The sequence below is a fragment of the Streptomyces roseicoloratus genome (assembly GCF_004117935.1).
In the GTDB taxonomy this organism is placed as follows: Bacteria; Actinomycetota; Actinomycetes; order Streptomycetales; family Streptomycetaceae; genus Streptomyces; species Streptomyces roseicoloratus.
In genome coordinates, this window is record NZ_SDOY01000166.1 from 57672 (window position 1) to 142353 (window position 84682).

Here is an 84682-nt window from a genome sequence, read left to right on the forward strand (position 1 = left end):
GAAGGCCCAGCCGTTGTAGTGGTCGAAGGCGCGCGGGCGGCCGTCGGTGTACCAGCCGTCACCCAGGTACCACTGCTCGATCTTCGCCAGGCCGCGCTCGACGGCGGCCCGGGCGGCGCCGACGACTTCCCCACCGGCCGCCTCCGCGCCGGACCCCGCCCGGGCCTCCGCGCCGCCCTCCGCGCCGAGCCCAGCGCGGGCCTCTGCGCCGGACCCCGCGCCGAACCCAGCCCGGGCCTCCGCGCCGACCTCCGTCAGGAAGCCGCCCACCGTGAACGGGAACAGCCACCAGTTGTTGTCGACGGGCCTGTGGTGCAGTGCTCCGGCCAGCCAGGCGGTGACCCGCTCCCGGACCGGCTCGTCGAGCCGGTCCCACAGCCAGGGGCGGGTCAGGCGCAGGGCGAGCGCGATGGAGGCGGCCTCCACCATCGGCTGGCCGCGGTCGCCGACGGCGAGCCAGGAGACCGGGTCGGCGCCGGTCAGCTCGCGGTCGCTGGTCGGGGTGCGGGTGCCCGCCGCCAGGCCTTCGGCGTAGCGCGGCAGGAAGCCGTGCGGATCCTCGCCGCGCGCGCCCGCGACGCGGAAGGCGGCCAGCAGGAAGGTGCGGGCGAAGCCTTCGAGGGCGTCCGACCGGGTTCCCGAGACGCTGGGCCGGGGTCCGGGCAGGGCGATCAGGGCGTGCCGGGGGCCTGCGTGGCGCAGGGCCGCGGTCAGCAGCCCGTCGGCGACCGCCTCCCAGTGCGCCCGGGTCCAGCCGGTGCGGGGGCTGAGGACGCGGTCCTCCGGGGGAAGCGGTATCGAGGACATGCCGTGCGCTCCTTGGTCCGATCGGCCCGGTCAGGCGGACCGAATCTAGGGAGGATCTCGATCGAACGTCAAGAAGTCCTGCACGTACGATCATTGATGATCGTTCGATCGATGAAGCCGGCCCTCGGGTGCGTGCGGGGTGGTCGACCCTCCGGCGCTCCGGACCCGCCTCCAGGACAAAAGGGTTGAAGCGAAATAAGTTCGGGCATAGTGCGGCGGGCCGATGGCGGCGCCGCAGCGTCCGAGCGCTTCGACAGGGAACGACATGGCCCACGCCGAGACCCACGACGACACCGCCGGAGCGGGACCCACGGCGCCGGCCGCGAAACTCACCCTCCTGACGCTCACCGCGATGGTCGTCGGCTCCATGGTGGGAGCCGGCGTCTTCTCGCTCCCGAGCCGCTTCGCACAGGAGACCGGTGTCGCGGGTGCGCTGATCGCCTGGTCGGTGGCCGGCCTGGGCATGCTGATGCTGGCCTTCGTCTTCCAGACCCTCGCCGTGCGCCGGCCCGACCTGGACGCCGGCGTCTACGCGTACGCCAAGGCGGGCTTCGGGGAGTACCTGGGCTTCTTCTCCGCCTTCGGGTACTGGGCCAGCGCGTGCGTCGGCAACGTGACGTACTGGGTGCTCATCATGTCGACGATCGGCGCGATCGCTCCCGCCCTCGGCGACGGGGACACGGCGCCGGCCATCATCCTGTCCTCCGTCGGCCTGTGGGGCTTCTTCCTCCTCATCCGCAGAGGCGTCAAAGAGGCGACGGCGATCAACAAGATCGTGACCGTCGCCAAACTCGTCCCCATCATCGTCTTCGTCATCCTGGCGCTGGTCTGCTTCGAACCGTCCGTGTTCGCCGACAACTTCGGCGGCGCCGACTACGCCGGCTCCCTCTTCAACCAGGTCCGGGGCACGATGCTCGCCACCGTCTTCGTGTTCCTCGGCGTCGAGGGAGCCAGCGTCTACTCCCGGCACGCCAGGCGGCGCGAGGACGTGGGGCGGGCGACCCTGCTCGGCTTCCTCAGCGTCTTCGCGATCTTCGCCTCGGTCACCATCGTGTCGTACGGCATCCTGCCCATGAGCGAGATCGCCGAGCTCCGGCAGCCCTCCATGGCCGGCGTCCTGGAGGCGGCCGTCGGCACCTGGGGCAAGGTCTTCGTCAGCGTCGGCCTCATCGTCTCGGTCCTGGGCGCGTACCTGGCGTGGACCCTCATGGCGGCGGAGGTCCTGTTCGTCGCCGCCAAGGACGAGGACATGCCCCGCTTCCTCGGCCGGTCGAGCGGGGACGACGTGCCCGTACCCGCCCTGCTGATGTCGACGGCCCTCAGCCAGGTGGTCCTGGTCGTCACGGCCTTCTCGGACGACGCCTTCACCTTCGCCCTCGACCTGACCAGCTCCCTGAGCCTGATCCCGTTCCTGCTGGCCGCGGCCTTCGCGGCGAAGATCGCGCTGCGGCCCCGGCAGGAGAAGGTCGCCGGGCGGAGCACGCGCGGCGAACTCGTCGTCGCCTCCGTCGCGACCCTCTACACGGCGTTCCTCCTCTTCGCGGCCGGGCTCAAGTTCGTCCTCGTCTCCTTCATCGTCTACGCCCCCGCCACCTTCCTGTTCGTCAAGGCCCGCAGGGAGCAGAACCGGCGCCTGTTCTCCCCGAAGGAGGCCGTGATCTGCGCCGTCTCCGTCGCGGGGGCCGTCGTCGGCGTCGTCGCCCTGGCCGTCGGCTGGATCGAGCTGTGACCCTCCGGGCCCGTACCCGCCGCTTCACCGGAAAGGCTGCTCATGACCCACCCCGAGACCGGTACCGGTACCGGTGCCGCGAAGCTCGAACTCGGCGTCCACTCCGAGGTCGGACGGCTGCGCAAGGTGCTCGTCTGCTCCCCGGGACTCGCCCACCGCCGGCTCACCCCGACCAACGCCGACGACCTGCTCTTCGACGACGTCATGTGGGTGGAGAACGCCCAGCGCGACCACGCCGACTTCGTCAACAAGCTCACCCAGCGAGGCGTCGAGGTCGTCGAACTGCACAACCTCCTCGCGGAGACCATGGCCATCCCCGAGGCGAGGGACTGGCTCCTCGACCGGAAGATCGTCCCCAACGAGGTCGGACTCGGCCTGGTCGACGACACCCGGGCCTACCTCGACTCCCTCGCGCCCCGCGCCCTGGCCGAGTTCCTCATCGGCGGCCTGTCCACGGCCGACCTGCCGGAGGACTTCCGCTCCGGCTACGTGGCCCTCGCGCGCGAGGGCGTCGGCGCACGGGAGTACCTGATGCCCCCGCTCCCCAACACCCTCTACACCCGCGACACCACCTGCTGGCTGTACGGCGGAGTCACGCTGAACCCGCTGTACTGGCCGGCCCGGCACGGCGAGACCCTCCTGATGAAGGCGGTCTACGCGTTCCACCCGGACTACAAGAACGCGACCGTGTGGTGGGGCGACCCCGAACAGGACTGGGGCCAGGCCACGTTCGAGGGCGGCGACATCATGCCCGTCGGCAACGGCGTCGTCCTCATGGGCATGAGCGAGCGCACGTCCCGTCAGGCCGTCACCCAGGTCGCCCGCGCCCTCTTCGACGGCGGCGCCGCCCAGCACGTCATCGTCGCCGGCATGCCCAAGCTCCGCTCCGCCATGCACCTCGACACGGTCTTCACCTTCGCGGACCGCGACATCGTCACCCTGTACCCGAAGATCGTGGACGCCGTGCACACGTTCTCCCTGCGCCCTTCCGACAAGGCGCCGGGAGTCGAGATCACCGACGAGGGCCGCACCGCGTTCGTGGACGTGGTGGCCAAGGCCCTCGGCCTGCCCCAGCTGCGGGTGATCGGAACCGGCGGCGACGTCTACGCCTCGGAGCGGCAGCAGTGGGACAGCGGCAACAACGCCGTCGCCCTGGAACCGGGCGTCGTCTTCACGTACGACCGCAACACCCAGACGAACACCCTGCTGCGCAAGGCGGGCGTCGAGGTCGTCACGATCGTCGGTGCCGAACTGGGCCGCGGCCGGGGCGGCGGCCACTGCATGACCTGCCCGCTGGTCCGCGACCCGGTCGCGTTCTGACGCGCGGGAAGCGGCCGGGTGCGCGCTGAGGCGTGCGGAGCGGTCGGTCGTGTCCTGAGGCGTACGGAGCGGTCGCCCGTGTCCTGAGGCGTACGGAAGCGGCCGGGTCCCGTGGGATCCGGCCGCTCCGTCCGTGCGCGCGGCGGCCCGGCCGAGGCGGCGGGGCCTCAGGCGGCGGCTTCCGGGCCGGCCAGCTGCTCCGCGAGCTCGCGCTCGCCCTGCTCGGAGAGCGAGGTCTTGAGCAGCTCTCCGCCGAACGGGGCCATCGCGGCGGCGAACCGGTCCTCCGTGACCTTCGTGGCCATGATCACGACCGCCGACGCACCGGGGTGGAGCAGTTCCTGGACCTTGCCGCGGAAGTTGTTGTCCACCCCCATCTGCTGGAGCTTGCCGATCAGGCCGCCGACGGCCGCGCCCACGACGCCGATGCCCGGCGTGAGGACGAGGATGCCCAGGACCATGCCCCACAGGGCGCCGGCGGTCGCCGACAGGGCGATGCCCTCGGTCCTGGACGGGGTGTCCACGTGGGTCTTGCCGTCCGCGTCGACCGAGACGACGGCCAGACCGGTCAGGTCGACCAGGTGCTCCTTGCCGAGCCGCTGGACTTCGGCGAAGGCCTTGTCGGCGACGGCGCGGTCCTCGTAGCCGAGGATGATGAGCTCGGACATGCGGATCTCCTTGTGCAGTGCTGTCAGTACCGCTGGGCCTTGGCCAGGCTCGCCGTGAGGACGGTCTCTGCGGGCTGCCGGCTGGTGACCAAGGGCTGTCTGCGCTCGCCCGGAGCGAGATCCTCCTCTCCGACGAACTGGGTTTCGACGACCTTGCCCGCGGAATCGACGAAGTCGACCTGGACGGCGTACGAGGCGGTGTCCTGGGTCTTGTTGGTGATGGTGAGGACGGCGGTCGTGACGCCGTTGGTCTCCGCCCGGGGCTTGCCGGTCAGCGCCACCTCGTCCAGCGCGTTCCCGCGCCCCTGTACGTCCTCCAGTTCCTCCTCGGCCTCGCGGCGCGAGCGCTCGGCCTCCGCCCCGACGGACGCCTGGCGGGAGGCTTCCCTGGCGGAGGCGGACGCGGCGGCGGACGAGGCGGCGGCGCGGGCGGACTCGGCGGCCGCTGAGGCCGCGGAGGCGAGTGCGGAGGGCGGCGATCCGCTGAAGGAGTCGGTGAGGGGCAGGGTCGGTCGTTCGCTGAAGCCGGTCCGGTCCGCGTCGTCGCCGTCGGAGCCGCAGGCGACGAGCGTCGCCGCGCCGCAGGCGATGAGGGCGACGGCGGCGGCCGCGCTCACGGCGCGGGAACGGACCGGGCGGCTGGGCCGCTCGGGTGAAGGGTTCACGGTGGTGTCTTCTCGGTAGGGGGTGGCTCGGGTCGGGGATGCAGGGAGACCAGGGGAGCGGAGGGAGTCAGGGAAGCAGGGGAGCGGAGGGAGTCAGGGAAGCGGGGGAGCAGGGGGAGTCCGGGAAGGAGGGGGAGGCGGCGGCAGGGGAGTCCGGGAAACGGCGGCTTCGGGGTTTCGGGGGCTTCGGCGGCACCGGGGGCCTCGGCGGCGTCGGGGCGCCGGGCGGGCCGCGCCGGGTGGGTCGGGCGGGTTGGGCAGGTCGGGCGGCTCGGGCTATCGCGGACCGGCGAGCTGTTCGGCGAGGTCCCTCTCGTCCTCGTCGCTGAGCGAGGTCTTGAGGATGGTGCCGCCGTGTCGGCGCATCGCCGGCGTGAACTTGTCGTCGGTGACCTTGGAGGCCATGATCACGAGCGCGGCGGCCCCGGGTTTCAGCAGATGGGCGACCTGCTGACGGAACTGGTCGTCGACACCGGACCTGCTGAGCCTGCCCACGAGGCCGCCGAGCGCGGCGCCGGTCAGGAGGCCGAGACCGGGGACGAGGAAGAGCATGCCGAAGATCGCGCCCCACACGGCTCCCGTCACCGCCGTGGTGCCCACGACCCGGCTGTCGGAGTCGACGTGGATGCGTCCGTCCTCGTCGACCCCGACGACAGCCAGGCCGTTGAGCTGCACGACGTAGTCCCGCTGGAGTTCCCGTACCGTCTCGGACGCTCTGTCCGCCGCGTCGGCGTCGTCGTATCCGATGACGATGAGCTCGCTCACTTCCGCCTCCTCCGTCCGGCCCCTCCGGCGGTCCGCCATGGAGCGGTTCCGCCCGAAAGGGCACGCATGCACGAGCTTGACCCGATATCCGCGAGGGCGCGACCTGATCGCGGCCCGTTGGTCCCTCCGGGTGGCGGGCCGGCGACGGGTGTGCGGGTCCTCCCGTCCGTCCCGTCGTGCGCCGGCCGCCCCGGGGCGGCCGGCGTCCCTCACGGCTCGTGACGGAGGGAATTCGCGAAGTAGTAATTAGGTGAATCGCAGACTGAATTACCGTCAACAGTTCGAACCGGTATATCTCGATTCGATAACGAGATCCTCGCAAAGGCCTGTACCTTTCGAGTGGGATTCCTCAACTCGCCTTATCTATCAGCAAGTTGAGTGGTCATCAGATCAAGCCGGGAAGGTAACGTTCTGATATCTCGACGGCCATTCCCGTTTGCCCGAATTCTCCACCGCGAACGTCTGACAGGCTTCCGCCACCCACTCCTCCGACCAAGGATTTGAGGTGCGCATGACCAGACATCGCAGGAAGCGGTCTGAACACAGACGCAAGCCCAGGGGGTTGATGCTCGCCACCGTCGCCATGGCGTCGGCGGCGGTGATCGCAGCCGGAATCACCTACGCCGGCATAGGGGGTGACGCCCAGGCAGGTACGTCCGCGGGCATACCGCAGGCCGGATCCACGACGGCACCCCTCGCGCCGGCCGCGGCACCGGCCCGGGACGAGGAGCCGGAGCCCCTCACCGAGAAGCCCGCCAACGACACCAAGCGCGGCATGGTCTACAACGGCCTCAAGGTGGCCGACAAGGGCGACCGCTGCACCGGCGTCTACCGCACCGACGCCGGGCACTGCACCCACGGGCCCGACGCTCCGCCCAAGGGCGTGAACATCAAGGCGGACGTGGCTCCCGCCGTGACCGCCAAGGCGCCCGCGGCCACCCGCCCGCAGGACGCGCCCGCCGCCGACGCCACCGGGGCCAAGGCCGCGGCCGCCGCGGCACCGGCGCCGGCCGCGACGTCCGGAAGCCAGGCCGTCGCCGCGGGCCCCGCGGGCCAGACCGTCCAGTGCGACGGCGACGGCAGCACCGGCAACCGCGTCCAGGTCGTCTACGTGCACGGCCCCGACCGCGACCGGTACGCCGAGTACGTCGCCTCGTTCCGCAAGTGGGCGGCCGACGCCGACCTCATCTACTCCACCAGCGCCAAGGAGACCGGCGGCGTACGGCACATCCGTTACGTCACCGCGGCCGACTGCACGCCGACCGTGCTCAACATCGAGCTCTCCGCCTCCGCGCTCGCCGAGTTCAGCGCCACCAACAGGGCACTCGCCGACAAGGGCCTCAACCGGCGCGACCGCAAGTACATGATCTTCGCGGACGCCAAGGTCTACTGCGGCATCGGCACCTTCGCCGGCGACGAGCGGCCGGGCCAGAACAACCAGAGCAACTTCGGTCCGTCGTACGGTCGTACCGACGCCGGCTGCTGGGGCGGTCACACCGCGGCCCACGAACTGGGCCACAACCTCGGTGCGGTGAACAACAGCGCGCCCAACACCAGCCGCGGCGCGCACTGCACGGACGAGTACGACGTCATGTGCTACTCGGACACGCCGTACTACCCGCAGATGCGGTACGTGTGCACCAACCAGGCCGCCGAGAACATCCTGGACTGCAACCACGACGACTACTTCCACACCAGCCCCAAGCCCGGCAGCTATCTGGCCACGCACTGGAACATCGCCGACAACCAGTTCCTGATGCGGTCCGGCGGCAGCACCACGCCCAACCCGAACCCCACGCCGACGCCCACCCGGACCCCGACGCCCACCCCCACGCCCACTCCCACCAAGCCGCCCACCGGCGGACCGGCGGTGACGGCAGGGCAGATCCAGTCCACGGCCGTCGTCGTGAGCTGGCCCAAGGTCGACGGCGCCGCCTGGTACCAGGTGCTGCTCGACGGCAGGCACCTGACCTGGGTGCAGTCGCAGGCACTGCGCATCTACAACCTCCGGCCCGGCACCGAGTACAAGGTCGCCGTCTCGGTCCGTGACACCGCCGGCCGCGACAGCGGCGCCGGACCCGCGACCACCTTCCGTACGGCCGGCGCGGGCGGCGGGGCGACGACCCCCGGCGCCCGCTACACCCTGGGCAACGCGGGCACCGGCATGGCCGCCGAGGTCTGGGGCGGTCGTTCCGCCGACGGCACCGTGCTCGTCGGGGCGCGGGCCACCGGATACGCCCAGCAGCAGTGGCTGTTCGACGACGCGGGCAACGGACTCGTCCGCATCCGCTCCGCCGTCTCCGGCAAGTGCCTGCAGACGGGCGGCGCCCCGGCACAGGGCATGTGGATCGCCCAGCAGACGTGCGGCAACGCCGCCACGCAGAAGTGGAAGCTGTCCGGCCGCAACGGCGCCGTCACCGTGACCGACCCGAGCGGCGGCTACGCCCTGACGGTGAGCAACCGCGCGTACTACGGCAGCTGGCTGCTCGACCTGCAGCGCACCAACGGCGGTGCGAACCAGGCGTGGACGGTCCAGAAGGTCTCCTGACCCCGGCCCGCACCCCTGCCTGAACCACGACGTCGGCCCCCGGGCCGACCCGGCGCCGGTGGACGGCTCCCCCCACGGTCGTCCACCGGCGCCACCGCACAGCCCCGCACCGCACCGCCCCGCACGGCGGTGCACTCACGCACCAGGAGCACCACGACGATGCGTACACACCGCGCCCTCCGCGCCGGCACGGGCCTCGGCCTCCTGCTCATGCTCTTCGCCCAGGTCCTGGCCCTGCCGACGTCCGCCCAGGCCCACGGCGACACGATCAAGGTGGTGGTGACCGGCCAGCGGGACGGTCACGTCACGACCGAGATCACCTGGGAGAACGACGGCGACGCCGTCGACGAGTCCGTCGCCGCCACGGTGAACGCGACCAGCCCCGACGGCTCCCGCTCCATGGGCCCGTGGGTGCTGGTCCGCGACCCGGGTTCACGCAAGGCCTGGCGCACCGCCGAGACCCTCGCCCCCGGCACCTGGAAGGTCACCGTCGACGTGGGCTTCCCGGCCCTCGGCAAGGCCGCGGCCGAGGTCTCGGTCCCGGTGGTCGACCCCTCGCCCCCCACCACCCACAACCCGCCCACCGCATCCGCCCCGGCCCCCACGACGGCGCCCACGGCGACCACCACGCCGACCCCGACCGCCGCTCCGGCCACGCCCTCGCCCTCCGCGAGCCCGAAGGCCGACGGCGCGAGCAGCGCGGTCGGCTGGTCCCTCGCCGGCCTGGCCGGCTTCGCCCTCGTCGGCGCCGCGGCGGGCGTGCTCGTACGCCGGACCCGCGCCCGCAGGCGCTGAGACCTGCCGGACCCGGCCGGGCGAACCACACGGGCCGTGCCACCAGTTGGCGCCGATCGGGGCCAGGCCGCCGAGGGCGCCGTTCCCCGCACCCGGGCACCGGCAGAGCGGCCCGCCGGCGGTGGCTCGCCGCGAGGGTGCCCCCGCCGAGGGCGCGGGCACGTCCGCGTCAGTCTCCGGCAGGGATCGGAGCCGGGGTGACCCAGGGGAACGCGCCGGTGGGCGGGGCGGGCGCGGGAGCGAGGCCGGGGCAGACGCGCCGGAAGGGTATGCCCGGTGCCATGGCCTCCCACTCGGCGGCGGTGGGGTTGGCCGCGGCGAGACGGCAGGCGCGGCTGACGGGATCGCGGAGCGTGGCGCCGAGGAGTGCGATGTTCCAGCGGACGGTCGTGCCCGGTTCGTTGTACGTGGTCAGGAAGGCGTCGTCGGACGAGACGGCGAGCGCCTCGGCCGTCGAGTCCAGCGTGAGCGACGTGACGGGGTGCGGCGCGGCGGGGTCCGCCACGTCCCACACGAGCACCTGGGTGCCGGGGCCGCCGCCCGTGAGCAGTCCGCCGTCCCGGCTGAACGCGTACGGCCCTTCGCCCCGGCTGTTGCGGAGCGGGGACAGGAACCTGGGCCGCACGGGGTCGGACACGTCGTAGAGATATCCGCTGAGCTTGCCCACCACGAGCGTCCTGCCGTCGGGAGCGAAGGCGTGCGGCTTGGCGTGCAGAGGGCCGGAGCCCCCGTCGGGAGTGGGCAGGGCCGACAGCCGGGCGGGGGCGCGCGGGTCGGTGACGTCGTACAACGTGGAGCCGACCGCGAGGACCCGGCCGTCGGGGTCGAGCAGGACCTTCTCGTGCTTCCCCGGAACGGTGCCCAGCCGCCGGGGCGTACCGGGCCGGGCGAGGTCCCACAGGGTGACCTCCTGGTGCCCGCCCACCGCCATCAGGTTCCCCGACACCGACACGCTCAGAGGGAGAAAGGAGTCGGAGGGGCCGAAGTCGCGTCGGAACTCCCGGACCGGGCGGCCGGGGTCCTTCACGTTCCACACGGTCAGGACGTTCCGCGGACCCTGGGTGACGAGGCGCCCACCGTCCGCCGAGAAGTTCTGTCCGCCGTAGGTGAGGCTCCCCGGCGCTTCTGTCCGGACCACACCTGCCGGCCGGCCCGCGGAGCGTCCTGTCAGAGGGATCAGACTCAGCCCGCGCTCGCCGGTGGCGACGGCCAGCAGTCGTCCCTCGGGGGCCAGGGCGTGCGGGACGCCCTGCTCGAACCACGGGTAGTGGCTCCGGACGGACGGCGAGACGTGCCGTGCGGCCACCGTGGGGGTCAGTCGATCCGTCAGCGACCAGAAGAACACGGAGCCGTTGGGGTCACCGCTGGCCAGGGTGCGACCGTCGGGCGCGAAGGCCAGTGCCGAGACGGTGGTGTCGTGTCCGGTGAAGACGGCGGAACGGACGGGCAGAGCCCCGGAGATGTCCCACAGGGTCGCTGTGTGGTCCGTGCTTCCCACGGCGAGAAGGCGGCCGTCCTCGCTGAGCGCGACGGCCTCCGCCGAGCCGCCGTGACCGCTGATCACCGCGGTACGCCGGGCGTCGGCAGGCCGGGTGACGTCCCACAAGCGGACCTGGGCGTCGCGGGACGCGACGGCGAGCGTGCGTCCGTCCCGGCCGAAGACCAAGGAGCGCGTCGGACCGCCGGTGCCGTCCAGCGCACCGAGGCTCCGTGGGCGGTCGGGGTCCCCGACGTCCCACAGTTCCACGCTCCCGTCCTGCCGGCCCAGTGCCAGGAGGGCGCCGTCCGGCCCGAAGGCCATCGCCTGGACGTTGCTCTTCCGCTGGGGGATGGACGCGCGGGCGCGGACGGTGCCGCGCCCCGGCACCACCGACCAGAGCCGTGTCTCCCCGACGGTGGAGGTGGCCAGCGACCGGCCGTCCGGGCTGAACTGCGACTGCTCCATCGTCCCCGGCATCGGGAGCGGCGCCATGCCCCGAGGCCGTGGGCGGTTCCGGTCCGCGAGCGAGAACCCGCCCACGGCGGCGGCCGGGTCCGCACCGGTGAGGAGCAGGGACGTGCCGTCGCCGATCCATACCGTGGGGTTCCCCAGGAAGAAGGACTCCTTTGCCACGACCTCGGCCAACCGCGACGGCTCACCGGGGTCGGAGGCGTCCCACAGTCCGACGACACCCTTGCCCCCACCCACCGCCAGCGTCCGGCCGTCCGTGCTGTAGGCCAGCGAGTCGACCGCTGCGCCGCCCGGCGCTTCGACGGAGCCCGCGTACTGCGTTCCGGTCAGCACGTCCGTCAGCGTGGCCCTGCTCTCCGGTGAAGGGGCATCGCGATACGCGGCGACGGCGAGCAGCAGCGCCGCTCTCGGGTCGCCACCGATGTTCGCGCGGGCGGCTGCCTGGAGTTGGCGGTTCCGGGCGGTCTCGCCATGGGCGCGGGCCTGGGAACGCTGCTCGTACGCCAGACCCGTGGCGATCAGTGCCGCGCACAGCGCCAGCACCGCCCCGCCGAGCGTGCGTTTCAGCCGCCGTGTGCGGCGGGCCTCCCGCTGTCGTTCCGCGTCGGCCGCCACACTGCCGGCGCGAACGAAGTCGCCGTCCAAGGGGCGGTCCAGCCGGCCGCGCTCCAGCAGGTCGCGGGCACCCTGCAGACGCGTCCCCCGGTAGAGATACGCCTGGTCGCGGTCGGCGTCCTCCCAGGCGTCGGCGGCGTCGGCGACCTGACGGCGGAGGACGAGTTCGGTGCGGTCCTCGTCGATCCAGTTCCGCAGCTTGCCCCAGGCGCGCAGCAGCGCCTCGTGGGAGATCTGGGCGCTGTCCTGGTCGAGGCTGACGAGCCGGGCGTCGATGAGCCGGTCGAGGAGGCCGCGCCCGCTCGCGGGCGACAGCTCGTCGATCGGGATCCGGCGGCGTACCGCGTCCTGGGAGGCGTCCGGGCCGACGTGCACCATCCGCAGCAGCAGTGTGCGCAGGGCCGTTCTCCCGGCGGGGTCGAGGCCCTGGTAGAGCTTGTCCGTCGTGGTGGTGACGGATTTCCAGATGCCTCCGGTGGCCTGGTAGCCGGCCAGGGTGAGGGTGGCGCCACTGCGACGCAACCAGGTCTCGCGCAGGGCGTGGGCCAGGAAGGGGAGCCCGGCCTGTCCTTCCGGGCCGCCCCTCAGGTCGTGCAGGAGACGATCGGTGAGGCCGGGCTGAAGACCGAGTCCGGCGGTGGCGGCGGGCCGTTCGACAGCGGCCCGCAGGTCGGCTTCGGTCATCGGCGGCACGTTCAGCCGGTGGTGGTCGAGGGCCCGTACGAGCTCCGGGTGGTCGAGGCAGCTGCCGTAGTGGTCGGCGCGCAGGCTCAGCACGACGTGCGGCCCTTCCTGGCGCCGCGAGGTCAGGAGACCGATGAAGCGGGCGCGTTCCCTGGCGTCGTGGCAGCGGGTGAAGACCTCCTCGAACTGGTCGACGATCAGCAGCCGGCACGCCGGGCGATCGGGCCGGGGCGGCGGAAGGCGACCACGGTCGAGCGCGGCGCGCACCTCCTTCGGATCCCGGCCGGATGCCCGCGCCCACAGGTCGGCCAGGGTGTGCATCGGCCGCGGGCCGGGCGCGGGCAGCAGGAGGACGGGCCAGGGCTCGGTGCGGCGGTCCAGGCGGGCGAGGAGCCCGGCCCGCAGCAGCGACGACTTGCCGACACCGGACGCGCCCACGAGGACCAGCGGGTGCGGGGCGTCACTCTCCACCAGGGCGGTCAGTTGCTCGACGAGCGCGTCCCGGCCGTGGAAGTAGCCGCTTTCCTCGGCCGGGAAGGGCTTCATGCCCGGGTACGGGCAGGGCACGTCGGCCGGTGGGACGTCGTCCGGGCCGGAGGCGGCGCGATAGGCGGCGTTGGGGGCGAGGACCAGTTTGTCGAGCGTCCCCTCGCTCTGCCGCCGCGGATGAACGGGCCCGTCCCTGAACGTGCGCGCGAGCGAGGTGTGCAGATGATCCAGGGTGAGCAGCGGCGGGCCGGCGGGGTCGCCCGACTCGAGGAGTCGGAGGAGTTGTCCGCCGAACAGCGTGTGGCGCTCGCCCTCGGGCGCGTAGGAGAGGGCGAGGTACGAGGCCGAGCTGAGCAGGAAACTGCCGCTGGGGCGCACGGAGACGAACGGGCCGGCCGGCCGGCCGCCGTCGTCGGGCGCGGCGGCCAGCCCGGAGAAGCAGCAGTCCAGGATCACCACGCTGCCCCCGGCCGCGCGGCTGAGGAGCCCCTTGAGCGTGTGGTACGGCACAGCGCCGGCCACCTGCTCGGCGGAGCGGCTGGTGCGGGTGGCGAGATAGAGCTCGTCCCCGGGTCCGAGCAGCCCGTGCCCCGTGTACAGGAGGAGCACCACGCCGGTGGCTTCGTCGACGACCCGCTCCACGGCGGCGACGACATCCTCGGGACGGGCGTCGGCGGGAATCCGGTGGACCCGGTCCTCGGCCATTCCGCAGACGGCGTGCAGCACGCGCTGCAGGTCGTCGAGTGTCGTGTCGACGGACGGCAGGTCCGGCAGTGCCGAGCCGGCGATGTGATGCCCGGTACCGACGAGGACCGCGTGGACTCCCGGCGCGGCGAGGGCATCAGGGCTCGTGGGCGGCTCGTGGACGGTCACGAGGTGTGCGGAGCGTCGTCGCGGGGGGCGACGGGGCGGCCGGGCTCCGCACGCGGGCCGGAGACGCGGTCGCCGTCATCCTGGCGGCCGTCATCCCGGGCGCTCTCGAGCGGCATACGCGGCCCCGTCCTCGTCTCGACGGTCCGCACGGCATCGTCCGAGCCCGCGCTGGGGGCCGGAAGCCGCACGTCCGCGGGCGGGTCGTCGTCGGCGGAGTCGGCCGGCCTGCTCACCCCCGCCACGTCCTCCGCCAACCGACGGGCCAGGTCGGTCGTCTGCTGGGCGTTCAGCCCGCGCACATGGGTCGCGGAGATGCTGATCTCCGTGCCGTCGGGGCGGGTGATGGTGATCGTCTGGCTGCCCCGGCGCGTCTGCGCCCACGCGACGACCGCTCCCGCGAAGACGGCCGCCACCCCACCGGGGGCCAGCACCGCGAGCAGGGCGTCCGTCGCGATGCCCATGGCACCGCCCGATGGCTCGGTGTGTGCCGCTCGGCTTCGAACCCGCCCGCGCAGCAGGGGTTCCGCCTGCAGCCACCGCAGTAACGCGTGGGCGTCGTCCGGCCCTTCCCCGACTACCGCTATGCGTATGTCCATGACCATGCCCATAGGGTAGGACGACCGCGGCCGCCGCACTCGGTGGTTCCGACCACCCTTCCCCGGGGCGATGCCCTGCGCGGAAGCCGGCGGCATCCACGGCATCGCCGGTCTCCTCCGGCGGGCACGCGAGACGGCACCTTCGCGGGTCTCGCAGGACGTCGAGCGAATCGGGCACAGCGGGGGAGGGCCGGGAACGGTGAGCGACTCCGGGTCGCGGACACACTCTGTCCGCAATCCTCGCTAGCGTGCCTCCATGGCCCTCACGACGACCACGCCCCCGGTCCTCTCCGACCGCGCACTCAACCGTGCCACCCTCGACCGGCAGTTGCTGCTCCGGTTCGCGCCGGGCTCCGCCGAGTGGGCGGTGCGCCATCTCGTCGGGCTGCAGGCGCAGAACACCAAGCCGCCGTACTACGCGCTCGCCGCCCGCCTCGACGGCTTCCGGCCCGAGGACCTGTCCCGCCTGATGGAGGACCGGAAGGTCGCCCGGATCGTCACGCTGCGGTCCACCGTCCACACCCACACCGCCGACGACGCCGTCGCCCTGCGGCGCCTCGTCCAGGACGGGGCCGTCGATCGCGAGTTGCGGATGTTCCTCAAGCGGCTCGACGGCGTCGACCTCGACCGGCTCGGCGCGCTCTCCGCCGACTACGTGGAGGAGCAGCCCCGCACCCTGAAGGAGCTGCGCGCGCATCTGCTCCGGGAATGGCCCGACGCCGACCCGCAGGCCCTCGGCGCCGCCGCCCGCTGCCTGCTCCCGCTGGTCCAGGTCACGCCCCGCGGGCTCTGGGGGCGCAGCGGGCAGGTCGCGCTCACCACCGCCCGGCAGTGGTTCCCGGGCACCGTGGACGACGACCCCGCCGACCTCGACGAGACCGTGCTGCGCTATCTCGGTGCCTTCGGGCCCGCCTCCGTCCGGGACATGCAGGCCTGGTGCGGTCTCACCCGGCTCAGGCCCGCCTTCGAACGGCTCCGCCCCGGCCTCCTCGTCTTCCGCGACGAGCGCGGCACCGAGCTGTTCGACCTGCCCGACGCGCCCCGTCCCGACGCGGACACCCCCGCCCCGGCCCGCCTCCTGCCCGAGTTCGACAACCTGCTGCTGTCCCACGCCGACCGGACCCGGGTCGTCCCCGCCGCGTACCGCTCCCGCACCTGGACCGGCAACCAGGCCCACCGGGTCTTCCTCCTCGACGGGTTCCTCGCCGGGATCTGGCACCTGGACGAGGGCAGGGACCGGACCGTCCTGACCGTCGAGGCCTTCGGACGGACCACCCGCACCCAGCGCGCCGAGCTCACCGCCGAGGCCGAGCGGACCCTGCGCCTCCTCGGCCCGCGCGACGTCCCGTACGAGATCGTCCACGCCACCCGTCCCTGATCCGCCGGACGGAACACCTAGAGCAGCGCGCCCGCCCTGCGGGCCGCCACCACCGCCTCCAGGCGGTTGTGCGCGCCCAGCTTGCGCATCGACGAGCGCAGATAGCCCTTCACCGTCTCCGGGCTGAGGCCGAGCCGCCGGGCCACCGCCGCGTTCGTCGCGCCCGACGCCACCGCCGCCAGCACATCCGTCTCGCGCGGGGTGAGGGCCACCTCCGGGACCCGGGCCGCCCCGGCGGCGGACGACGCGGACTCCAGGCGGCCGCACACCGCGAGCAGCCGCGCCCTCAGCTCCGGGTCGGTCACGCCCGGCGCCAGCTCGCGCAGCTCCCCGTAGGCCTGGCGCATCTCCTCCCGCTCGGCCACGAGCCGCCGCACCTCGTCCCGTACGGCGAGCGCCTGCTCCACGTCCCGGGCGGCCGCGACCGCCGCGTCGAAGACCCGCTCGCCGATCGGCAGCGCGTCGCGCAGCGCCCCGTACAGCACCCCGCGCACCTGCCGGCGGACCACGACGGGCACCGCGATCACCGAGCGGAGCCCCTCCATCGACACCGGGCCGTCGTACTCGTGGGTGATGTGCCGGGCCGAGGGGTAGTCCGTGACCGCGCAGGGCCGGGACAGGGCCAGGCACTTCCCACCGAGACCCGAGCCCGCCGAGACCGTCAGCCCGACGAGCGCCGGCGTCACCGCCCCGCTCGTCTCGGCGATCCGCAGCGCGCCGCCGCCGGGGTGCAGCAGCCCGCCGAACACCACCTGCAGACCGGTGCCGCGGCGCAGCCGCAGCAGGGCGCCGCGCACGTCGCCGTCCACCGACTCGTTCTGCTCGGGCACCGGACCTCCTCGTCGCCATGCGCGATCTCCCCCCGAACGGGGGTAGTGAGACCTGGGTCACCGATTACACGATGTCCGGGCACGGTCCCGCAACGAGGAGGACGAGGACGCATGACCGCAACGAGCGCGCCGGAGCCGACGGAAGCGACGGAAGGCTTCCGGGCCGCCCGCGACTTCCTGCTCGAGCACCGCGAGGACTACGAGACCGCCTACGCGGGCTTCGCCTGGCCCCGCCCCGAGCGGTTCAACTGGGCGCTCGAATGGTTCGACGTCATCGCCGCCGGCAACGACCGCACCGCGCTGCACATCGTCGAGGAGGACGGCAGCGAGGTGAAGGTCGGCTTCGCCGAGATGTCCGCGCGCTCCAACCGGGTCGCCAACTGGCTCCGGGCGCGGGGCGTCCGCGCCGGCGACCGCGTGATCGTCATGCTCGGCAACCAGGCCGAGCTGTGGGAGACCATGCTCGCCGCGATGAAGCTGCGGGCCGTCGTCATCCCCGCCACCCCGCTCCTCGGCCCCGCCGACCTGCGCGACCGCGTCGACCGCGGCCGTGCCCGGCACGTGCTCGTACGGGCGGAGGACACCGCCAAGTTCGACGACGTGCCCGGCGACTACACCCGCATCGCGGTCGGCGGCGCCGGTGCCGGCTGGCTCCGCTACGAGGACGCCCACGCGGAGCCGCCGGCCTTCGAGCCGGACGGTCCGACCCGGGCCGACGACACCCTCATGCTCTACTTCACCTCGGGCACCACCGCCCGCCCCAAGCTCGTCGAGCACACCCACACCTCGTACCCCGTCGGCCACCTGGCCACCATGTACTGGATCGGCCTCAGGCCCGGGGACGTGCACCTCAACATCTCCTCGCCCGGCTGGGCCAAGCACGCCTGGTCCAACCTCTTCGCCCCGTGGAACGCCGAGGCGACCGTCTTCATCCACAACTACACCCGCTTCGACCCCGCCCGGCTGATGGCGGAGATGGACCGGCACGGCGTCACCAGCTTCTGCGCCCCGCCCACGGTCTGGCGCATGCTGATCCAGTCCGACCTCGGCCGGCTGACCACCCCGCCGCGCGAGGTCGTCGCCGCCGGCGAGCCGCTGAACCCCGAGGTCATCGAGAGCGTGCGGCGCGCCTGGGGCGTCACGATCCGGGACGGCTTCGGCCAGACCGAGACCGCCGTGCAGGTGTCCAACAGCCCCGGTCAGCGGCTCAAGGAAGGCTCCATGGGCCGTCCGAGTCCCGGCTTCCGGGTCACCCTCGTCGACCCGGTCAGCGGGCGGCCGGACGTCGAGGAGGGCGAGATCTGCCTCGACCTGTCCGAGGCCCCGGTGGGCCTCATGACCGGCTACCACGGCGACCCGGAGCGTACGGCCGAGGCGATGGCCGGTGGCTACTACCGCACCGGCGACATCGGCTCCCGGGACGAGGAGGGCTACGTCACCTACGTCGGGCGGGCCGACGACGTGTTCAAGGCCAGTGACTACAAGATCAGTCCGTTCGAGCTGGAGAGCGCGCTGCTCGAGCACGAGGCCGTCGCCGAGGCCGCCGTCGTCCCCGCCCCCGACCCGCTGCGGCTCGCCGTCCCGAAGGCGTACGTCGTCCTCGCCGCGGGCTGGGAACCCGGCCCCGACACGGCGAAGGCGCTCTTCGCGCACTCGCGCGAGGTGCTCGCCCCCTACAAGCGGATCCGCCGCATCGAGTTCGCCGACCTGCCGAAGACCGTCTCCGGCAAGATCCGCCGCGTCGAGCTGCGCAGGCTCACGGCCCAGGGCGACACCGGCACCGAGTACACCGAAGGAGACCTCGCATGAGCCGCAGCGGCAGCGCCGGACTCTCGTACGCGCACGGGGTGTCGGACACCGCGCTCCTCGGCGACACCATCGGGGCCAACCTCGACCGGGCCGTCGCCGCCTGGCCGGACCGCGAGGCGCTGGTCGACCTGCCGACCGGACGGCGCTGGACCTACGCCGAGTTCGGCGCCGACGTCGACCGGCTGGCCGGCGCGCTGCTCGGCAGCGGCGTCGCCAAGGGCGACCGGGTCGGCATCTGGGCGGTCAACTGCGCCGAGTGGGTGCTCGTGCAGTACGCCACCGCCCGCATCGGCGCCATCATGGTCAACATCAACCCGGCCTACCGCGCCCACGAGTTGGAGTACGTGCTCAACCAGGCCGGGGTCTCCCTGCTGTTCGCCTCGCTCACCCACAAGAGCAGCGACTACCGCGCCATGGTCGAGCGCGTGCGCGGTTCCTGCCCGGCGCTGCGGGAGGCCGTCTACTTCGGCGACCCGACCTGGGACGAACTCCTCGCCCGTACGGCACCGGAGGGCGTCACGCCCGCGCCGCTGTCCTGTGACGACCCGGTCAACATCCAGTACACCTCGGGCACGACCGGCTTCCCGAAGGGCGCCACCCTCTCCCACCACAACATCCTCAACAACGGTTACTTCGTGGGCGAGATGATCGCCTACACGGAGCAGGACCGGGTGTGCATCCCGGTGCCCTTCTACCACTGTTTCGGCATGGTGATGGCCAATCTGGCCGCCACCTCGCACGGCGCGTGCATGGTGATCCCGGCCCCTTCCTTCGACCCGGCCGCCACCCTGCGCGCGGTGCAGGCGGAGCGCTGCACCTCCCTCTACGGCGTGCCGACGATGTTCATCGCCGAACTGGACCTGCCCGACTTCGCCTCGTACGACCTCTCCTCGCTCCGCACCGGCATCATGGCGGGCTCGCCCTGCCCGGTGGAGGTGATGAAGCGGGTGGTCGCCGAGATGAACATGTCCGAGGTGTCCATCTGCTACGGCATGACCGAGACCTCGCCGGTGTCCACCCAGACCCGGCGCGACGACGACCTGGAGCGCCGCACCGGCACCGTCGGCCGGGTGATGCCGCACGTCGAGGTGAAGATCGTCGACCCGGCGACCGGCCTGACGGTGGAACGCGGCACGGCCGGTGAGCTGTGCACCCGCGGCTACGGCGTGATGCTCGGCTACTGGGACGAGCCCGCCAAGACCGCCGAGGCCGTCGACGCGGGCCGCTGGATGCACACCGGCGACCTCGCCGTGATGCGCGAGGACGGCTACGTCCGGATCGTCGGCCGCATCAAGGACATGATCATCCGGGGCGGCGAGAACGTGTACCCGCGCGAGATCGAGGAGTTCCTGTACGGGCACGCCAAGGTCGCCGACGTCCAGGTCGTGGGCGTGCCGGACGAGCGCTACGGCGAGGAGATCCTGGCCTGCGTGATCCCGCGCGACCCGGCCGACCCGCCCACCCTGGAGGAGATCACGGCCTTCTGCCGGGACCGCCTCGCCCACTACAAGGTGCCGCGCCGGGTGGAGATCCTCGGCGAGTTCCCGATGACGGTCAGCGGGAAGGTGCGGAAGGTGGAGCTGCGGGAGCGGTACGCGGCGGGCTGAGCGGACGCTGCGGGCCGACGGCGCACGGCGCGGTGGCGGTGCGCGGGCCGGCGGCGGCGCGCGGACCGGCGGTCTCGGCGGGGCCGCCCGCGTCCGCCGGCGTGAGCTCGCGGCGCATGCACACGCGGGGCCAGGCGGCGAGACCGTGCGCCGCCTCGGCCCGGGCGATGGCGCGCAGTCCCCCGGTGAGGGCGGGATCGCCCTCGTCGAGGCGGCGGAAGCCGAGCCGGGTGTAGTACGGGGCGTTCCACGGCACCTCGGCGAAGGTGGTCAGGGTCAGTGCCGTCAGGCCCTGCTCGCGTGCCGTCCCCGCCAGGTGCTCGATCAGCGCACGGCCGACGCCGCGCCGGGCGGCGTCCGGATGCACCGAGACCTGTTCGATGTGGGCGGCGCCGTCGACGGTGTCCGTGAGCAGGTACGCGACGGGCCGGTCGGTCGCGTCCACCGCCACCCAGGCCCGGCCCGCGCGGCGGTAGCTCTCCAGGACGTCCAGCGGCAGGGGGTCGTCGTCGGCGATCTCCGCCATGCCGAGGGGACGGAAGGCCTCGCCCGCGGCGCGTTCGATGTCCTGGAGCAGGAGGAGTTCGGTCGGTACGGCCACTCGGATGCGCATACGCCAGTATGGCGCGACCGGGGCGGCGGCGCGTCAAGGCGGCCCGATCCGCCCGCCTCAGTCGGGCGTCGCGCCCGGGCAGGTGAACCCGTTCTCCGGGTTGCGGCCCCGGCCCGTCGCGTAGCCGTCCTCGCGGTGCGCCCGGTGGCCGAGCAGCCCGCCGTCCCGGGAGAAGTGCGGCAGGAAGAGCGTGAGCGCGGGATCGCCGTACAACGCCACGTACAGCAGCACCTCCCTGGCCTCGGTGACCTCCTGGCGACGCGCGGGCAGCGGGTGCCGGGCGCGCAGGGCGTCGAGCAGCCGACGGGCGGCCCGGGTCGTGGGCGGCACGCCGAGCAGCGCCCCGGCCGCGAGCACCGGGACCGCGCCGAGGGCCAGCGCGGGTCCGGACACACCGGTCGCGACGAGCCCCGCGGCGACGGTCGGCGGGACGCAGACGAGCAGCGCCCGGGCCGTCCTGAGCCGCCCGGGCGGGCGGAGCAGTCCCGCCCTGCCGAGCTCCGCGCGCAGCGCGTCGAGCGCCTGCCGGGCCTTCGGCCGGGTCGCCAGCAGCCTGAGCGTGAGGGCCCGCTGGAGCGAGCGGTGCACGCCGAGCTGGAGCGGATCGCGGGTGCTGCCCGCGCCGCCGTTGGCGCGAATCGTGCCCCGCCGCCCGGCCGCGACGGCGCCGCGCTGGTGCAGCGCCACGAGCGCCACGACGACCGCCGCCCGCGGCCCGCCGCGCAGCAACGCCAGTGCCTGCGGCGGCAGTTCCGGTCGATCCTGGCTGCGTACACGCAACAGCACGGCCGCGGCCACGAGTTGGGCGACCGCTACCCCAAGGAACCACCACATCCCCGTCGTCATGGTGTCCACCCCCCGAAGGAGTTGTGCCCGGGGGAGCGGCGGTCGTCACGTGCGAATGGCCGAAACTGTTAGGGAGCGCCGGAGGTGAGGAGTTCGCCGGCGGGCGGGTTCACCGGCTGCGGGGTGCCGGTGAGGTCGAGCACGAACAGCGGGATGCCGAGGCCGTCCGCGCGCTCGTGGGCCTCCGGCGTGTACCCGGCGAGCGAGAAGTAGACGCTCACCGCCGAGCTGCTGAGCCCGTTCAGCCAGAGGCACTCCACCGCCCGCAGCCCGGTGGGCCGGGTGCTCGGATCCACCTGCGCCACGAGCCCGGGGCCCCGCAGGTCCACGGCGGAGGCCGAGCGCTCCTCCGGCTGGACGACGTCGCGGAAGCCCAGCCAGCGCAGGTACCCGGCGGACGCGGCGACGGCGTCCCGCGCGGTCCTGATCGTGACCGGCCGGAACGCGGACCGGGCCGCCTCGGGGCCGGTACCGGTGTGCGCCGGGGCGGGTGGGGCCGGCGGGGCGGACGGGGCCGGCGGGGAAGGGTGACGATCGGCGAACGGGGAGCTCCCGACGGGAGCGGTGGCACCGGCCTCGGCGCGGGCGGGGCCGTCCGCGCTGGTGGCCGAGGGGCCGGCGGTGGAAGGTCCGGAGGGGGCGGGTCCGGAGGGGGCGGGGCCCGCGGTGGAGGGTCCCGCGGTGGCGGGGCGTTCCCCGGTGCGCGCACCGGCCGGACGCTCCTCGGCGGGCTGGGCCGCCGGGTGCGCCACCGCCGGGGGCGGGACCGCTGCCGCAGGTGGTGCGGCCGGGGTGGAGGGTTCGGCGGGGGCGGGAGGGGTGACGGGAGGGGCCGCCGGACCCCGCTGGGCGGGGACGGCCGCGTCAGGCACAGGGTGGTCGGTGCTGCCGGCGCTACCGGTGCCGAAAGCGCCTCCAGCACCAGCACCAGCACCGGCGTCAGCGCCACCGCCGGCATCGACGCCGGCACCGGTGCCCGGCCCCGTCGCGGCCGGCTCCGCCGGGCTCACCGCCACCCGCAGCACCGCCCCGCACGGGCAGCCCGCCTCCGGGTGGGGCCAGTCCGAGGTGCGGGTGCAGGCGGGGCAGCGGACGGTGACCCACTCGTCGGACCAGTTGCGGTGGGTGACGGGCACGGCGTCGGCGCCGGGGATCACCGGGGGTGCGATCGGGATGCCGCAGGAGCAGGGGAACGCGGGTGCCGCGTACCGAAGGGTGCGGAGGCACTCCGGACAGCGCACCTGTACCGACTCAGCCACTCCGAACCCCCTCCTGCGTCGTGCGGTCCCATGCTCCACCAATTCGGTCGTCCAGGGGAGGAACTTCGGCCATCACGCGACGGACCTCCACCCCGAGACCTCCCGGAGGGCCTCTCCCGTGGACGTCTCTTGACGCTTCTCCATCGACCCACCTACATTGCTTCCGTATAGCAGAACAGTACTTCCGCATTATGGAAACAAGCCGTCGAGGCCCCGCCGGAGCCCCGGCGCGCTTGTGTCCCCCTGGCCGAAGCAGGAGCACTCCCATGCCTCGTATGACCGCCGCCGCAGCGGCCGTTGAGATCCTCAAGCGCGAAGGCGTCACCAACGCGTTCGGTGTGCCCGGCGCGGCGATCAACCCCTTCTACCGAGAGCTCAAGAACGTCGGGGGGATCAGCCACACCCTCGCCCGCCACGTCGAGGGCGCCTCCCACATGGCCGAGGGCTACACCCGGGCCAAGGCCGGCAACATCGGCGTCTGCATCGGTACGTCCGGCCCCGCCGGCACCGACATGATCACCGGCCTGTACTCGGCGATCGCCGACTCGATCCCGATCCTCTGCATCACCGGCCAGGCCCCGACCTCGAAGCTCCACAAGGAGGACTTCCAGGCCGTCGACATCGCCTCGATCGCCAAGCCGGTCACCAAGGCGGCGACGACCGTCCTGGAGCCCGCGCAGGTCCCCGGCGTCTTCCAGCAGGCCTTCCACCTGATGCGCTCCGGCCGTCCCGGCCCGGTCCTCATCGACCTCCCGCTGGACGTCCAGCTGGCCGAGATCGAGTTCGACCCGGAGACGTACGAGCCGCTGCCGGTCTACAAGCCGTCCGCGACCCGCGCCCAGGCCGAGAAGGCGCTGACCTTCCTCCTGGAGTCCGAGCGCCCGCTGATCGTGGCCGGCGGCGGCATCATCAACGCCGACGCCTCCGACCTCCTGGTCGAGTTCGCCGAGCTCACGAACGTCCCGGTCATCTCCACCCTCATGGGCTGGGGCACCATCCCGGACGACCACGAGCTCGCCGCCGGCATGGTCGGCGTCCAGACCGCGCACCGCTACGGCAACGCGACCTTCCTGGAGTCGGACTTCGTCCTCGGCATCGGCAACCGCTGGGCCAACCGCCACACCGGCTACAACATGGACGCCTACACCAAGGGCCGGAAGTTCGTCCACGTCGACGTCGAGCCCACCCAGATCGGCAAGATCTTCGCGCCCGACTACGGCATCGCCTCCGACGCCAAGGTCGCCCTCGAGCTCTTCGTCGAGATCGCGAAGGAGTGGAAGGCCGCGGGCAAGCTGCCGGACTTCTCCGCCTGGGCCGCCTCCGCGCAGGAGCGCAAGGCCACCCTTCAGCGCCGGACGCACTTCGACGACATCCCCATGAAGCCGCAGCGCGTCTACGAGGAGATGAACAAGGCCTTCGGCCCGGAGACCCGCTACGTCACCACCATCGGTCTCTCGCAGATCGCCGCCGCCCAGTTCCTGCACGTCTACAAGCCGCGCCACTGGATCAACTGCGGCCAGGCCGGCCCGCTCGGCTGGACCATCCCGGCCGCCATCGGTGCCGCCACCGCGGACCCGGAGACCCCGGTCGTCGCCCTCTCCGGCGACTACGACTTCCAGTTCATGATCGAGGAGCTGGCGGTCGCCGCCCAGCACAAGGTCCCCTACGTCCACGTCCTCGTGAACAACGCCTACCTCGGTCTGATCCGGCAGGCGCAGGGCGGTCTCGGCATCAACTTCGAGGTCAACCTCGAGTTCGAGAACATCAACACCCCGGAGATCGGCGTCTACGGCGTCGACCACGTCAAGGTCGCCGAGGGCCTGGGCGTCAAGGCGATCCGCGTCGAGGACCCGAGCAAGCTGGGCGAGGCCCTGGAGCAGGCCAAGAAGATGGCCGTCGAGTACCGGGTCCCGGTCGTCGTCGAGGCGATCCTGGAGCGCATCACCAACATCGCGATGAGCAAGACGGTCGACATGAGCGACGTCACCGAGTTCGAGGACCTGGCCACCGAGCCCGGCCACGCGCCCACCGCGATCAAGGCCCTGAAGGTCTGACCCGGCACCCGCACCTGAGGTCCGGGCCGACCGGGGAACCCGTCAGGGCGCGGTCCCGGGACCGCGCCGGGACCCCGCTCGCGAGGCCGTGAGACGGCCCCCGCCCCGAGGAGCACCGGGGCGGGGGCCTTCCTGTGCCGCCACGAGGGCCGCGCCCGCGTCCGTCCACTCGTACAGGACCGACCGGCCGGCCCGTCCGCGCCGCACCAGACCGGCGTCGCGCAGCACCTTCAGATGCCGGCCCACCGACCCCAGGCCCTGCCCGGTCAGGGCCACCAGCTGGCTGGTGGACTTGGGTGCTTCGAGCCGTACGAGGACCCCGGCGCGGGCGCGGCCCAGGAGCGCGCCGAGCGCCTCCGGCACGACCGGCCCCGTGACGTCGGCCAGGGCGCCGGAGCACGCGTAGACGACGGCATAGCGCTCCGAGCCCTCCCAGGACGCCCAGCCCGTGTCCGGTGTCACCGGGACGAACAGCAGACGGCCTCCGCCGATCGAACGCGGCGGGTAGTCACGGGTGTTGATCTGGAGCCGCCCGTCGCCCAGCCACCGCATCCTGCCCGGGCACAGCTCGTCGAGCGCGGCCGCCCAGCCGGCCCGGCTCAGCAGCGCCGTCCGCGCCACCACATCGGCCTCGAGGATCCGCCGCCGGCGCGGCCAGTCGGGGAGCACCGTCTCCCGCCACACCCACTCCAGGACCTCCGCCATCCGCCGCGGCAGGTTCCGCCGTGCCCGCAGCGGCTCCGGTACGGGCCCGCCCACCGCCACCTCCAACTGCGGTACGGCGTCGCCCGGTTCGGCCTCCCGGACCGCCACGACCTCGTCCTCGAAGGACTGCTCCCCCTCGCCGAGCGGCGTCGGCGTGAGGAAGTCCGCGTTCCAGGTGGGCCCGATGGCGGCGCGGACCAGGAGCGCGTCGAGCGGTTCGGCGGCGAGCCGTGCCCGGTACGCGGGCAGATGGCCGGCCAGCCAGGCCCGCTCGCCCGGATGGGCGCCCCCGGCCCCGTGCAGGGTCTTCAGGGCCGCCACGGTCTCCGCCAGCGGCGACACCACGAACCTGCTGCTCGCGAGCGCGTCCGCACCGATCCGCCACCAGCCCACGTTTCGCCTCCCCGCGAAACAATAACGGGGCCGCACCGCGCCCGCCGAGACTCCGCGGCATGCCCCGCTACCGCGATGTCTTCCGCGTCCCCGAATTCACGCCGCTCTTCCTCGGCGGCGCCGCGTCCGCCGCCGCGCAGACGGTGGCCGGCCTCGGCCTCGCCACACTGGTCTTCCGCGCCACGGGCTCGCCGCTGCTCGCCGCGCTCGCCATGTTCGGACCGGCGCTCGCCCAGCTCGTCGGCGCCACCACGCTGCTCGCGGCGGCCGACCGGCTGCCCCCGCGCACGGCGCTCACCGCCGTCGCCCTGGTCTTCGCGGCCGGCACCGCCGCCCAGGCCCTGCCCGGCCTTCCGCTCGCCGCTACCTTCTCGCTCCTCTTCGTCCAGGGGCTCACCGGCTCGGTCGGCAACGGGGTGCGCGGCGGACTGCTCAACGAGATCCTGCCCCGGGACCGCCGTCTCCTCGGCCGCTCGGTGCTCAACATGTCCGTCGGCGTCTGCCAGATCGCCGGGTTCGCCGCCGGCGGTCTGCTGCTGGCGCTGCTCTCGGCCCGCGGCACCCTGCTGACCGGAGCCGCGCTCTACCTGGCCGCCGCGCTGCTCGCCCGCGGCGGACTGTCCGCGCGTGCCCCGCGCGCCTCCGGGCGGCCCTCGCCGGCCGAGACCTGGCGGACCAACGCCCGCCTGTGGTCCTCGCCCGAGCGCCGTCGCGTCTACGTCGCGCTCTGGGTGCCGAACGGGCTCGTCGTCGGCTGCGAATCGCTCTTCGTGCCGTACGACCCCGAGCACGCCGGGCTGCTGTTCGTCTGTGCCGGCGCCGGGATGCTGGCCGGCGACACCGCCGTCGGCCGCTTCGTACCGGATCGGTGGCGGGGCCGCCTCGCCGCGCCGCTGCAGATGCTGCTGGCGGCCCCGTACCTGCTGTTCTTCCTGCGCCCCGCGCTGCCGCTCGCCCTCGCCGCCGTCACGGTCTCCGCGGTCGGCTACGCGGCGAGCCTGCTGTACCAGGAACGGCTCGTGGAACTGGTGCCGGACGAGCTGAGCGGTCACGCGCTCGGACTGCACTCCTCGGGCATGCTCACCCTCCAGGGCCTGAGCGCGACCCTGGCCGGCGGCCTCGCCCAACTCGCCTCGACCACCACGGCGATGACCCTGCTCGCCGTCACCTCGCTCGCGGTGACCCTGGCGTCGGCCGGCAAAGGGAAGAGCGCGGAACCAGGGACCGTAAACCTGGTTCCGCGCTCTCGTTGATGACCGCCCGACGGCGCGAGGCTGGCGCGACAGGACGTTCGCGCCGCCGGGCGGAGACTGGCCCCCTTCCGTGCGAGAAGGGGGGCGTTGGGACCGCGGTGGTGCCGACGGGTGCTGCGGCCGGTCCCTTCCTTCAGGTCAAGAAGGGGAGCCGCAGGCCCTTACCACCGCACTGGCTCGGCGCCACCGCGGTCCTCACGCTGTCCGGGTTACCGGCCACCCCTCATCCGGGCCGGCGATCCGGACCGCGTACGGACACTGACCTCCCGTCAGGTGCCGTACGCAGTCGGGGTGTCGAGGCTCAGTCCTCGCGCAGGGCGCGGACGGCCTCCTCGACGCGCCGGCCGTACTCGGCGTCGGCGGCGGCGAAGTGGGCGAGGTTCTTCTCGATGACGTCCTCGCGGGCGACCTGGGAGAGGCTGCCGGCGATGTTGGACACCAGACGGGACTTCTCGTCCTCGGACATCAGGCGGTAGAGCTCACCGGCCTGGAAGAAGTCGTCGTCCTTGACGTGCGCCGGGGCCGCGTGGGTGCCGGTCCAGCCGTGGATCGCGAGCGGCGCGGAGAGCGCGGCGTCGGTCTGGGCCGGGCCCTGGTACGAGTTGGGCTCGTAGTTCTTGTCGTGGCGCGAACCGTTGCGGGTGGCCATGAAGCCGTCGCGGCCGTAGTTGTCCGCCACCGTCGCCTTGGGGGCGTTGACCGGCAGCTGGGTGTGGTTGACGCCGAGGCGGTAGCGGTGGGCGTCCGCGTAGGCGAAGAGACGGCCCTGGAGCATCTTGTCCGGCGAAGGACCGATGCCCGGGACGAAGTTGTTCGGGGAGAACGCGGCCTGCTCGACCTCGGCGAAGACGTTGTCCGGGTTGCGGTCGAGGACCAGGCGGCCCACGCGCTGCAGCGGGTAGTCCGCGTGCGGCCACACCTTGGTGAGGTCGAACGGGTTGAAGCGGTAGTCCGCGGCCTCGGCGGCCGGCATGACCTGCACGTAGAGGGTCCAGGAGGGGTTCACGCCGCGCTCGATGGACTGCAGCAGGTCGGTCTGGTGCGAGTTGGCGTCCTTGCCGACCAGCTCGGCGGCCTGCTCGGCGGAGAGGGAGCGGATGCCCTGGTTCGTCTTGAAGTGGTACTTGACGAAGAAGGCCTCGCCCGCCTCGTTGGTCCACTGGTAGGTGTGCGAGCCGTAGCCGTTCATGTGGCGGTACGAGGCCGGGATGCCGCGGTCGCCGAACAGCCAGGTCACCTGGTGGGTCGCCTCGGGGGCGTGGGCCCAGAAGTCCCAGACGTTGTCCGCCTCCTGCTTGCCCGTGAACGGGTCGCGCTTCTGGGAGTGGATGAAGTCGGGGAACTTGATCGGGTCCTTGATGAAGAACACCGGGGTGTTGTTGCCGACGAGGTCGTAGTTGCCCTCCTCGGTGTAGAACTTCACCGCGAAGCCACGCGGGTCGCGGACCGCGTCCGCGCCGCCGAGCGAGTCGGCCACGGTGGAGAAGCGCAGGAACAGCTCGGTCTTCTTGCCGACCTCGGACAGGAAGGCGGCCTTCGTGTACGCGGTGACGTCGTCCGTCACCTCGAAGTAGCCGTACGCGCCGGAGCCGCGGGCGTGCACCACGCGCTCCGGGATGCGCTCGCGGTTGAAGCGCGCGAGCTTCTCCAGCAGGTGCTGGTCCTGCAGGAGGATGGGGCCACCGACGCCGGCGGTGGCGGAGTTCTGGTTGTCGGCGACCGGGGCGCCGGACTCGGTCGTAAGCACACGCTTGGCCATGGTGTCGGGTCGACCTTCCGTACGGGGAGCTGCACTGCTGACTGGTGGGAGTGCTCTGGAGCGTAAGGACGCCCCACGAACAACGTCAACAGTTTGTTGAAAATGAAGTCTGGTGTTCCGGACGGCGGCGGCGCCTGGGCGCGACAGGACAGTTGTCAGCGCCGCCGCCGTCCGGAAATCTGGGGCCCGCCCCGAGGCGGGCGCGGGTCAGACCTGCTGGCCGGAGAGGCGCTCGACGGCGCGCAGCAGGGCCGAGTGGTCGAGACCGCCGTCACCCTGCGCGCGCAGCGAGGCGACGAGCTGGGCGACCACGGCGCCGACCGGGAGGGCCGCACCGACGTTGCGGGCGGCGTCGGTGACGATGCCCATGTCCTTGTGGTGCAGGTCGATCCGGAAGCCGGGCTTGAAGTCCCGGTTCAGGAAGTTGTCCTTCTTGCGGGTCAGCACGGTGGAGCCGGCCAGACCGCCGTTGAGGACGTCGAGGGCGGCGTTGAGGTCCACGCCGGACTTCTCCAGGAAGACCACGGCCTCGGCGCACGCCTGGATGTTCACGGCGACGATGAGCTGGTTGGCGGCCTTCACCGTCTGGCCGGAGCCGTGCGGGCCGCACAGGACGATGGTCTTGCCGAGGGCCTCGAGGATCGGCAGGGCCGCGTCGAAGTCGGCCTTCTCGCCGCCCACCATGATCGACAGGACGGCCTCGATGGCGCCGGCCTCGCCGCCGGACACGGGCGCGTCGATGACGCGGATGCCCTTCTCCTTGGCGTTCTTCGCCAGGTCGATCGAGGTCTGCGGGGTGATCGACGACATGTCGATGATCAGCGCGCCGGCCCGGGCGTTCTCCAGGATGCCCTCGGGGCCGTAGGAGATCGCCTCGACCTGCGGGGAGGCCGGGACCATCGTGATGATCACGTCGGCGTCCTTGACGGCCTCGGCGATCGAGCCGGCCGCGGCGCCGCCGGCGGCGGCCAGGCGGTCCAGCTTGTCCTGCTCGAGGGTGTAACCGGTGACGGAGTAGCCGGCCTTGATCAGGTTCTCGGACATGGGGGAGCCCATGATGCCGAGACCGATCCACGCAACCTTGGGGAGAGTGCTCATGGGGAGGGTCCTTCTCTGAAGCTTCGTACGAAAAGGTCGGGGAGTGCCTGGCGGAACGCCCGGACTTACTTGGCGGCGCGCGCCTCGGTCGGCAACCATCCGAAGGACGCGGCGGCGTCGGCGGCCTTGTACTCCAGGCCCACGAAGCCGTCGTAGCCGGCCTTCGTCAGCTCGTCCAGGAGCTGCTCCAGCGGCAGTTCGCCGGTGCCCGGGGCGCCTCGGCCCGGCATGTCGGCGATCTGGACGTGACCGGTCCTGTCGGCGTACCGGGCGATGACCTGGCTGACGTCCTCGCCGTTCATGGCCAGGTGGTAGATGTCGAGGAGGAACTTGGCGTTGCCGAGTCCGGTGGCCGCGTTGACCTTGTCGACGATCTCGATCGCGGACGGCGCGCTCACCAGCGGGTAGAGCGGGGACTCCGGCTTGTTGAGCGTCTCGATCAGCAGGATCGCGCCGACCCGGTCGGCCGCGCGGGCCGCGAGCACCAGGTTCTCCAGGGCGAGCTCGTCCTGGACGGCCGGGTCCACGCCCTCGACGCGGTTGCCGTAGAGCGCGTTCAGCGCCTTGCAGCCCACCGAGGCGGCGAAGTCCGCCGCGACGTCGATGTTGGCGCGGAAGCGGTCCGACTCCTCACCGGGCACGGAGACCGCGCCGCGGTCCGGGCCGGGGAGCCGGCCGGCATAGAAGTTCAGGCCCACCAGCTGGGTGCCGGCGTCCTCGAGGGCCTTCTTGAGGGCGTCGAGCTCGCTCTGGTCGGGGGTGGCGGTGTCGATCCAGGGCCACCACAGCTCGACCGCGGTGAAGCCCGCCGCGGCGGCGGCCGCGGGGCGCTCCAGGAGCGGGAGTTCCGTGAAGAGGATCGACAGGTTCACATCGAAGCGCTGGTCCGTGTATCCCATGAGGGGTCGGCGCTCCTTCCGTATTGCGGAAGTAAGTTTCTGTCTGGTGGAAGGTTGCTATCCGGGCGGCCGACTTGTCAAGAGGACCTCGCAGGTCCGGGGCTCCCGTGGGCCCCGCACGGGCCGTAGCGTGGGGGCATGGTGCGTTTGAGAGTGGAGTTCACGACCGAGCCGTTCGACCTCGACGAGGCGCCGGCGCACGCGGTCGTGGCCCGGGAGGTCATTCAGTCGGCCGAGCTGGACGCGGTCGACGTCGGCCCCTTCGGCAACACGGCCGAGGGCGGCGCGGACGCGGTGCTCACCGCGGTCGACGAGCTGCTGCGCAAGTCCCTGGCGGCCGGGGCCACCCGGGTCTCGCTCCAGGTGAACGTGATCGGCGGCGGGGCCGGCGAGGACGGTGAGGGGGAAAGATGACCGAGCATCCCTTGGTCGCGGCGGTGAAACCGCTGGTCGACGCGATGGGCGCCGAGCTGCTCGGCCCGGAGCAGGCGGAGCAGGACGACGTGGTGCTCGCCTGGGAGGGCGAGGACGTCCTCGCCGTACGGCTGCCGCAGCTCTCGGAGTCCCTGGACCACATCCTGGCCGCCATGGAGCGGCGGCACGGGATGCCGCTCTCCGGGCTCGACCGCAAGAGCAAGCAGGAGATCGTGCGGATACTCGAGGCACGAGGTGCCTTCTCGGTGCGCCACGGCGTGGAGACGGTGGCCGGCGCGCTCGGCGTCAGCCGCTTCACCGTGTACAACTACCTGAACCGCGAGACGGCCCTGAGCAGGGAAAAGTCTTCCGGGAACGGCTAGTTGATCATCTCTCGCCGAAAGCCGTCGTCCACATGCCGGGACGGCGGCTTTTGTGTCACCGAGTTTTCAACAAAGTGTTGACGTGGTGTTGCGGAGGGCGTTAGCTATCCGCAGCCCGTCCGACGCACAGCGAAAAACAGCCACGGAGGCTTCCCGTGACTTCAGGTACGACTCCGGGCCTCGCCCGGTTCAACACCTCGGCGGAGGGTGACGCCGTCACCGCGCTCCACGAGGTGTGCTCCAGTTCGGCGTGGGGGAGCAAGATCCTCGCCCAGCGCCCGTTTGCCACCGCCGAAGCCCTCTTCCTCGCCAGCGACGCCGCCATGGCCGAGCTGACCGCCGAGGACCTGGCCGAGGCGATGGCGGGCCACCCGCCGATCGGTCGTCCGAAGGCAGGGGACCCGACCTCCTCCCGCGAGCAGAGCGGGATGGCCGGCGCCTCCGCGGAACTCAAGGCCGAGATGCTCGAACTGAACCTGGCCTACCAGGACAAGTTCGGCCATGTCTTCCTCATCTGCGCCACCGGCAGGACCGGCGAGCAGATGCGCGACGCCATCCGGGAACGGATCGAGAACTCGCTCGAGCAGGAGCGGGAGATCGTCCGCACCGAACTGGGCAAGATCAACCGCATCCGTCTGACCCGTCTCGTCGAGACCACCGAGGAAGAGAACTGATGAGCACCGACACCACGGCCTCGGTGTCCACCCACATCCTGGACACCAGCATCGGCCGGCCGGCCGAGGGCGTGGCCATCACCCTCGCGGCCCGCGCCGGCTCCGACGCCGACTGGGTCGCCCTGGGCGGCTCCGCCACCGACGCGGACGGGCGCTGCAAGGACCTCCCGGCCCTGCCGGAGGGCACGACCCACGTGCGCCTCGACTTCGAGACCGAGGCGTACTTCCTGAGCAAGCAGAACCAGCAAGCCGAGGCGCAGCAGGACGCCCCCGCGAATCGGGACAGCGGTGCGGCCGGAGCGTTCTTCCCGGAGGTGGCGATCACGTTCGCCGTCGTGCCGGGCGAGCACTACCACGTACCGCTGCTGCTCAACCCGTTCGGCTACTCCGTTTACCGAGGGAGCTAGCAGACATGCCCACGATTCTCGGCCAGAACCAGTACGGCAAAGCAGAGAACCGCGTCGTCAAGATCACGCGCGACGGCGGCACGCACCACATCAAGGACCTGAACGTCTCCGTCGCCCTCTCCGGCGACCTCGACGACGTCCACCTCACCGGCTCGAACGCCCACTGCCTCCCCACCGACACGACGAAGAACACGGTCTTCGCGTTCGCCAAGGAGTACGGCATCGAGTCCGCCGAGCAGTTCGGCATCCACCTCGCCCGCCACTTCGTGACGAGCCAGGAGCCCATCAAGCGGGCCCGGATCCGGATCGAGGAGTACGCCTGGGAGCGCATCGCCAGCTCCGACGCCAACTCCAAGTTCATCGGCGCCGACGAGGTCAACCACTCCTTCGTCCGCAAGGGCCAGGAGACCCGCGTCACCCAGATCACCTTCGACGGCGCGAAGTGGGAGGTCATCTCCGGCCTCAAGGACCTCGTCGTCATGAACTCCACCAACTCGGAGTTCTGGGGCTACATCAAGGACCAGTACACCACCCTCAAGGAGGCGTACGACCGGATCCTCGCCACCCAGGTGTCGGGCCGCTGGCGGTTCAACTGGACCGAGGACGACCAGCGCATGCCGAACTGGGAGCGGTCCTACGAGCAGACCCGCAAGCACATGCTCGAGGCCTTCGCGGAGACCTACTCGTACTCCCTGCAGCAGACGCTGTACCAGATGGCCACGCGGATCATCAACCACCGCTCGGAGATCGACGAGGTCCGCTTCTCGCTCCCGAACAAGCACCACTTCCTGGTCGACCTCGAGCCCTTCGGCCTCAAGAACGACAACGAGGTCTACTACGCCGCCGACCGCATGTACGGCCTCATCGAGGCCACCGTCCTCCGGGACGGCGCCACGGCGCAGATCCCGGTCGACATGACCAACCTCTAAGCGGCACTGAGTGACCCGGTCCCCGTCCGCCCGCAGTCGGGCGGGGACCGGCACCAGACCGGAGGGAACCTCACATGGCACTGCCCGCAAAGGGGCCGGCATCTGCCGAAGGCCCGTGTACCACCCCGTCGTCCAGCACGGCCGCGGCCCCGGCCGCCTGCCACCCCGTGGACGAGAAGCTCCCCGCCTCGCGGCTCGTCCCCGCCGCACTCCAGCACATCGCCGCGATGTACGCGGGCGTCGTGACCCCTCCGCTCATCATCGGCCAGGCCGTCGGCCTGGACGCCGCCGGGATGACCCGGCTCATCGCCGCCAGCCTGCTCATCGCCGGCTGCGCCACCATCCTGCAGACCATCGGCCTCGGACGCTTCGCCGGAAACCGGCTGCCGTTCGTCAACGCCGCTTCCTCGGCCGGTATCGCGCCCATGCTCGCCATCGCCGAGACCAGCGCGGAAGGCCACCAGCTGCCCGCCATCTACGGCGCGGTCATGGTCGCCGGAGTGTTCTGCCTCGCCGTCGGCCCCTTCTTCGGCCGGCTGCTCCGCTTCTTCCCGCCGCTCGTCACCGGCGTCGTGATCACCCTCATCGGTGTCACCCTGATGCCCGTACCGGTGGGCTGGGCGCAGGGCGGCGACAAGAACGCCGCCGACTTCGGAGCGATGAAGTACCTGGCGCTCGCCGGCTTCACCCTCGTCGTCATCCTGCTCTTCCAGCGCTTCGGCAAGGGCTTCGTCAAGCAGATCGCCCTGCTCCTCGGCCTCTTCATCGGCACGCTCGCCGCGATCCCCTTCGGCATGGCGGACTTCACCGCCCTGCGCGAGGCGCCGGTCGCCGCGCTGCCCGCGCCCTTCGCCTTCGGCGCCCCCGAGTTCCAGCCCGCCGCGATCCTCTCGCTGTGCATCGTCATGCTGGTCCTGATGACGGAGTCCAGCGCCGGCATGCTCGCCCTCGGCGAGATCTGCGAGCGGCGCAGCGACGGGAAGACCATCACCCGGGGCCTGCGCACCGACGGCATCGCGACCCTGCTCGGTCCGGTCTTCGGCGGCTTCCCCACCTCGGCCTTCGCGCAGAACGTCGGCGTCGTCTCCCTCACCCGGGTGCGCAGCCGCTACGTGGTCGCCGTCGCCGGCGGCGCCCTGCTGGTCCTCGGCGCCTTCCCGGTCCTCGGCGCGGTCGTCTCGCTGGTGCCGATGCCGGTCCTCGGCGGCGCGGGCATCGTGCTCTTCGGCTCCATCGCGGTCAGCGGCATCCGTACCCTCTCGGAAGCCGGGCTCGACGACAGCTCCAACATCATCCTGGTGGCCGTCGCGCTCGGAGCGGGCATCATCCCGCTCGCCGCCCCCACCTTCTACGCCGGATTCCCCGCCTGGGCGCAGACCGTGCTCGGCTCCGGCATCAGCGCGGGCGCGCTCGTGGCCGTCCTGCTGAATCTGTTCTTCCATCATCTCGGCACCCGGAGCCGTCAGGCGGCCCCGGCACTCAAATCCTCCTAGGGTCCTGCCGTGCCCACCGATCCCCTCTGGAATGAAGGAAGCACCGCCATGGCAGCACCTTCGGCAGCCACCCAGCGCATCGTCATCGAGAACGCGGCGATCGCCACCGTCGACGCGAACGACACCGAGTACGCCACCGGCCACCTCGTCGTCGCCGACAACAAGATCGAGTCCCTCGGTGCCGGCAAGGCCCCCGAAGGCCTGGAGAACGTGGTCCGGCGGATCGACGCCACCGGTCACCTGATCACTCCGGGTCTGATCAACACCCACCACCACTTCTACCAGTGGATCACCCGGGGTCTCGCGACCGACCACAACCTCTTCAACTGGCTGGTCGCGCTCTACCCGACGTGGGCGCGGATCGACGAGTCGATGGTGCGGGTCGCGGCCCAGGGCTCGCTCGCGATGATGGCGCGCGGCGGTGTCACCACCGCGATGGACCACCACTACGTGTTCCCGCAGGGCTCCGGAGACCTGTCCGGCGCGATCATCGGCGCCGCCGCCGACATGGGCGTCCGCTTCACCCTCGCCCGCGGCTCCATGGACCGCAGCGAGAAGGACGGCGGCCTGCCGCCGGACTTCGCCGTCGAGACCACCGAGGGCGCGCTCGCCGCGACCGAGGAGACGGTGAAGCGCTACCACGACGCCTCCTTCGACTCCATGACCCAGGTCGCGGTCGCCCCCTGTTCGCCCTTCTCCATCTCCACCGAGCTGCTGCGCGAGGGCGCCGCGCTCGGCCGCCGGCTCGGGGTGCGGATGCACACCCACGGTTCGGAGACCGTGGAGGAGGAGAAGTTCTGCCACGAGCTGTTCGGCATGGGCCCGACGGACTACTTCGAGTCCACCGGATTCCTCGGCGAGGACGTGTGGATGGCGCACTGCGTCCACATGAACGACTCCGACATCGCGGCCTTCGCCCGCACCAGGACGGGTGTCGCCCACTGCCCGTCGTCCAACGCGCGCCTCGCCGCCGGCATCGCCCGCGTACCCGACATGCTCAAGGCGGGCGTGCCCGTCGGCCTCGGCGTCGACGGCACCGCCTCCAACGAGTCGGGCGAACTGCACACCGAGCTGCGCAACGCGCTCCTCATCAACCGGCTCGGTGCGCACCGCGAGGCCGCGCTCAACGCCCGCCAGGCCCTGCGCCTCGGCACCTTCGGCGGTGCGCAGGTCCTCGGCCGCGCCGACAGCATCGGCTCCCTCGAGCCGGGCAAGCTCGCCGACTTCGTCCTGTGGAAGATCGACGGCCTCGGCCACTCGTCGATCGCCGACCCGGTCACCGCCGTCGTCTTCGGCGCGGCCGCCCCGGTCACCGCGTCCTTCGTCAACGGCAGGCAGATCGTCGAGAACAACCGACTGCTGACCGCCGACGAGGACCAGATCGCGCGCGACGCGCGCGCGGAGGCCCAGCGCCTGGCCCGCATCACGGCCCAGGGCTGATCCCTCCCCAAGGAGTCCGACCGAGGGGGACGGCCCTCGGTCGGTCGCCGTGGACCCAAGCGGGGTCCGCGGCAGCCGGACCGGGGGGTGTGCGTACGCCCTGGCGTACCGCACCCCCCGGGTCGGTGAACCCGTGTCCGCACCCCCACCGGACGCGCCGTCCCCGTGCCGCACCCCCTCCGCCGGCGCACCGCCCCACCCGCGCAACGAGCCGCACCTCCTGCACCCGCACCGCATCGCACCACCTCCCTGACACCCTCGTCGCCGCCGACGTGTAACCGACCGGAGGACCGCCGTGGCTGCCAAGCCCCAGGTTCGCAATGCACAAGACGCAGGATCCGACCTCGATGACGACCGGACCAGACATCCGGTCGACGAGACCCTGCCCCCACTGAAGATGCTCACCAGCGGCCTGCAGCACGTGGCCGCCATGTACGCGGGCGTCGTCGCCCCGCCGCTGATCGTCGGAGCGGCCGTGGGCCTCTCCGGCACCGAACTCACCTTCCTCACCGGTGCCAGCCTCTTCACCGCCGGCCTCGCCACCTTCCTCCAGACCCTCGGCGTCTGGAAGATCGGCGCCCGGCTGCCCTTCGTCAACGGCGTCACCTTCGCCGGCGTCGCCCCGATGCTCGCGATCGTCGACACCACGAAGGACAAGGCCGACGCCCTTCCCGTCATCTTCGGCGCGATCATCGTCGCCGGACTCCTCGGCTTCATCGCCGCCCCCTGGTTCTCCCGCCTCGTGCGGTTCTTCCCGCCGGTCGTCACCGGCACCGTCATCACCCTCATCGGCGTCTCGCTGCTGCCGGTCGCCTTCGGCTGGGCACAGGGGCCCAGTCCCGCGGCCGACGACTACGGCTCGACCACCTATCTGTCGCTGGCCGCCATCACGCTGGTCATCGTGCTGCTGCTGCGCCGCTTCACCCGCGGCTTCCTCAAGCAGGTCGCCGTGCTGGTCGGTCTCGTCCTCGGCACGCTGATCGCCATACCCTTCGGCGTCGCCGACTTCAGCCCGGTGACGGAGGCCGACGTCGTCGGCTTCCCGACGCCCTTCCACTTCGGCGCCCCGCAGTTCGCCCTCGCCGCGATCATCTCCATGTGCGTGGTCATGCTGGTCTCCATGACCGAGTCCACCGCCGACATGCTGGCGCTCGGCGAGATCGTCGAGCGGCCCGCCGACGAGAAGACCATCGCGGCCGGACTGCGCGCCGACACCCTGGGCTCCGCGCTCAGCCCGCTGTTCAACGGCTTCATGTGCAGTGCCTTCGCGCAGAACATCGGCCTGGTCGCCATGACCCGCATCCGCAGCCGCTTCGTGGTCGCCTGGGGCGGAGGATTCCTGCTCCTCATGGGCCTGTCGCCGGTGGCTGCCTCGCTGATCTCGGTCGTGCCGCGACCGGTGCTCGGCGGCGCGGGCGTCGTCCTCTTCGGCTCGGTCGCCGCGAGCGGCATCCAGACGCTGGTCAAGGCCGGACTGGAGAAGGACAACAACGTGCTGATCGTGGCCGTCTCGCTGGCCGTCGGCATCGTCCCCATCACGGCGCCGGAGTTCTACCACGCCTTCCCGGAAACCGCGAAGATCATCCTGGACTCCGGCATCTCCACCGGCTGCGTCGCCGCCGTGCTGCTCAACCTGGTCTTCAACCACCTGGGCAGGAACCGCGACGACGACACGGTGACCGCGCCCATGGAGCCCGGCGACGACATCTCCGGGACCGCCGCGGCCAAGGCGGTGCACGTCCACTGAGCCACCCGGCCCCCCTCCCGCCCGCCCCGGCCCCCGCACCCACCGCGGGGTCCGGGGCGCCGGCCGTTCACGCCCGGCACGCCCGGGGCCGGCCGTGGTGAGCGGACCGTTCGCCACGGCTCCCGGCCGGCCCGCCGTGGTGCTCGTCAACCCCAACACCTCGGCGGCGACCACCAGGACGATGACGGCGATCGCCCGCCGCGCCCTCGCCGGAACGGGGCTCCGGGTCCGGGGCGTCACGGTCTCCGAGGGTCCGCCGATGCTCACCGACCCGGCCGCCCTGCGCGCCGCCGCTCCGCAGGTCGTCACCGCCGCCCGTGCGGCCGTCGCCTCCGGCGACTGCGCGGCCGTGATCGTCGCCGCGTTCGGCGACCCCGGACTCGACGCCGTCCGTGCGCTCCCGGTGCCGGTGGTCGGCATCGGTGCGGCCGCGCTCGCCGAGGCGGCCGCCGCCGGCCGCCGCTTCGGCATCGCCACCACCACCCCGCTCCTCGCCGACGCCCTCGCCGCGCACGTGGCCCGCCAGGGCCTGACGCCGGCGTACACGGGCGCCCGCTTCACCGCCGGCGACCCACAGCGGCTCGCCGCCCGCCCCGACGCACTGCTCGCCGCGCTGACGGACGCCGCCCACGCCTGCGTCGCACGCGACGGAGCCGAGGCCGTGGTCATCGGCGGCGGCCCGCTCGGCGAGGCCGCGGAAGCCCTGCGCCCGCGTCTCCCGGTCCCCGTCGTCGCGCCCATTCCCGCTGCCTGCCGCCGCGTCACCGAGCTGCTCACCGGGGCGCCCTGACGGCCTTCACCGCGCCGCCGGTGGCCTCCCGCGTCACCGGACCACCGCGTCACCGGAACCGCCCTCACCGCTCCACCTCCGTCCGGCGCCGGCACTCGTGCGCCAGGTGCGGATAGGCCGCCGCGATCGCCTCGTACAGACGGCGGCGCAGCAGGCGCTCGGCCTCGGCGCGGCCCGTGGCGCCGTACAGGCCGTCGAGGAGGGCGTCGTAGCGGGAGAGGGCGTGGCGGAGGTAGCCGACCTGCCAGCGGACCATCGCGCCGGCCGCGACGCCGCCGGGTCCGCGCGCGCCGAGCAGGTGCCGGTGGCGGACCGCCCGGCGCTCCAGCTCGGCGGCCGGCAGCCGGGGCACCTCGATGGGCTCGGCGCGGATCGTCGCGAGGACCGCCCGCCGCCTTCGCTCGGCCGCCGCGCCCCGCGCCGCGGGCGTGGCGGACTCGGCGAACTCCGGCGTGCGCTCCACCGCCTCCACCCGCGCGAGCAGATAGAGCCGCACCGGTGCGAGCGTCCAGCGCCGCGGGTCGCGCCCCTGGACGTCGGCCTGGCCGAGCAGCGCGTCCACCATCGCGTGGTTCCAGCCGCGCCCGCGCAGCCCGGCGAGCGACACATACGTCGTACGGTCCGTCACAATTCCCCCTCATTCCGTCGCGGAGAGTGATGGAACCAGTGAAGCGCACCCCACTGACAACGCCCCGGACGGCGTCCTTCCCGTCGCCCCCTTGCCTCCGCGCCACCCGTCGTGCGATATAGGTCCAGACCTTTACGGGATGGAGGCACCCCCATGCAACGCCCCCTCACCGCAACCCTGTTGACCCTCACCGCCCTCGCCGCCGCGCCCCTCACCGCCTGCTCAGGCACCGCCGTCGCCGCGAGAGACACCCGCCCGCCCTCGGTCCCCGCCGGCGTCACCGCCACCGCCGGCAGCGCGACCACCGTCCACGTCATGTGGAACGCCGCCACCGACGACAAGGCCGTCACCGGCTACACCGTCCACCACCAGGGCCGCCCGGTGAAGGAGCTCCCCGCCGGCACCCTCATGACCGACGTCACCGGCCTCGCCCCCGCCACGCCCCACACGTTCACCGTCCGCGCCCGCGACGCCGCCGGAAACGTCTCCGCGGACAGCGCCGCCGTCACCGCCACCACACCCGCCGCCACCGCCGAGGACCGCACGCCCCCGAGCCGCCCCACCGCCCTGCGCGTCACCCCGACCGGTCCCGGCGCCGCCACGCTCACCTGGCGGCCGGCCCGCGACGACACCCGCGTCACCGCCTACGACGTCTACCAGTCGGGCTCCCGCGTCCACACCGTCCCCGGCTCCGCCACCGAGGCCCGCCTCACCACCCTGCGCCCCGCCACCGCCTACACCTTCACCGTCCGCGCCCGCGACGCCGCCGAGAACTCCTCCCCGGACAGCGACGCCGCCGACCTCACCACACCCGCCGCCCCGGGCAGGCGCCCCGCCACCGCGCCCACCGGCGTCACCGCCACCGCCGCCAAGGGCACCATCACCGTCACCTGGACCCCGCCCCGCACCGCGACCCCCGTCAAGGAGCACCAGCTCCACCTGAACGGCCGCTTCGCCACCACCATCGTCTGGGGCGCCGACCCGGGCCCCGGGCCCGTCGAGTACACCCTCACCGTCCCCGCCACCCCCGGCGTCCGCTACGCCCTCACCCTCCGCGCCCGGCTCCCCGACGGCACCTGGGGCGACTTCTCCGCCCCGCGCACGGTCGTGACGGTCTGACGGCGCCGGCGCGACCGGCGAGCCCGGCGGAGGTTCGGCGGCCGTCGCCGACCCGCCACACCGCCGCGCCCCGAACTACGCTGGGAAGCGTGGCCGAGATCGTCCTCACCAACACCGGTCTTGACGCCTTCCTGGAAGCGAACCCCCAGTTCCGGGGACCGGGAGCCGTCAGGGCCGCGGATGCCGTGCTGAGTCTGCTCGCGCTGCGGGGCGCGGACCGGGCGACCGGGGTGCCGGAGCCGACGCCCGCACTCGCCAAGGAGCTCCTCCTCGAAGACCTGCCCGCCTTCGTGTGCGCGGCCCCCGGTGACCTCGGGACCTATCCCGCCGTCCTGCGGGCGCTCGCCGGGCGGTTCGACGGAGAGCGGCGCGGCCGGGTGGAAGGGGCGGTCGGCGAGGCCGAGGCCGATTTCGAACGGGCCATGGGCGACCCCGGCAACCTCACCTGGCCCCGCTGGTACGCCCAGCTGCTGCGCACCGACGGCACCGACCCCGACGACCCCCAGGCCGTACGGGCCTGGCTCGCCGGGCTCGACGGGCCGCCGCTGCCCGACGGAGCGCGACGGGCCGACCTCATGGGCCGCACCGCCGTCGCGGACCTCCTCCTCAGCGAGGTCCTGACGAGGGCCTACGTCCGGGACGCCGAGCGGCCGCCCGCCGCCGGGCCGCTGCTCGGCGACCACGAGGTGGCCCAGGGCATCGGGACCGTCGCCGCCGCGCTGCTCGACCGGTGGACCGCGGCCGGGCTCGCCGAAGGGCTGGCCGGGGAGTACGCCCACCTCGCGCCCGGCCCGGACGACTTCCCCCACCTGGTCCTCGCCGACGCCCTGCTCGACGAGCACCTCGACTACTACGGCGACCCGTCCGTGCCGCTGCCGCCGCCCGAGACGGAAGCGGCCGAGGAGGACGTCGAACGGGACGCCGACCTGCTCGCCGCCGCCGTCGACGAACTCGCGGAGGCGGAGCCGTACGGGGCCGGCGAGGCGCCCGGGACGAGCATGACGGCCGGGACTGGAGGTATGGCCGGGACCGGAGGTACGGCCGGGACTGGAGGTACGGCCGGGGCGGGAGGCGCAGGCGTGCCCGAGCCGGGCGGTGGCGGGTCCGGCCCCCGTGGGGGCGGGGCCGGGCCCTACGGCGGCGAGGCCGCCCATCTGCTCTACACGCTCTACCAGCGCGGCTGCTCCGCCGAGTCGGTCGCACGCCGAGCCGCCGAGTTCGAGGACTGGGCGGTCGACCCGGCCCTGGAGGACGCGCCCGTCCGCGTACCGCCCCCCGCCTCGCCCGCGTACACCACGCCGACCGCCGGCGAACTCGCCCGGCTGCTCGGCTCGCCCGGCATCACCGACACCGACCGAGCCCGGCTCGACAAGCCCGCGCGCGAACTCGCCGCGGTCGTCGACCGGCTGGCCGCGACCGGACTGGTCTTCCGCCACGGCGACGCCTTCGGACTCACCCCGCGGGGCTGCGCCGTGGTCCGCTACCTCCTCGCGGTGCGCAGGGTCGCCGTGCCCGACGCCGCCGAGACGGCCGGCTGGGACGCCGCCCGCCTGGTGGCCGCCGCAGAGGGCTGGCCGCCGGCCGTCGCGGGCCGGGTGCTCGCCGACTGGCTGCGCGCCCGCGGCGACGGCGCCGGGGCCTGGGGTGAGCTGCTCGCGGCGGTCGGCACGGTCAACGCCGGCACCTCCGAAGCCGCCGCCACCCGTGCCCTGCTCGGTCTGCTCGACTGGTCCGCCGCACCGGCCGAGGCGCTGCGGAAGGCCCTTCCGGACCCGGTGGCCGGGGCACGAGCCGAGGAGGCGCTGCGCGCGCGGGGCGAGCGGGTGGAACCGGGCGTGGTGCCGGAATCGGCCCGGGCCCTGCGGGTCCTGGACGGGCTGCCCGGCAAGCGGGGGCCGCTGGAGTCCCGGCGCACCGCCTTCGACGAGGCGGCGGCGGGCTGGCCCGGCGGTTCGGCGGCCCTGGTCGCCACGATGGCGACCGCCGACCCGCACGAGACCGCACGGGTCCTCGGCCCCCTCGGCCTCGCCCCGCCGTGAGGCCGACGCCGCGCGGAGCTCTGGCCCTCGCGGCCCCGGCCCGCCGTCAGGCGTCGGCCCGTGTGAGCCGGACCCCTCGGCGAAGGGCCTGGCTCCGTGGCATCCGGACCTCGCCCGCTCAGCCCGCCGTGAGGTACATCCCGGAGGCGCCCGCGCCCGCCGTGTTGCGGCAGCTGTAGTTGCCGGTCGGCTTCGCGCTGATCAGGGCGAGGCACCGGCCCTGCGCCTGCTGGCCGTAGTAGTTCGGGTGCATGTTCTCCTGGAGCGGGCCCTGGGTCCGGTTCTGGTCGATCCAGCGCGCCCACTCGCTCGTCGTCGCCGAGGCGGGCACGGTCGACGACACCTGCTTGCTGGCCTTGGCGCACACCTCGCGGCCCTGCATCATGTCGCGCAGATCCATGAACTGCGCTCCCTTGGCCGTCGCGACCGCCTTCAGCCGGTTCGCGATCTGCGGGACGAGCGAGTCGCGGGCCCAGTCGGAGTCCCGGTTCCAGAACGGACAGCCGCCGGTGCTCGTGCGGCTCCAGCCGCTCTCCCCGTAGCGGTTCTCGGAGGACCGGGGGATGGGGGAGGGGTAGGACTGGAGCACGATCCGGTAGTCGGAGGCGGAGTATCCGGCGCCGGTCATCACGGCCCTGATCTCGTCGATCGCCTTGCCGACGTCCGCCATCACGCCGTTGATCTTCGCGTCGACCTCGGCCTGCTGGTCGTCGTGGCAGTACGAGTACCAGATGATGTAGTCCGTGGCACAGGTCGTGATGATGTCGGCGAAGCCGAGGTCGTTGCCGCCGATGGACAGCGCGATCAGCTTCACGTCTCGGGTGGCCGCGACGGCCGCGAGCTGGTCGGCCTGCGGGGCCTCGCCCTTGTAGGAGACGCCGCCGGCGACCGAGCGGAACACGTTGCGCGTGGTGGCGCCGGAGCAGGCGAGGTTGATCAGCTCGCTCGCGATCGGGCCCGCGCTCTTCACCTCGGCCGAGTCCGAGCGGTGGCAGCCGTTGGCCTCCGAGGCGCCGTAGATCCGGCTCGGGTCGTACGTGCTGCCGGTCCAGGCCCGGTCGGTGCCGTTGCGGCTGCCACTGGTGGTCAGGCTGTTGCCCATCCAGCGGCCGGCCTCGCCGGAGATGTAGCTGTCGCCCAGGGAGACGACGGCGGTGGGCCCGGTCCCGGGGGAGGCGAGGGCCGGGGCCGGGGTCAGGGAGACGAGCCCGGCGGCGACGCACAGGGCGAGCAGTCCGCGCAGGGCGCGGCGGTGCGGGGACGAAGACATGGCTGTGCTCCTGCGGTGAGCGGTGCGCAGTGAGTGGGGGACAGCCGCCGGCCGGTGGCATGGCGGAATCTCGCACGCACCGGGTTGTTACCGCTAGGTAGCTGCATATTTCGGTTGCGTCACGTGACTTGTGAAACACCATGGATCGAAAAGCGGTGCAAACGGATCGCGTATCGAACGCGAAGGGCCGGGGCCCGGGCGTCCGGTACGCGAAGGACCCCGCCCCCGGTGCTGTGCGAGCACCAGGGGCGGGGTCGTTCTGCGCGGCGGAGCCGGGCCGGGGGCCCGGACGACGCCGGACGGCTGCTGTGCGGTCAGCCGACCAGCTGGTCGTAGGCGGGAAGGGTCAGGAAGTCCGCGTAGTCGGCGTCGAGCGAGACGTGCAGCAGCAGGTCGTGGGCCTGCTGCCACTTCCCGGCCGCGAACGCCTCCTCGCCGATCTCCGCGCGGATCGCGGCGAGCTCCTCGGCGGCGACCTCACGGGCGAGTTCGGGGGTGGCCTTGCGGCCGTTCTCGAAGACGACCTCCGCGTTGATCCACTGCCAGATCTGCGAGCGCGAGATCTCGGCGGTGGCCGCGTCCTCCATCAGGTTGAAGATGGCGACGGCGCCGAGGCCGCGCAGCCAGGCCTCGATGTAGCGGATGCCGACCTGGACGGCGTTGCGCAGACCGTCGTAGGTGGGCTGGGCGTCCAGGGACGCGATGTCGATGAGCTCGGGGCCCTCGACGTGGACGTCCTCACGCAGCCGGTCCTTCTGGTTCGGCTTGTCGCCGAGCACCGCGTCGAAGGAGGCCATGGCGATCGGGACGAGGTCGGGGTGGGCGACCCAGGAGCCGTCGAAACCGTCGCCGGCCTCGCGGTCCTTGTCGGCCTTGACCTTCTCGAACGCGACCTTGTTGACCTCGGCGTCCTTGCGGGACGGGATGAAGGCCGCCATGCCGCCGATCGCGTGCGCGCCGCGCTTGTGGCAGGTGCGGACGAGGAGTTCGGTGTACGCGCGCATGAACGGGGCCGTCATCGTGACCGCGTTGCGGTCCGGGAGGACGAACTTGCTGCCGCCGTCACGGAAGTTCTTGACGATGGAGAAGAGGTAGTCCCAGCGTCCCGCGTTCAACCCGGCGGCGTGGTCGCGGAGTTCGTAGAGGATCTCCTCCATCTCGTACGCGGCCGTGATGGTCTCGATGAGGACGGTGGCGCGGACGGTGCCCTGCGGGATGCCGACGTGGTCCTGGGCGAAGACGAAGATGTCGTTCCAGAGGCGGGCCTCCAGGTGCGACTCGGTCTTCGGCAGGTAGAAGTACGGGCCCTTGCCGAGGTCGATCAGGCGCTGGGCGTTGTGGAAGAAGTAGAGGCCGAAGTCGACGAGCGCGCCGGGCACCGGGCGGCCCTCGACGGTCAGGTGACGCTCCTCCAGGTGCCAGCCGCGGGGCCGCATGACGACCGTGGCGAGCTCCTCGGCCGGCTTGAGCGCGTAGCCCTTGCCCGAGCGCGGGTCGGTGAAGTCGATGTTCCGGGTGTACGCGTCGATCAGGTTGACCTGGCCGAGGATCACGTTCTCCCAGGTGGGCGCGGAGGCGTCCTCGAAGTCCGCGAGCCAGACCCTCGCGCCCGAGTTCAGCGCGTTGATCGTCATCTTGCGGTCGGTCGGGCCCGTGATCTCCACCCGGCGGTCGTTCAGCGCCGCCGGTGCGGGAGCGACCTTCCAGGACTCGTCGGCACGGATCGCCGCCGTCTCGGGCAGGAAGCCCAGCGACGAGGTGCGGGCGATCTCGGCGCGGCGCTCGGCCCGGCGGGCGAGCAGTTCGTCCCGGCGCGGGGTGAACCGACGGTGCAGCTCGGCCACGAAGGCCAGGGCCGTGTCGGTGAGCACCTCCTCCTGGCGCGGCAGGGGCTCGGCTTCGACGACGACCAGGGAGGACGGCGCTGGTGCGGACATGAACTGTCACTTCCTTCAGCGGGCTTCACGGGCGGTGCCAGTCCGGCCGCCGGGCGCGTCGCGCGGCACGCAGTGCCACTGGCGCCGGGATACGGCCGGGAGCGCCGTCTCGGAGGATCAGGCGCTTCTGAACAGTGGATACTAGTTTCCTCATGGTGGAAGTTCAATGGTTTGTTGATGTCGAGATTCTTCGGGTCGACACAACGTGGCGCTCGGTGCCACCACCTTCACTCCAGGTGCACCAGGTCCGCCTCCGTGTCGATGTCATAGGGCTCGGCCACATCCGAACAGTCCACGAGCGTGATCGCATCCCGATGCGCCTTCAGGTAGTCCCGCGCCCCCTGGTCCCCGACCGCGCCCGCCGCGATGGCCGCCCAGCGGTCCGCGCCGAACAGCACCGGATGGCCGCGCCTCCCGTCGTACGAGGCCGCCGCGAGCGTCCCGCGCGAGCCGTACGCGGCACGCACCCGGTCCACCGCCGCGGGGCCGATCCCCGGCTGGTCCACCAGCGACACCAGGGCCGCGTCCACCGGCAGGGCCTCCGCCTTCAGCGACGCGAGCCCGGCGCGCAGCGAGGAACCCATGCCCTCCGCCCAGTCCGGGTTGTCCACCAGGACGCACCCCGGCAGCCGGGCCTCCGCCCGCACCCGCTCGGCGGCCGCGCCGAGCACCACGTGCACCACCTCGCAGCCGCCCTCCCGCAGCACCCGTACGGCGTGCTCGACGAGCGGCCGGCCGCGGTGCGTGAGCAGGGCCTTGGGGCGCCCGCCGAGCCGCCGGCCGCCGCCGGCCGCGAGCAGCAGTCCCGCCACGAGGGGTTCTTCCGTCTCACGAGTCATGGGGAGTGCATACCGCATCGCGGCCGGATCACACGGATGTCTGAACTTGCGTCCGGCCGCTGGCGTGCCGGGCGCGCGGGGGAGTTAACTGGCCCGCGACCCAGGGCGCCCGACCACGGCCCGGCGGTCGGCACAGTGGCGTGCGCAAGTGGGGGAACCATGTTGCGAAGCGTGGGGCAGAGGCGAGTGAGCGCTGACGGCGTGGACCCGAGGGTGGCCGAACTGCGCGCCGCCGTGTCCCGGTTACGGCGCGAACTGGCCGGACACCGCCGCGATTTCGCCGACCGCGGGATCGCCGAGGACGAGCTCGCCGCGCTCGACGCGATGGCCGCCGGCGGAGCTCCGGAGGTGTGGCGGCTGCGCCGCTCGCTGCTCCTCATCGCGGGCGCGGTCGGTTCGGTCAGCGCCCTCGCCGAGGGGCTCGCGGCGGTCCGGGGCGCCGTCGAACTCTTCGGCCCGCCGCCACCCCCTCCGGCCGACGCGTCCTGAGACGGCCCGCCGGCCGGGCAGGCCCCGGGATGCCGGGTGCCGTGGCACCCGGGTCCTCGGATGCGCGCGCAGCGCCTGAGGAGCATCTGTGCCCGCGCAACCCCCGATCGGTCGCCGGGGCCCGCTCAGCCCCCGGCCAGCCGCCGCGTCCGCTCGGCCCTCGATCGGTCGTCGGGCCCGCTAAGTCCCCGGCCAGCCACCGCGTCCGCTCAGTCCCCGGCCAGCCGCCAGGCCCGCTCAGCGCCTGATCAGCCGCCGCGCGGTCGCCGCCGCCACCGCCGCCGTCCGGGAGTCCACGCCGAGCTTGGCGAAGATGTGCACCAGGTGCGACTTCACCGTCGCCTGGCTCAGGAACAGCGCCTTGCTGATCTGCTGGTTCGACAGACCCTCGCCGACCAGCTGGAGCACCTCCAGCTCGCGCCGGGTCAGCGCCTCCGCCGGGGTCCGCATCCGGTCCATCAGCCGGTGCGCCACCGCGGGGGCCAGCGCCGACTGGCCCGCCGCCGCGGTCCGGACCGCCGCCGCCAGTTCCTCCGGAGGGGCGTCCTTCAGGAGATAGCCCGAGGCGCCCGCCTCCACGGCCGCGAGGATGTCCGCGTCCGAGTCGTACGTGGTCAGGACCAGCACCCGCGGCCCGCCCGGTACGGCGGTGATCGCCGCGGTCGCCTCCGAGCCGTGCATCCCGGCCCCGAACTGGAGGTCCATCAGGACCACGTCCACACCCCCGGCGGCGGCCAGCTCGACCGCCTCCTCCGCGGTCGCCGCCTCGCCCACCACCGTGAAGTCCGGCTCGGTGTCGAGGACGGCGCGCAGTCCGGCCCGTACCACCGGGTGGTCGTCGGCGAGCAGCAGTCGGACGGTCATCGTCAGGCTCCGGGCAGGGGGAGGGACACGGCCACGGCGGTGCCCTGGCCGGGCGCGGACTCGACGGTGAACGAGCCGCCCAGCGACTCGGCCCGCGAGCGCATCGCCGGAAGACCGAAGCCGCCCCCCGAGGACGGCCGCACGGTGACCGGGTCGAAGCCCTTGCCGTCGTCCACCACGTCCAGCGTCACCGAGCCGCCCATGAACGACAGCGTGATCTCCGCACGCGAGGCCGAGGCGTGCCGCACCGTGTTCGCGAGCGCGGACTGGGCGATCCGCAGCAGCGCCACCTCGTACGGCGTGGGCAGTCCGACCGGCGTCCCGCTCACCGAGCAGCGCACCCGCGGCCCGTCGGGCCCGGTCGTCCCGCACAACCGCTCCAGCGCCCCGGCCAGCGAACCGTGCTCCAGGTCGGGCGGCGTCAGCGCCCGCACGAAGCGGCGCGCCTCCGCGAGGTTGTCCTGCGCGGCCCGCCGCGCCTCGTCGATGTGCCCGGCGGCCGGCGAGCCCGCGGGCAGCGCCCGCTCGGCGGCCCGCAGCAGCAGCTGGATCGACGAGAGCCCCTGGGCCAGGGTGTCGTGGATCTCCCGGGCGAGCCGCTCCCGCTCGGCGAGCGTTCCCGCGTGCCGCTCGGCCGCCGCCAGCTCGGCCCGCGTGGCCATCAGCTCCTCGACCATGCGCCGCCGCCGCTCGCTCTCCCGGTACAGGGCCTGGTAGCCGAGCACCGTCGCGACGGCCACCGCGGCGCCGAGCAGCGGACCGATGAAGACGCCCGGATTCAGCGCGGCGCCGTGCCGCACGTACGACAGGATCGCGGCGCACGCGGTGAGCGCCACCGCCGGCAGCGACCAGCGCGCCGGCAGCAGGTGCAGCTGCAGGAAGTACAGCGGGAAGGCGATCCAGAGTGCCTCGGGCGTCACCCACAGCAGCACCAGCCAGCTCAGGCACAGCAGCCCGAGCCAGACCGCGGCGGCCCGCTGCGAGGCCCGGACCGACGGCAGCACCGACCCCGCCGCGTACACCGCGCCGGTGACCACGGCGGCCGTGACGCCCGCGGCGGGGTGCGCGCGCAGCGCGGCGAGCGCCAGCAGGCCCGCCATCAGGAGATGGAGGCAGAGGCGCAGCACGCGCAGGGCGGGGGTGAGCGAACGGGGATCCATGACCCGTCCAGGGTAGGCGGGCCCCGCCGCCGGTCCGTGCGATCCGGGATCGACCGAAAGTTTGATTGTCCGCATAAGGACGAGGTAACGGCCCGGTTCGGAGGCCTGGCGGATCTCCCGTACGGTGACAAATCATGCGTAACTGGATGTTCGGCGGCATTTACGGGACCGTCCTGGCGAGCGCGCTGCTCGCGGCCCTGCAGAGCGAGGGCGAACCCTTCACGCCCGTGTACGACGCGCTGTGGATCCTGGTCACGGGAATCGCCGCCGGCCTGGTGCACGGATACGCGCACCACATGGCCACCCATCACACCGGCAGCGCCGCCGTGCGCTGGAAGCGGCTGGTCACCGCGCTGGGGGACGAGTGGCCCCTGGTGGTCGGCGTCCTGCCGACCGTGGCGCTGCTCCTGCTGGCCGGGGCGGCGGACTGGCCCGAGGAACCGGTCACCACGGCCGGCCTGGCGCTCAACACCCTGCTGCTCGGCGGCTGGGGCACCTTCGCCGCGCTCAGATCCGGCTACCGACGCGGCTCGGCCGTGCTCGTGGGCCTCGCGGACGCGACGATCGGCCTGGCGATCGCGGTGGCGAACGCGCTGATCAAGTAGCCGGTCGTCCGGTCGGATCCCTGATCGGTCGCCGATGATCGACTTCGAGGCGTCGAGGCAACCGCCGTGCCGGAAGCGCGGAGCGGGGTCCGCCGGCCCACCTGAGGCCGACCGGCCACCCGACCGGGCCCACGACCTCGCCCCGCGCCGACGACGAGACCTCAAGCGGTTCACGCCGCATCCACGGCCGCACCGCGCCGAGGTGAAGACTCCTTGACGTTCGTGCCCCAGGGCCGCCCGAGCCAGGGCCGCAAACGGTCCTCGGAGGGCCGCGGCGGCCCTGCCGCAGCAGCGCGCACCCTTCCCGCCGGACCGCCCCCGATCGCCCTTCAGGAGCCCGTCCGGGGCCCCGCCGTTTCTGCTCTGACCTGGTGCTTTCTGGGGAATTCCCTAGGCTGGGGGAGCTGTGTCGGACACCCTCGGAGGGGGCACCATGAGCGAGGAATCCACGACCTACGACGCCGGCGCGATCGTGGTGCTGGAGGGCCGGGAGGCAGTTCGGAAACGACCCGGGATGTACATCGGATCGGTCGGTGAACGGGGTCTTCACCACCTGGTGCTCGAGGCCGCCGAGCGGTCGCTGAGCGAGATCCTCGGCGGCACCGCCAGCTGTGTCGAGATCACTCTCACCGCCGACGGCGGCGTCCGTGTCGCCGACGACGGCACGGCGCTTACCGTCGGCCACGCCGGCTCCACCGACGGCCCTTCGCTGGAGACCCGATTGACCGTGCTCTCCTGCGGGGCACCGCCCGCCGGCCGACACTCGCTGCACGTCGGATGTTTCGGTATCGGGTTGGCCGTCGTCAACGCCTTGTCGAGCAGTCTGATGGCAGAGGTACGGCGCGACGGCACCCGCTGGGTGCTGGAGTACGAGCGAGGCGTGCCCGTCGGGGTGCCCGCCCGCTCCGGGCCGGCCGACGGCAGCGGTACCGCGCTCACTTTCCGGCCCGACGACGAGATCTTCGAGACGCGGGTGTTCTCGTTCGACGCACTGGTCGAGCGGTTCAGGGAACTGGCCTTCCTGAACCGCGAGTTGGACATCACCTTGACCGATGACCGCGACCCTGCGGCGCCCCGGGCCGTGCACCTTCGCTTTCCTGGCGGCCCGAAGGACTACCTCGCGGAACAGAGCGCCCCACTCCACCCGGACGTGATCGGCTTCGAGCGCGAGTACTCCGAGATGGAGGGAACGGTGGAGGTGGCCCTCCGCTGGTGCGACTTCCGAGAGGAACGGATCGCAAGCTACGCCAACAGCCTGCCGACCACCGACGGCGGCACGCACGAACTCGGCTTCCGAGACGGCCTGGCAGCCGCGCTCCATGGCTATGCCCGGGAACGACGGCTGCTCGGTCCTTCCGATCCCGACTTCACCCCCGCTCAGCTCGGTGCGGGCCTGACGGCGGTCGTGTCGGTGAAGCTGGACTCGCCCGAGTTCGAGGGGGCAACCCGCAGCCGACTGGGCAACAGGCCCGTCCGCGCCTGCGTTGCGGAGGCCGTACGAGAGCACCTGATCGCCTGGCTGCGCGCCGACCCGGCGCGGGCGACGGCCGTCCTCGCCCGGATCTCGAAGGCCCCTCGCCACTGACGGCAGCACACCGGACACACGCAGCCGCCAAGGCCGTCATGGAGAGCTCACTCCGCACGTCTGCCCAGGTGACGGCGATCTGCCGAATCAACCGAAAGTTCGACCCCGGAGCCATCCGTGGCGCGATGCCCGCCCCGGCCCTCGCGCAGCAGGCTTGGGCGCATGTTCGTGGCATGGAGAGACCTGAGATTCGCCAAGGGGCGATTCACCTTGATGGGCACGGTGATCGTCCTGATCACCCTGCTCGTCGGACTGCTGTCGGGGCTGACCGCCGGGCTCGCCCGGGAGAACGTCTCCGCGATCACCGGCCTGCCGGCGGACCGGCTGGCCTTCGCCGCCCCGCCCGACGGCCGGTCGGTCTCCTTCACCGACTCGACCGTCACCGCCTCGCAGTGGCGGGACTGGGCCGCCCGGCCCGGCGTCAGCGCCGCCGAGCCGCTCGGCATCCGCACCCTCAACGCGGCGGCCGGCGGGCGCACCGCGGCCGTCTCCGCCTTCGGCACCGCGTCCGGATCCGGGATCGCGCCCGGCGGCACCGGCCCCGGCCGGGTGGTCCTCTCCACGTCGGCGGCGAAGGAACTCGACGTCACCCCCGGGGACACGGTGCGCCTCGGCACCCTGGACGCGGCGGTCGCCGCGGTCTCCGGGGACGCCTCGTACAGCCACACGCCCGTCGTGTGGACCTCCCTCGGCGACTGGCAGAAGCTCGGGCACAGCGGCACCACGCCCGAGGAGCAGGCCACCGTCATCGCGCTCAGCGGCGCGGGCGCCGACTGGGCGGCCGGGGACGCCGCCCTGAGGACCTCCTCGAAGACGATCGACGAGGCGCTCGGCGCCATAGGGTCCTACCAGGCCGAGAACGGCTCGCTGCAGCTGATGCGCGGCTTCCTCTTCGCGATCTCCGCGCTCGTCATAGGGGCCTTCTTCACCGTCTGGACCATCCAGCGCAGCGCCGACGTGGCGGTCCTCAAGGCGCTCGGCGCCTCGACGCGGTACCTCCTGAAGGACGCGCTCGGCCAGGCCGTGGTGATGCTGACCGCCGGCACGCTGTTCGGCACCGGACTCGCCGTCGGCTTCGGCGCGCTGATCAGCGGCGGCGACGTGCCCTTCGTGCTCGACCCGCTGACCGTGCTCGGCCCCGCCGCCGTGATCGTCGTCCTCGGAGTGCTCGGCGCGGCCCTGTCCATCCGGCGGATCACCGCCGTCGATCCCCTGACCGCCCTCGGGAGTGCCCGATGAGCCTGCTGCTCGACCACGTGACCCTGACCTACCCGGACGGCGACGGCCGGCTCACGGCCCTCGACGCCGTGTCCCTCGATGTGCCCGCGGGATCGCTCGCCGCGGTCGTCGGCCCGTCGGGCTCCGGAAAGTCCAGCCTGCTCGCGGTCGCCGCGACCCTGGTCACCCCGGACAGCGGACGGGTCGTCGTGGCCGGTACCGAGACCTCGTCGCTCGGTCCCGCGCAGAAGGCGGAGCTGCGGCGCGAGACGGTCGGCATCGTGTTCCAGCAGCCGAACCTGCTGCCCTCGCTCACCGCCCTGGAGCAGCTCCAGGTCATGGCCCATCTGTCCGGGCGGACGAGCCGGACGGCGAGGGAACGGGCCGGGGAGCTGCTGGACGCGGTCGGTCTGGCGGTGCAGGCGCACCGCCGCCCGCACCAGCTCTCCGGCGGGCAGCGCCAGCGCGTGAACATCGCCCGGGCGCTCATGAACGAGCCGTCCGTGCTGCTCGTCGACGAGCCGACCAGCGCCCTGGACCACGAGCGGGGCGCGGCGGTCATGGAGCTGCTCGCCGGGCTGACGGCGGAGCGCGGGACGGCGACGGTCCTGGTCACCCACGACCGCACGCACCTGGACCGGGCGGACCGGGTGGTGACCGTGCGGGACGGACGGATCACGGAGGAGGCACGCGTCTGACGGAGCGGCGCGGGTCCGACGGATGCGGTGCGCGTCCGGCGGATGCGGCGAGAGCCGAGGGATGTGGCGCGGGCCGAGGGGTGTGGCGCGGGCCGAGGGGTGTGGCGCGGGTCCGGCGGAGGCTGCCTGGGGCCGCGGGGTGCGGCGCGCGTCCGACGGAAGCGCGGAGGTGCCCGGAACCGTGTGGTTCCGGGCACCTCCGCGCGTTCTCAGCCGTGTCCGTTGCCCGCCGTGTTGGCGAGGGCGGTCGAGAGTTCCTCGGCGACCTGGTGGAGGATCGGGACGATCTTCTCGGTCGCCGCCTCGGTCACGCGGCCCGCCGGGCCCGAGATGGAGATGGCCGCCGCGGTGGGGGAGTCGGGTACCGGCACCGCGAGGCAGCGGACTCCTATCTCCTGCTCGTTGTCGTCGACCGCGTAGCCCGTCTCGCGGACGGTCGCCAGCGCCTCCAGGAAGCCCTCGGGCGTGGTGATCGTCTTCTCGGTCGCGGCCGGCATGCCCGTACGGGCGAGGAGCGCGCGGACCTCGTCGGCCGGGGTGTGGGCGAGCAGCGCCTTGCCGACGCCGGTGGAGTGCGGCAGCACCCGCCGGCCGACCTCGGTGAACATGCGCATCGAGTGCTTGGACGGCACCTGCGCGACGTACACGATCTCGTCGCCGTCGAGCAGCGCCATGTTCGCGGTCTCGCCGGTCTCCTCCACGAGCCGCGCCAGATAGGGGCGGGCCCAGGTGCCGAGCAGCCGGGAGGCGGACTCGCCGAGGCGGATCAGGCGGGGGCCGAGGGCGTAGCGCCGGTTGGGCTGCTGGCGGACGTATCCGCAGGCGACCAGGGTGCGCATGAGACGGTGGATGGTGGGCAGCGGCAGGCCGCTGCTGGCGGAGAGCTCGCTCAGCCCGACCTCGCCGCCGGCGTCGGCCATCCGCTCGAGGAGGTCGAAGGCACGCTCGAGGGACTGGACGCCCCCGCTCGCGGCGGGTTTGGCGGCGTCGGTGGTGCTGGCGCTGGACGTCGGCACGTCACGGTCCTTTCGGGGCAGGCGGCACGTCAGCAGCCTACCGGGCCGCCGCGCCGGGCACACGGCCCAGGTTCCGGTGTCCGGGCCGGTCAGGGGGTGTTTGTCCGTTTGTCGGCGACTGCCGTGAGGGCTCCGGGTGCACCCCGCATGTGCGGAGCTACGTTCTACGGTACGAAATTCGCATTCCACTTCGTGGAAACATCCAAGCGCGGTTCGTCCGCGTCTCATCCTGGAAGTGTGCCCTTGACGACCTGTCGTCCCGGACGCACACTCCTTCAACAGTTCGTTGAATTTCTGCTTCCCGGAAGCAGGCGAGGAAGAAGGGGTACGGGTGGACATCGACCTGGTCCTGCGTTCGACGCGTGTCATCACTCCCGAGGGGACGCGTGCGGCGTCGATCGCCGTCGCCGGCGGGACGATCGCGGCCGTGCTGCCCCACGACGCCGAGGTGCCCGCCGGGGCCCGGCTCGAGGACGTCGGCGACGACGTCGTCCTGCCCGGTCTCGTCGACACCCACGTCCACGTCAACGACCCCGGCCGCACGGAGTGGGAGGGCTTCTGGACCGCCACCCGCGCCGCGGCCGCCGGCGGCATCACCACCCTGCTCGACATGCCGCTCAACTCGCTGCCGCCCACCACCACGGTCGAGCACCTGCGGACCAAGCAGGACGTCGCCCGCCCGAAGGCCCACGTCGACACGGGCTTCTGGGGCGGCGCGCTGCCCGACAACGTCAAGGACCTGCGCCCCCTGCACGACGCGGGCGTCTTCGGCTTCAAGTGCTTCCTCTCGCCCTCCGGCGTCGACGAGTTCCCGCAGCTCGACCAGGAGCAGCTGGCCGCCTCCCTCGCCGAGATCGCCGGCTTCGGCGGACTGATGATCGTCCACGCCGAGGACCCGCACGAGCTGGACGCCGCCCCGCAGAAGGCGGGCGAGAGGTACGCCGACTTCCTCGCCTCCCGGCCCCGCGTCGCCGAGAACACGGCCATCGAGAACCTGGTCAACCAGGCCCGGCGGCTGAGCGCCCGCGTCCACGTGCTGCACCTGTCCTCCTCCGACGCGCTGCCGCTCATCGCCGCCGCCAAGGCCGAGGGCGTCAAGATCACCGTCGAGTCCTGCCCGCACTTCCTCACCCTCACGGCCGAGGAGGTCCCCGACGGCGCCACCGAGTTCAAGTGCTGCCCGCCCATCCGCGAGGCCGCCAACCAGGACCTGCTCTGGCAGGGCCTCGCCGACGGCACCATCGACTGCATCGTCTCCGACCACTCGCCGTCCACCGCCGACCTCAAGACCGGCGACTTCGCCTCCGCCTGGGGCGGCATCTCCTCCCTCCAGCTCGGCCTGCCCGCCATCTGGACCGAGGCCCGCCGCCGCGGCCACGACCTCACCGACGTCGCCCGCTGGATGTCGCAGGCCCCGGCCGAGCTCGCCGGCCTCTCCCGCAAGGGCGCCATCGAGCCCGGACGCGACGCCGACTTCGCCGTACTCGACCCGGACGCCACCTTCACCGTCGACCCGGCCGAGCTCCAGCACCGCAACCGGATCACCGCCTACGCGGGCCGGACCCTGTACGGCGTCGTCACCTCCACCTGGCTGCGCGGCGAACGCATCAACGACCGCGGCACCCTGGCCGAGCCTTCGGGCCGCCTCCTCGAAAGGAACAACTGACCGTGACCGGGCTGCACATATCCCCTCTGGCCTCCTTCACCGGCGACGCCAGCCCCTACGGAGGCGGCGACCCGTACGCCGACTACCGCACGGCCGACTTCCCCTTCACCCAGTACGCGGACCTCGCCGACCGCCGCCTGGGCGCGGGCGTGATCGCCGCCAACGACGAGTTCTTCGCCGAGCGCGAGAACCTGCTCAAGCCCGAGGCCGCCGAGTTCGACCCCGAGCACTTCGGCCACAAGGGCAAGATCATGGACGGCTGGGAGACCCGCCGCCGCCGCGGCGTCTCCGCCGAGCAGCCGCACCCCACCGAGGACGACCACGACTGGGCCCTCGTACGCCTCGGTGCGCCCGGCGTGATCCGCGGCATCGTCGTGGACACCGCCCACTTCCGCGGCAACTACCCGCAGGCCGTCTCGATCGAGGCCACCTCGGTCGCCGGCTCGCCCTCGCCCGAGGAGCTGCTCGCCGACGACGTGAAGTGGACGACCCTCGTCCCGCGCACCGCCATCGGCGGCCACGCCGCCAACGGCTTCGCCGTCGACGTCGAGCAGCGCTTCACCCACCTCCGGGTCAACCAGCACCCGGACGGCGGCATCGCCCGCCTCCGCGTGTACGGCGAGGTCGCCCCGGACCCGGCGTGGCTGGCCGTGCTCGGCACCTTCGACCTCGCGGCCCTGGAGAACGGCGGCCAGGTCGAGGACGCCTCCGACCGCTTCTACTCCCCGGCCACCAACACCATCCAGCCCGGCCGCTCGCGCAAGATGGACGACGGCTGGGAGACCCGCCGCCGCCGCGACAAGGGCAACGACTGGATCCGCTACAGCCTCGCCGCCGAGTCCGAGATCCGCGCCGTCGAGATCGACACCGCGTACCTCAAGGGCAACAGCGCCGGCTGGGCCGCGCTGTCCGTGGCCGCCGAGGGCTCCGAGGACTGGACCGAGATCCTGCCCCGGACCCGCCTCCAGCCCGACACCAACCACCGCTTCGTGCTCGACACGCCGGCGGTCGGCTCCCGGGTGCGGATCGACATCTACCCGGACGGCGGCATCTCCCGCCTCCGTCTCTTCGGCTCCCTCACCGAGGCGGGCGCGGCCAAGCTGACCGCCCGCCACCAGGAGCTCGGCGGCTGACGCCGTCCGACACCGGTGCCGGGTGGGCCGACCGCCCCGGCACCGGGGCCCGGCGGGCCGACCGCCCGCCCCGGCACCGGGGCCCGGCGGGCCGACCGACCGCCCCGGCCCCAGGCCGTCTCTTCCGGAGCCTGGCCGGTTCCGGCGAAACGGCCCAGGCGCGCGGCGGCCGGCACCGCCGCGCCACCCCGAACTGAGCGGGTACGACACCCCGCTCGGCCCGCGAGGGCGCACCGGAATGACAGCACCGGTGCGCCCTCGCGTCTCACGCGGCGCGGGCAGGGCGCGTGCCGCTCAAGCGGCGTGGCCGCCGTCCACCGAGAACTCGGCGCCCGTCACGTAGCGCGCGTCCGGCCCGGCCAGGAAGGCGACCATCGCCGCGACCTCCTCCGCCGTACCGAAGCGGCCGAGTGCCGTCATCCGGGCCTGGCCCTCCGCGTACGGGCCGTCGGCCGGGTTCATGTCGGTGTCCGTCGGACCCGGGTGGACGATGTTGGCCGTGATGCCCCGGCCGCCGAGCTCCCGGGCGAGGGCCTTCGTCAGGCCGACCAGCGCGGCCTTGCTGGTCGTGTACAGCGTGCCGCCCGGGCCCGGCACCCGCTGGGTCATGCAGGTGCCGATGGTGACGATCCGGCCGCCCTCTTCCATGCGCGCGGCCGCCGCCTGCGAGGCGAGGAAGGCGGAGCGGACGTTCACCGCCAGCACCCGGTCCACGTCGGCCAGGGAGATCGACTCCAGCGGGCCGAGGAGACCGACGCTGACGTTGTTGACCAGGACGTCGAGCCGGCCGAGGGCGTCGGCCGCCCACTCCACCGCTCCCGCCGCGTCGCCCGCGTCCCCGGCGTCCGCCCGCAGCGGGAACGCCTTGCCGCCGGCCTCCTCGATCCGGGCGGCGACCTCCCGGGCCTGCTCCTCGCCGCGGACGTAGGTGAAGGCCACGTCCGCGCCCTCACGGGCCAGGCGGACGGCCGTCGCCGCGCCCATGCCCCGGCTGCCGCCGGTGACCAGAACCGCCTTGCCGTTCATCGTGGACATTCCCGAACTCCTCGTACGTCGGTGGTCATCGCGCTTCGCCGCGCATGTCGTGCGCTGCGAAGCGGGGCCACGTGTTGCCGCGTGTTGTTGCGTGCTCAATCAAACGTGGGCGGGAGTGCCGGCGCTGGCGGGAATCGGACGCCGAGACGGCCAAGGGACGGGCCCGGCGGCGACCCCGGCGCACCCACCGATCAGTTCCGCCGAGCGGCACGGTCGGAAGGAGTGGGACACCATGGTCCGGGGAGACCCGGCCGAACCGAAAGGCACCCGTCATGGCCACCCTGAGCCTCACCCAGTTCCTCACCCTCGACGGCGTCTACCAGGCCCCCGGCGGCCCCGAGGAGGACACCACCGGCGGCTTCGACCTCGGCGGCTGGGTCCACCCGTACGTCGACGACGACTTCGGCCGGTTCGTCAACACGCTCTTCGAACGGCCCGACGCCTTCCTCCTGGGCCGCCGCACCTACGACATCTTCGCGAGCTACTGGCCGAAGCAGACCGACCCCGCCGACCCGATCGCGGGCAAGCTGAACGCCCTCCCCAAGTACGTCGTCTCCACCACGCTCGGCGAGGCCGACTGGCCCACCACGACCGTCCTGCGGGGCGACGCCGCCGACGCGGTCTCCGCGCTCAAGTCCCGCCTGGACGGCGAGATCCAGATGCACGGCAGCGGCGGCCTGGCGCGCACCCTCCTGGAGCACGACCTGATCGACACCCTGCACCTGCTCGTCTTCCCGGTCGTGCTCGGCAAGGGCCGCCGCCTCTTCACCGAGGGCGCCACGCCGAGCGCCTTCCGGCTCGCCGGCTCCCGCACCACGAGCAAGGGCGTCACCATCCAGACGTACGAGCAGGCGGGACGGCCGACGTTCGGCACCATCGGCGAGTAGCGGGCGTCCGGCGCCGACGGCCTCCGGCACCGACGGGCGCACGGCACCGAGGGGCGCACGGCGGCGACAGCGCACGGCGGCAGCGGCGCACGGCGGTTGTGCGGGCGGGAGGGGCGCGGGGAGCGGAGAAGCGGGCGCGGGGAGTGGAGGAGCGAGGCGCGGAGGAGCGGGCACGGGGCGCGGGGAGAGGGGGAGCCGGGTGCGGGGCGCGAGGCGCGGAGGAGCGAGGCGCGTGGGAGCCGACCGGGATGCGCGGGGGAGCCGGCCGGGATGCGCGCGGGAAAGATGTAGCCACCATCCTCCCCGGCCGATACGGTGATCCTTCCCGTGTGAGAGCCGCCGACGTCTCCACCCCGCCCCACGAGCCGGAGACCGCTCGACGATGACGACCGCCGCCGTACCCGTACCCCTCGGCGCTCCCCGCCGCGCCTGGCTCACCGATCTGCCCGTCCTGCTCGTCGCGGTCGTCTGGGGAGCCAGCTACCTCGCCGCCAAGGGCATCACCACCGCCCACACGGTGCTCGCCGTCCTCGTCCTGCGGTTCGCCGTGGTGCTGCCGGTCCTCGTCACGGCCGGGTGGCGCAGGCTGCGGGCGCTGGACGCCGCACAGTGGCGCGGGGCGGCCGTCCTCGGCCTGATCCTCGCCGGGATCTTCCTCCTGGAGACGTACGGCGTCGTCCAGACCTCCGCCACCAACGCGGGTCTGATCATCAGCCTCACCATGATCTTCACACCGCTCGCCGAGGCCGCCGTCACGCGGATCCGGCCGCCCCGGGCCTTCCTGGCCGCCGCCGGGCTCTCGGTGGCGGGCGTGGTGCTGCTGACGCAGGGCGGCGGGTTCACCGCGCCCTCCCTCGGCGACCTGTTGATGCTGCTCGCGGCCCTCGCCCGCACCGTCCACGTGCTCGCGATGGCGCGGATCAAGGCCGTCCGGAGCGCGGACTCCCTGTCGCTCACCACCGTCCAACTCGGCTCCGCCGTCGCCGTCTTCGCCGTCCTGTCCGCCCTCCCGGGCAGCGGCGCCACGCCGTGGGCGGCGGCAGCGGACTTCGGGCCGGGCGAATGGGCGGGCCTGCTCTTCCTCTCCGTCTTCTGCACGCTCTTCGCCTTCTTCGTGCAGATGTGGGCCGTGCGCCGCACCTCGCCGTCCCGGGTCAGCCTGCTGCTCGGCACCGAGCCCCTGTGGGCCGCCGCCGCGGGCATCGCCCTGGCCGGCGACCGCCCGGGCCTCGTGGGCCTGGCGGGCGCGGCACTGGTCCTGGCGGGCACGGCGTGGGGCCGCGGGGCGGCCGGGGTCGTCTCCTCCGGATCCCGGCCGGATCCGAAGAGGGCGACCTAACTCTTCACCCGGTCCGACATCACCATCAGCGCGAGGCCCAGCGCCGCGATCACGATGTTCGCGAACAGGGCGCGGTGCTCCAGGAACCAGACGTTCTCCGTCAGGAAGCGGGTCACGCCCATGAAGCGGAACCAGCCCCCGGTCAGTTCGCGGATGACGCCGAAGACGCCGAAGACCGTCAGCAGGAAGCCCGTCACCTCGAGAAGTTTCTTCATGCCCCGAGCCTGATCCCCGGGCGGGTGTCGCCGCGTCGGGCGGAGGTATCGCGTCGATGCGGAGCCGTACGACCGAAGTCGCGGGCCGTGCGACTTTGGTATCGACCGGCCGTTCCCGGGCCGCGACACGGCTCCCACCTGCGTACATTTCCCGTATGACACGCACCTGGCTGCTCCCTTCCCACCTGGTCGAGGCCGCCCGGACGGGCGCGCTCGACGGGGCGGAGGGGCCGCGGCCGCGGCGGACCGCGCGGGACTGGGTGGTGGACACCTGTCTGTTCCTGCTCGCCGCGTTCGTCGGGCTGCTCGCCGCCGAGACCAGCGCCCGGTACAACAGCGAGGCCGTCACCCTCGCCGACCAGATCGTCGGCGCTCTCGCCTGCGTCGCGCTCTGGCTGCGCCGCCGGTGGCCCGTCGGCCTCGCCGTGACCCTGTCCGTCGTCAGCGTCGTCGCGCCCACCGCGGCCGGCGCTCTCCTCGCGAGCCTGTTCAGCGTCGCCGTGCGCCGCCCGTTCCGGCAGGTCGCCGGGATCGGGCTGCTCGCCATCGCCGCCTCGACCGTCCAGGTCTTCGTCCGCCCCGACCCCGAGACGGGCGTCCCCCTCGGCATCGCGCTCGGCGTCGTCGTCGTTCTCCTCGTCACGGCCTGGGGCATGCTCGTACGCTCCCGCCGCCGGCTGGTCGAGGCGCTGCGCGACCGGGCCCTGCGCGCCGAGGCCGAGGCGGAGCTGCGCGTCGAGCAGGCGCAGCGGGCGGCCCGCGAGGCCATCGCCCGCGAGATGCACGACGTCCTCGCCCACCGGCTGACCCTGCTCAGCGTGCACGCCGGCGCCCTGGAGTTCCGGCCCGACGCCCCGCCCGAGCAGATCGCCCGGGCCGCCGGAGTCATCCGGGACAGCGCCCACGAGGCCCTCCAGGACCTGCGGGAGATCATCGGTGTGCTGCGCTCCCCGGGCGAGGGCGCCGAGGACCGCCCGCAGCCCACCCTCGCCACCCTCGACACCCTCGTCGCCGAGGTCCGTGGGGCCGGCATGAAGGTCGTCCTCGACTCCGCCGTCACCGACCCGGACACGGTGCCCGTCGCCACCGGCCGCACCGTCTACCGGATCGCCCAGGAGGCCCTCACCAACGCCCGCAAGCACGCCCCCGGCGCCGAGGTCACCGTCACCGTGCGCGGCCGCCCCGGCGACGGCCTCACCGTCGACGTCCGCAACGCCGCGCCCTCCGGCCCCGTCACGGACGTCCCCGGCTCCGGGCAGGGACTCATCGGTCTCACCGAGCGCGCCACCCTCGCCGGCGGCCGTCTCGACCACGGACCGGCCCCCGACGGCGGGTTCGCCGTCCACGCATGGCTACCGTGGCCCGCATGACCATCCGGCTGCTGATCATCGACGACGACCCCCTGGTCCGCGCGGGCCTCGCCTTCATGTTCGGCGGAGCGGAGGACATCACGATCGTCGGCGAAGGCGCCGACGGCGCCGAGGTCCCCGCCCTCGTCGACCGGCTCGCCCCCGACGTCGTCCTCATGGACATCCGCATGCCCGCGGTCGACGGCCTCGCCGCCACCGAGGAACTGCGCTCCCGGCCCGGCGCCCCCGAGGTCGTCGTCCTCACCACCTTCCACGCCGACGAGCAGGTGCTGCGCGCGCTGCGCGCCGGGGCCGCCGGCTTCGTCCTCAAGGACACCCCGCCGGCCGAGATCGTCGCCGCCGTCCGCCGGGTCGCCGCCGGTGATCCCGTGCTCTCGCCCGCCGTGACCCGCCGGCTCATGAGCCACGTCGCCGGGCACGGCGGGACGCCGCCCCGGCCGTCGCGCCGCGCCCTCGCCCTCGAACGCCTCGCCCCGCTCGCCGTGCGCGAGCGCGAGGTCGCCGTCGCCGTCGGCCAGGGCCGCTCCAACGCCGAGATCGCCGCCGCCCTCTGCATGAGCGTCCCCACCGTCAAGACCCACGTCTCGCGCATCCTGGCCAAACTCGGCCTCAACAACCGTGTCCAGATCGCCCTGCTCGTCCACGACGCCGGACTCCCGGACCTCCCGGACGGGCAGAACGGGTCCTAGGGTGGACTGATGTCCGTCATCGATCTGGGGGAATACGGCGCGGACTTCACCGCGAACCCGTACCCGTACTACGCGAAGCTCCGAGGGGCCGGTCCGGTCCACGAGGTCCTCACACCGGACGGCATGCCGGCCTGGCTGATCGTCGGCTACGACGAGGCCCGCGCCGCCCTCGCCGACCAGCGGTTCTCCAAGTCCTTCTCCTCCATGGGCATCGCCCTTCCCGAGGAGGAGATCGTCGGGCCGAACCTGCTCATCATCGATCCGCCCGACCACACCCGGCTGCGCAAGCTCGTCGCCGGCGAGTTCACCGGCCGCCGCGTCGAGGCGCTGCGCCCGCGGATCCAGGAGCTCACCGACGAACTCCTGGACGCCATGGCACCGAACGGCCGCGCCGACCTCGTCGACTCCTTCGCCTTCCCGCTGCCGATCACCGTCATCTGCGAACTGCTCGGCGTCCCGGCCGCCGACCGGGACGCCTTCCGGGCCTGGTCCAACGAACTCGTCGCCCCCACCGGGGCGATGACCGAGCAGGAAGCCGTCGAGGGGGTCGGCGGCTACCTCGGCGAACTCATCGAGGACAAGCGTGCCGCCGGCCCCGCCGACGACCTGCTGTCCGCCCTCATCCGCACCCGCGCCGAGGACGGCGACCGGCTCTCGCTGCCCGAACTCCGCGCCCTGGGCTACCTGCTGCTCATCGCGGGCCACGAGACCACCGTCAACCTCATCGCCAACACCGTCCGCGCCCTGCTCACCCACCCCGATCAACTCGCCGCTCTGCGCGCCGACTTCTACCTGATCGACGGCACGGTCGAGGAAGGCCTGCGCTACGACGGCCCGGTGGAGACGGCGACGCTCAGGTTCGCGGCCGAGCCGGTCCCGATCGGCGACGCCGTCATCCCCGCCGGAGCCGTCGTCGTGGTCGCCCTCGCCTCCGGTGCACGCGACCCGCGCCGCTTCCCGCAACCCGACGCCTTCGACATCCGCCGCGACCCGCGCGGCCACCTCGCCTTCGGCCACGGCATCCACTACTGCCTGGGTGCCCCGCTCGCCCGCCTGGAAGGCAAGATCGCCATCCGGTCACTCCTGGAGCGCTTCCCACGGCTGGAACTCGACCCCCGGTCCGGCCCGTACGAGTGGCTCCCGGGCATGCTCGTCCGCGGCACCAGGAGGCTCCCCGTCGTCTGGTGAGGCCCCTCGGGGCCCTCCGCCCCGCGGCCTCGACGGCGTGGTTCGGCCGTCAGGCCGCGGGGATCTCCGCGAGGCGCACCGGCCGCCGCTCCCGGCGCGACAGCACGCACGCCTCCGCGACCCGCAGCGCCTCCAGCGCCTCGGCCCCGTCGCAGGGGTTCTCCCGCTCGCCGCGCACCAGCCGTACGAAGGCGTCCAGCTCCGCCTCGTACGCCGGGGCGAACCGCTCCAGGAAACCGGGCCACGGCTTGGCGGGCGGCGGCGGGCCCATCGGTTCGACCGACTCCAGCGGAGTGCGCTCGTCCAGACCGACCGCCAGCTGCGCCAGCTCCCCGGCCAGCTCCATCCGCACGTCGTAACCGGAGCCGTTGCAGCGGGTCGCGGTCGCCGTCACCAGCGTGCCGTCGTCCAGCGTGAGCAGGGCGGCGGCCGTGTCCAGGTCGCCCGCCTCCCGGAACATCGCCGGGCCGGCGTCCGAGCCCGTCGCGTACACCTCCACGACCTCGCGCCCGGTCACCCACCGCACGATGTCGAAGTCGTGCACCATGCAGTCCCGGTAGAGCCCGCCCGACAGCGGCAGGTACGCCGCCGGCGGCGGCGCCGGATCCGAGCTCGCCGCCCGTACGGTGTGCAGCCGGCCGAGCCGCCCGGCCGCCACGGCCTCCCGCGCCGCCCGGTACCCGGCGTCGAACCGTCGCATGAATCCCAGCTGCAGCTCGGTGCCGGCCGCCGCGACGGCCCGCAGCGCGCCGAGCGTCCCCGGGACGTCGAGGGCGATCGGCTTCTCGCAGAACGCCGGAAGCCCGGCCGCCGCGGCCCGCCCGATCAGCTCCGCGTGCGCGGCCGTCGCCGAGGCGATCACCACCGCGTCCAGCGCGTGGTGCGCGAACAGCGCCTCGACCGAAGGCGCCGCCTCCGCCCCGAGGGCTCCCGCCACCCGTGCGGCCCGCGGCGCGTCGGCGTCCGCCAGGACCAGCGCCCCGACCTCCGGGTGCCGTGCGAGCACCCCGGCGTGAAACGCCCCGATCCGTCCCGTCCCGACCAGTCCGATCCGCATGGCCCCCAAGGTCGTTCGGAACGGACCGGGTGTCAAGGACACGCCCGGCGCGTTCCGGCCGCCCGTTCGCGGGTAGGACGGACGGGGCCGGTCCCGGGCCCCGCCGAAGATCGGCACGACCCTCATGACCGATACTGCAATGCACGCAGAAGGACACAAAGGAGGGCACGGCCTCGTGACCAGGGTTCGCACAGGAGGGGTACGCGCGGCGGTCGGCGCCGTGCTCGCGGTGGCGCTGACCGCCGCGCTCGCCGGATGCAGCAGCACCGGCGGCAAGCGCGCGGAGGACGCCCGCAAGGCGGCCGCGGCCCAGGGCCGGGCGGCCGTCGACACCCCCCGCTGGACCTTCGCCATGATCACCCACTCGGGTGATGGTGACACCTTCTGGGACATCGTCCAGAACGGTGCCAAGCAGGCCGCGGTCAAGGACAACATCAACTTCCTCTACGCCCACAGCGACGAGGCGCAGCAGCAGGCCCAGCTCATCGACTCGTACGTGGCGAAGAAGGTCGACGGCATCATCGTCACCCTCGCCAAGCCCGACGCGATGAGGACGGCCGTCGAGAAGGCCGTGAAGGCCGGCATCCCGGTGATCACGGTGAACTCCGGCGCCGAACAGTCCAAGGCCTTCGGCGCCCTCACCCACATCGGCCAGGACGAGACCGTCGCCGGCGAGGCCGTCGGCGAGGAACTCGACCGGCGCGGCCGCAAGAAGGCCCTGTGCGTCCTGCACGAGCAGGGCAACGTCGGCCACGAGCAGCGCTGCGCCGGCGCGAAGCAGACCTTCGGCGGCGAGCTGCAGAACCTCTACGTCGACGGCACCAACATGCCCGACGTCCAGGCCTCCATCCTCGCCAAGCTCCAGTCGGACCCGTCGATCGACGCCGTCGTGACCCTCGGCGCGCCCTTCGCCGACGCCGCCGCCCAGGCCAGGAGGACCGCCGGGAGCAAGGCCGAGGTCGACACCTTCGACCTCAACGCCAAGGTCGCCTCCGGCCTGGAGTCCGGCACCCTCGGCTTCGCCGTCGACCAGCAGCCGTACCTCCAGGGCTACCAGGCCGTCGACCTCCTCTGGCTGTACAAGTACAACGCCGACGTCCTCGGCGGCGGCAAGCCGGTCCTCACCGGCCCGCAGATCATCACCAGGGACCAGGCCGCGGCGCTGAAGGACTACACCGAGCGGGGTACCCGATGAGCGCCGCCTCCCCGCCCTCGGACGGCCTCGACCACGTCGACGAACGGCTGCTGCGCACCTCGCCGCTGAAGAAGCTCCTCGCCCGGCCCGAGCTCGGCTCGGTCGTCGGCGCCGTCGCCGTCTTCCTCTTCTTCTCGATCGTCGCCGACGGCTTCCTGCGGGCCTCCAGCCTCGGCACGGTGCTCTACGCGGCCTCCACCATCGGGATCATGGCCGTACCGGTCGCCCTGCTGATGATCGGCGGCGAGTTCGACCTGTCGGCCGGTGTGCTCGTCACCACCTCGGCGCTCGTCTCGTCGATGTTCAGCTACCAGATGACCGCGAACGTGTGGGTCGGCGTCGGCGTCTCGCTGCTCGTGACCCTCGCCATCGGCGCGTTCAACGGCTTCATGCTGACCCGCAGCAAGCTGCCCAGCTTCATCATCACGCTCGGCACCTTCCTCATGCTGACCGGGCTGAACCTCGGCTTCACCAAGCTGATCGGCGGCACCGTCTCCACCAAGTCGATCGCCGACATGGAGGGCTTCCCCTCCGCCCGCGAGCTCTTCGCGTCGACCTGGACGGTCGGCGGCGTCGAGCTCAAGGTGACCATCCTCTGGTGGTTCGCCCTGGTCGCCGTCGCCACCTGGATCCTGCTGCGCACCCGGTTCGGCAACTGGATCTTCGCCGTCGGCGGCGGCGCCGACGCCGCCCGCGCGGTCGGCGTCCCGGTCCGCAGGACCAAGATCGGCCTCTACCTGGGCGTGGCCTTCTGCGCCTGGATCTCGGGCCAGCACCTGCTCTTCTCGTTCGACGTCGTCCAGTCCGGCGAGGGCGTCGGCAACGAGCTGATCTACATCATCGCGGCCGTCATCGGCGGCTGCCTGATCACCGGCGGCTACGGCTCCGCCATCGGCTCCGCGGTCGGCGCGTTCCTCTTCGGCATGACCGGCAAGGGCATCGTGTACGCCGAGTGGAACCCCGACTGGTTCACGTTCTTCCTCGGCGCGATGCTGCTGCTCGCGACGCTCCTAAACGCCTGGATCCGCAAGCGCGTGGAGGCCGTCAAGTGACCACCGAAGCCCGTACGGCCACGGAAGCCCGGCCGCCGCTCGTCGAGCTCGACGGCGTCAGCAAGTACTACGGCAACATCCGCGCCCTCGAAGGCGTCTCCCTGCGGGTCGACGCCGGAGCGATCACCTGCGTCCTCGGCGACAACGGCGCCGGCAAGTCCACCCTCATCAAGATCGTCGCCGGACTGCACCGGCACGACGCCGGCACCTTCCGCGTCGAGGGCGAGGAGCTCACCCTCGGCAGCCCGCGCGAGGCCCTGGACCGCGGCATCGCCACCGTCTACCAGGACCTCGCGGTCGTCCCGCTGATGCCCGTCTGGCGCAACTTCTTCCTCGGCTCCGAGCCCACCCGAGGCAAGGGCCCCTTCAAGCGCCTCGACGTCGCGCTGATGCGCGAGACCACCCGTACGGCGCTGCTGCGCATGGGCATCGACCTGCGCGACGTGGACCAGCCCATCGGCACCCTCTCCGGCGGCGAGCGGCAGTGCGTGGCCATCGCCCGGGCCGTCCACTTCGGCGCCAAGGTCCTGGTCCTCGACGAGCCGACCGCCGCGCTCGGCGTCAAGCAGTCCGGAGTCGTCCTGAAGTACGTGGCGGCCGCACGTGACGAGGGCCTCGGCGTGGTCCTCATCACCCACAACCCGCACCACGCCTACCTCGTCGGAGATCGTTTCGTGCTGCTCAAGCGCGGAGTGACGGCGGGCAGCCACACCAAGAACTCCGTCACCCTGGACGAGTTGACCCGCCAGATGGCCGGCGGCAGCGAGCTGGAAGACCTGCGCCACGAACTGGAACGACCGGCCGGCCCGCCGTCCGCTTCGTGACGCGCCCCTCACACCCCGCCTGGCAGAATCGAGCCGATGAGTACCTACCGTGACCTGACCCAGCGCGCCTCCGCCCGCGGCACGGTCCTGCGGACCGTCGGCCCCCGGGAACGGCGCTCGCACCTGTCCGCGCCCCGGGTGCCGACCGTCGGCATCGACATCGGCGGCACGAAGGTGATGGCCGGGGTCGTCGACGCGGACGGGAACATCCTGGAGAAGGTCCGCACCGAGACGCCCGACAAGTCCAAGAGCCCCAAGGTCGTCGAGGACACCATCGTCGAGCTGGTCCTGGACCTCTCCGACCGTCACGACGTGCACGCCGTCGGCATCGGCGCGGCCGGCTGGGTCGACGCCGACCGGGCCCGGGTGCTCTTCGCCCCCCACCTCGCCTGGCGCAACGAACCGCTGCGCGACGCCCTCCAGGACCGGCTCGCCGTCCCCGTCATGGTGGACAACGACGCCAACACCGCCGCCTGGGCCGAGTGGCGCTTCGGCGCCGGCCGCGGCGAGGACCACCTCGTCATGATCACCCTCGGCACCGGCATCGGCGGCGCCATCCTGGAGGACGGCCGGGTCAAGCGCGGCAAGTACGGGGTCGCCGGCGAGTTCGGCCACATGCAGGTCGTCCCCGGCGGCCACCGCTGCCCCTGCGGCAACCGCGGCTGCTGGGAGCAGTACAGCTCCGGCAACGCGCTGGTCCGCGAGGCCCGCGAGCTGGCCGCCGCCGACTCCCCGGTGGCGTACGGCATCATCGAACGGGTCAAGGGCAACGTCCCCGACATCACCGGCCCGCTCATCACCGAGCTGGCCCGCGAGGGCGACGCCATGTGCGTCGAGCTCCTGGAGGACATCGGCCAGTGGCTCGGCGTCGGCATCGCCAACCTCGCCGCCGCCCTCGACCCCTCCTGCTTCGTCATCGGCGGCGGCGTCTCGGCCGCCGACGACCTGCTCATCGGCCCCGCCAGGGACGCCTTCCGCCGCCACCTCACCGGCCGCGGCTACCGCCCCGAGGCCCGGATCGCCCGCGCCCAGCTCGGCCCCGAGGCCGGCATGGTCGGTGCCGCCGACCTCGCCCGGCTCGTCGCCCGGCGCTTCCGCCGGGCCAACCGCCGCCGGGTCGAGCGCTACGAACGCTACGGCCGCTACGCGCAGGTCCTGCGCGGCGGCACGCCCGACCGTGCCCCCCGCACCACCCAGGACCCGGACCCGCAGTCATGACCGTGCCCCACCCGACCCTGCCGCCCGAGCACTCCGCACCGCCGCCCGAGCGGCCCGCCGGCCGGCTCCCCGAGGACCGCGCGCACATGGTGCGCCGCCGGATCCTCACCCTGCTCACCATCGTGCTGCTCATCGGCATCCCGGCCGGCTATCTGATGATCTCCGCGGGCCAGAGCCGCGACAGCGGCCGGGACAAGGAGCGCGAGTCCTCGGTCGTCGGGCTCCAGGACAACCGGCCCTCCCAGATGAAGCGCAACGTCTTCGAGATCCCGGTTCCCTCCGACGCGTGGAACGTCGCCTACTACGAGACCAGCAACTGGAAGACCAGCCGGCTCTACGTCCAGTTCACGACGACCGCCACCGGCCTCGACACCTTCCTCCACGACAGCGGCACCGGCCGCGACGCGCTGACGCCCGGCGAGGTGTCCGTCAGCGACCGCGACGCCGACATCGTCGGATGGGACTTCACCCCCGACCGCGGCTGGTCCGGCGCCACGGTGACCCGCGAGCGCCCCCGCCCCACCAGCGACATCACGGTCGACCTCACGGACCCCGCCTTCCCGCGCGTGTACGTGGTGTCCGCGACGTCTCCCTGAGTGCCGAGGCGCACTCCAGGGTGCCGGCAGCGGGCCCGGAGCCGCAGGCCGCCTGCCTGCCGATCCGGGCCCCTCCGGGGCCCGCGGGACCCCGGACCGCGAGCCCCGAGCCCGCCGCGCTCCGGGCCCGTGAGCGCCCCGGCCCTGCTTGTGAAGCTTCCGCGGGGATTCCGCCAAGGAGATCGAGCGCGCTCGTGAGTCTTTGACGGGGATTCCCCGTGGTCCACCGGGCGAGCCTGCCTCGCACGTCCGCTCGAACTCGTCGGTAACCCGTCCTGGCCTGCCGTAACGCCCGGAAGAGGGCCCCCGTCGGCCCGGCTGCCGCGTCAAGACGGCCGGGTATGGTCGGCCCGGTTCACTCACCCGGGTGAAACCCGTCGGGGGACTTCGTACGGGACATGCGCACGGCAAGACGACCGAGGACGTTCGAGGCGAGGCACACGGATGGATGGTCCGCACACCACGTCGGCCGACGGCGGTCGCGGGGGAGGCTGGTTCGGGGACGGTCCGGCGGGGCCGGACGCCGCCGTCGAGGACACCTCCGACGCCGGACTGCTGCGCCGCACCATGGCCGAGATCGAGCCGGTCGCCGACAAGGCGATCGCCCACTTCTACGCCCTGCTCTTCCTCCGCCACCCCGAGGTGCGGGAGCTCTTCCCCGCAGCGATGGACACCCAGCGCGACCGGCTCTTCAAGGCGCTGCTCACGGCCGCGACCCACGCGGACGACCCCGCCGCGCTCACCGGGTACCTGACCCGGCTCGGCTGCGGACACCGGAAGTACGGGACGCTGCCCGGCCACTACCCGGCCGTCGGCGAGGCGCTCATCGGCGCCCTGGCCCTCCACGCGCCGCGCACCTGGGGACCGAGGACCGAGGCGGCGTGGGTGAGCGCGTACACCACCGTCTCCCAGATCATGATCGACGCGGCCGCCGCCGACGAGCTCCGCGCCCCCGCCTGGTGGCACGCCGAGGTCGTCGCGCACGAGCGGCGGACGCCCGACATCGCCGTCGTCACCGTCAGGCCCGACCAGCCGTACCCCTTCCTCGCCGGCCAGTACACCGCCCTCGAGACGCCCTGGTGGCCGCGCGTCTGGCGGCACTACTCCTTCGCCTCCGCGCCCCGCCCGGACGGACTGCTCTCGTTCCACGTGAAGGCCGTGCCGGCCGGCTGGGTGTCGAACGCGCTCGTCCACCGCGCCCGCCCCGGCGACGTCCTCCGCCTCGGCCCGCCCACGGGCTCCATGACCGTGGACCACACGCGCGACAGCGCCCTGCTGTGCCTCGGCGGCGGCACCGGCATCGCCCCCATCAAGGCGCTGGTCGAGGACGTGGCCCGGCACGGCCGGCGGCGGACCGTCGACGTGTTCTACGGCGCCCGCAGCGGCCACGACCTGTACGACATCGACACCATGCTGCGCCTCCAGCAGTCCCACCCGTGGCTGTCCGTCCACCCCGTCCTCGACGACGACGCGGCCGGACTGCCCACCGGCGGCCTGCCGCAGGCCGTGCGCGCCTCGGGGCCATGGGACGCGCACGACGCGTACCTGTCCGGCCCGCCGGGACTCATCCGGCGCGGGGTCGACGCCCTCGTCGGCATCGGCATCCCGGCCGGGCGCATCCGACACGACTCCCTCGAAGAACTGGCCGGAGCCGCGAGTTGAGCACCTTCGAACACGCCGCGTACCCGCACGACCACCCGCCCGTACGCACCACCCGCCCGGGCAGCGACGGCGAACACCTCGTGCAGCAGCGCATGGGCAGCACCGGGCGCGCCGACCGCTTCTACGCCGACCAGGTCCTCGACCGGCTCAACGCCCGGATGCGGGAGTTCGCGGCGGAGCAGGAGATGTTCTTCCTCGCCACGGCCGACCGGCACGGCGAGTGCGACAACACCTTCCGCGCCGGGCCGGTGGGCTTCCTCCACGTCCTCGACGACAGGACCCTCGCCTACCCCGAGTACCGTGGCAACGGCGTCCACGCGAGCCTCGGCAACATCGAGGAGAACCCGCACGTCGGCCTCCTCATGGTGGACTTCCTGCGGCACCGGATCGGTCTGCACGTCAACGGGCGGGCCCGGATCGTCGCCGACGAGGAGATGCGCCGCACCCGGCACGGGCTCGGGACCGACCCCGTGCCCGGCCGCCGGTCCCTGGTGTGGGTGGAGGTCACGGTCGAGGAGGCGTACATCCACTGCGCCAAGCACATCCCGCACCTGCAGAAGGTCCCGGCGGGCGGCGCCGGACGTCCGTGGGGCACGGACGACGCGAAGCGCAAGGGCGGGGACTTCTTCGGCGCGGCCGCCGACGCGCCGCGCCGCGGCCCCTTCCTGCCGCCGCCGCGCGCGGACGCGGCCACCTGGCGGGCCGAGGCCGCACGGCTCCTGGCGCGGGCCGAACGGCACGGCGGCGACGCGGACACGAGGTCTCCCGCCTTCAGCGGCTGGTTCAGCCGGACGTCGGCCGTCTGAGGCCCGCCGCCGGACGCCGGCCGTCCGCGGGGCTCTGCCGGAGACGCTGCCGTCCGGGGCCCGCCGCCGGCACTCCGGCGCGAAACGGAACCTCGCCAATCCGCCGAACGTCTCGACGGAAGCGCTTCCGGTGGGCAAAACTGTCCCCCAACTGGCCGAAGAGAAGGCCTAGTTGAACGTCATCTGTCGATGTACGGGGGGATATGGCATGGCAAGAACCGGCTACAGATGGTCGGCACGTCTCGCGGGAGTGGTGGCGGGAGCGGTACTGATCGCCGGCGGGACGGCCGGCGTCACGTACGCGGCCGACGCCACCGGCACGGACGTACGCGCCGAGACGACCTGGCTTCCCACGGTCGAGATCAACAACACCTTCGCGGTGGTCGCGACCCCGCATCCGGACACCGTCGGCTGCGACGGCTTCCAGGTGACCGGGTCGGGCAGCTCCCTGGGCAAGCCGCTCGGCAACGGCGGCACCTGGTCGCAGACCGAGACGGCGTGCAAGGCGACCATCCCCGGCAAGTGGGACATCAAGGGGACCGGGACGATCACGGAGCCCAACGGCGAGAAGCTCACCATCAGTTACAGCCTCACCGCACCGGTGACCACGGACACCATGGTCTACCCGACCGGCACGTTCACCATCACCGGAAGCACCGGCAACTGGGCGTTCGCCCGCGGCGGCGGCAAGATGAGCGCCCGCGTGAACATGCTGGACCACTCCCGCGTCACCAGCATGCTGGTGGGCGACATCGAGTACCTGGGCTGATCCCGCACCCTGTTCCGACCGTGGCGGGCGACGGCATGCCGTCGTCACCCGCCACCACCCGCACGTCCGCGCAGCCGGCTCCGCCATCGGGGCCGGCTGCGTCCTTCTTCCCGCACCGTCAAGGAGGCCGCACCATGAAGAGCACGATGCAGGACCGCGAGCTGCTCGTCCGCGACATCCTCATGCACGGCCAACGCGTCTACGCGGACAGCCGGGTGGTGCGATGTGCCGACGGGCCGCACGCCCGCTCCTTACAGAGCTTCGCCGAGATCGCGGGCCAGGCCGAGCGGCTGGCCGCCGCCCTGGCCGGGCTCGGCGTGCGGCCGGGCGAACGCGTCGCCACCCTCGCCTGGAACACGCCCGAGCACCTGGTGGCCTATCTCGCCGTCCCGAGCATGGGCGCGGTGCTGCACACCCTCAACCTCCGCCTCCACCACGACCAGTTGGGCTACATCGTCGAGCACGCCGAGGACGCCTTCCTCCTCGTCGACGCCACCCTGCTGCACATGCTGGCCCCGATCCGGGACCGGCTGGGCAGCGTGCGCCACCTGGTCGTCATCGGCGAGACGACCCCGGACGCCCTCCCCGACGTGCCCGGCCACATCGCCGTCCACCGCTGGGACGAGCTGCTCGCGGCCGAGGAGCCCGGCTTCGTCTGGCCCGACCTCGACGAGCGGGAGGCGGCGGCCCTCTGCTACACGACCGGCACCACCGGAAACCCCAAGGGCGTGGCCTACAGCCACCGTTCGATCATCCTGCACACGCTCGGCGTCTCGGCCAGCGCCGGATTCGCGATGCACGACGGCGACCGCGTCCTGCCGATCGTGCCGATGTTCCACGCCAACGCCTGGGGCTGGCCCTACGCCGCCTGGCTCGCGGGCTCCGACCTGATCATGAACGGGCGGCTGCTGCACACCGAGGACCTCACCCGCGTCATCAACGAGGAGCGGCCCACCGCGGTGGCCGCGATCTGCACCATCTGGAACAGCCTCGTGCACCACGGCGAACGGCACCCGCTGGACCTGAGCGGCGTACGGCTCGCCGGCTGCGGCGGCGCGACCCCGCCGCGCGCCCTGCTCCAGCGGCTCAAGGACCGCTACGGCGTCCGTCTGAAGCAGGGGTGGGGGCTCACCGAGACCAGTCCGCTGGCCACCTTCGCCGTTCCGCCGCACGGCACCCCGGACGAGGACGAGGTGGACTGGCTCGCCAAGAGCGGCCGGCTGATGCCGTTCGTCGAGGCACGGCTGATCGCGGAGGACGGCAGCGAACAGCCCTGGGACGGAACCTCCGTGGGAGAGCTGGAGCTGCGCGGACCGTGGGTCACCGGCTCGTACGTCGACACCGAGGACTCCCCGGAGAAGTTCCACGACGGCTGGCTGCGCACCGGCGACCTGGGCGTCATCGAGCCGGGCGGCTGGGTGGTGGTCAGCGACCGGCTCAAGGACGGCATCAAGAGCGGCGGCGAGTGGATCTCCACCATCGAGCTGGAGAACGCGATCATCGAGCACCCCGCCGTCCTCGAGGTGACCGTCGTCGGCGTGCCCGACCCGCGCTGGGAGGAACGCCCCCTGGCCTGCGTGTCGCTGGTGCCGGGCGCGGAGGCCGACGGCGACGCGCTGCGGGAGTTCCTGAACGGGCGAGTGGCCCGCTGGTGGGTGCCGGAACGCTGGTCGTTCGTGGACGCGGTGCCCAAGACCAGCGTCGGCAAGTACGACAAGCGGGCCGTACGGAAGCTGTACGCGGACGGCGCCCTGGACGTCTGGGCCCCGCCGGGCGCGGACACCCAGGGGCCGACGCGGCCCTGACCGTGGGGGCGTGACGGACCGGTCCCGGTGTCGCCCTGACCGGCCCTGCGGCCGCCCCGGTCCTGCGGCCGCCCCGGCCCTGCGGCCGCCCCGGCCCCCGGGCGGCCGGGGCCCGGCCCCCAGGCCCGCCTCGACCTCATGCCGAAGCGCCCCGGGTCCCGGATCACCGGGACTTCCGGGGCGCCTCGCCCTCTGCTCGCGGCTCGGCGGCCGTCAGGCGGCCGTCAGCCGGGCCGCCGCCTCGGCCAGCAGTTCGCGCTGCTCGTCCGGGCCGAGGCCCAGCTCCCGTACCATCCGCAGCGTCAGCACCAGGCGCGCCTGGACCGTCGCCCGCGGGTCGGGGTGCTCGACGGCCGGCGCCGTGTCCCGCAGTGCCGCGGCGATCAGCTCGGCGAGGTACGCCGCGTCGAAGTCCTCCGCGCCCGCCTCCAGAGAGCCGAGGAAGCCCGCGACGTAGCCGTCGACCTCCTCCGCGGACGCGCCCTGCGGGAAACGGCGGCGGGCCGCGATCCCGAACCCGGCGCCGACCGCCCGCCCGAAGTCCGGGTCGGCCGGGTCGAGCGCGCCGCCCTTCTGCGCGAAGCCGATGAAGTCGAACGCCAACAGGGCGCCCAGAAAGTCGAGTTCAGCGGTGACGGAACCGCTCGGTGAAGTCGTGGTGTCGGTCATGACGGCTCGCCTTCTGCCGTGGGGGAAGAGGTCGGGGTGCCCTGGGCGGCGGCGACGATCGCCGTCGCGACGTGCTCGGCGTCCCGGCCGACGAAGCCGATCAGCGCCGAGCCGCGGGTACGCATCCGGTACAGGCCCAGGTAGTAGCTGCCGGGCACCGCGCCCACGCCGCCGGTCTGCCGGGGCTGCCCGTCCTCGTCGAGCAGCTCCGGGTCGAGCCAGCTCCAGTCGGTGCGGTAGCCGGTCGCCCACACCACCGCCGACGGCTTGACCCGCTCGCCGTCCGCGGTCAGCAGCTCGGCGCCCTCGGCACCGGTGATCCGGCCCATGGTCCGCAGCGCGCCCGCGGCGAGGAGCTCGGGCACCCGGTCGCCGACGACCGGGTCCGGCGCCTGCATGTTCACCGGCAGGCTCATCACGCCGAGGACGCTCATCCACCAGAACATGTCCCGGCCCACGACGGTCTGCGGCAGCGGCGGCGACACCGCCTCGCTGCAACTGAGCACCACGTCGTGCGTCGCGGCCAGCTCCACGGCTATCTGTCGGCCCGAGTTGCCGTCACCGACCACGACCACGGTGCCCGGCGGCACCTGTCCCGGCCCGCGGTACTCGCCGGTGTGCAGGGTGTGCACGTCCGGGCTCAGCCCGGCGGCGAAGTCCGGCAGCCGGGGCAGACCGAACGCACCGGTCGCGATCACGACCTGACCGGCCCGGCACTCGCCGTGCCCGGTGGTCAGGACGTAACCGTCACCGTCCCTGCGCAGCGACCGCACCCGATGGTCCGTCAGCACCGGCAGCTCGAACCGCTCGGCGTAGTCCCGCAGGTACGCCACCACCTCGTCCTTGCCGGGGTAGTGCGCGCCGTCGCCCGGGAAGGGCAGGCCCGGCAGTCCGGAGAACTGCGCGGACGTGAACAGCTTCAGCGAGTCCCAGCGCCGCTCCCAGCTCTCGCCCACCTCGTCGCCCGCGTCGAGCAGCACGCACCGCACGCCCGCCCGCCGCAGGTAGTAGCCGACGGCGAGCCCGGACTGGCCCGCCCCGATGACCGCGACCGGCACCTCGGCCGGCAGCGCGCTCATCGGCCCGCTCCGGTGCTGTTCCGGTCGGCCTCGTCAATTCGCATACCGCATGTCCTCACGTCGTGGACCTGGATCCCGCCGGACCCGCAGGACCGGTCCGGGCTGGACCGGCCGGGCCGCGTACGGGACGGGCCCGGCCGGTTCGGTTGGGGGCGACCCGTGACCGGCCCGCCCTCGGGCCGGCCGGTCACGGCCGCTCGTGTCCCGGGTCGGCCGGCCGGCCGACCCGGTCAGCCGGCGTCGAGCGCCCGGCGCAGCTCGCCGGCGAGCACGCGCAGCCGCTCGCCCCGCATCACCGTGTAGTGGTCGCCCGGCACGTCGACCAGGGCGGCCTCGCCGGTGAAGTACTCCATCCAGCGGCCCGCGGTCTCCGCCGTCGCACCGCCGTCCGCCGCCCGCAGCGACAGCACCCGGCCGGCGAAGGCGCTGGGCGTGTGCCGCAGCAGGGCCCGGTAGTTGTTCCGGAACCGGTCCACGATCGCGGTCAGCGTGCCGAGGTCGATGTCCTCGGACAGCGCCCCCGCGGCACGCGCCTCGGCGTGCAGCACCTCCACCGGCGGGCGACCGTCGAACGCCTCCGGCCCCGGCTCCCACTCCACTCCGGCCAGACCCGCCAGATCCCGCGCGAACCACGACAGCAGCACCTCGTCGGAGACCTGCCCGCCCACGGCCGGACCGGGCTCCACCATCAGGTCGACCACCGCCAGCAGATCGACCTCGGCACCGGCCGCCGTGAGCTGCGTCGCCATCTCCAGGGCGATCACGCCGCCCATCGACCAGCCGCCGAGCCGGTACGGCCCCTCCGGCAGCGCCTCGCGGACCGCGGCGACGTAGTGCGCGGCCATGTCCGCCACGCTCGGCAGCTCCGCGTCCGGGAGCTGGAGCGCGTAGAACGGCTGCTCCTCGCCGAGGAGTTCGGCGAGTTCCGCATAACAGAGCACGTCACCGCCGACCGGGTGGACGAACACCAGCGGGGTCCGCGAACCGGTGGTGCGCACCGGGACCAGCGCCCGGCGTTCCTGCTCGGCGCCGGCCTCCCGGACCACCTGCGCCAGCAGCTCGATCGTCGGCCGGGCGAAGAGCGTGGACAGCGGCAGGCTGCGGCCGAGACCGCGGGCGATCCGGGACATCAGACGCACCGCGAGCAGCGAGTCACCGCCGAGCTCGAAGAAGCTCGCCGTCACCCCGATCTCGCCGACGCCGAAGAACTCCGCCCAGATCTCCGCGAGCCGGTGCTCCACCTCGTCGCGCGGGGCGACGAAACCGGAACCCTCGGCCGCGACCTCGTCGGGCGCGGGCAGCGCCGCCCGGTTCACCTTGCCGTTGTCGCTGAGCGGCAGCTCGTCCAGGACCAGGATGCGCTGCGGCACCAGATGCTGCGGCACGACCTGGCGCAGCGCGCCGGAGATCTGCTGCTCGGTGTCCTCGCGGCCCTCGTCCAGGACGACGTACGCGATCAGGCGCTTCGGCCCGTGCTGCTCGCCCGCCGCGACGACCGCCGCGGCGCGGACGCCCGCGCACTGGGTGAGCGCGGCCTCGACCTCGCCCAGCTCGATGCGGTAGCCGCCGATCTTCACCTGGGAGTCCTGCCGGCCGAGGAACTCGATGGTGCCGTCCGGCAGATAGCGTCCCAGGTCACCGGTGCGGTACAGGCGCTCACCGGTCACCGGGTGGTGCAGGAACGCGGCGCTCGTCTTGGCCTCGTCGTTCAGATAGCCGCGGGCCAGACCGACCCCGGCGATGTACAGGTCGCCCGGCACCCACACCGGGCAGTGCCGCATCGCGCCGTCCAGCACGTGGAAGCGCTGGTTACGCATCGGGCTGCCGTACGGAATGCTCACCCAGTCGTCCCCGACCTCGCCGATCGGGTGCAGGATCGACCAGATCGACGCCTCGGTGGCACCGCCGAGGCTCCACAGCTCGGCCTCCGGCAGCAGCAGCCGGATGCGGCCCGGCAGCGTCACGGGGATCCAGTCCCCGCTCATCATGACCAGCCGCACCGGCAGCCCGGTGAGCCCGTTCGCGAGGGCGTGCTCGGTGAACATCTCCATCAGCGCGGGCACGCTGTTCCAGACGGTCACCCCGTGCTCGGTGACGAGCTCGGCCCAGCGGGCGGGCTCGCGGTGCGCCGCCGGCTCCGGCAGCACCAGGGCGCCGCCCACCGACAGCAGTCCGAACACGTCGTAGACCGAGAGGTCGAAGTTCATCGCGGACAGTCCGAGGGCCCGGTCCGCCGCGGTGACGTCGTAGCGCTCGTTGAGGTCGACGATCGTGTTCAGCGCCGCGCCGTGCTCGATCATCACGCCCTTCGGCAGACCCGTCGAGCCGGACGTGAAGATCACGTAGGCGAGGTCGGACGGTTTCGCGCCCGACGGCCCGAGCGGACGCTCGTCACCCTTGTCGTCGGCCCGCACCACGACCCTGGCCACGTCCTCGGGCCAGTCCGCCGCCCCGTCCACCCACGGCTGGGTGACGACGCGGCCGATCCCGGCGCTGTGCAGCAGAACGTGCAGCCGCTCCGCCGGCACCCGCGCGTCGATCGGGACGTATGCCGCCCCGGCCCGCAGGATGCCGAGGGCCGCCACGACCTGCTCCCAGCCCTTGTCCATGACGACCGCCACCAGGTCGCCGGGACCGGCTCCCAGGTCGCGCAGCCGGTGCGCCACCTCGTTGGACCTGCGGTCGAGGTCCGCGTACGTCAGGTCCAGCGCCTGCGTGAGCACCGCGGGCGCGTCGGGCGTCGCCGCGGCCTGCGCGAGCACCGCCTCGTGCAGCAGTCCCTCGGGCACCGGGCCGTCGGTCGCGTTGGCCGCCGCCCGTACCTCCAGGTCGGCCGCCGGCGTGAGCACCGGCCTCGGCCGCTGCCAGGCCGCCGCGTCGCGGCACAGCCCCCGCAGCAGGTCCTGGTAGGCGGCGAACATGGCGTCGACGCAGCCCTCCGGGAACAGCTCCTCGATCACGTCCCAGTTCAGGACGAGCTCGCCCGCCTCCTCGACCGCCTGGTGGTCGAGCCACACCTGCGGCGTGCGGACCGAGCTGCTCACCTGACGGCCGTTCTCCCCGATGCCGTTGAGGTACTGCACGACGCCGCGCCGCTCGGTGTCCTGCTGACCCGCGAAGTTCACCAGGCTGGTGAAGACGACCGGCGCGGCCGCCCGCATCGAGGCGCCCCGGGCCCGGTTCAGCTCCCGCAGCACCTGCACACCGCTGACCTGGCTGTGCTCCATGTCGCTCCACAGCTGACCCTGCACGTCCGCGGCGCGGGCGGCGAACGACTGGGCCGCGTCGTCGCGGATCTCCAGCATCAGGGTCGTGGAGAAGTTGCCGATGACGTCGCCGACCTGCGGGTGCAGAGGCTGCCGGTTGAAGTACAGCAGGTTCAGCGAGAAGTGCGGCGTGGCGCTCCACTCGGCGATGACCTGCGCGTACGCGGTGCACAGCGCAGCTGAAGGGCTGATCCCGGCCGCCGCCGCGTGCTCCTTGAACCGGTCCCAGTCCTCCTTCGCCAGCGTCGCGCCGCGGTGCGTGAACACCGGCCGCTCCAGGCTCGACGGGCTCACGGCCAGCGGCAGCTGGGGTGCGCCCGGCAGGGTGTCGAAGCGGTCACGCCAGTACGCGAGCGCCCGGTCGTACTCCGGCCCGGACTCCAGCGCGCGGGCCTGCCGCACGTAGTCCCGGTAGCGCAGCGTCAGTTCCGGCAGCGTCTCGCCGCGGTAGTGCGCGGCCCACTCCTTGAACAGGATCGACGTGCTGAAACCGTCGATGATCAGGGCGTCGAAGCCGGCGTGCAGCCGGACCGCCCGCTCGTCGATCCGCGTCACCCGCACGTCGAACAGCGGCCAGCGGGCGGTGTCGAAGACCTGGTGGCGCATCTCCTCGTGGACGGCGGCGAGCGCGGCCTCGCGACCCGCCTCGTCCAGGCCGGAGACGTCGGTCTCGCGGATCACGTACGCCGGGACCTCCCGCAGCACGCGCTGCTCGCCCTCGGCGGTGAAGACGGCCCGCAGCTGGTCGTGCCGCTCGATCATCGCGCGGAGGGACGCGCCGAGCCGGTCCAGGTCCACGTTCTCCAGGTCGATCTCGATCTGGAAGTACGTGGAGGTGTTGCCGAGTTCGAAGGCGTCGCCGCGTCCGACGAGGTAGGCCTGCTGGAGGTCGGTCAGGGGGAAGGGCGCGTAGCGGTCGGCGTCGTCGGCAGCGGGCTCGACGAGCGCCCCGGGCGCAGCGTCCTCCGCGGCCTGCGCCCCGGCACCGCTCCGTGCCCCGGCAGCGTTCTCCGTCCTGGCTCCGTTCTCCGTCTGGGCGTCGTTCTCCGCCTGGGCTTCGTTCTTCCCCTCCGTTTCGCTCTCCGCCTCGGTTTCCGTGTCCGCCTCGGCGGCGCCGAGGGCGGAGAGGACGTCCTCGGCGATGTCGTCGCCGCACCGGCCGTTGAGGAACGCCGTCATCGGCAGCTGGACCTCGAACTCGCGGTTCAGCGTCGTCCGGATCTTCATCGCGATCAGCGAGTCCAGCCCGAGTGCCTGCAACGACTGCCGCGCGTCGAACCGCGCCACCGGGCTGCCCAGGGCCTGCGCGACGGTCCGGGCCACCCGGGCCCGCACGGCCTCGGGTGCGAGGGCGGGCTCGGCCGCGGGAGCAGCCTCCGGCACGGTGGCCGGTGCCGCCGGGACGGTCGTGGCGGGGGCCTGGCGGCGCGACTCGGGCCGCGCCGTGGCCACGGCCTCGGCGGTGGGCGCCGGAGCGGCGGCCGGCAGGGCCGCCGGGCGCGTCAGGGCGGTGGCGAAGCGGACGCCGTCGGCCTCCGCGGCCAGCCGGCCGTTCGCGCCGACGAGCCGGATCCGCGCCCGGGTGCCGGTGCCGTCCTCGAACAGCTCGGCGTGACAGCGCAGCCCGTCCCGCAGGGCGCAGCGGTCGTAGTGGACGAAGCGCTCGACAGCGACCGGCACGAGGGCCGGACCGTCCACGGGGAAGCAGGCCAGAGCGGTCTGGAACATCGCGTCGACCACGCCCGGGTGGATCAGGTACGGCTCCGCCTCGCCGGGTACGGCGGGCCGGATCTCGGCCGTGGCCTCGCCCCGGCCGAGCCTGATCCGCTCCACCCAGCGGACGGCCGAACCGAGGTACATCGCCCGCTGCCACAGCAGCCGGTACAGCTCGTCGCCGCTCAGCTCGCGACCGGACCCGACCGTGGCCAGCGCCACCGTCGGCGCGGCGGCCGCGCCCGGCCGGACCCGGCCCTGCGCGTGCAGCCGCCAGGCACCGGACGCGTCCTGCGCGTAGTGACGGAACCGGCCGTCGTCCACGACGAGCTGGGCGGCCCGCTCGCCGGCGGACGCCGACGAGCCGCCGCCGAGCGGTTCGAGCACCAGGTCGAGGGGCAGTTCCAGGTCCTCGACGGACACCGGACCGGGCCCGGCGATCTCGGTGACCGCCTCGATCACCGTCTCCAGGAACACACCGGCGCTGACCATCGGCCGTCCGCCGAGCACGAAGTCACCGAGGCACGGGTGCGCGTTCGGGTCGAGCCGCGGTGCGAACTGGGCCTGGGCGAGCGGCGACGACGGCAGTCGTACGCCCAACAGGCCGACGGACTCCGCCGGTTGCGGAGCGGGCGGTGCGGAGGAACGCGGGGCGCTGGGCCGGCCGGTGGCCTCGGCCTCGAGCCAGTAGTGCCGGCGCTGGAAGGGGTAGGACGGCAGCTCGACCGTACGGCCGCCGTACGGGCGGAGGAGACCGGGCCAGTCGACGCTGACGCCGTGCGACCAGGCCTGGGCGGCGGACTCGGCGAACCGGGCGAGGCTGCCGGTGTTGCGGTGGAGGGTGCCGACGGCGCTGGGGGTGTGGCCGAGGGCCTCGAGGGTTTCGGTGATGCCGTTGACGAGGACGGGGTGGGGGCTGACCTCGATGAAGACGGTGTCGGGTGTGGCGAGTTGTTGGATTACCTCGGCGAGGCGGACGCGGTTGCGGAGGTTGCGGAACCAGTAGGCGGCGTCCAGTTCACGGGTGTCCAGGACGTCGCCGGTGACGGTGGAGTGGAAGGCGATGCGTCCGGCCTGCGGTCGGATGCCTTCCAGCTCGTGGGCGAGGGTGTCGTGGATTTTGTCGACGTGGGGGGAGTGGGAGGCGTAGTCGACGGGGATGCGGCGGGCCCAGATGTCGGTGGTTTCGCAGTGGGTGAGGAGGGCGTCGAGTGCGTCGGGTGTGCCGGCGACGACGGTGGAGGAGGGTCCGTTGACGGCGGCGATGGAGATCTGGTCGTGCCAGGTGGTGAGGAGTTGTTCGGTTTGGGTTTCGGGGATGCCGAGCCAGGCCATGCCTCCGCCGCCGGAGAGGGCGCGTAGGGCTTTGGAGCGGAGGGCGATGACGCGGGCGCCGTCTTCCAGGGTGAGTGCGCCGGCGACGACGGCTGCGGCGATTTCGCCTTGGGAGTGGCCGACGACGGTGGTGGGGTTGATGCCGTTGTGGCGCCAGAGGGCGGCGAGGGCGATCATCATGGCCCAGGAGGCGGGTTGGACGACGTCGACGCGGTCGAGGCCGGGGGCGTTGTCGTCGCCGCGCAGGACGGCGGTCAGGGACCAGTCGACGAAGGGTGCGAGTGCTGTCTCGCACTCGGCGATGACGCGGGCGAACTCGGGGGAGGAGTCGAGGAGTTCGCTTCCCATGCCGGCCCACTGCGAGCCCTGGCCCGGGAACACGAACACGGCACGGGAAGAGGACACTCCGCTGACGCCCTCGGACTCGCCGGACGCCAGCGCCTCCAGACCCGCGAGCAGGCCCTCAGGCCCGTCCGCGCCGGAGACCACGGCCCGGGACTCGAACGCGGAACGCCCGGTGGCGAGGGAGTGGGCGACGTCGGCCGGACTCAGCTCGGGATGGGCCCGCACGTACGCGGCGAGTTCACCCGCGGCCGCTGCGAGCGCGTCCGCCGTACGACCGGACACGACCCACGGTAGGGCGGAACCGTCGAGGGGCGCCTCCGCCGCGTCGTCCGTCGGCTCTTCGTGGCTGGGGGCTTCGGCGAGGATGACGTGGGCGTTGGTGCCGCTGATGCCGAAGGAGGAGACGCCGGCGCGCCGGACCTTGTCGCCCTTCGCGGTCCAGGGTCGCGCCTCGGTGAGCAGCTCGACGCCGCCCGTGTCCCAGTCGATGAGCTCGCTGGGCTTGGTGACGTTGAGTGTGGCGGGCAGTTCGCCGTGGCGTAGGGCCATGACCATCTTGATGACGCCGCCGACTCCGGCGGCGGCCTGGGCATGGCCGAGGTTGGACTTGAGGGAGCCGAGCAGCAGTGGCTGGGTGTCTTCCCGGTCGCTGCCGTAGGTGGCGAGCAGGGCCTGGGCCTCGATCGGGTCGCCGAGTACCGTGCCCGTGCCGTGCGCTTCGACGGCGTCGACGGCCGAGAAGTCGAGTCCGGCGTCTTGGACGGCGGCGCGGATGACGCGCTCCTGGGCCGGACCACTCGGTGCCGTCAGGCCGTTGGAGGCGCCGTCCTGGTTGACGGCGGATCCGGCGACGACGGCGAGGATCTGGTGGCCGAGGCGGCGGGCGTCCGACAGTCGCTCGACGACCAGGACGCCGACGCCCTCGGCCCAGGCCGTGCCGTCCGCGTCGGCCGAGAACGACTTGCACCGCCCGTCCTCCGCCAGACCGCGCTGGCGCGAGAACTCCACGAAGATGCC

68 protein-coding genes (1 of these 68 running past the window's edge) are annotated in these 84682 nt (G+C 73.0%); 41 read left to right on the plus strand and 27 right to left on the minus strand.

Going from position 1 to position 84682, the window contains the following annotated elements; genetic code table 11:
• On the minus strand, positions 1 to 807 hold the 5' portion of the coding sequence (locus tag ESG85_RS29070) for a DUF2264 domain-containing protein (RefSeq protein WP_128984152.1). 1350 nt of this gene lie to the left of the window's left edge; 807 of the gene's 2157 nt are visible here — the first part of the coding sequence; it begins with the start codon at positions 805 to 807; its stop codon lies off the left edge, out of view.
• Positions 808 to 1072: 265 nt separating this feature from the next.
• Between ESG85_RS29070 and ESG85_RS29075 the strand changes: the two genes are divergently transcribed.
• The gene (locus ESG85_RS29075; protein WP_128984153.1) at positions 1073 to 2536 is read left to right on the plus strand and encodes a basic amino acid/polyamine antiporter; all 1464 of its coding nucleotides are present in this window, start codon (positions 1073 to 1075) and stop codon (positions 2534 to 2536) included.
• A 42-nt stretch (positions 2537 to 2578) separates the two neighbouring features.
• Complete coding sequence (locus ESG85_RS29080; protein ID WP_128984154.1) at positions 2579 to 3856, plus strand: arginine deiminase; 1278 nt, start codon at positions 2579 to 2581, stop codon at positions 3854 to 3856.
• A 167-nt stretch (positions 3857 to 4023) separates the two neighbouring features.
• Here the strand turns inward: ESG85_RS29080 and ESG85_RS29085 are convergent, their stop codons facing one another.
• The 3 genes from ESG85_RS29085 to ESG85_RS29095 form a co-directional block, all read right to left on the minus strand.
• On the minus strand, positions 4024 to 4524 hold the full coding sequence (locus ESG85_RS29085; RefSeq protein WP_128984155.1) for a DUF1269 domain-containing protein: 501 nt from the start codon (positions 4522 to 4524) through the stop codon (positions 4024 to 4026).
• Between the two features lie 23 nt (positions 4525 to 4547).
• A complete protein-coding gene (locus ESG85_RS29090) occupies positions 4548 to 5189 on the minus strand; it encodes a hypothetical protein (RefSeq protein ID WP_128984156.1) in 642 nt (213 codons plus the stop codon).
• Between the two features lie 276 nt (positions 5190 to 5465).
• Positions 5466 to 5954 (minus strand): DUF1269 domain-containing protein, encoded by a 489-nt coding sequence (locus ESG85_RS29095; protein WP_128984157.1) that lies wholly within the window; start codon positions 5952 to 5954, stop codon positions 5466 to 5468.
• Between the two features lie 565 nt (positions 5955 to 6519).
• Here ESG85_RS29095 and ESG85_RS29100 point away from each other — a divergent pair.
• Entirely contained in the window at positions 6520 to 8502 is a 1983-nt protein-coding gene (locus ESG85_RS29100; protein ID WP_246095357.1) for an RICIN domain-containing protein, read from the plus strand.
• Between the two features lie 159 nt (positions 8503 to 8661).
• Positions 8662 to 9297 carry a hypothetical protein gene (locus tag ESG85_RS29105; RefSeq protein ID WP_128984158.1) on the plus strand — a complete coding sequence of 212 codons (636 nt, stop codon included), beginning with the start codon at positions 8662 to 8664 and terminating at the stop codon, positions 9295 to 9297.
• A 169-nt stretch (positions 9298 to 9466) separates the two neighbouring features.
• Here ESG85_RS29105 and ESG85_RS29110 read toward each other — a convergent pair whose 3' ends face one another.
• Together ESG85_RS29110 and ESG85_RS29115 are read right to left on the minus strand one after the other, a co-directional pair.
• Positions 9467 to 13909 (minus strand): WD40 repeat domain-containing protein, encoded by a 4443-nt coding sequence (locus ESG85_RS29110; protein ID WP_128984159.1) that lies wholly within the window; start codon positions 13907 to 13909, stop codon positions 9467 to 9469.
• On the minus strand, positions 13906 to 14610 hold the full coding sequence (locus tag ESG85_RS29115) for an effector-associated constant component EACC1 (protein WP_342781431.1): 705 nt from the start codon (positions 14608 to 14610) through the stop codon (positions 13906 to 13908). Before ESG85_RS29115 ends, ESG85_RS29110 begins: the two co-directional genes overlap by 4 nt.
• A gap of 151 nt (positions 14611 to 14761) precedes the next feature.
• Between ESG85_RS29115 and ESG85_RS29120 the strand changes: the two genes are divergently transcribed.
• Positions 14762 to 15883: a winged helix DNA-binding domain-containing protein gene (locus tag ESG85_RS29120; protein ID WP_128984161.1), complete on the plus strand. Its 1122-nt coding sequence runs from the start codon at positions 14762 to 14764 to the stop codon at positions 15881 to 15883.
• Between the two features lie 17 nt (positions 15884 to 15900).
• Here ESG85_RS29120 and ESG85_RS29125 read toward each other — a convergent pair whose 3' ends face one another.
• Entirely contained in the window at positions 15901 to 16713 is an 813-nt protein-coding gene (locus ESG85_RS29125) for a helix-turn-helix transcriptional regulator (protein WP_128984162.1), read from the minus strand.
• Positions 16714 to 16824: 111 nt separating this feature from the next.
• Between ESG85_RS29125 and ESG85_RS29130 the strand changes: the two genes are divergently transcribed.
• Both ESG85_RS29130 and ESG85_RS29135 read left to right on the plus strand, forming a co-directional pair.
• Positions 16825 to 18522 (plus strand): AMP-binding protein, encoded by a 1698-nt coding sequence (locus ESG85_RS29130; protein ID WP_128984163.1) that lies wholly within the window; start codon positions 16825 to 16827, stop codon positions 18520 to 18522.
• Positions 18519 to 20129 carry an AMP-binding protein gene (locus ESG85_RS29135; RefSeq protein WP_128984164.1) on the plus strand — a complete coding sequence of 537 codons (1611 nt, stop codon included), beginning with the start codon at positions 18519 to 18521 and terminating at the stop codon, positions 20127 to 20129. The genes ESG85_RS29130 and ESG85_RS29135 overlap by 4 nt, the downstream gene beginning before the upstream one ends.
• Here ESG85_RS29135 and ESG85_RS29140 read toward each other — a convergent pair.
• The 3 genes from ESG85_RS29140 to ESG85_RS29150 all read right to left on the minus strand — a co-directional run bounded on the left by ESG85_RS29140 (position 20077) and on the right by ESG85_RS29150 (position 22847).
• The gene (locus ESG85_RS29140) at positions 20077 to 20742 is read right to left on the minus strand and encodes a GNAT family N-acetyltransferase (RefSeq protein WP_128984165.1); all 666 of its coding nucleotides are present in this window, start codon (positions 20740 to 20742) and stop codon (positions 20077 to 20079) included. The two genes, ESG85_RS29135 and ESG85_RS29140, sit on opposite strands and share 53 nt — an antisense overlap.
• 57 nt (positions 20743 to 20799) lie before the next feature.
• Positions 20800 to 21588 (minus strand): TIGR04222 domain-containing membrane protein, encoded by a 789-nt coding sequence (locus ESG85_RS29145; RefSeq protein WP_246095358.1) that lies wholly within the window; start codon positions 21586 to 21588, stop codon positions 20800 to 20802.
• Between the two features lie 68 nt (positions 21589 to 21656).
• On the minus strand, positions 21657 to 22847 hold the full coding sequence (locus ESG85_RS29150) for a hypothetical protein (RefSeq protein ID WP_219825225.1): 1191 nt from the start codon (positions 22845 to 22847) through the stop codon (positions 21657 to 21659).
• Positions 22848 to 23113: 266 nt separating this feature from the next.
• Here ESG85_RS29150 and gcl point away from each other — a divergent pair, with 266 nt between their 5' ends.
• Entirely contained in the window at positions 23114 to 24901 is a 1788-nt protein-coding gene (gene gcl, locus ESG85_RS29155) for a glyoxylate carboligase (RefSeq protein WP_128984166.1), read from the plus strand.
• A gap of 42 nt (positions 24902 to 24943) precedes the next feature.
• On the opposite strand, the gene ESG85_RS29160 is transcribed toward gcl, so the two are convergent.
• The gene (locus ESG85_RS29160; protein WP_128984167.1) at positions 24944 to 25999 is read right to left on the minus strand and encodes an ArsR/SmtB family transcription factor; all 1056 of its coding nucleotides are present in this window, start codon (positions 25997 to 25999) and stop codon (positions 24944 to 24946) included.
• A gap of 59 nt (positions 26000 to 26058) precedes the next feature.
• Here ESG85_RS29160 and ESG85_RS29165 point away from each other — a divergent pair, with 59 nt between their 5' ends.
• Entirely contained in the window at positions 26059 to 27252 is a 1194-nt protein-coding gene (locus ESG85_RS29165; protein ID WP_128984168.1) for an MFS transporter, read from the plus strand.
• Between the two features lie 301 nt (positions 27253 to 27553).
• Here the strand turns inward: ESG85_RS29165 and ESG85_RS29170 are convergent, their stop codons facing one another.
• The 3 genes from ESG85_RS29170 to ESG85_RS29180 form a co-directional block, all read right to left on the minus strand.
• A complete protein-coding gene (locus ESG85_RS29170; protein ID WP_128984169.1) occupies positions 27554 to 29011 on the minus strand; it encodes a catalase in 1458 nt (485 codons plus the stop codon).
• A gap of 207 nt (positions 29012 to 29218) precedes the next feature.
• Positions 29219 to 30109, minus strand: coding sequence for a 2-hydroxy-3-oxopropionate reductase (locus ESG85_RS29175; RefSeq protein WP_128984170.1), 891 nt, complete (start codon positions 30107 to 30109; stop codon positions 29219 to 29221).
• A gap of 65 nt (positions 30110 to 30174) precedes the next feature.
• Positions 30175 to 31008: a TIM barrel protein gene (locus tag ESG85_RS29180; RefSeq protein ID WP_128984171.1), complete on the minus strand. Its 834-nt coding sequence runs from the start codon at positions 31006 to 31008 to the stop codon at positions 30175 to 30177.
• Between the two features lie 141 nt (positions 31009 to 31149).
• On the opposite strand from ESG85_RS29180, the gene ESG85_RS29185 reads away from it, so the two are divergent.
• The 9 genes from ESG85_RS29185 to ESG85_RS29225 all read left to right on the plus strand — a co-directional run bounded on the left by ESG85_RS29185 (position 31150) and on the right by ESG85_RS29225 (position 39285).
• Positions 31150 to 31422 (plus strand): YkoF family thiamine-binding protein, encoded by a 273-nt coding sequence (locus ESG85_RS29185; RefSeq protein ID WP_164986348.1) that lies wholly within the window; start codon positions 31150 to 31152, stop codon positions 31420 to 31422.
• A complete protein-coding gene (locus ESG85_RS29190) occupies positions 31419 to 31805 on the plus strand; it encodes a helix-turn-helix domain-containing protein (protein WP_128984172.1) in 387 nt (128 codons plus the stop codon). Before ESG85_RS29185 ends, ESG85_RS29190 begins: the two co-directional genes overlap by 4 nt.
• A gap of 155 nt (positions 31806 to 31960) precedes the next feature.
• On the plus strand, positions 31961 to 32479 hold the full coding sequence (gene uraD / locus ESG85_RS29195; protein ID WP_128984173.1) for a 2-oxo-4-hydroxy-4-carboxy-5-ureidoimidazoline decarboxylase: 519 nt from the start codon (positions 31961 to 31963) through the stop codon (positions 32477 to 32479).
• The gene (gene uraH / locus ESG85_RS29200; protein ID WP_128984174.1) at positions 32479 to 32886 is read left to right on the plus strand and encodes a hydroxyisourate hydrolase; all 408 of its coding nucleotides are present in this window, start codon (positions 32479 to 32481) and stop codon (positions 32884 to 32886) included. The genes uraD and uraH overlap by 1 nt, the downstream gene beginning before the upstream one ends.
• A 5-nt stretch (positions 32887 to 32891) precedes the next feature.
• Positions 32892 to 33815 (plus strand): factor-independent urate hydroxylase, encoded by a 924-nt coding sequence (pucL, locus tag ESG85_RS29205; RefSeq protein WP_128984175.1) that lies wholly within the window; start codon positions 32892 to 32894, stop codon positions 33813 to 33815.
• Positions 33816 to 33889: 74 nt separating this feature from the next.
• A complete protein-coding gene (locus ESG85_RS29210) occupies positions 33890 to 35308 on the plus strand; it encodes a nucleobase:cation symporter-2 family protein (protein ID WP_128984176.1) in 1419 nt (472 codons plus the stop codon).
• Positions 35309 to 35356: 48 nt separating this feature from the next.
• Positions 35357 to 36748, plus strand: a complete 1392-nt coding sequence (locus ESG85_RS29215) for an 8-oxoguanine deaminase (RefSeq protein ID WP_128984177.1) — start codon at positions 35357 to 35359, stop codon at positions 36746 to 36748.
• Between the two features lie 397 nt (positions 36749 to 37145).
• A complete protein-coding gene (locus ESG85_RS29220) occupies positions 37146 to 38495 on the plus strand; it encodes a nucleobase:cation symporter-2 family protein (protein WP_246095367.1) in 1350 nt (449 codons plus the stop codon).
• A 97-nt stretch (positions 38496 to 38592) separates the two neighbouring features.
• Positions 38593 to 39285 (plus strand): aspartate/glutamate racemase family protein, encoded by a 693-nt coding sequence (locus ESG85_RS29225; RefSeq protein ID WP_246095360.1) that lies wholly within the window; start codon positions 38593 to 38595, stop codon positions 39283 to 39285.
• Positions 39286 to 39349: 64 nt separating this feature from the next.
• Here ESG85_RS29225 and ESG85_RS29230 read toward each other — a convergent pair whose 3' ends face one another.
• The gene (locus tag ESG85_RS29230; RefSeq protein ID WP_128984179.1) at positions 39350 to 39913 is read right to left on the minus strand and encodes a hypothetical protein; all 564 of its coding nucleotides are present in this window, start codon (positions 39911 to 39913) and stop codon (positions 39350 to 39352) included.
• A 153-nt stretch (positions 39914 to 40066) separates the two neighbouring features.
• Between ESG85_RS29230 and ESG85_RS29235 the strand changes: the two genes are divergently transcribed.
• Together ESG85_RS29235 and ESG85_RS35360 are read left to right on the plus strand one after the other, a co-directional pair.
• On the plus strand, positions 40067 to 41032 hold the full coding sequence (locus tag ESG85_RS29235; RefSeq protein ID WP_128984180.1) for a fibronectin type III domain-containing protein: 966 nt from the start codon (positions 40067 to 40069) through the stop codon (positions 41030 to 41032).
• Between the two features lie 89 nt (positions 41033 to 41121).
• Positions 41122 to 43071, plus strand: coding sequence for a hypothetical protein (locus ESG85_RS35360; protein ID WP_181019146.1), 1950 nt, complete (start codon positions 41122 to 41124; stop codon positions 43069 to 43071).
• Positions 43072 to 43189: 118 nt separating this feature from the next.
• Here ESG85_RS35360 and ESG85_RS29250 read toward each other — a convergent pair whose 3' ends face one another.
• The 3 genes from ESG85_RS29250 to ESG85_RS29260 form a co-directional block, all read right to left on the minus strand.
• The gene (locus ESG85_RS29250) at positions 43190 to 44341 is read right to left on the minus strand and encodes a GDSL-type esterase/lipase family protein (RefSeq protein ID WP_128984181.1); all 1152 of its coding nucleotides are present in this window, start codon (positions 44339 to 44341) and stop codon (positions 43190 to 43192) included.
• A 314-nt stretch (positions 44342 to 44655) separates the two neighbouring features.
• On the minus strand, positions 44656 to 46278 hold the full coding sequence (gene aceB / locus ESG85_RS29255; RefSeq protein WP_128984182.1) for a malate synthase A: 1623 nt from the start codon (positions 46276 to 46278) through the stop codon (positions 44656 to 44658).
• Positions 46279 to 46505: 227 nt separating this feature from the next.
• Positions 46506 to 47117, minus strand: coding sequence for a nucleotidyltransferase family protein (locus tag ESG85_RS29260; RefSeq protein WP_128984183.1), 612 nt, complete (start codon positions 47115 to 47117; stop codon positions 46506 to 46508).
• 159 nt (positions 47118 to 47276) lie between these two features.
• Between ESG85_RS29260 and ESG85_RS29265 the strand changes: the two genes are divergently transcribed.
• Entirely contained in the window at positions 47277 to 47606 is a 330-nt protein-coding gene (locus ESG85_RS29265) for a DUF5955 family protein (protein WP_128984184.1), read from the plus strand.
• Between the two features lie 237 nt (positions 47607 to 47843).
• Here the strand turns inward: ESG85_RS29265 and ESG85_RS29270 are convergent, their stop codons facing one another.
• Together ESG85_RS29270 and ESG85_RS29275 are read right to left on the minus strand one after the other, a co-directional pair.
• The gene (locus ESG85_RS29270; protein WP_128984185.1) at positions 47844 to 48470 is read right to left on the minus strand and encodes a response regulator; all 627 of its coding nucleotides are present in this window, start codon (positions 48468 to 48470) and stop codon (positions 47844 to 47846) included.
• 2 nt (positions 48471 to 48472) lie between these two features.
• Positions 48473 to 49630 carry a sensor histidine kinase gene (locus ESG85_RS29275; RefSeq protein WP_128984186.1) on the minus strand — a complete coding sequence of 386 codons (1158 nt, stop codon included), beginning with the start codon at positions 49628 to 49630 and terminating at the stop codon, positions 48473 to 48475.
• Positions 49631 to 49764: 134 nt separating this feature from the next.
• Between ESG85_RS29275 and ESG85_RS29280 the strand changes: the two genes are divergently transcribed.
• From ESG85_RS29280 to ESG85_RS29295, 4 genes are all read left to right on the plus strand, one after another.
• The gene (locus ESG85_RS29280; RefSeq protein WP_128984187.1) at positions 49765 to 50235 is read left to right on the plus strand and encodes a hypothetical protein; all 471 of its coding nucleotides are present in this window, start codon (positions 49765 to 49767) and stop codon (positions 50233 to 50235) included.
• A 433-nt stretch (positions 50236 to 50668) separates the two neighbouring features.
• Positions 50669 to 51820 carry a DNA topoisomerase subunit B gene (locus tag ESG85_RS29285; RefSeq protein WP_128984188.1) on the plus strand — a complete coding sequence of 384 codons (1152 nt, stop codon included), beginning with the start codon at positions 50669 to 50671 and terminating at the stop codon, positions 51818 to 51820.
• A gap of 162 nt (positions 51821 to 51982) precedes the next feature.
• The gene (locus tag ESG85_RS29290) at positions 51983 to 53059 is read left to right on the plus strand and encodes an ABC transporter permease (RefSeq protein ID WP_128984189.1); all 1077 of its coding nucleotides are present in this window, start codon (positions 51983 to 51985) and stop codon (positions 53057 to 53059) included.
• Positions 53056 to 53736 (plus strand): ABC transporter ATP-binding protein, encoded by a 681-nt coding sequence (locus tag ESG85_RS29295; protein ID WP_128984190.1) that lies wholly within the window; start codon positions 53056 to 53058, stop codon positions 53734 to 53736. The genes ESG85_RS29290 and ESG85_RS29295 overlap by 4 nt, the downstream gene beginning before the upstream one ends.
• A gap of 209 nt (positions 53737 to 53945) precedes the next feature.
• Here the strand turns inward: ESG85_RS29295 and ESG85_RS29300 are convergent, their stop codons facing one another.
• Positions 53946 to 54752, minus strand: coding sequence for an IclR family transcriptional regulator (locus tag ESG85_RS29300; RefSeq protein WP_128984191.1), 807 nt, complete (start codon positions 54750 to 54752; stop codon positions 53946 to 53948).
• A 331-nt stretch (positions 54753 to 55083) separates the two neighbouring features.
• Here ESG85_RS29300 and allB point away from each other — a divergent pair, with 331 nt between their 5' ends.
• Positions 55084 to 56418 carry an allantoinase AllB gene (gene allB / locus ESG85_RS29305; protein WP_128984192.1) on the plus strand — a complete coding sequence of 445 codons (1335 nt, stop codon included), beginning with the start codon at positions 55084 to 55086 and terminating at the stop codon, positions 56416 to 56418.
• A 2-nt stretch (positions 56419 to 56420) separates the two neighbouring features.
• Positions 56421 to 57551: an allantoicase gene (gene alc, locus ESG85_RS29310; RefSeq protein WP_374050254.1), complete on the plus strand. Its 1131-nt coding sequence runs from the start codon at positions 56421 to 56423 to the stop codon at positions 57549 to 57551.
• A 294-nt stretch (positions 57552 to 57845) separates the two neighbouring features.
• On the opposite strand, the gene ESG85_RS29315 is transcribed toward alc, so the two are convergent.
• Positions 57846 to 58586 carry an SDR family NAD(P)-dependent oxidoreductase gene (locus ESG85_RS29315; RefSeq protein WP_128984193.1) on the minus strand — a complete coding sequence of 247 codons (741 nt, stop codon included), beginning with the start codon at positions 58584 to 58586 and terminating at the stop codon, positions 57846 to 57848.
• A gap of 272 nt (positions 58587 to 58858) precedes the next feature.
• On the opposite strand from ESG85_RS29315, the gene ESG85_RS29320 reads away from it, so the two are divergent.
• Positions 58859 to 59473 (plus strand): dihydrofolate reductase family protein, encoded by a 615-nt coding sequence (locus ESG85_RS29320; protein ID WP_128984194.1) that lies wholly within the window; start codon positions 58859 to 58861, stop codon positions 59471 to 59473.
• A gap of 382 nt (positions 59474 to 59855) precedes the next feature.
• On the plus strand, positions 59856 to 60812 hold the full coding sequence (locus tag ESG85_RS29325; RefSeq protein ID WP_128984195.1) for a DMT family transporter: 957 nt from the start codon (positions 59856 to 59858) through the stop codon (positions 60810 to 60812).
• On the opposite strand, the gene ESG85_RS29330 is transcribed toward ESG85_RS29325, so the two are convergent.
• Entirely contained in the window at positions 60809 to 61027 is a 219-nt protein-coding gene (locus tag ESG85_RS29330) for a hypothetical protein (RefSeq protein ID WP_128984196.1), read from the minus strand. The two genes, ESG85_RS29325 and ESG85_RS29330, sit on opposite strands and share 4 nt — an antisense overlap.
• 155 nt (positions 61028 to 61182) lie before the next feature.
• On the opposite strand from ESG85_RS29330, the gene ESG85_RS29335 reads away from it, so the two are divergent.
• From ESG85_RS29335 to ESG85_RS29345, 3 genes are read left to right on the plus strand one after another with little or no spacing between them, the layout of a single operon-like run.
• Complete coding sequence (locus ESG85_RS29335; RefSeq protein ID WP_128984197.1) at positions 61183 to 62397, plus strand: sensor histidine kinase; 1215 nt, start codon at positions 61183 to 61185, stop codon at positions 62395 to 62397.
• Entirely contained in the window at positions 62394 to 63086 is a 693-nt protein-coding gene (locus ESG85_RS29340; protein WP_128984198.1) for a response regulator, read from the plus strand. Before ESG85_RS29335 ends, ESG85_RS29340 begins: the two co-directional genes overlap by 4 nt.
• A 9-nt stretch (positions 63087 to 63095) precedes the next feature.
• Positions 63096 to 64274, plus strand: a complete 1179-nt coding sequence (locus ESG85_RS29345; RefSeq protein ID WP_128984199.1) for a cytochrome P450 family protein — start codon at positions 63096 to 63098, stop codon at positions 64272 to 64274.
• 49 nt (positions 64275 to 64323) lie between these two features.
• On the opposite strand, the gene ESG85_RS29350 is transcribed toward ESG85_RS29345, so the two are convergent.
• Positions 64324 to 65331, minus strand: coding sequence for a Gfo/Idh/MocA family protein (locus tag ESG85_RS29350; protein ID WP_128984200.1), 1008 nt, complete (start codon positions 65329 to 65331; stop codon positions 64324 to 64326).
• A gap of 175 nt (positions 65332 to 65506) precedes the next feature.
• Here ESG85_RS29350 and ESG85_RS29355 point away from each other — a divergent pair, with 175 nt between their 5' ends.
• The 9 genes from ESG85_RS29355 to ESG85_RS29395 all read left to right on the plus strand — a co-directional run bounded on the left by ESG85_RS29355 (position 65507) and on the right by ESG85_RS29395 (position 75258).
• Positions 65507 to 66526, plus strand: coding sequence for a sugar ABC transporter substrate-binding protein (locus tag ESG85_RS29355; RefSeq protein ID WP_246095362.1), 1020 nt, complete (start codon positions 65507 to 65509; stop codon positions 66524 to 66526).
• Entirely contained in the window at positions 66523 to 67578 is a 1056-nt protein-coding gene (locus ESG85_RS29360; RefSeq protein WP_128984202.1) for an ABC transporter permease, read from the plus strand. Before ESG85_RS29355 ends, ESG85_RS29360 begins: the two co-directional genes overlap by 4 nt.
• Positions 67575 to 68402: an ATP-binding cassette domain-containing protein gene (locus ESG85_RS29365; RefSeq protein ID WP_128984203.1), complete on the plus strand. Its 828-nt coding sequence runs from the start codon at positions 67575 to 67577 to the stop codon at positions 68400 to 68402. The genes ESG85_RS29360 and ESG85_RS29365 overlap by 4 nt, the downstream gene beginning before the upstream one ends.
• A gap of 36 nt (positions 68403 to 68438) precedes the next feature.
• On the plus strand, positions 68439 to 69620 hold the full coding sequence (locus tag ESG85_RS29370) for an ROK family glucokinase (protein ID WP_128984204.1): 1182 nt from the start codon (positions 68439 to 68441) through the stop codon (positions 69618 to 69620).
• Complete coding sequence (locus ESG85_RS29375; protein ID WP_181019147.1) at positions 69617 to 70216, plus strand: hypothetical protein; 600 nt, start codon at positions 69617 to 69619, stop codon at positions 70214 to 70216. The genes ESG85_RS29370 and ESG85_RS29375 overlap by 4 nt, the downstream gene beginning before the upstream one ends.
• A 444-nt stretch (positions 70217 to 70660) precedes the next feature.
• Positions 70661 to 71878 carry a globin domain-containing protein gene (locus ESG85_RS29380; protein ID WP_128984205.1) on the plus strand — a complete coding sequence of 406 codons (1218 nt, stop codon included), beginning with the start codon at positions 70661 to 70663 and terminating at the stop codon, positions 71876 to 71878.
• A 92-nt stretch (positions 71879 to 71970) separates the two neighbouring features.
• A complete protein-coding gene (locus ESG85_RS29385) occupies positions 71971 to 72684 on the plus strand; it encodes a pyridoxamine 5'-phosphate oxidase family protein (RefSeq protein WP_181019149.1) in 714 nt (237 codons plus the stop codon).
• Positions 72685 to 72892: 208 nt separating this feature from the next.
• Entirely contained in the window at positions 72893 to 73453 is a 561-nt protein-coding gene (locus tag ESG85_RS29390) for a hypothetical protein (protein ID WP_128984206.1), read from the plus strand.
• A gap of 134 nt (positions 73454 to 73587) precedes the next feature.
• Positions 73588 to 75258 (plus strand): long-chain fatty acid--CoA ligase, encoded by a 1671-nt coding sequence (locus tag ESG85_RS29395; RefSeq protein WP_128984207.1) that lies wholly within the window; start codon positions 73588 to 73590, stop codon positions 75256 to 75258.
• Positions 75259 to 75471: 213 nt separating this feature from the next.
• Here the strand turns inward: ESG85_RS29395 and ESG85_RS29400 are convergent, their stop codons facing one another.
• The 3 genes from ESG85_RS29400 to ESG85_RS29410 form a co-directional block, all read right to left on the minus strand.
• A complete protein-coding gene (locus ESG85_RS29400; protein WP_128984208.1) occupies positions 75472 to 75927 on the minus strand; it encodes a hypothetical protein in 456 nt (151 codons plus the stop codon).
• Positions 75924 to 77006: a flavin-containing monooxygenase gene (locus ESG85_RS29405; RefSeq protein ID WP_128984209.1), complete on the minus strand. Its 1083-nt coding sequence runs from the start codon at positions 77004 to 77006 to the stop codon at positions 75924 to 75926. Before ESG85_RS29405 ends, ESG85_RS29400 begins: the two co-directional genes overlap by 4 nt.
• A 230-nt stretch (positions 77007 to 77236) precedes the next feature.
• Positions 77237 to 84673: a hybrid non-ribosomal peptide synthetase/type I polyketide synthase gene (locus ESG85_RS29410; RefSeq protein WP_246095364.1), complete on the minus strand. Its 7437-nt coding sequence runs from the start codon at positions 84671 to 84673 to the stop codon at positions 77237 to 77239.
• Positions 84674 to 84682: the final 9 nt, after the last annotated feature.

Bases quoted from the DNA above. Each gene is read 5' to 3' on its own strand.
- ESG85_RS29075 (WP_128984153.1), top strand. From the start codon at position 1,073: ATGGCCCACGCCGAGACCCACGACGACACCGCCGGAGCGGGACCCACG.
- ESG85_RS29080 (WP_128984154.1), top strand. From the start codon at position 2,579: ATGACCCACCCCGAGACCGGTACCGGTACCGGTGCCGCGAAGCTCGAA.
- ESG85_RS29085 (WP_128984155.1), bottom strand. From the start codon at position 4,524: ATGTCCGAGCTCATCATCCTCGGCTACGAGGACCGCGCCGTCGCCGAC.
- ESG85_RS29100 (WP_246095357.1), top strand. From the start codon at position 6,520: ATGCTCGCCACCGTCGCCATGGCGTCGGCGGCGGTGATCGCAGCCGGA.
- ESG85_RS29105 (WP_128984158.1), top strand. From the start codon at position 8,662: ATGCGTACACACCGCGCCCTCCGCGCCGGCACGGGCCTCGGCCTCCTG.
- ESG85_RS29115 (WP_342781431.1), bottom strand. From the start codon at position 14,610: ATGCCGTGGATGCCGCCGGCTTCCGCGCAGGGCATCGCCCCGGGGAAG.
- ESG85_RS29120 (WP_128984161.1), top strand. From the start codon at position 14,762: ATGGCCCTCACGACGACCACGCCCCCGGTCCTCTCCGACCGCGCACTC.
- ESG85_RS29130 (WP_128984163.1), top strand. From the start codon at position 16,825: ATGACCGCAACGAGCGCGCCGGAGCCGACGGAAGCGACGGAAGGCTTC.
- ESG85_RS29135 (WP_128984164.1), top strand. From the start codon at position 18,519: ATGAGCCGCAGCGGCAGCGCCGGACTCTCGTACGCGCACGGGGTGTCG.
- ESG85_RS29140 (WP_128984165.1), bottom strand. From the start codon at position 20,742: ATGCGCATCCGAGTGGCCGTACCGACCGAACTCCTCCTGCTCCAGGAC.
- ESG85_RS29145 (WP_246095358.1), bottom strand. From the start codon at position 21,588: ATGACGACGGGGATGTGGTGGTTCCTTGGGGTAGCGGTCGCCCAACTC.
- gcl (WP_128984166.1), top strand. From the start codon at position 23,114: ATGCCTCGTATGACCGCCGCCGCAGCGGCCGTTGAGATCCTCAAGCGC.
- ESG85_RS29165 (WP_128984168.1), top strand. From the start codon at position 26,059: ATGCCCCGCTACCGCGATGTCTTCCGCGTCCCCGAATTCACGCCGCTC.
- ESG85_RS29170 (WP_128984169.1), bottom strand. From the start codon at position 29,011: ATGGCCAAGCGTGTGCTTACGACCGAGTCCGGCGCCCCGGTCGCCGAC.
- ESG85_RS29175 (WP_128984170.1), bottom strand. From the start codon at position 30,109: ATGAGCACTCTCCCCAAGGTTGCGTGGATCGGTCTCGGCATCATGGGC.
- ESG85_RS29180 (WP_128984171.1), bottom strand. From the start codon at position 31,008: ATGGGATACACGGACCAGCGCTTCGATGTGAACCTGTCGATCCTCTTC.
- ESG85_RS29190 (WP_128984172.1), top strand. From the start codon at position 31,419: ATGACCGAGCATCCCTTGGTCGCGGCGGTGAAACCGCTGGTCGACGCG.
- uraH (WP_128984174.1), top strand. From the start codon at position 32,479: ATGAGCACCGACACCACGGCCTCGGTGTCCACCCACATCCTGGACACC.
- pucL (WP_128984175.1), top strand. From the start codon at position 32,892: ATGCCCACGATTCTCGGCCAGAACCAGTACGGCAAAGCAGAGAACCGC.
- ESG85_RS29210 (WP_128984176.1), top strand. From the start codon at position 33,890: ATGGCACTGCCCGCAAAGGGGCCGGCATCTGCCGAAGGCCCGTGTACC.
- ESG85_RS29215 (WP_128984177.1), top strand. From the start codon at position 35,357: ATGGCAGCACCTTCGGCAGCCACCCAGCGCATCGTCATCGAGAACGCG.
- ESG85_RS29220 (WP_246095367.1), top strand. From the start codon at position 37,146: ATGCTCACCAGCGGCCTGCAGCACGTGGCCGCCATGTACGCGGGCGTC.
- ESG85_RS29235 (WP_128984180.1), top strand. From the start codon at position 40,067: ATGCAACGCCCCCTCACCGCAACCCTGTTGACCCTCACCGCCCTCGCC.
- ESG85_RS29250 (WP_128984181.1), bottom strand. From the start codon at position 44,341: ATGTCTTCGTCCCCGCACCGCCGCGCCCTGCGCGGACTGCTCGCCCTG.
- aceB (WP_128984182.1), bottom strand. From the start codon at position 46,278: ATGTCCGCACCAGCGCCGTCCTCCCTGGTCGTCGTCGAAGCCGAGCCC.
- ESG85_RS29260 (WP_128984183.1), bottom strand. From the start codon at position 47,117: ATGACTCGTGAGACGGAAGAACCCCTCGTGGCGGGACTGCTGCTCGCG.
- ESG85_RS29265 (WP_128984184.1), top strand. From the start codon at position 47,277: ATGTTGCGAAGCGTGGGGCAGAGGCGAGTGAGCGCTGACGGCGTGGAC.
- ESG85_RS29270 (WP_128984185.1), bottom strand. From the start codon at position 48,470: ATGACCGTCCGACTGCTGCTCGCCGACGACCACCCGGTGGTACGGGCC.
- ESG85_RS29275 (WP_128984186.1), bottom strand. From the start codon at position 49,630: ATGGATCCCCGTTCGCTCACCCCCGCCCTGCGCGTGCTGCGCCTCTGC.
- ESG85_RS29280 (WP_128984187.1), top strand. From the start codon at position 49,765: ATGCGTAACTGGATGTTCGGCGGCATTTACGGGACCGTCCTGGCGAGC.
- ESG85_RS29285 (WP_128984188.1), top strand. From the start codon at position 50,669: ATGAGCGAGGAATCCACGACCTACGACGCCGGCGCGATCGTGGTGCTG.
- ESG85_RS29290 (WP_128984189.1), top strand. From the start codon at position 51,983: ATGTTCGTGGCATGGAGAGACCTGAGATTCGCCAAGGGGCGATTCACC.
- ESG85_RS29295 (WP_128984190.1), top strand. From the start codon at position 53,056: ATGAGCCTGCTGCTCGACCACGTGACCCTGACCTACCCGGACGGCGAC.
- ESG85_RS29315 (WP_128984193.1), bottom strand. From the start codon at position 58,586: ATGTCCACGATGAACGGCAAGGCGGTTCTGGTCACCGGCGGCAGCCGG.
- ESG85_RS29320 (WP_128984194.1), top strand. From the start codon at position 58,859: ATGGCCACCCTGAGCCTCACCCAGTTCCTCACCCTCGACGGCGTCTAC.
- ESG85_RS29325 (WP_128984195.1), top strand. From the start codon at position 59,856: ATGACGACCGCCGCCGTACCCGTACCCCTCGGCGCTCCCCGCCGCGCC.
- ESG85_RS29330 (WP_128984196.1), bottom strand. From the start codon at position 61,027: ATGAAGAAACTTCTCGAGGTGACGGGCTTCCTGCTGACGGTCTTCGGC.
- ESG85_RS29335 (WP_128984197.1), top strand. From the start codon at position 61,183: ATGACACGCACCTGGCTGCTCCCTTCCCACCTGGTCGAGGCCGCCCGG.
- ESG85_RS29340 (WP_128984198.1), top strand. From the start codon at position 62,394: ATGACCATCCGGCTGCTGATCATCGACGACGACCCCCTGGTCCGCGCG.
- ESG85_RS29345 (WP_128984199.1), top strand. From the start codon at position 63,096: ATGTCCGTCATCGATCTGGGGGAATACGGCGCGGACTTCACCGCGAAC.
- ESG85_RS29350 (WP_128984200.1), bottom strand. From the start codon at position 65,331: ATGCGGATCGGACTGGTCGGGACGGGACGGATCGGGGCGTTTCACGCC.
- ESG85_RS29360 (WP_128984202.1), top strand. From the start codon at position 66,523: ATGAGCGCCGCCTCCCCGCCCTCGGACGGCCTCGACCACGTCGACGAA.
- ESG85_RS29370 (WP_128984204.1), top strand. From the start codon at position 68,439: ATGAGTACCTACCGTGACCTGACCCAGCGCGCCTCCGCCCGCGGCACG.
- ESG85_RS29375 (WP_181019147.1), top strand. From the start codon at position 69,617: ATGACCGTGCCCCACCCGACCCTGCCGCCCGAGCACTCCGCACCGCCG.
- ESG85_RS29380 (WP_128984205.1), top strand. From the start codon at position 70,661: ATGGATGGTCCGCACACCACGTCGGCCGACGGCGGTCGCGGGGGAGGC.
- ESG85_RS29385 (WP_181019149.1), top strand. From the start codon at position 71,971: ATGGGCAGCACCGGGCGCGCCGACCGCTTCTACGCCGACCAGGTCCTC.
- ESG85_RS29390 (WP_128984206.1), top strand. From the start codon at position 72,893: ATGGCAAGAACCGGCTACAGATGGTCGGCACGTCTCGCGGGAGTGGTG.
- ESG85_RS29395 (WP_128984207.1), top strand. From the start codon at position 73,588: ATGAAGAGCACGATGCAGGACCGCGAGCTGCTCGTCCGCGACATCCTC.
- ESG85_RS29400 (WP_128984208.1), bottom strand. From the start codon at position 75,927: ATGACCGACACCACGACTTCACCGAGCGGTTCCGTCACCGCTGAACTC.
- ESG85_RS29405 (WP_128984209.1), bottom strand. From the start codon at position 77,006: ATGAGCGCGCTGCCGGCCGAGGTGCCGGTCGCGGTCATCGGGGCGGGC.